The sequence below is a fragment of the Methylobacterium sp. J-070 genome, from assembly GCF_022829385.1.
Classification (GTDB): domain Bacteria; phylum Pseudomonadota; class Alphaproteobacteria; order Rhizobiales; family Beijerinckiaceae; genus Methylobacterium.
Window position 1 is genome coordinate 224131 of record NZ_JAKSXX010000165.1, and the last position, 112562, is coordinate 336692.

The window sequence follows — 112562 nt, forward strand, 5'->3', positions numbered from 1 at the left end:
CTGGTACCGCCTGAGCGACGGCGGCCTTCGCTGACGGGTCGCGTCCGATCGCGGCGGGACGAACCGGCGGGACGGGCGGGTTGCGCATCCAGGGGAGACCGGCCTACCACGCGGCCGGACGAGCCCCGCGCCGCCGGCCGGCGGCCATCGCCGCTGGAGACGATCCGTGAGTCAGACCCACGATGGGACCGCCCTGGTGACGGGCGCAGCGCGCGGCATCGGCCTCGCCACGGCGGAGCGATTCCTGGCCGACGGGTGGCGGGTCGCGCTCCTCGACATCGACGGTCCGGGCGTGGAAGCGGCGGCGGTCCGTCTCGATCAGCCCGAGCGCGTCCTCGCGGTGACCGCCGACGTGTCCGATCCCCAGGCGGTGGCGGAGGCGATGCGGCGGGTCGCCGACCGGTTCGGGCGCCTGGACGCGCTCGTCAACAACGCCGGCATCGCGATCTTCAAGCCGCTGACGGAGACCACCTTCGAGGATTGGTCGCGGGTGCTCGCGGTGAACCTGTCGGGGCCATTCCTGTGCACGCAGGCGGCGGTTCCGCTCCTGGCCGAGCGCGGCGGCGCGATCGTGAACATCACCTCGATCTCCGGCCTGCGCGCCTCGACGCTGCGGACGGCCTACGGCACGAGCAAGGCGGCCCTCGCGCAACTCACCAAGCAGCAGGCGGTCGAGCTGGCGCAGTTCGGCATCCGGGTGAATGCCGTCGCCCCCGGCCCGGTGGATACGGCGATGGCCAAGGCGGTCCACAGTCCCGAGATCCGCGCGGATTACCACGACGCCGTTCCCCTCGGCCGCTATGGCCTGGAAGCGGAACTCGCCGAGGCGATCGTGTTCCTCTGCTCCGCGCGCGCCTCCTTCATCACCGGCCAGCAACTTGCCGTCGACGGCGGCTTCGAGGCGACAGGCATCGGCCTGAAGACGCTGCGGGGAGCGGATCGCGACTGAGCCGGCGCCTCAGGCGCGCCGCATCAATCCCGGCGCGCGGAAGTCGGAGGCGCGGCTCTGCGTGGTGCTCGCCCGCGACGCGGTAACGCGCGGATCCGACAGGCGGATCTGATCGATCAGCAGCGGCCTCGCGTAGTAGTAGCCCTGGGCGCATCGGATCTGCGTCGCACCGAGCAGGTAGGCGACCTCCTCGTAGGTCTCGACCCCCTCGGCGACCACCGACATCCCGAGGGCCAGGCCGAGGGACTCGATCGCCTTCAGGACGATCTGGCTGCGCGGCCGCTTGTCGATATCGGTGATGAAGGAGCGGTCGATCTTCAACTCGTCCGCGGTGATCTCCGCGAGGGCGCCCAGCGACGAGTAGCCGACGCCGAAATCGTCGATCGAGACCCGGGCTCCGATCGCGCGCACGCGGGGCAGGACCTCGCTCTGGAACCGGCTCTTGGTGAAGAAGGCCTCCTCGGTGAGTTCCAGCACGAAGCGCCGGGCGAGGCCGGTCGCCCCGAGCGCGTCGCAGAACGCCGCCATGAACGGCACGTCGCAGGCCTGCTTGGCGGCGATGTTGAGGCTCACCGACACGTCCGGCCCGAACACCTCGTCGATGTCGGGCATCGACTGCACGGTCTCGGCGAGGACCTGGAGAGTGATCTCGTTGATCAGGCCCAGCTCGATGGCGAGTTCGATGAAGTCGCCGGGGGCCTGGATCATGCCGAGCTCGTCGCGCCAGCGCAGGAGAACCTCGACGCCGAGGACCTCGTGCGTGCGCATGTCGACCTTCGGCTGGAAGGCGCAGCAGAAGCACCGGTCGCGGATCGCCAGCCGCAGCCGCTGCTCCACCGCCATGCGGGCGGTCGCGGCATGGCTCATCGTCTCTTCGAAGAGACTGACGCCGCCCTTCACGCCGCCCTTGACCCGATACATGGCGTTGTCGGCCTGCCGGCGCAGGACCTCGTAGGTCGTGCCGTGCTCTGGGTAGAGACTCAGGCCCATGGACGCCGAGGCGAAGATCTCGTGGCCGTCGATGAAGAACGGCTGCTTCAGCCGATCCGAGATGTCGAGCACCTCCGACAGGGTGCTGGCCTTGTCGACGACCGGGTTGAGCAGCAGCACGAACTCGTCGCCGCCGATGCGCGCGAGCAGGTCGCTCGGGCGCAGCGCGCTGCGGATCCGGTCGGCGACCTTGCGGAGCAGCGCGTCGCCCGCCGCGTGGCTGTAGTAGTCGTTGATATGCTTGAAGTTATCGAGGTCGATGAACGCCAGGGCGAAGCGGTCGCCGGGACCCGCTTCGGCGACGAGTTCCTCGATGCTCTGCTCGAACAGGGTCCGGTTGGGGAGGCCGGTCAGGGCGTCGATGAACGCCCGCGCGATCAGGTCGCGCTGCATCCTGTGGTGATGCGTGACGTCGGCGATCGTCGTCAGCGTGTAGCACTCTCGCTCGGCCATGACCGGGCGCGCCGAGGCTTCGAACATGCGCTCGCCGATCTCCTCGACGACGATGTGGTCCGGCCGTTCGATGGCCGCTTCCGGAAGGTCGTGCACGGCCCTAGTCCCGAGCGCGCGGGCCACGGCATTTGCCAGGATGCAGACACCCTGCTCGTCGTGGACCACGACGCCCACCGGAAGCGCCTGGATGGCGGCTTCGAGCAGGCTTCGCCGGTGGCTGGTCATCGCCTGACTCACGCTCAACCCTGCTGCCAGAGCGGCTTGGCGGCGCGCAGACCGGTCTCGGCCGGGGCGTCCGCGCCGTCCAGCGGGCGCCGGAGCAAGCGGCGATGCACCTGATCGAGCGCGGCGCCGTTGCCGCCCTCGGATCCGGACTCGCGGGCCAGACGCGCCATCGTGGTCAAGTCCGGATCGGCGCCGCTGACCTTGCTCATGGTGGCCCCGCGCCAGCGTTCGACCACGGCGCCCACGAAGGCGGCGCCGGAGATCGTCTCGCCGGCACCCGGCACGCGCCCGCTGATGTCGTTGCGGGGCTGCCGCTCCGGCGGCAGCGGATGGAACTTCATCCGCGCCGGCATCGGCACGCCCTCTCCGAACGCGATGACTTCGCCGGTGCCCAGGGACGGCACGAAGGTGAGCAGGTTCACGGCATCCGAGACCGCCGCGGCCAGGAAGGCCTGGTCGCGGTCGTTGGTCATCCGCATGGCGAACAGGGTGCTGCACTGGGACATGATGGTCGCGTCGAGTTCGGCCGGGCGCTGCGTCACCAGGCCGAGGTGGACGCCGTGCTTGCGGCCTTCGCGGGCGATCCGCGACAGGGCGCGGCGCGTGGGCGAGAAGCCGATCGAGCGGTCGGCCGACGCGTAGCGATGGGCTTCCTCGCACACGAACAGGAGCGGGATCGCGCCCTCGCTCCAGATCCCGAACTCGAAGGCGAGGCGGCACAGGACGCACACGACGGCGTCGACGACCTCCATGGGCAGCCCGGCCAGTTGCATGATCGTCATCGGCCGCCCGTCCGGGTCCAGCCGGAACAGGTGCGCCAGGATCTCGCCCATCATGTCGCCGCCGACATTGGCGTTGTCGAACATGAAGCCGTACCGGGGATCGTTGCGGATCGCCTCGATCCGGGTGATCAGGCGGTGGTAGTGCATCCGCGAGACGCGGTTCTCCAGGCGCCCCATCCGCTCGTCGATGAGCGAGATCAGGTCCTGCAGCACGTAGGGGACCGGGGTGTCGACCGTGTAGCCCGCGCTCTTGCCGATCGCCCGCTTGACGATCTGCCGGTCGCTCACCTCCTTGTACTGGGCGTACTTGCTCTTCGCGAGCGGGATGACCTCCGCCAGGATCTCGATCTCTTCATCGACCGGCGAGCGGCCGCCGTAGATGACGTCCGCGATCTCCTCGAGATTGAACAGCCAGAAGGGGAGCTTGAGATTGTGCGGGCTGATCAGGGTCGCGCGGTCGCCGAAGCAGGCCGCGTACTCGTTGTGGACGTCCAGCAGGAAGATCCGCACCATCTGTCGCGTGCGCAGGACCTGATCGAGAATGACCGCCACGCCGCTCGACTTGCCGACCCCGGTCGAGCCCAGGACCGCGAAGTGCTTCGTGAGCAGGTCCTCGACCTTGATGCAGGCCGGGATCCCCGGATCCTGGTACAGCGCGCCCACCGAAGCGGTGTCCGATCCCGACACCTGATAGACCACCCGGAGGTCGTCGGGCGGCAGCAGATCGACGGCGTCGCCGATCGCGGGATAGCAGGTCACGCCACGCTGGAAATGCTTCGCGCCATCCTCGCTGACGATCTCGCCGAGCAGGTCGAGGCTCGCATAGGCGCCGGGCTGGCGTCCGCGGTCGCTGCCCGACGAGAGCGTGGTGATGATCCCGATCAGGACCGCGACGCCGGCCTGGATCCGAACGAAGTTACCGACCGTGACCCGCACGTCCGGCCGCCCGCCCTGGCCGGACAGTTCCAGATGCACCTTGGACCCCTCGATCGAGGTCACCGAGCCCATCTGCCACGCGGGGATCCCGTTGCAATCTCCACCGTCGCCGCTCCGCATCGTCCGCCCCTGGCCACCGCACCGATTTCCGAGCGAAAGTGCAGCGCGCCGATTAAGGAACAGACAAAGCCCGCGACTGGACGCAGCGATGATTAATTATCACTTGTCCGAGTGCGGCGATGAACAGGTTGTATCTTGTTCTGCTTTCTACCCTAGCAGGCATCTGCGCTCTGGCGGCGCCGCAGCGCAGGCGTGCCGAGACGTTCCGGCATCACCGGGAGAGCGGTCGTCCGATCCGCCGCCGATCGTCTCGGAGGCGACCGTACTCGATCATCTGGATGGCCGCCCTCGGGCCGGTGCATGCTCGGCGGGCTCGGACACTCTCGGGAGCCGGCGGGCTGTGCCGGCCCGTAAGTTCGACCGATACCGGGGGAGCCGGACGCCCGCGGGATGAGGGCGCGTCTCGCACGCCCCTCAGGCGATAGGCGACAGCGTGTGGCGCACGGGCCGGGACACCGGCCGGTCCCGAGGCGGCCGAATAGACGAGGTCAGCAGACCCGCGCCGCTAGGCGGCCGCGTCGGAGCGGAGATCCGCGGCGCGCCAGGCGCTCCGGACGTCATCGAAATGTTCGCGCCGCCAGCACTCGCCGGAGATCAGCGCGCCGTTGGACGTCACGAACGCGTAGGGCGAATGCTCAACGACCGCGCCGTCCCGGGCCCGGATGCGCCAGCGGTAGCATCCCGGATCGCTCGCGCAGGGAACGATCTCGACGGTGTAGGCGCGCAGGGATAACGTCGGCATAGGGTCTTAACGGCCCAGCCGGACTTTTCGCTCCCATTGCCGTTTGCGGACGGTTACTGAGGCGTGCGGGTCGCCGGATCGAGCTGCGCGCGGGCGGAACCTTCCGCGGCGCGCCCTGGTTCGGCCGGACTGAATCGGTCGGTCCAGACCCGATCCCGGAGGACGCACGCGGCATGCCCATCAAGGCTCTGAACGACCGGAAGAGGCTGTCGGGCGATTTCCACGAGGCGCACGACGCCTTCGTCGACGCGGTGCTGACAGCGCTCCAATCCGGGCAGATTCCACTGGATCTCGCCCGCGCCTATCTCGCGCATCCCGTCGCCATGATGCACACCGACGGAGCCCAGGCGGTGGCCGACTATTTCGAGCGCATCCTTGCGCAGCGGCCGAACATCGATTGGGCGCCGGGAAGCTGACCAGCGCGCCGGCGCAGGTCGAGAGGGGATCGCCGATGACGACCGACGAGATCGCGGATCTGAATCTCGCCCGTGCCTCGCTGGCACGGCAGAGAAACGCCATCGCCCGGCGGCTGGGTGGCCTGGAGGTGGCGCCGATCTCCATGGCGGAGGACCTGACCCGGACGCTGCTCGCCATCGAGGCCGTGGACCGCGCGCTGGTCGAGGCCGGGCAGCCGCACGTCGACATCGGTCAGACCTCGGAGGGGTAGGGCCCGCAGGCCCCGCCGACCTTGCTTCGCACGCCCGCGCGGGCGTACAGGCTCGCGTGCTCCGAGGAGACCCGACGATGACCGACCGCCTGCCCGGTTTCAACACGCTGGCGATCCACGCGGGCGCCGCCCCCGATCCTGCGACAGGTGCGCGGGCCACGCCGATCTACCAGACGACGAGCTTCGTCTTCGACGACGTCGATCACGCCGCCTCGCTGTTCGGGCTGCAGGCCTTCGGCAACATCTACACCCGGATCACGAACCCGACGAACGCCGTGCTGGAGGAGCGCATCGCCGCGCTCGAGGGCGGCACCGCGGCCCTGGCGGTCGCGTCGGGCCACGCCGCCGAGTTCCTGACCATGCACGCGCTGATGCAGCCGGGGGACGAGTTCGTCGCCTCGAACAAGCTCTACGGCGGCTCGATCAATCAGTTTAACCATTCCTACAAGAACTTCGGCTGGTCGGTCGCCTGGGCCGAGAACGACGATCCCGCCTCGTTCGAGGCCGCGATCACGCCGCGCACCAAGGCGATCTTCTGCGAATCGATCGCCAATCCGGGCGGGGTGATCACCGACCTCCAGGCGCTCGCGCGCGTCGCCAAGGCACACAACATCCCCCTCGTCGTGGACAACACCATGGCGACGCCGTACCTGATCCGTCCGTTCGAGCACGGCGCCGACATCGTCGTGCATTCGGCGACCAAGTTCCTCGGCGGGCACGGCAATTCGATCGGCGGCCTGATCGTTGACGGCGGCTCGTTCCAGTGGGCCGGCGACGCCCGCTACCCCATGATGAGCCAGCCCCGGCCCGAATATTCCGGCATGGTGCTGGCCGAGACCTTCGGCAATTTCGGCTTCGCCATCGCCTGCCGGGTGCTGGGCCTGCGCGACCTCGGCCCGGCGCTCTCGCCGTTCAACGCCTTCCTGATCCTGAACGGCATCGAGACCCTGCCGCTGCGCATGCAGCGCCATTCCGACAACGCGCTCACGGTGGCGACGCACCTGTCGACACATCCGGCGGTCTCGTGGGTGAGCTATCCCGGCCTGGAGAGCGACCGTTATCACCAGCTCGCCCGGCGTTACACGCCGAACGGCGCCGGCGCGGTCTTCACCTTCGGGCTGAAGGGCGGCTACGAGGCCGGGGTGAAGCTGGTGTCGAGCCTGCAGCTGTTCTCTCACCTCGCAAACATCGGCGACACGCGCTCGCTGATCATCCACCCGGCTTCGACCACCCACCGCCAGCTCACCGACGCGCAGAAGACCGCCGCCGGGGCCGGCCCAGACGTGGTCCGACTGTCGATCGGCCTGGAAGACCCGGCGGACCTGATCGAGGATCTCGACGCCGCGCTCGGCGGCTGACAAGGCTACACCTGGGAATCCGCCCGCCTCACCGCGCTCGCCTGGACGGGGGCTCCCCGTAAGCTTGGACCGGACTGTGCCGGCCGCCGGCATGCAATCGCAGCGGCCGGCCGCTCAGAACGCCTCCGCCTCCAACGCCATGGTGCTCTCCGCCCCCGCCTTGATTCGCGCGAGCCGCAGGCCGGTCTCCGGCAGCATCCGCTCCAGGAAGAACCGGCCGCTCGCGAGCTTGGCGTCCCACCGGGGGGAGGGCGCCTCGGCGTTCCGGGCGACGGCCGCCTTGGCGATCCTGCCCCACATGTAGCCGAGCGCCACGAGGCCGAAGAGGTGCATGAAGTCGGTGGCGCCGGCGCCGGCGTTGTCGGGCTTCGCGAACGCGTTCTGCATCAGCCACATCACGGCCCCCTGGAGGTCGTTCACCCCCGCCTGAAGCGGCTTGGTGAACGGAGCCATCGCGGGATCCTCGCCGTGATCCTTCAGGAAGGTCTGAACCTCGCCGAGGAAGGCCATCATGGCCCGGCCGCCGTCCTTGGGCAGCTTGCGCCCGATCAGGTCCATGGCCTGGATGCCGTTGGCGCCCTCGTAGATCATGGCGATGCGGGCATCGCGCACGAACTGCGACATCCCCCATTCCTCAATGTAGCCGTGACCGCCCAGAAGCTGCTGCGCCTCGACGGCGTTGGCGAAGCCGCGGTCGGTGAAGACGCCCTTCACCACCGGGGTCATCAGCCCGAGGTAATCGTCGGCGGCCTGCCGCTCCTGCGCATCCTCGGAGCGGTGCAGGATGTCGGCCTGGAGCGCGGTCCAGAGCATCAGGGCCCGGGCGGCCTCGTTGAAGGCGCGGATCTGCATGAGCGTGCGCCGCACGTCGGGATGGACGATGATCGGGTCGGCGGCCTTCTCGGGAGCCTTCGCGCCGGTCAGCGCCCGGCCCTGGAGCCGGTCCTTCGCGTAGGCGGCGGCGTTTTGGTAGGCGACCTCGGACTGGCCGAGACCCTGGACGCCCACGGCGAGGCGGGCCTCGTTCATCATCACGAACATCGCGTTGAGCCCGCGATTCTCCTGGCCGACCAGCCAGCCGGTCGCCCCGTCGTAGTTCATCACGCAGGTGGCGTTCCCATGGATGCCCATCTTGTGCTCCAGGGAGCCGCAGGACACGCCGTTGCGGGCGCCGAGGGACCCGTCGGGGTTCACCAGCACCTTCGGCACGACGAAGAGCGAGATCCCCTTGGTGCCGGCGGGCGCGCCCTCGATCCGCGCGAGGACGAGGTGCACGATGTTCTCGGCGAGGTCGTGCTCCCCGGCGGAGATGAAGATCTTGGTGCCGGTGATGCTGTAGGAGCCGTCGCCGTTGGGCACGGCCTTGCTCTTGAGGAGCCCGAGATCCGTGCCGCAATGCGGCTCGGTGAGGTTCATGGTGCCGGTCCAGGCCCCCTCGACCATGCGCGGCAGGTAGACCGCCTTCTGCTCCTCGGTGCCGTGGACCAGGAGCGCGGCCATCGCGCCCTGGGTCAGGCCGGGATACATCCCGAAGGCGAGGTTCGCCCCCGAGGCGAATTCCTGGATCGCCGTGTTGAGGGTATGCGGCAGGCCCTGACCGCCGTAGGCCTCGGGCACGGAGAGGCCCATCCAGCCCCCCTGCGCGTAGGTGTCGTAGGCCGCCTTGAACCCGGTGGGCGTGCGCACGGTGCCGTCGCCGTCCCGGCGGCAGCCCTCGATGTCGCCGGTCCGGTTCAGGGGGGCCAGAACCTCCTCGGCGAGCTTGGCGCCCTCACGCAGGACCGCCTCGACGACGTCCGGGGAGGCGTCGGAGAACCCGGCGAGATTGTCGCGGGCATGGAAACCCAGCACGTCGTTGAGCAGGAACAGCGTGTCGTCGACCGGTGCGCGATACTGCGGCATCTCTGGCTTTCCCCTAGGACGCGGACCTCTCGGATCGGCCCGTCGCGGCGGCTTCATCTAGCCGGGCCGCGGGCCCCGGGGCAACGGTCGCGCCTCGCGGACCAGGGGGGCCGGGGGCCCCGAGACTGGCGTTTTGGCGGCCGCGATTATCGCGTCACCGAGCCCTTAACCTTGTGTTTACCAAGAAAGTTAATTGTCACCTTCGACCGATCCGACGTGCGCGTTCCCTGGATACCGATCAGCGATCCGAGCGCCGCGCACAGGAATGGACGCCGAACTGCCGACGATAGGCCACCGATGACCAGCACCGCGATGTCGCAGCTCGACAGTTTCGATCCCGAAGTGCTCGATGCCGCGCGGGACGTTGCGGCACGGGCGGGCGTTCCGCTGGAAACGTGGATCGCCTCCGTGGTGCCGCAGGCCAAGTCCGGAGCGCCCGGCACGCGCCGCCAGCGCCGCCGTCACCGGGCCGAGCAGCTGCCCCCGTCCGCGCCCCGGTCCGAGATCGGGTCCGATCTGGAGCGGCCGGCCGTCGGGTCCGGCGCCATCGCCGAGACGTACGGGGACGGCCTTGCCTCCCTGATCAACCGCCTCGAAGGCCTCGACCGCGCCCTCGGCGAGGAGCGCCGCAGCGTGCAGGACGTCGAGGCGCGGCGCCTCGCGGAGATCGAGGCCCGAATCGACCGCGCGCTCAAGGCGGCGCCGGTGCAGGAGGTGACCGAGCGGCTCGGCGACATCGAGCGCCGGATGTCGCAGCTCGGCGAGCAGGTCGCCGCCACCCGGCAGCCCGGCCGGCGAGCGCGTCCCGCCGCCGCCGATATCCGCAACGCGGTCCAGGATATCCGCCAGCGCCAGAAGGAGCTGTCGCAGGCGGGGGCGGTTCAGGCCGGCGCCGACCGCGGCGTCGTCGCCAGCATGCGCATGGATCTGGCCCGCCGCCTCGAGGCGCGCATCGACGAGGTCGTGGCGCCGTCGGCAGCCCTGACGGAACTCCAGCACGAGATCGTGCGCCTGCGCGAGGCGGTGGATCAGCTCGCCACCAGCCACGACATCGTGGCGCTCGAGGACGCCGTGATCTCGCTCTCAAGCGGTCTGGAGCGGGCCCAGTCGGGGATCGACCTCACCGTCATCGCGGCTCCGATCGCGGAGGTTCGCGCTCAGGTAGAGCGACTTGCCGAGGAGGTCGCCGAGAACGTCCACAACCGCGTGGCCGACGACGTCCGCCGCTTGGCGGAGCGTCTCGACAGCGTGGCGGCCACCGGCGCGGCGGGTCAGGACGACCACACGCTCGCCGGCCTGTTCGCGGAACTCGAGGAGATCCGCCGCCTGATCGCCGCGCTCGCGGGTCCGGAGCGGATCCAGGGCCTCGCGCTCAGCCTGCAATCCGTGAGCGCGCAGGTTGCCGAGTTGCAGCGCGTCGGCACCGACCCGGACCTGCGGCCGCTGCTCGAGGAGATCCGCAGCGACGTCAAGATCGCGGCGCCGGCGGTGCTGGCCGACCAGATCCAGACGCTGGCCGACAAGGTCGACCTCCTCTGCGCCCGGGAAGACTGGTCCGAGCAGGCCGGCGAGGCCGACGCCGCGCGGACCGGCGAGATGGCGTCGATCCACGCCATGCTGCACAACCTCGCCGAGAAGGTCGATCAGGTCGGCAGCCGCTCGGAGCACGAGGGGCTGGACGCCCTGGAGAAGCAGGTGGTGACCCTGGCGGGCCGCCTCGATGCGCCCCACAGCGTCGATCCGGCGCTCGCCGGTCTCGAACGCACCATGGGTGACTTGCTGCGGCAGGTGACGGCCCTGCGCGAGGCGGCCCCGAGCGAGGCCGCCGTCGAGCGCGCCGCGCGGAACGCCGTGGCCCAGACCCTCCAGGGCTCCGGAATCGCCACCGCGGAGACCGGCGAGATCGGGCTCCTGCGCGCCAGCCTGGCGGACATGCAGGCGCGCCAGGTCGCGTCGGACCTGCGCCTCGGCGCCACCCTCGAGGGTGTCCAGTCCGCCCTCGAACGCCTTCTGGTCCGGCTCGGACCCGTCGAGGCCGGCGCCCCCCGGGCTCCGTCCCTGGACGAGCGCCTGATGTCCTCGACGAGCCCGGAGGCGACCCTCACCGCCGCCGAGGGACGCGCCGTGCTCCGGCGTGACAGCGCCGAGACGCCGCGGATCGCCGACGACCTCCTGGAGCCCGGCAGCGGGCGCCCTGTCCGCGAGCCGCGGGGCGGGCGCGATCCCGGCGCGCGGCGGACGCCCAAGGAGCGTCCGGTCGCCGAGACGGGTTCTGAGACCGACATCAAGACCAGCTTCATCGCGGCGGCCCGCCGTGCCGCACAGGCCGCACAGGCGGAACTGGCCGCGGAGGCGCCCGCCGAGCGCCGCGACGCGCGCGCCCAGAAAGTGATCCTGCCGCAGGCCACCGCCGAGGAGGGCCGCTTCGGCCGGCTGCGGGCCGAGATCGACCGCCGCCGCCGGCCGCTGCTGCTCGGCCTCGCCGCCATCGTCCTGGCGCTCGGGGCGCTGCAGGCGATCAGCATGCGCAGCCCGGAGGAGCCGCCCCGCGTCGCCCCCGCCAGCAAGGCAGCGCCCGTCCGCGAGGAACCGGCCGTTCCGAAGGACGCCGCAGAGGACGACGGCAGGGAGGTCGCCAGGGGCGGCACAAAGGACGCATCCAAGGAGGCTCCGGCGGCGAAGCCGCCGGTGGCCGATCCAACCACCACCCAGGCCCTGCCGAACGCGCTCCCGGCCGACGCGCGGGCCTCCGCGGTCAAGACCCTGGTTCCGCAGGTCTCCGGGATGGGGGCTCTGCATACCGAACTCGGCACCCTCCCGCCGGCTCTCACCAAGGTGAAGCTTGCCGCCCTCGAAGGGGACGGTACGGCGATCTGGGATCTCGCCACGCGGGAGGCCGACGGCCGCGGCATGCCCCGGGATCTGGCGCTGGCGACCAAGCTCTACGAGAAGCTGGCCGCGGCCGGATACGCCCCGGCCCAGTACAAGGTCGCCGGCCACTACGAGAAGGGCTCGGGCGTCGTCCGCGACCTCGACAAGGCGAAGCTGTGGTACGGCCGCGCCGCCGAGCAGGGCCATGCCCGCTCGATGCACAACCTCGCCGTCCTCCACGCCGAGAATCCCGCCGCCAACGGCAAGCCGGACTATGCCACGGCAGCCTCGTGGTTCCGTCAGGGCGCGGAATTCGGCGTCCGCGACAGCCAGTACAACCTCGGCGTCCTCTACGCCCGCGGCCTGGGCCTGACGCAGGACCTCGTGCAATCCTACGCGTGGTTCGCGGCGGCCGCGGCACAGGGCGACGACGACGCCGCCAAGAAGCGCGACGATGTGGCGAACAAGCTGAGCCCCACCGATCTCGCCAACGCGAAGAGCCTGGCAAACAGCTTCCGGCCGCGAAAGATTGACGCGGCGGTGAACGACCCGCCGAGCATCAAGGCGGCCGCCTCCGCGCCCATGTCCCTGCTCGGCGCCCCGGCCCCGAGCCCCGTGGGCTTCACGGCACCGGCGCGGCGCGGCTAGCCTCCGGCCGCACCGCACCGGGCCTCGCGCTCCGAACTTGACCCCCGTGCCGCGATGCGGGAACGCTCCGGCCGGGTGGCCCCAGGCTGGTGTCTCATCGCGCGGGCCGCCAGCCTTTGCCGCCGATCGGAGGATGGATGGCGCGCCGGAATCAAGTGCCGATCGGCGCCATCGTGCTCGGCGTGGCCGGCCTGATCCCGTTTCTGGGATTCGCCGCCCTCGCGGTCTCCGGGAGTGACGGCGGCCTCAGCAGCCTCGGGCTCGCGCCGCGCACGATCCTCTCCACCTACGGCGCGGTGATCGCCTCGTTCCTCGGCGGGATCCGCTGGGGTGCCGCGGCCGCGCGAAACGCCGGCAACGCCGATTACCTCCTGGCGATCTTCCCGTCGCTCCTGGCCTGGGCCGCCCTCGCGGCCCCGGCGCCCTGGGACCTGCGCATCCTCGGAGCGCTGGTTCTGGCCTGGGGCCTCATCGACCAGGACCTGCCCCGCCGCGGTCTTGCGCCGCTCTGGCTCGGCCGTCTGCGGCTCGTCCTGTCCGGGGTCGCCGGCGCCGCCCTGCTGGTGGCCGCCTGAGGACGGCCCTCCCGGCCGGAGGGTCAGCCACCGCTATTCGTCGTGTCGCCACCCCGGGCTTCCGCGCCGGAGGTCACGGCCGCATCGTCGGGACACCCTATGAAAACGGCGGGCGTCCGGGACGCCCGCCGATCCTGAGCGGCGGTGCGCGCCTCAGACGCCCATCGCGACCTTCAGGTTCTGGTCGACCTTGTCGAGGAAGCCCGTGGTCGAGAGCCAGCGCTGCTCGGGGCCGACCAGGAGCGCGAGGTCCTTGGTCATGTGCCCGGCCTCGACCGTGTCGACGCAGACCTTCTCCAGGGTCGCCGAGAACTTCGCCAGGTCGTCGTTGCCGTCGAGCTTGGCGCGGTGGGACAGGCCGCGGGTCCAGGCGAAGATCGAGGCGATCGAGTTCGTCGAGGTCTCACGGCCCTTCTGGTGCTCGCGGAAGTGGCGCGTGACGGTGCCGTGGGCGGCCTCGGCCTCGACGGTGTTGCCGTCCGGGGTCATCAGCACGGAGGTCATCAGGCCGAGCGAGCCGAAGCCCTGCGCGGCGGTGTCGGACTGCACGTCGCCGTCGTAGTTCTTGCAGGCCCAGACGTAGCCGCCCGACCACTTCAGGCACGACGCCACCATGTCGTCGATCAGGCGGTGCTCGTAGGTGATGCCGAGCGGCTTGAACTTGGATTCGAACTCCTCCTCGTAGACCTTCTGGAACAGGTCCTTGAATCGGCCGTCATAGGCCTTGAGGATGGTGTTCTTGGTCGACAGGTAGACCGGGTACTTGCGCGCCAAGCCGTAGTTCAGCGAGGCCCGGGCGAAGTCGATGATCGACTGGTCGAGGTTGTACATCGACATCGCGACGCCGGCGTCCGGGAACTTAAACACCTCCTTCTCGATGACGGTACCGTCGTCGCCCTCGAACTTGATCGTCAGGCGGCCCTTGCCGGGCACCTTGAAGTCGGTGGCGCGGTACTGGTCGCCGTAGGCGTGACGGCCGATCACGAAGGGCTGGGTCCAGCCGGGAACGAGCCGCGGCACGTTCTTGCAGATGATCGGCTCGCGGAAGATCACCCCGCCCAGGATGTTGCGGATCGTGCCGTTGGGCGAGCGCCACATCTCCTTGAGCTTGAATTCCTGCACCCGCTGTTCGTCGGGGGTGATGGTGGCGCACTTCACGCCGACCCCGTGGCGCTTGATCGCCTCGGCGGCATCGACCGTGACCTTGTCGTTGGTGGCGTCGCGGTGCTCCACGCCGAGGTCGTAATACTCGAGGTCGACGTCGAGATAGGGATGGATGAGCTTGTTCTTGATCTCGGCCCAGATGATCCGGGTCATCTCGTCGCCGTCGAGCTCGACGACGGGGTTCGCTACCTTGATCTTCGCCATGGACCGATGCCTTCCGCGTTGTCCCCGCGCACGGCATGCAAGGGCCGTGCGGTCGGCCGCCCAATCTCGATTGGGTCCGTATCGCCCCGGCGACATAGCGCGGCCCTTTCGGCAGCGGAAGCCGCGGGCTGTCATCCGGGCGGCTTCGTCACCGGCCCTCGACGGGCGGGCGGCGCCTGTGCCAGAGGGCCGGGATGACGAGCCGCGACGCGCAGGGCGAGACACATACGACGATCACCGAGGTGCCGCCGGGCTTCGCCCCGGCGGTGATTCTGGTGGAGCCGCAACTCGCCGAGAACATCGGCATGACCGCCCGCGCCATGGCGAATTTCGGCCTGTCCGAGCTGCGCCTCGTCAACCCGAAGAACGGCTGGCCCAAGAAGGGCGTGCGCGAGGCGGCCTCCGGCGCGACGCATGTCCTCGACCGGGCGACGCTCTACGGCAGCGTCGCCGAGGCCATCGCCGATTGCCGCTACGTGCTCGCCACCACGGCGCGCGAGCGCGGCCAGATGAAGCGGGTCTTCGCCCCCGAAGAGGCGATGGGCGAGGTCGTCGCGCGGGAGGGCCAGCGGACCGCGGTGATGTTCGGCCGCGAGCGGGTCGGGCTCACCAACGAGGAGGTGTCGCTCGCCGACGCCATCGTGACCTTCCCGGTCTCGCCGGATTTCCCCTCGCTCAACCTCGCCCAGGCGGTGCTGCTCGTCGGCTACGCGTGGCGCCAGGCCAGCGGCCGGGCGGTCCTGCCGTTCACCGGCGAGCTGCTGTCGCCGCCGGCCACCCGCGAGGCGCTGATCGCCCTGTTCGGCAGCCTGGAATCGGCCCTCGACGCCGCCGGGTTCTACCCGCCGGAGAAGCGGGACATCATCGCCCGCAACATGCGCGACATGCTCCACCGCATGAGCCTGACCGAGCAGGACGTGCGCACCTTCCGGGGGGCGCTGCGGGCGCTGACCCGCCGGGGATCCTGATCAGTCGGCCTCGACCTTCATCTCGGGCGGCTTGCCGCCGCCGAAGCAGCGCCCGACCGCCTCCCAGAACGCCGCCTGCTCGTCCGGCGTGCACGCGGCGATCCGCGCCTCGACCTTGGCGCGGCCGGCCACCGCGTCCGGGGTCGCGGCGACTTCCGCCTCGCTCGGGTTCCTCGCCTCGGCCATGGGCCATCCTCCGAAACAGAACGAAAGTGCGGCCAGCTTGCGCGGTTTCGTTCCGGGCGGCAATCGGGCATGGAGACGGCGCCGTGCAGGCGGCCGCCCGGCGGCGGGGGACAGGGCGGAGTATCCGGTGCGGCTCAGCGTCGACAATCTGGCCTGCCGCCGCGCCGGGCGCCGCATCTTCTCGAACGTCGCCTTCGCCCTCGGACCGGGCGACGCCCTGGCGGTCACGGGACGGAACGGCGCCGGGAAGTCGAGCCTGCTCGCCATCCTGTCGGGCCGGCTGCGGCCCGATGCCGGGCGCATCGCCCTCTCCGGGGTCGGCGAGGCGAGCCTGCCGGAATGCCTCCACGCGGTCGGCCATCGCGACGGGTTGAAGGCGTCCCTGACGGCGGGAGAGAATCTCCTGTTCGCCCAACGTCTGCTGGGCGCGCCGCGCTCGACGCCCCGGGACGCCCTCGGGCGGCTGGGTCTCGGCCACGCCCACGACCTGCCGGTGGCCTATCTGTCGGCCGGCCAGCGGCGGCGGGTCGCCCTGGCGCGGCTGCTGGTCTGCGCCCGGCCGCTCTGGCTGCTGGACGAGCCGACCGCGGCGCTCGACACGGCCTCGCAGGCGGCGCTCGCCGGGTTGATGGCCGAACACCGGGCCGGCGGCGGCCTGGTGATCGCCGCGACGCATCAGCCCCTCGATCTGTCCGGCGCGGACGAGCTGCGCATCGAGGCCGCCGCGGCGGCACCGGTGGCCGAAGCTCTGGAGGACTGGGCGTGATCCGGGCGGTTCTCGCCCTCATCGCCCGCGACCTGCGTCTCGCCGGCCGGGTCGGCGGGTCGGGCGCCCTGTCGCTGGTCTTCTTCCTGATGATCGTCGCCCTGGTGCCCTTCGCCCTCGGGCCGGACCTCAACCTGCTGTCGCGGATCGGCCCGGCGATCCTCTGGCTCGCCGCGGTGCTCTCGACCCTGATCGGCCTCGACCGGCTGTTCCAGGCCGACGAGGAGGATGGCTCCCTCGACCTGATGACCGCCGCGCCGGTTCCGCTCGAACTCGTGGTCCTCGCCAAGGTCACCGCCCACTGGCTGACCACCGGCCTGCCGCTCGCGCTCGCCGCGCCGCTCTTCGGCCTGCTGGTGGCCCTCGACGGCACCGCCATGGGCGCCACGGCGCTGACGCTGCTGGCGGGAACCCCGGCTCTGAGCTTCATCGGCGCGGTGGGGGCGGCGCTGACGGCCTCGATCCGCCGGGGCGGGCTGATCCTGGCGGTGCTGGTGCTGCCGCTGATGATCCCGACGCTGATCTTCGGCGTTTCGGCCGCTCAGGCGGCGAGCGGGGGGACGGTGCCGTTCTTCGTGCCGCTGGCGGTGCTGGCCGCGCTGACGCTGATCGCCGCCGTGGTCGGGACGCTGGCGGCGGCGGCGGCTTTGCGCTGGCCGGAGTGATCCACGACCTTCGAGCGTTCCGTGCCACCGCAATCAGGCCAAAAATCGTCACATCAATGGTCTGAGTTTTAATCCATGGAATTGTCGGCTAATATTTTCAAAAGATAGTCGTATTTCCCATCGATGTCTTCGGTAAATCGACACGGCTATCGTCAAAGCATTCGATTTTGAGTCGCAGCCCATACAAAGTCGCATCGACCCTGATCGTATCCGGCGGATCCCTCGGAAGCCGGAAGGAAATCTTCGCCTTCTCCAAAGTTTCTAAAACGTCGAAAATCGTATGATTTTCCATGCGCCCCTCTCTTCGACGAATCGATGCTGGCGAGTGGGCGATGCTGGGAACTTCGGTGAACGCTTGGCTTACCCTACTGTTCGACTGCTGGTTCTTCCATCACGCTTGTCCTTTGCTGTCCGGATTGTAGCCGCTTTCGACGCAATCGAACCGAGCGCCGTCACACGGACGCCGATCAGTGTTGGTCCGGTCCGCTCGCGGCCGTAATAGGTATGACAGCCTTCTGAAATGGAAATGCCGTGGGTTGCCAGTGGCGACCGAGCTTGAAACGGTCTGCTTCAGTGCGCTCGTTCTCCCAGAGAAGCTTCGCCAAAGTCATATGATCGCCCGTCTGCAGGGCCTCCCCCACCGCAACCCAGCTCCGGAGGTAATCAGATATCGGCTCACCATCGATCGCTTTTTGCTTCTCGTATCGCTCCCTGAAGCTCGGGGTAATCAGATCCCAATGTTTTCTCGCAATCGCAAGTTCGCCGAGCGCTGCGTTTGTGAGGCACATCCAGATATGATCTTTGTTGAAGCTATAACCCCGCATTTCTTGGGATAAAATAAACGTTAAAATTTTTTCGATTGTGTCTAAGGATCTGAGAAGCGGAAGGACTTCGGTCTCAACCTGAACGACGAAATCGCCAGCGATGGTCGGGTCGTCCCAATCCCAGACACCCCCCTCGCCAGGTGGTTTGAACTGGCGTGACCGACCGATCATACCGATTGATCGACCATGACCTCCAAAATCGAACTTATCTCCGCGAATATATAGCTCCGTGAGTCTCCACTCCAGCGTGAAGTACCCACGACTGGGGCGATCATAAATTCGAATCTGCCTAGCGATATGCCCAACGCCTTGGAGGCATAGAAACTTGCCCCCCGTAAAAGCAACATCAGGGTTTCGATCGATCAGAGAAGCAGACAACGCGCGAATTTGTTGTGCTGATGTACGAGTTAACTGGGCCATTTCCTGGGCCTCACTTGTATCATGATAAATCGGACCACTTCGGGAAATTTGCGCTTTGCCGCCTTGATGGAAGCGACGGCCTGTTGAGGCGTCCATCCCTCCCGTCCAGTTTTTGGATCGTAGATACACGCGGTGTCGATCTGAGGCCTTTCAAATACGTCAGATCTCTTGCTACCTAGCAAGATTATCTTTCCTTTATCGTTCAGGTCGGCTAAAATGAGTTCTGCAACGAAATTTGGATCTTCTTTTCTGTTGATGATGCGCGCGATCTCAGCGTGAATCATGGTACCCAGCTGGGTCGCATGTGCATACCCACCTTGCGCTGTCACACGCGCGGTTACCTCGTCCACAATAGCCTGCACTTCCCCGTTCCTCGGACAGGAGTCATCCAATTGAGCTTGGCTGAGCCGGCCGATCCACATCGGCATACTCATCTACGGTTCGTCCCCGAATTCGTATTCTTGCGCTGTAAGCCCCAAAACGGTGCCGTACCCATCCTCACGAGCGGAGAGGTACGTCAGGAGCTGCAACCAAAGCTCGATGGTTGCGATGACGGGGGCGGCGATCAGCGGGAGGGCGGGGGCGAAGGCCTGTTGAACGATCGGCTCAGCGACGAGACCGGTCGGCGTAAAGGTGGTCCGCGATAGAACCTCGCCCGTTTTGCCGTCTCGAATCGTCTGCGTTTCCCCGGAAGTCTCGAACACCCGGCTTTCGCCGACCGGCGCCGTGACAATATGCTGTTCGTCGAACGGCTTTCGCCCCGCATGGACGCGGATCGACAGGACGCGCGTCCCATCCTCCAGCGTTGTGCTCTGCGGGGGCGGATCCTGGGGGGACGGCCCGCTTGGCCGATCCTCTTGGAGCGAGGCCCACTGAGCACCGATGGGAGTCGGCACCCACTCGCCGCCGTTCGGCTGTCCCGCTGGCGCACGCGGCTGCGTCTCCCAATTTTTGGCCTGGAGCTGTCGCTGCAGGCGGATCAGCTTGGTCTCCAGCGCGAGGCCGGCAAGAAGGTGGCGCAGAACCATCGCGTCGCTATGCGCTTGAGGCTCGTCACGCATAAGGGCCTCGCCCTGCCATACCGCCTGTTTGCGGCCCGACAAGATCGAAACAAGAACATAGGAAAAATGTCAAGATTTAAGACGCGCAGCCCGATCGGTCGGCATCTGGCTGGTCCGCGTTGACGCGTCGCGCCCCCATCACTATAGAGACCGCTTCGCCGGGGGGGCGCGCTTTCGCGCGCGCTGCCTTTCGGCTATCGCCACACAACCTGATGCGACGACCGATTCCCGGCTGAGCCGGCCCGTCGGCTTCGCCCGACGAAGAGAACGAGGATTCCATGGCCAACACCGCCTCGGCCAAGAAAATGACCCGCAAGATCGCCAAGCGCACGGCGATCAACCGCTCGCGCCGCTCGCGCATGCGCACCTTCGTCCGCAAGGTCGAGGAGGCCATCGCCTCGGGCAACCAGCAGGACGCGCTCACCGCCCTGCGCGTCGCCGAGCCGGAGATGATGCGCGCCGCCCAGCGCGGCATCGTTCACAAGAACAACGCCTCGCGGAAGGTCTCGCGCCTGGCCGCCCGGGTGAAGGCCCTCGCGGCCTGAACCACCCGCACATTCGAGACGGATGCAAGCCCGGCCTTCGCGCCGGGCTTTTTCGTGCGCGCTCTCCGGGTCGGCAGCCCCCGGACGCGGCGCGGGCCGGTGCGAAGCCGTTAACCCTGTTCAAGACTCGCTCACGTTGCAGAGTCCAGGGACGGCGTGTAGCTTAACAGACACTGACACCGACCAAGCAAAACCGCGCGATTTCGGGACTCGGGCGAATCAATTCGATTCGGCAAGACTCTAGCGTCTGTCTTCGGCGCCGGCCGGAACACTTGCGGAGGAGGCTTCACCCCGTCCCCACAAGTCCCACTGTTAAAGGAACTGTAGGTAATTGTTGATAGGCTCTCCCAATCGGCAAAAGTTCCCCATGGAGGGGTTGACTCCATGAGGTGGACTTGGTCCCGCCCATTCATGCGGGACGCTGAGGGCGTAAATCGTGCGTACGCGCGGCCTGCGGGAATCCGTCGGCGGCGTCGGGAGAGCCAGTGATGCGTGTCGACGGAACGGTGGCGAGCGACGACGATGGGAGCCGCGGCGGCGGCAACACGGATTACGGATCCGCCTGGGCGCGCGTGAAGCGGCGGCTCCGCGCGGAACTCGGCGAGGACGTCTTCGCCAGCTGGTTCGCCCGGCTGGAGCTGGACGCCGTGACCGGCGGCACGGCCCGTCTGACGGTCCCGACCCGCTTCCTCAAGAGCTGGATCGAATCGCACTACCTCGATCGCGTGCTCAACACGTTCAAGTCCGAGGTCGCAGAGGTCGCGCGGATCGAGGTCGGCGTGCGCGGCACCGGCGCTCCGGTCAGGCCGGTGGCCGTCGGGGCGTCGAAGGCCAGCCCGGCCAGCGGACCGCTCGCCCGCCTGCACGCCACCGGCACGCCGGTGCCCGTCGCCGCGGTCGCATCGGCTCCGGAGCCGCGCGGCGCCGACGGCGGCGGCGATCTCAGCGGCACGCCCCTCGACGCGCGTCTGACCTTCGCGAGCTTCGTCATCGGGCGCTCCAACGCCCTGGCGCATGCCGCCGCCGAACGGGTCGCCCATCACCAGGGGGAGGGCGCGCTGTACAATCCGCTCTACCTTCACGCCGGCGTCGGCCTGGGCAAGACCCATCTGCTGCACGGCATCGGCCACGCCGCCCGCGAGGCCGGGCGCCGGGTCATCTACCTGACCGCCGACCGGTTCATGTACGGCTTCGTCAACGCCCTGAAGACGCAGTCGGCGCTGGCCTACAAGGAGCGCCTGCGCGGCATCGACCTGCTGATCCTCGACGACGTCCAGTTCATCCAGGGCAAGTCGATCCAGGCCGAGTTCGGCCACACGATCAACGCGCTGATCGATGCCGGCCGCCAGGTCGTCGTCGCCTCGGACCGGCCCCCGACCGAGCTGGAGGCCCTCGAAGAGCGGGTCCGATCGCGCCTCGGCGGCGGCCTCGTGGTCGAGATCACCGCCCTCGACGAGGCGCTGCGCGTCTCCATCCTGTCGGCGCGCCTCGCCGCCGTGCGGGCCTCGCATCCGGGCTTCGATGTCTCGCCGCAGGTGGCGGCCTACGTGGCCCGGGCGATCACCGCCAACGGCCGCGACCTCGAAGGCGCGGTGAACCGGCTGCTGGCGCATGCCACGCTCACCGGCACCGCGGTGACGATGGAGACCGCCGAGAGCGCGATCCGGGACCTCGTGAAGAATCGCGAGCCGAAGCGCATCAAGATCGAGGACATCCAGAAGCTGGTCGCCTCGCGCTACAACGTCTCGCGCTCGGACATCCTGTCGGAGCGGCGCACCGCCGCCGTGGTGAAGCCGCGCCAGATCGCCATGTACCTGTCGAAGGTCCTGACCCTGCGCTCGCTCCCGGAGATCGGCCGCCGCTTCGGTGGACGCGATCACACCACGGTGCTGCACGCCGTCCGCAAGATCGAGAAGCTGATCGGCGAAGATTCGGTGCTCGGCGATGAAGTCGAGCTGCTGAAGCGGATGCTTCAGGACTAGCTGAACGCCGGTCGACGACCGGGCGAGGACTGTTCGGAAGCGGTCCTGTGCATGTCCGCGCAACGCCGACGGCGCGCTTCGATCCCCGGGATCGGTGCGCGTCGCCGGAAAACATTTCCAAACCACCTCCGTTGTCATGCGCCCTCGGTTCGCCCCCACCTTCGGGGCTGGCCGGGGGCGCGCCCGTCGTGGCAGACTGGCGCTGACCGAGACGGCCCTGTAAGGCCGCGTCGCCGACTGGCCCAGACCGACGCCCCGGGGAGTGCTGATGACGGACGCCTTCATCTACGACCACGTTCGCACGCCGCGGGGGCGCGGCAAGGCGGACGGCTCCCTGCACGAGGTCACGGCCCTGCGTCTCGCCGAGACCGCGTTGCGCGCCCTCAAGGACCGCAACGGGCTCGATACCGGATTGGTCGACGACGTGGTTCTGGGCTGCGTCGACCCCGTGGGCGAGGCGGGCGGCGACATCGCCCGGGCGGCGGCCCTGGTGGCGGATTACGGCGCGCAGGTTCCGGGCGTGCAGATCAACCGGTTCTGCGCCTCCGGCCTCGACGCGGTGAACTTCGCCGCAGCGCAGGTCATGAGCGGCCAGCACGAGATGGCGGTGGGCGGCGGCGTCGAATCCATGAGCCGGATCGGGCTCGGGGCCTCGGGCGGCGCCTGGCCGGTGGATCCGGCGATCGCCATCAAGTCCTACTTCATGCCCCAGGGCGTCTCGGCCGACCTGATCGCCACCAAGTACGGCTTCACCCGCGACGATTGCGACGCCTACGCGGTCCGCTCGCAGGCGCGCGCGGCGCAATCCTGGGCCGAGGGACTGTTCGACCGGTCGGTGGTTGCGGTGCGCGACGTGAACGGCATCACGCTGCTGGACCGCGACGAGCACATGCGGCCGGGCACCGACATGCAGTCGCTGGCCGCGCTGAAAGCGTCGTTCGTTCAGATGGGCCAGATGGGCGGCTTCGACGCCGTGGCGACCGACGCCCATCCCGACGTGGAGACGGTGGATCACGTCCACCATGCCGGGAACTCCTCCGGCATCGTCGACGGCGCGGCCGCCGTGCTGATCGGCTCGCGGGCGGCGGGCGCGGCGGCCGGCCTGCGTCCCCGTGCCCGGATCCGGGCCTTCGCCAATATCGGCTCGGACCCGGCCCTGATGCTGACCGGCCCGGTCGACGTCACCCGCAAGGTGCTGGCGAAGGCCGGGATGAGCCTGTCGGACATCGACGTGTTCGAGGTCAACGAGGCCTTCGCCGCGGTGGTCCTGCGCTTCTGCCAGGCCTTCGACCTCGATCCCGAGGCGGTCAACGTCAACGGTGGCGCCATCGCCCTGGGCCATCCGCTGGGCGCCACGGGTGCGATGATCCTCGGCACGGCGCTCGACGAACTGGAGCGGACCGGCAAGGAGCGGGCGCTGGTCACGCTGTGCATCGGCGCCGGCATGGGCACCGCCACGATCATCGAGCGGATCTGAGGTCGGCCCGGGGCGGCGACCCGCCGCTCCCCAAAGGGCCGGAACGCTGATAGAGGCGCGGTCTACGATCGGCCCGCGACCGGGCCGGACGAAAAAACCACGGGAGACAAGCCCTTGAACCGCCTGATCGCGACGCTCTGCCTCGGCGTCACACTGAGCCTGCCGCTCGCCGCCCGCGCCGACGAGGCGGCGGACCGCGTCGCCGCCGCCACGACCCTCGTCAACAAGACCCTGATCAAGAACCTTCAGACGGGCTTCAACGTCGCCCTGGAGAAGACCGTCGCGCCGATGCCGGAGGCCCGCGCCGAGTCTGTGCGCAAGGAACTCCTGGCCGAGTTCGAGAAGCAGCGCGGCATCATGGTGGAGGGGTTGTCGAAGGATTACGCCGAGAAGTTCAGCCTCGCCGAACTGAAGCATCTCGACGAGATCTACTCCGATCCGACCTACCTCAAGTTCCAGACGATGAATGCCGACCCGAACTCGTCGGTGACGGCGATCTCGCAGAACTCGGTGACCAAGCTGCTCAACATGCTCGCCGTGGCCTCGGCGACCGACAACACGCCGCAGCCGGGCACGCCGCCGATGCCGCCCGCCGCGGCGCCGGCGCCGGCCCCGAAGTAGCCGATGCGCGCCGCGCGCGACCGCCTGGCCTCAGGCCGCGCGCGCGGCCGCCACGGGCGCGAACCCGGCCACCGGGGGCAGCGCCTCCAGCAGCGGTTTGGCGAAGTGGTAGCCCTGCACCAGGGTGATCCCGAGGGCGCGGAGGGCTTCGAGCTCCGCGGCGGTCTCGACGCCCTCGGCGAGCACCGTCACGCCCAGGGCGCCCGCGATCGCGACGACACCCGACACGATCGCGTGGCGCCCGGCATCGGTGTCGAGGCCGCGCAGCAGATCCATGTCGACCTTGATCAGGTCGGGGCGGAAATTGGCGAGCAGGCTCAGGCCCGCGAAGCCGGCGCCGAAATCGTCGAGGGCGGTCAGGAACCCCTGCTGCCGGTAAGCGGCCACGATGCGCTTGACGTGCTCGGTATCGCGAAACCGCTCCTGCTCGGTGAACTCGAACATGATGCGCCGGTGCGCGAAGTCGACGCGCCGCGCCGCCTCGAGCGACGCGCGGATGCAGGCATTCGGCTCGTAGACGGCGTTCGGCATGAAGTTGATCGACAGGCGCGTGGCGCTGTCGCGGGGGAACAGCCGTCCGGCGAGTTCGATCGCCTTGACGCGGGCGGCCTGATCGAACTGGTAGCGCGTCTCGTCGGTCACGCGATCGAGGATCGTGTAGGCCGGCTCGCCGTTCGGGCCGCGCACCAGCGCCTCGTAGGCCCAGACGGAATCGTCCGCCAGATCGAGGATCGGCTGGAAGGCCATCGTGAATTCGAAATCGAGGGCGGTGCCGGCGCGGCAGGCGCGACAGCCAGTATCCTTCGTCATGTCCGGCTTCCGTCGGTACCCCCCGGCATACGGACCGTGCACGAAGGCGCTCTACACAACCTTAACGTGATCGCCTCGGTATCTCGCCGACGCTTTCCTGGGAGGACGGCCCCGTGACGCTGACCGATTTCCGCTTCGAGACCGATCCCGAGGGCATCGCCCTGGCGACCTGGGATATGCCGGGCCGCTCGATGAACGTGATCACCGAGGGGGTGATGGACCAGCTCGAGCAAATCATCGAGCAGGTCGCCTCCGATCCGGCCATCAAGGGCTGCGTCATCGCCACCGGCAAGGACAACTTCTCCGGCGGGGCGGACCTCACGATGCTGCAGGGCCTCGGCCGGGCCTACGAGCAGCTCAAGGCCGAGCAGGGCGAGGAGGTGGCCATGCGCCACTTCTTCGAGGCGTCCCGGCGCCTGTCGCTGCTGTTCCGGCGGCTCGAGACCTGCGGCAAGCCCTTCGCGGCGGCGATCCAGGGCCTGTGCCTGGGCGGTGCCTTCGAGCTGGCGCTGGCGTGCCATCACCGGGTCGCGTCCGACGACGGGAAGACGCGGGTCGGCCTGCCGGAGATCAAGGTCGGCCTGTTCCCGGGTGGCGGCGGCACGCAGCGGGTCGCCCGGCTGATGCAGACCGGCGACGCCCTCCAGATGCTGTTCAAGGGCGAGCAGATCCGCGCGCCCATGGCCAAGGGCATGGGGCTGGTCCACGCGGTGGCGCCGCAGGGCGAGATCGTCGAGCGCGCCAAGGCCTGGATCCGCGAGGGCGGCTCGGCGGTGGCGCCGTGGGACGTGCCGAAGTTCAAGGCGCCCTCCGGCAAGGTCTACTCGCCGGCCGGCATGATGATCTGGCCCCCGGCCAACGCGATCTACCGGCGCGAGACCCACGACAATTACCCGGCCGCGAAGGCGATCCTGGCCTCGGTGTACGAGGGTCTGCAGCTGCCGATGGACCTCGCCCTGCGGGTCGAGAGCCGGTACTTCGCGCATATCCTGCGCTCCACCGAGGCGGCGGCGATGATCCGCACGCTGTTCATCTCCATGGGCGAGCTGAACAAGGGCGCGCGCCGCCCGAAGGGCGTGCCCGCCACCAGCCTGCGGAAGGTCGGCGTGATCGGCGCCGGCTTCATGGGCGCGGGGGTGGCCTACGTGACCGCGCAGGCCGCCATCGAGGTGGTGCTCGTCGACCAGTCGGTCGAGGCCGCCGAGAAGGGCAAGTCCTATGCCCACTCGCTCATCACCGGCCAGATCAACAAGGGCCGCGCCAAGACGGCGGACCGGGACGCGCTGCTCGGCCGCATCACCACCACGGCCGACTACGGCGCGCTCGCCGACTGCGACCTCGTGATCGAGGCCGTCTTCGAGGATCCGAAGGTGAAGGCCGAGGTGATCCGGAAGGTCGAGGCGGTGATCCGTCCCGACGCGATCTTCGCGTCCAACACCTCCACCCTGCCGATCACCGGCCTGGCCATGAGCGCGCAGCGACCGGCCCAGTTCGTCGGCATCCACTTCTTCTCGCCGGTGGAGAAGATGATGCTGGTCGAGATCATCAAGGGCGAGGCCACCGGGGACGCGGCGCTCGCCACAGCCCTCGACTATGTGCGCCTGATCAGGAAGACCCCGATCGTCGTGAACGACGCCCGCGGCTTCTTCGCCAACCGCTGCGTCGGCGCCTACATCCTCGAAGGGCACAAGATGCTTGCCGAGGGCGTGCCGCCGGCGATGATCGAGAGCGCCGGCCGTCAGGCGGGCATGCCGGTCGGGCCGCTCTCGCTCAACGACGAGGTCGCCCTCGACCTCGTGCTCAAGATCGCCAAGGCCACGGAGGCCCAGGTGGGGCAGGGCGCCGTCGATCCCGCGCAGAAGACGATCCTGTCCGAGATGGTGGAGAACCAGGGCCGGCTCGGCCGCAAGAACCGCAAGGGGTTCTACGACTACCCGGAGGGCGCGCCGAAGCGCCTCTGGCCCGGCCTGAAGGCCCTGCAGCAGAACCGCCTCGATCCCGACGCCGTCGACTTCACCGAACTGAAGCAGCGGCTCCTGGTGGTGCAGGCCCTGGAGGCCGCCCGAACGGTGGGCGAGGGCGTGGTCACGGATCCGCGCGAGGCCGATGTCGGTTCGATCCTCGGGTTCGGCTTCGCGCCGTTCACCGGGGGCGCGCTGTCCTACATCGACTTCATGGGCGCCGCGGCCTTCGTCGATCTCGCGCGCCGGCTGGAGGCCAAGCACGGCCCGCGGTTCCGGGTCCCCGACAACCTGGCGGCCATGGCCGAGCGCGGCGGCACGTTCTACGCGGACGCCGAGAAGCGCGCCGCCTGAGGTCAGCCGGCCGGACGCCCGCCAGCGGCGTCCGGCAGCTGCGCCAGCTCCTCCAGAAGCACAGCCCGCGCGCAGGCGCCGAAGGCCCGCATCAGGCGGCCGCGGGCGTGGTCGGGCGGGAACAGCAGCGCGAAGTGCACCGGCAGGGCCGGGGCGAAGGGCCGGATCGCGATCGGCGAGACCTTCGCCTCCTCGTGGGCGGCGAGCGGGTTCATCAGGCTGACCCCGAGGCCGGCCGAGACCAGGGTGCAGATCGAGGCCCCGAGCCCCGCCTCGGCGGTGATCGTCAAGGCGATCCCGGCCGCCTCGAAGACGGACTCGGTCCGGCCGCGCAGGGCGCTTCCGAGCGAGGCGGCGACGAACGGCACGTCGCGGAAATCCTCCGGCGCGAGTGCGACGCGTGCGGTGAGCGGATGGTCCTGCGGCAGCACCGCCACGCAGGCGCGGGTCTCCACGTGCTCGCGTCGCGCATCCGGGACGTCGCCGTAGAGCATCGTCAGCGCGGCGTCGCAGAAGCCGGTGGCGACCCAGTGGTTCACCGTCCCGTCGTCGCCCGCGTGGATCGCCACGATCACGTCCGGGTGCGCGGCGCGGAAGCGCACCACCGCCCGGGCGAGGAGGCCGCCCGCCAGCCGGGGCATCGCGGCGACCCGCAGGCGCTCGGCCCCGAAGGCGCGGATGCGCGCCGCCGCCGCCTCCAGGCTGGTGAGACCCACGAAGGCCCGCTCGACCTCGGCATGGAAGCGGGTCCCGTCGAGGGAAGGCACGACCCGGCTGCCGCTGCGGTCGAACAGCGGCAGGCCGGTGATCGCCTCCAGCTGGCCGATGAGCCGGCTCACCTGCGGCTGCGAGGTGTGGAGCTGCCGGCTCGCACCGGTCATGGAGCCCGTGGCCATCACCGCGCGGAAGGCTTCGATGTGCCGGAAGGTCATGCGCCGCTCGGCCATATCGGATCCGTATGCTCGGCTGGTGAATCGGCATTGGACGCCGGCGCGCGACCCCGCCAACAATCAGGCGGCAGAGCTTGTGGCCCCGGCGCCGGTCGCGTGCGCCGGGGGGCCTGGCATAACCAGGGGGTTTGGACCGTGTCGAGGACGCTTTCGCTTCTGCTGGCCTCCCTGTGCTGGGCGGCCCTCGCCGCGCCGTCCGCCGCGGAGGGGCGCCTCGACAAGATCCGCGCCAGCGGCCAGATCAGCCTCGGCTTCCTCGACGCGTCGCCGCCCTTCGGCTTCCTCGATCACGACGCCAAGCCGGTGGGCTATTCCCTGGAGATATGCGAGCACGTCGCGCAGAAGCTCAAGACGGCGCTGGGTCTGCCCAGGCTCGACATCCGCCACGTGCCGGTGATGTCGGCGACCCGGATCCCGTTGATCAACAACGGCACGATCGACCTCGAATGCGGCACCGCCAGCAACCTGCCGGAGCGGCACAAGCTGGTCTCGTTCGCGCCGACGACCTTCGTGGCGCAGGTGGTGCTGGTGGCCAAGCGGGACACGCCGGTGGACGTGGAGGACATCGCGTCGTTCCGCGGAAAGGCCATCTCGGCGCAGGCGGGCGGCGAGACCCAGCGCGTCGCCACCCGGGTCAACGTCCGCGACAAGCTCGACATCCAGGTGATGCCCGCCAAGGACACCGCGGAGGTGTTCCTGCTGGTCGAGACCGGCCGCGCCGCCGGGGCGATCAACGACGACGCCCTCGCCCATGCCACGGTGGCGGGCGCCAAGCGGCCGGCGGATTACAAGATCGGCACCAAGGGCCTGGAATTCGCGCCCTACGGCATCCTGGAGCCGAAGGACGACCCGGCCTTCAAGGCGGCCGTCGACAGGGCGGTCATCGAGCTGATCCAGGACGGCACCGTGGCACGCCTCTACACCCGGTATTTCGAGCGCCCGATCCCTCCCAAGGGCATCAACCTCGACCTGCCGATGAGCGACGTGCTGAAGCGCGCCCTGGCCAATCCGACCGATTCCGGCGACGAATCGGCCTACCGATAGGTCGAGCCGGCGAGTTCGAGATGCGAAGCGACCTGACTCCCGCGGCCGGAGCGGCGGCCGTCGACCTGCGCAGCGACACGGTCACCCGGCCCACCGAGGCCATGTACGCGCGGATGCGGACGGCGCCGCTCGGCGACGACGGGCTCGACGCCGACCCGACGGCCCGGGACCTGGAGGAGACCGCGGCGGCGACCCTCGGCAAGGCCGCCGGGCTGTTCGTTCCGAGCTGCACGATGGGCAACCTTCTGGCGATCCTCACCCAGGTCCAGCGCAGCGAGCAGGTCCTGCTCGAAGCCCAGGCCCACATGATCAACACCGAGCGGGGCGCCGCCACCCTGACGGGGGCCTTCCTGCTCGGCATCCCGGGCGTCGACGGCGCCATGGACCTCGACCGGCTGTCGGACGCCCTGCACCCGTCCGCAAGCCCGCTCCGGACGGCCATGATCGCGCTGGAGACCTCCCACAACGCCGCCGGCGGAACGGTCCTGCCGGTCGCCCACATGGCGGCCGTGGCCGACCTCGCCCACGCGCGCGGGATCCCGGTCCATTGCGACGGCGCCCGCCTGTTCAACGCCGCGACGCATCTCGGCGTCGCGCCCGCCGACCTCGCGGCGCATGTCGACACGGTGTCCCTGTGCCTGTCGAAGGGTCTCAGCGCCCCGGTGGGCGCGGTGCTGGCCGGGCCGCGTCCGGTCATCGCGGCGGCGCGGCGCCTGCGCAAGATGATCGGCGGGACCCAGCGCCAGGTCGGCATCGTGGCGGCGGCGGGTCTCGAGGCGATCACCGTCATGGGGGCCCGGCTCGGCGAGGATCACGACCGGGCCCGGCAGCTCAGCGACGGGCTCAACGCGCTCGGCCCGCGCCTGTCGGCGAGCGTGCCGCAGACCAACATCGTGCAGGTCGATCTCGGCCGGACCGGGCGCAGCAGCACCCGCTGGGTGGACGATCTCGACGCGGCCGGCATCCGCACGCGACCGCTGGGCGACAGGCGGCTGCGCTTGGTCACGCACCGGCACATCGCCGGAGCCGACGTCGAGCGCGCCGTGGCGGCGTTCCGCACCTGCCTCGACGCGGACTGACCCGTCTCAGGCCGCGCCGGCGACCCGGGCCTTCACGCCGAGCATCCGTGCGAGGAGCGCGACCTCGGAGGCGTTGTCCGACATCAGGTCGGTGATGTCGCCGACCTCCAGCGCCTTCACGTGGCGGCAGCGCAGGCCGTAGCGGCCGGCCGTGCAGGTGCACCGCAGCTGCGGGCCGCCCGGCTGCTCCTCCAGCACCACGCTGTACCGGTTGCCGGTGGATCCGCGCATGGTGAAGCGCAGGGCGGCGGGCGCCTGGGCGAAGGCCGCCATCGCCCGCCCGCTGATCGCCCCCTGCGGGCGGCGGGGCAGGGCCGGGCCGCCCACCGCCCGGGTGATCGGCAGGCCGATCTCGGCCGCGAGAGCGGGCACGTCCCGCGCTCCCCGCTCGCGCATCGCGGCGAGCGCGATCTCCGCACAGGCAAAGGCGTCCTCGCCGGCGTCGTGGTGCTCGAAGCGGATGCCGAGACGCCGGGCAACCTTGCCGAGCCCGCAGCCCTCGGGCGCCGGAAACACCCGGCGCGCCACCTGCACCGTGCAGAGATACGCGAGATCCGGCACCGGCAGGCCGGCCCGCGCCAGGCCGGCGCGCAGGACGCCGATGTCGAAGCTGGCGTTGTGGGCCAGGATCAGCCCGCGCCGCAGATCCTCCAGGTAGGGCGCCATCACGGTACCGAAGTCCGGCTCGTCAGCGACGTTCGCCGGCAGGATGCCGTGCACCCGGATGTTGCCGGGCGAGAAGCGCATCTCGGGCGGGCGGATCAGGTGGCTCTCCCGGCGGACGACGCGGCCGTCCGCGATCCAGGCCAGACCCACCGCGCAGGCGCTGTCGCGCCGCTCGTTGGCCGTCTCGAAGTCGAGGGCCAGGACCGTCATCGCGGATCAACCGTGCCGGAGGGGAGTTCTCGGGGCGTTCTCCCGCACGTCTAGGCCGCTTCGAATCGGGCTTCAACCCGGCGTCACCATCCCGAGCCAATCGTCCTCCGACACGACCCGGACGCCGTGCTTCTGGGCGTCCTTCAGCTTCGAGCCCGCTCCGGGGCCCGCCACCACCAGATCGGTCTTGGCCGAGACCGAGCCGGAGACCTTCGCGCCGAGGCGCTCGGCCACCGCCTTGGCCTCGTTGCGGGTCATCTTCTCCAGGGTGCCGGTGAAGACGACCGTCTTGCCCGCGAAGGTCGAGGTCGCCGCCGGCCGTTCCATCGGCTCGACCGTGACCGCGTCGAGCAGGGCCGAGACCGCGTCCGCGTTGTGCGGCTCGGAGAAGAACAGGATCAGCGCGTCGGTGGCCACCGGGCCGATCTCGCCGTCGTCGGCGAAGAGGCGGTAGGCATCCCCGGGGCGCTGTGCCGCGGCCCGGGCGAGGGCGGCCCGCACGGCGTCGGCGTCGCCGTAATGCCGGAGGAGATTGTCCCGCTGCGGCGCACTCAGGCGGGCGCGTGGCTGATCGGACGGCGCCTCGCCGTCGTCGGGAAAGCCGAGATCGAGGAGCCGGTCCCGGGTGGTCCCCCCGACCCGCGGCACGGCGGTGAGCTCGACCCAGTCGGGCCCCGGGGGCACGGCGGCGGCCTCCCGGATCGCCGCGATGAGCGTCGGCATGTCGGAAAACCGTTTGGCCAGCGCCTTGGCGGTCGCCTCGCCGATCTGCGGGATGCCCAGCGCGAAGAGCAGGCGGTTCATCGGCACCCGGCGACGGTCCTCGACGCCGGCGAGCAGATTCTTGATCGCCTTGTCGTCCTCCTCGCCCTTCTTCTTGGCGGCCTTCTTGGGCGGCTCGGCCGCCCCGGATTCGGCCCGCCGCTCGGCCGACAGCGCCTCGCGTCGCGCCACGATGGCGGCCTTCAGCCTGTCGAAGTCGAGCCGGAACAGGTCGGCGGGCTGGCGCACGAGGCCGGCCTCGAACAGGACCTCGATGTAGGTCTCGCCGAACCCCTCGATGTCGAAGCCGTTGCGCGACACGAAGTGCTTCAGCCGCTCGACGCCCTGCGCCGGGCAGATCAGGCCGCCGGTGCAGCGCCGTATGGCGTCGGGGCGTCCGGTGCGCGGGTTGACGGCGCGGACCGCGCGGCTGCCGCAGGCCGGGCAGGTCTCCGGGAAGGCGTAGGGCCGCGAGTCCGCCGGCCGCTTCGCGAGGTCGACGTCCATCACCTTGGGGATCACGTCCCCGGCCCGGACCACCGTCACGGTGTCGCCGATCCGGATGTCGCGCCCGTCGCGGATCGGTTCGCCGTCGGCGCCGACGCCCTTCACGTAGCCCTCGTTGTGGAGCGTGGCGTTGGAGACGACCACGCCGCCGACCGTCACGGGCTTCAGCTTCGCCAGCGGGTTCAGCGAGCCGGTGCGGCCGACATTGATCACGATGTCCTCGACGATCGTGACGGCTTCCTGCGCGGCGAATTTGTGGGCGAGCGCCCAGCGCGGCGAGCGTGAGACGAAGCCGAGCCGCTTCTGCAGGCCGAGGTCGTCGACCTTGTAGACGACGCCGTCGATGTCGTAGCCGAGCCCGGCCCGGTCCGCCTCGATCCGGCGGTAATGGGCGAGCATCGCCGCCGTGTCGGTGAAGGTCTCGGTGCGCGGATTCACCGGCAGGCCCCAGGACGCGAACCGCTCGAGCGCCCCGGACTGCGTCTCGGCGATGGGCGCCGACAGCTCGCCCCAGGCATAGGCGAAGAACCGGAGCGGCCGGGACGCGGTGATCCCGGGATCGAGCTGACGCAGGCTGCCGGCCGCGGCATTGCGGGGATTGGCGAAGAGCGGCTTCCCCGCCGCCTCCTGGCGGGCGTTGATGGCGGCGAAATCGGCGTGCGACAGGTAGACCTCGCCGCGCACCTCACAGATCTCCGGCCAGCCCGAACCGCCGAGCGTCTCGGGAATGTCCGTCACGGTGCGGGCATTGGCGGTGACATTCTCGCCGACCTCGCCGTCGCCGCGGGTCGCCGCGGTGTCGAGCCGGCCGTCCACGTAGCGCAGCGACAGCGACAGGCCGTCGATCTTGGGCTCGGCTGTGAAGGCCAGGGGCGTTTCGTCGGGCCAGCCGAGGAATCGGCGCACGCGGGCCACGAACTCGGCCACCTCCGCGTCCTCGAAGGCGTTGCCGAGCGAGAGCATCGGCACGGCGTGGCGCACCTTCGCGAACTTCTCCGACGGCTTGGCGCCGACGGAGGTGCTGGCGCTCCCGGTCCCGGCAAGGTCGGGGAAGCTTGCCTCGATGTCTTCCAGACGCCGGCGGAGACGGTCGTATTCCGCGTCCGAGATCTCGGGCGAATCCTCCTGATAGTAGAGCCGGTCGGCGTCCAGGATCGCCTCGGACAGGCGCGCATGCTCGGTGCGCGCCTCCGCGGCGGTGAGGTCGAGACCGGACGGGTTGGATTGCGCGGCAGCCATGGCGCGGTTCTAGCGCATCGGCGGCCGTCAGGGAGTCGGCCGGAGCCCGGCATCCCCGGTTCCGTCGACCCGGGCGCCGAGCAGATCGTCGCGACCCGCCATCCGGAAGGCCGCCAGGAACACGGCGGCGACGAGGCCCGCGACGGCGTGCAGCGGCAGCACGGGCGCGAGCCAGCCCGCGAAGGCCGTGCCGGCGACCGACCCGAGATTCATCGCCGCCATGTAGACCTCGAACTGCGTGGCCGCCCCGGCGCGGCCGCGGCTGGCCAGGAGGAGCGCCGGCATCAGCGCGACGATCAGCAGCCCCGGCAGCACGGTGGTGAGCGCCAGGATCACCGGGGCCGCCGGTCCGGACAGGCCGAGGCCGATCATGGCGCCGGCCGCGACGAAGGTCCCGGCGCTCGCGATCAGGAGGGCGCGCAGCGGCCGTACCGGCCCGGCCCGGTCCGACCAGTGACCGATCGCCAGCGCACCGGCGGTGCCGCTCGCCAGGGCGAGGATGGCCTGGAGTCGCGAGAGGTCCGCCGGGTCCCAGCCCTGGTGCTGGAGCAGATCGACCGAGAACGGCAGCTCGAAGAGACCCAGGGCGCCGTCGAGGGCGAAGCACAGGGCGAGGAGCCTCAGGGCCCTGGGACGCCGAAGGGCCGCAATCAGCCGCAGCAGGAAGCGCCGGAGCGGCGGCCGCCGCGGCGGCGGGCCGCGCCGGGCGAGCGCGACGAGCGCGTCCGCCGGCGCTTCGCGGACGAGCAGCATCGGCAGGCTCGCCAGGATGGCGGCGGCGAGCAGCCAGCGGGCGCTCACCGCGACACTGGAGACCGACAGCAGCCAGCCGAAGATCGCGGCGCTGAGGCTGGTGCCGGCCACGAACCCGGCCCGGGTACAGGCGCTCACCCGGCCGAGCTCCGTCGCCGGGACGTGGTCCATGATCATGCGGTCGCAGGCGGTGTCCAGCAGCACGGCGAACAGACTGTGCGCCAGGAAGATCAGCCCCAGCGCGCCGACCCGGCCGGCATCGACGAGGGGCAGGAGCGCCAGGGTCGCGTGACAGCCGAGGATCGCCGCGACCGCGAAGGGCCGGCGCCGTCCCATCCGGAAATCGCCGGCCCGGTCGACGAGCGGTCCCCACAGGACCGGCTGCAGCGTCCAGGGGAGGCCCGCGAGCGCGAAGTCGACCCCGATCTCGGCCGCCGAGCGCCCCTGCACCGCCAGATGATTGGCCAGGGCGGTCAGCGAGAACCCGGCGATGAGGCCCTGATAGAGATAGGTCGCGAAGAAGACGCCGTAGCGGGCGCGGCGGCCGGCGAGGGTCGGCAGGACCCAGCCGGCGCCGGACACGCCCGTCGCAACCGGATGGCTCATCCCCGCCGGCCCTTGCCCGGCCGGATCGGGGCGGCGATGCTCCTCATGCTGTCTTCACCGGATCCCCGCGCGTGCCGCTCCCATCCATCGACGTTAGCCCGCGACCCCGCCTGCGGCGAGGCGGCGCGTGAGCGCGGCCGAGGTCTGGCACGTCGACCTCGCGTTGGATCCGGCCCGGCTCGACCTCTGCCGGACGGTCCTCGACGGGCCCGAATCCGACCGTGCCGATCGGTTCCTGCGGGCCGAGGATCGGGCGCGCTACGTGGCGAGCCACGCCGCCCTCCGGCTGATCATCGCCACCGCGCTGGATCTCGATCCCGCCGAGGTCCGCGTGGCTCCCGGGCCCGGGGGCAAGCCGGAACTTGCCGGCGCGGATCGCGGCCGCCTCGCCTTCAACCTGTCGCATTCCGGAGACCGGGCCATGGTCGGCCTGACACCGGGGGTCGCCGTCGGCGTCGATATCGAGGCCCGCCGGCCGATGCCGGATGCCGACCGGATCGCGCGGACGCATTTCGCCCCCGACGAGGCCGACGCCCTGGCGGCGTTGCCGCCGGACGCGGTCGGGTCCGCGTTCTTCGGCCTGTGGACCCGGAAGGAAGCCGTGGTGAAGGCGCTCGGGACGGGGTTGTCGCTGCCGCTCGACCGCTTCAGCGTCACGGTGCCCCCAGCGCCGCCGCGTCTCCTGCGCCTGGAGCGGGGGGGTGCCTGGACCCTGGTGACGGTGGATCCCGGCCCGGGCTATGCGGCGACGGTCGCGGTCCGATCGGACGCCGTGCCGATCACCTGCCATGTGCTTCCGGCCGATTGGCCGGACCGACTCCTCTGAAAGCGGCAAACCGCGCTTGCGGCCCGGGAAAGGCGCAGCTATAAGCCCGCTCGCCGGCCTTCAGCGGACACGCGGGGCCGTCTTCGGAGTGTAGCGCAGTCTGGTAGCGCACCACGTTCGGGACGTGGGGGTCGCAGGTTCAAATCCTGCCACTCCGACCAGTCTTTCCCGAGACTCGTTCGAGCCCCTCCGCATGACCGGCTGACGTCGGCGGAACGTTGACGGCCGGCTCGAACACACCCGATCAACGCTCCACCTCGTGCATACGCCCTGCGCCGCAGAATCCGCCTTCGATGATTTGAAGCCGGCGCGAGCACCCAAGGGCCGATCGGACACGCTGACAAGCCAGCTAGACCCGCGCCCCATTTCTGGGATATGATCGCCGCGAGGCTGACGACCGGTTCGTAATAACGTTTCAGGACCCGGGGGCGGTACCCGGCGCCTCCACCAGAAGCATCCTGCCCCGAGACCGCTCGGGGGCGAGGCGAGCACCCGGGATTCCGGGCCGCGCGCTGCCGGGGTGCTTCTGCTGGGGGCGAAACAGGTTCGACTGGACGGTAAAGGGATCGCGAGTTCTGTCCTGCTTCGGCAGGGTAAGATGCGGCTTTCGGTAAGGACTCGACCGGTTCGGCGCGGGCAACCCTCGTTCCGAGCACCTGACCAAAACTCTAAATGCCAACGACAACGTCGGCATGGAGATGCGCCTCGCGGCGTAATCTTCCGGGGCGTGGGCACGCCTAGCAACAGAACCCGGGGCTTCGGCCTCGGGGCCCGCCTTTTTCAAAACTTCCGATCCCGTGCCCGGTCGAAGACTTCGGCACGCTGTTGAGGCGCGCGGAGCGCGGCAATCCGGCGGCCGCGACGCCCGTCGGCGCCACGTGGCCCTGGCTCCGGTCGCATTGCCGGGGATGACGGAGCGGGGCGCATCAACCGATGCGGTCAGACGGAAACCGAATGGGGCGACGACGGGGCGAACGCTCGGGAGGCCAGCGCGGCGCGGATCCGGATGCCTCCGCTTTGAACCGGCCTGTCCGCGATGCGAGGGTGGTCGGGACCCGCCGGTCCTGCATGGTCCGCGCGTTCCGCGATCGATCCGAACATGGCCTCGCCAGCGTCCAGCCTTCACCATAGCGCCTCCGCCGCAGCCTGGGCCGGCTTCGCGCGCAGCTTCGTCGTCTGCGCCGTTCTCGCGGGCGTGGTCGCGCTGATCTTCGTCGCGGCCATCGATCCCTATGGATTGCGCGCCGCCCCCGGGCGGCCGCCGGGCCCGATCATGGATGCCAACCAGCGGCTCTCCTACCCGCAGATCGCCCGCGGCGGCGCGTTCGATTCCGCGGTGTTCGGCACATCCACCGCGCGGCTCCTGGATCCCGACGCCCTGGACGCCGCCTTCGGAGGCCGGTTCGCCAACCTGTCGGTGAACGCCGCAACCCCCGACGAGCAGATCCGGCTCGCCGGGTTGTTCCTGGCACGCCGCCCGGTGCGGGCCGTCCTGTTCGGCCTGGACGCCACGTGGTGCGCCGCCGATCCGCCGTCACGGACCGCGAACGCGTTCCCCGACTGGCTCTACGCGGACGGCACGCCCTGGGGCTCGCTGCGGCAGATGAACCTCCGCACCGTCACGGTCGCGTTTCAGGCCGGACTCGCGCGGATGGGGCTGGCGCGGCCCCGGATCCGGCGGGACGGCTATGCCGTCTTCACCCCGCCCGAAGACCGCTACGACCCGGAGCGCGCCCGGGCTCACATCCGTTTCGGCGCGGCCGATCCGTCAGCGCCGGCCGAGGCGCCGGACGCCCCCATGCCGGCCCTCGCCCGGCTGGACCGCCTCCTCGGCAGCCTGCCCCCGGACGTCCTGAAGATCCTCGTCTTCATGCCGGTGCACGCATCGGCACAGGGCGCGCCGGGCACGGCGGCGGGGCTGCGCGAGGCGGCCTGCAAGGCACGCGTCGCCGCCCTCGGCGCGGGCAACCGGGCGCTGGCGGTGGATTTCCGGCGGCCGTCGCCGCTCACCAGCCGCGACGCGAACTACTGGGATGCGCTGCACTACCGGCTGCCCGTGGCGGCCCGCATCGTGGCGGACCTGAAGGCGGCCCTCGATACGGGCGCCGACGGTCCGGACGGCGACTACCGCGTGCTCGCGCATCCCTGAGCCGAGTTCAGGCGACGGCGCGCTCCGCCCGTGCCCAGCCCTCCCGGGTGGCGTCGCAATACGCGGCGAACCGGCCATCCCGAATCGCCGCGCGCGCCCCGGCCATCAGGTCCTGATAATAGGCGAGGTTGTTCCAGGTGAGGAGCATCATGCCCAGGATCTCGTTCGATCGAACGAGGTGGTGCAGGTAGGCGCGGGAATAGTCCCGGGTCGCCGGACAGGTCGAGTCCGCGTCGAGCGGCGCGGTATCCTCGGCGTGGCGCGCGTTGCGCAGGTTGACCCGGCCGTGGCGCGTGTAGGCGAGGCCGTGGCGGCCGGCCCGGGTGGGCATGACGCAGTCGAACATGTCGATGCCGCGGGCAACCGCGCCCAGGATGTCGTCCGGGGTGCCGACACCCATCAGGTAGCGCGGCTTCGCCCGGGGCAGGTGCGGCTCCACGGTCTCGATCATCGCGAACATCACGGCTTGCGGCTCGCCCACCGCGAGCCCGCCGACCGCGTAGCCCTTCAGGTCGAGGTCGGTCAGCGCGCGGGCGCTCTCGACACGCAGGGCCGGGACGTCGCCGCCCTGCACGATCCCGAACAGGGCCCGGCCCGGCTGCTCACCGAAGGCCACCCGGCAGCGTTCGGCCCAGCGCAGCGACAGATGCATGGCCTTCTCGATCGCCGCGGGCTCGGCCGGCAGGCGCACGCACTCGTCGAGCTGCATCTGGATATCCGAGCCGAGCAGCCCCTGGATCTCGATGGAGCGCTCCGGACTCATGTGATGCGCGGTGCCGTCGATATGCGAGCGGAAGGTCACGCCCTGCTCGTCGATCTTCCGCAGGGCGGAGAGCGACATGACCTGGAAGCCGCCGGAATCCGTCAGGATCGGCCGGTCCCAGTTCATGAAGCGGTGCAGCCCGCCGAGCCGTGCCATGCGCTCGGGCCCGGGCCGCAGCATCAGATGGTAGGTGTTGCCGAGGACCACGTCGGCGCCCAGGTCGCGCACCTGCCCCGGGTACATCGCCTTGACGGTCGCCGCCGTGCCCACCGGCATGAAAGCCGGCGTTCGGATCGTGCCGCGGGGGGTCGCGATCTCGCCGGTCCGGGCCGCGCCGTCCTGCGCCAGCAGGGTGAAGCCGAAGGGCATAGGGTCGCTCATGCCGGGGTCGCGCTCGCCGCATCCGCGCCTCGGCCGGGGAAGAGCAGGCTGGCGTCGCCGTAGGAGTAGAACCGATAGCCGGTCTCGACCGCATGCGCGTAGGCCGCCCGCATGGTCGCCAGGCCCGAGAACGCCGAGACCAGCATGAACAGGGTCGAGCGCGGCAGGTGGAAATTCGTGACCAGGGCGTCGACCGCGCGGAACCGGTAGCCCGGCGTGATGAAGATCTCGGTGGCGCCCGAGAAGGCCGAGAGCGTGCCGTCGGGGGCCGCGGCGCTCTCGAGGAGGCGCAGGGCGGTGGTGCCCACGGCCACGATCCGGCCGCCGGCGGCCCGGACCGCGTTGAGCGCGGCCGCCGTCGGGGCGTCGAGGTGGCCGATCTCCGCGTGCATCCGGTGGGCGTCCGTGTCGTCCGCCTTGACCGGCAGGAAGGTGCCGGCGCCGACATGCAGAGTCACGTGGTGACACCGGAGGCCGGCCGCGTCGAGGTCTGCCAGAAGCGCATCGGAGAAGTGGAGGCCGGCCGTCGGCGCCGCGACCGCGCCGGGCTTCGTGGCGTAGACGGTCTGATAGTCGGTCGCGTCGCGGGCATCGGTGGCGCGCTTGCCGGCGATGTAGGGAGGCAGCGGCACGGCCCCGACGGCCGCCACCGCGGCATCGAGTTCGGCGCCCGCCCGGTCGAAGCCGAGGATGACCTCGCCGGCCTCGGCCTTCTCGATCACCGTGGCGGTCAATTCGCCGAAGCGCAGCGTGTCGCCGGCGGCGAGCCGCTTGGCCGGACGCGCGAAGGCGCGCCAGCGCGCCGCGGACTCGCGCAGATGCAGCATCACCTCGGTGCGCTGGCCGGGCGCGCCCGGGCGGGTGCGCACGCCGTTGAGCCGGGCGGGTATCACCCGCGTGTCGTTGAAGACCAGCGCATCGCCGGCGCGCAGGAGGCCGGGCAGGTCGCGCACGGTCCGGTCGGCGACCGGCGCCCCCGGACGCACCACGAGCATCCGCCCGGCATCGCGCGGCTCGGCCGGGCGCAGGGCGATGCTGGCCTCCGGCAGCTCGAAATCGAACAGGTCCACACGCATCGCCGGCTGCCTGCACCGAACCGCCCGCGGATTCAACCGCGGAACCCTCCGGGACCGCATCCGTTTCCTGCCTCGCCGACGCGGAGAGACGCTCAGCCGATGCCCTGGTACGCCGTGCCCCCCCGAGATGCCGCCGATCCCCGCTGGCCCCTGCCCGGGACGGCAGAGATCGTACTCAAGGCCGACGATCCGGACGACGCCCGGACAAAGTTCTCGGCGGCGTATCCGAGCCAGCCCTACGGCAGCCCCGTGACGCCGGTCCGCGATGCGGGCGGCGGCAGCTTCCAGGGCGATCCGGACGCTCTGGTCGTGGCCGAGACGGGCGAACCGCCCGCACCGCGCGGGTGACGCCGATGGCCCCGGTCGGAGGTCCCGGACGGATCACCCTGGACGGCCAGCTCCAGAGTTACTGGGAACGCGAAGCCGTGCGGCTCGAAACCCTCGCCGCGGCGGCGAGCGCGGCGTGGCAGCGCCGCCGCCTCCTCCGGAAGGCCGAGGCGGCGCGCGCCAAGGCCGAGCGCAGCCGGCAGCGGGAGGCGGCCAGGGCACGCCCACCGGCGACGCCGGAGACTTAGCCGGGGCTAAGAGGTTTTCGGCACCGTCGAACCTTTGCCGTGGCCTTGGCCGCGGACGATCCCGTATGGGGCCGTCGACCCTCGATCGGCGCACGTCATGGACCGCACCCAGAAAGCCGCCCTGCTGAGCGCGGGCATCGGTCTCGCCGTCACGGCCCTGAAGTTCTACGCCGCGTGGCTCACCGGCAGCCTCGCCCTGTATTCCGACGCGCTCGAGAGCATCATCAACGTCGTCGCGGCGGTCGGGGCCTTCGTGGCCCTGCGCGTTGCGGCACGCCCGGCCGATGAGGAGCATCCCTACGGGCACCACAAGGCCGAGTTCTTCTCCGCCGTCATCGAGGGCGCGCTGATCGTCGTGGCCGCGGTGATGATCCTGCGGGACGCCTATTTCGGCCTTCTCGCTCCGAAGGTTCTGGATGCGCCGGTGCTCGGGCTGGCCATCAACTTCGGGGCCGGGGTCATCAACGCCGTGTGGGCCTGGGCGCTGATGCGATGGGGACGGCGGTGGCGGTCGCCGGCGCTGATCGCCGATGCCCGGCACGTCTTCGCGGACGTCGTCACCTCCTGCGGCGTCCTCGTCGGTGTCGTCGCCGTCCTGGTGACGGGCTATCCCGTGCTCGACCCGGCGGTGGCGGGCCTGGTGGCGCTGCACATCCTCTGGTCGGGGTCACAGATGGTCCGCGAGTCGGTCGACGGCCTCATGGATCGCGCCGCCTCGCCCGAACTCGTGGGCGAGATCCGTATCCTCATCTCGAAGCATGGGGAGGGAGCGCTGGAAGCGCACGACGTTCGGACGCGCTCGGCCGGACAGGCGACCTTCATCGATTTCCATCTGGTGGTCCCTGGCGCCATGACGGTCGAGGATTCGCACGCCATCTGCGACCGGCTGGAGAGCGCGCTGGAGACGACGATTCCCGGAGCGGTCGTGACGATCCACGTCGAGCCCGGCGCGGAGGCGAAGGCCCGGGGATTGCCCGTGCTGTAGCCGGCCGGTCAGCTCCAGGCGTGGAGCGGCGGGGTCACGCCGTTCAGGGCGTGGTTGCCGACGATCGCGTATTTCCAGCGGACCGGATCATGCAGCGTGTGCGTACGGGCGTTCCGCCAGTGGCGATCCAGGTTCTCCGCCGCCAGGGTCGAGCGGGTGCCCGACAGCTCGAACAGCGTGTTCGCCGCCGCCAGTGCCGCCTCGGTGGTGAGCACCTTCGCCTCGGCCACCGCGAGCTGCGCGGCCGCGACGGTCTCGGCATCCGGCTGCGCCACCGCCGCGTCGAGGGCAAGCCCGGCCCGGTCGAGCAGCGCCTCGGCGGCGTGCTGGCGGATGGTCAGGTCGCCGATCGCCCGGATCGTGTGGGGATCGTCCGACGCCCGCTCCAGCCCGCTGTCGATCCACGGGCGGGCCTTCTCGCGGACGAAGCGGATCGTGTCGTCGAGGGCCTCGCGGCCGATCCCGGCATCGATGGCCGCCTGGATGATCTGGAACACCGCGCCGTCGGCGGTGGGCGCCGCGTAGCCCTTCCAGGCGGGGACCAGATGGGTCTTGGGCACCCGCACGTTCGCGATCAGCACGGTCCCGCTCGCCGTGCCGCGCTGGCCGAAGCTCGACCAATCGTCGATCACCGTCAGGCCGGGGGCGTCCCGCTCGGCGATGGCGTACCAGGCACGCCCGTCGGCATCGAGCGCGACGATCGGCACGAGATGGGCGAGGAGGGCGCCCGTGGCGTAGAATTTCTGGCCCCGCACCACGACGCGATCGCCGTGATCGGTGAAGCGCGTGTCGAAATCGGCCGCCCGCTTGGTACCGCGCTCCGAGAAGGCGTTGCCGAACCGTGTACCGCGCAGCGCCTCTCCGAAGAGCAGGTGCTTCTGCGCGTCGTCCGAGACGGTGCGGATGGCGGCCAGGATGCCGAGGTGGTTCTGGGCGATCTGCGCGATGGCCGGATCGGCGGCCGCCAGGAGGGCGATCACCTGGGCGAGGGTCCGGTACGAGACCTCGGGGCCGCCATAGGCCCGCGGCACGTTGATCGACCAGAGGCCGCTCTGGGAGAAGGCATCGAGTTCCGCCAGCGGCCGCACGGCGTGGCGGTCCCGCTCCGAGGCGCCGGCCCGGAATTCGATGGCCAGCCGGTGGGCGACGGCCAGCGCCTCGGTATCGTCACCGATCACATGGGCAGGGGCGGGCGGCCGCGCGGGGCCGGGGGCGCCCTGGCGGCGCTCCGGTTCGAGCGTGCGCGCATCGACGGCGAGGTTCATGGCTTACTCCAGTCAGGCGGGATCTCGGCCGGCCGGCGACGCTCAGGCCGCCTCGGCGCGTCGGTCGCGGGCGGCCTCGAGGGCACGGACCCGCGGGATGACGTGGGCGCCGAAATACGCGACGTCCTCCTGGAAATGCAGGAAGGCCAGCAGGGCGAGGTCGGCGCCGGCATCCTTCAGCGCCAGGATCCGCTCTGCGATCTGGTCGGGCGTGCCGATCAGGTTGGTCTTGAAACCGTCGTTGTACTGAACGAGATCCTCGAAGCTCGACTTCGCCCAGTTGCCTTCCCCTTCCGGCGACGCCTTGCCGGCATTCTTCACCTCGTGGCCGAAGGCCTTCACGGCCTCGGGATCGGCGTTGTCGATGATCTCCTGGAGGACGGCGCGCGCCTCCTCCTCGGTGTCGCGGGCGATCACGAAGACGTTCACGCCGATCTTCGGATGGTTGCCGGTCTCGGCCGACTTGGCGCGGATGTCGGCCACCTGGGCGCGGATCGTCTCCGGCGTGCCGCCATTGGTGAAGTACCAATCGGAGACGCGGGTCGCCATGTCGCGCGCCGCCCGGGACGAGCCGCCCTGGAAGATCTCGGGCAGGGGCTGGGCGGGCTTCGGCTTCAACGTGTAGTCGCTGTAGCGATAAAAGTCGCCGCGGAAGGTGAAATTGTCCTGCGTCCAGATCCCGCGGAGGCTGCGGATGAATTCCTCCGACCGGCGGTAACGCTCGTCATGGTCGAGCCAGGGCTCGCCGATCGCCCGGAACTCGCCCGAGAACCAGCCCGAGACGATGTTGACCGCGATCCGGCCCTCGGTGAGCTGCGAGATCGTGGCGATCTGCTTGGCGGCGAGGGTCGGATGCCACGGTCCGGGCAACAGCGCGGCGATCACCTTGAGCTTGGTCGTCGCGGCCAAGAGAGCGTGGCTGAAGGCGACCGATTCGTGCTGGTACTCGGCGCCGTAGCCGGCGGTGAAGCGGATCTGCGTCAGGGCGTAGTCGAAGCCCGCCTCCTCGGCGATCTGGGCCAGCTTCCGATTGTACTCGGCGTCCCAGCCCGTCCGCTGCGGGATCTTGCTGATCACCAGCCCGCCGGAGACGTTGGGCACCCAGTAGGCGAAGCGGATCGGTTCGACCTGCGAACCGTCGATGATGTGGCTGGTCATGCGGCGCATCCTCGCGTGCGCGGCGCCGATGCGCCGCATCGTCAGCGGATGATCGCCGCGCGCTGAAGACGACAGGCGGGACGCGGACGATCGCTCAAGAACACGGAAAGTATTCCGAGACCAAGCGCGCCGGTCAAAGGAATGCGATGCTTTTTTGAAGTCGCGCCGCGCGACTCTCTTCCACGAAGACGGAACGGAGATGCGGCTTTGTGCTACGCGCCGCCTGACGCGCCCGACTCATGCAGGCGCCGCCAGGCGAACGCCGAGAAGACGCCGACCAGGCAGGCGGCGAGGCCGAACCAGGTGAACGCGTATTGCAAATGGTTGTTGGGCAGATCGACCCGCAGCTGGCCGCCGCGCGGCCACGTGGTCTGGCCCGGCACGGCGTCGGCCTCGATCAGGTAGGGCGCCACCTCCGAGAGGCCGCGGGCCGCGGCGATGCCGGCCACGTCGCGGTTGAACCACTCGCCCCGGGCGGGGTCCGGCTCCGGGACGAACAGCCCCCGGGCTTCGCTGGCGCGGAGGATGCCGGTGACCGTCGTCGGCCCCTCGATGAGGCCGTCCCGGCGGTCGTCCTGTGCCTTCAGTTCGGTCGGTACGAAGCCGCGGTTCACCAGCACCGTGCCGCCGTCCGAGCGCGCGAGCGGCGTCAGGACGTAGTAGCCCTGCAGCGCCCGGCCCGGGGTCTCGCCGGCGGCGAGCCCGTGCACGAGGGTCTCGCGATCGTTGAGGAAGACCCCGGCGATGCGGACGTGGCGGAACTCGTCCCGGGCCGGATCCCAGGCCCCCGGGGCCGGGGGCGCCACCGGCTCGGCGCGGCTCTGGCGCAGGATCCGGGCGATCAGATCCTCCTTCCAGGTCCTGCGCTCGAGCTGCCAGGTCCCGAGGCTCAGGAGAATGGCCAGCGCGATCAGCGACGCCAAACCCGGAGCGAGCAGATCGCGCCACGCGGCCCGCGTGTATCCGGTCGCCGTCACCGCTTGAAGCGCCCTTCCTCGGCCTTGTTGCTGTACTGGAGGGCGATCAGCATCCCCTTGAGAGGACGAACCATGATCAGGCTGAGACCGACCGACAGCGTCGTGGCCACGAGGGCGTGGACCCAGATCGGCGGCTCGTAGGTGATCTCCATCCAGAGGGCGAGGCCGACCACGATCAGGCCGACGATCGACATCACGAAGAAGGCCGGCCCGTCGGCCGAGTCGAAATTCCCGTAGTCCAGTCCGCAGACCTCGCAGCTCGGCCGCAGGGTCAGGAAGCCCTTGAACAGGTGGCCCTCGCCGCAGCGCGGGCATCGGCCGCGCAGACCCGTGGGGATCGGCGGTGGCGGCGAATAGGTGCGTTGGTCCACGGGGACACTCCAGACCGACTTGGGAGAGCGCGTTCGGGCCGCGCCCGACGCATCGTGTCGATATGGGGATTCAAAAGCGCGGGCACGAAAAAGGGCGGCCGAAGCCGCCCTCGCAGACCCGCCATGCATCGGCGGGATGGATCGCCGTCAGTGCGCGCCGCCGTGGAAGACGCCCGAACCCCAGACATAGATCGCGGCGAACAGGAACAGCCACACGACATCGACGAAGTGCCAGTACCAGGCGGCGAACTCGAAGCCGAGGTGCTGGCGCGTGGTGAACTGGCCCGCATAGGCGCGGAACAGGCACACCGCGAGGAAGATCGTCCCGATGATCACGTGGGCGCCGTGGAAGCCCGTCGCCATGAAGAAGGTCGACGAGTAGATGCTGCCGGCGAAGCCGAATTCGGCGTGGCTGTACTCGTAGGCCTGGCAGGCGGTGAACAGCACGCCGAGGATGATCGTCAGCCACAGACCGTATTTCAGGCCCTTGCGGTCGCCTTCCAGCAGCGCGTGGTGCGCCCAGGTCACCGTGGTGCCCGAGGTCAGCAGGATCAGCGTGTTCAGCAGCGGCAGGTGCCAGGGATCGAACGCCTCGATGCCCTTCGGCGGCCAGACACCGCCGGTGAACTCGACGCGGGAGACCTGGATCGGGTCGGCGGTGTACAGGGCGGCCTCGAAATAGGCCCAGAACCACGCGACGAAGAACATCACCTCGGAGGCGATGAACATCATCATGCCGTAGCGGTGATGGAGCTGGACGACGCGGGTGTGGTCGCCCGAATTGGCCTCGTGCGCCACGTCCTTCCACCAGGAGAACATGGTGTAGAGGACGCCGATCGCGCCGGCACCGAAGATGTAGGGGCCGGGTGTCAGGGTGCCGATCTGGAGGCTCTTCATCCAGAAGACGGCGCCGAACGCCATCAGGAAGCCCGAGAACGCCCCGATCAGCGGCCACGGGCTCGGGTTCAGGATGTGAAAGTCGTGATTCTTGGCGTGCGCCTCGGCCATCGTCCCGTCGCTCCTCACCCTCGCGCCCCGAACCGTTCCCGGCCTTACGCAGTCAACTGTTGCTCTTGGCTGGGCGTGGCATAGACCATGCCCAAGCTTGTCCGCACGTTTAATCGCTGAGAGCCCGGCTTGTCACGGGCCCGCGATCAGAAATCGCCCTTCGTGCCCGGGGCCGCCGAATTGGCCACAGGCCCGGTCACCGGCCGGCCGTTCTTGGCGGCGAAATAGGTGTACGACAACGTCATCTCAGAGAGATGCGCCGTGTTCGAGTCCTCCCGGACCGCCGGATCGACGTAGAACACCACCGGCACGTCGAGGGTCTCTCCGGGCTGCAGCGTCTGCTCGTTGAAGCAGAAGCAGGCGATCTTGACGAAGTAGCCGCCCATCAAGCCCGGCTGGACGTTGAAGGTCGCGACCCCCGTCGACGGCTTGGACCCCGTGTTCTGGACCCGGAAGAACACCGTCTTGGTCTCGCCGAGCTTCGCCTCGATGCTGCCCGCCTCCGGGGCGAACTTCCACGCGAGCCCCGGCGCGACGTTGGTGTCGAAATGGACCACCATGCTGTCGTCGGCCCGCGCCGCGGAGGCCGCCAGCGCCGGCCCCTGGCGCGGCGTGCCGTCGTAGCCGGTGGCCTTGCAGAAGGCGTCGTAGAGCGGCACCGACGCGAAGGCGAGGCCGATCATGCCGACCGCCAGCCCGGCGCAGGCAAGGGCGGTGCGCCGGGCGCGGCGTCCGGGATCGGCACGGTGCGGGCTCATTGCGATCTCCTCAGAGCGGCCGGCTGAGGATCTGCGGCCCGAGCTTGACGATCGTCAGCACGAAGAACAGCAGCACCCAGGCGCCGAGCGCCAGCGCGATGGCCACCGAGCGCTTGCGGCGCCGGGCTTCCTCCTCCGGGGTGAGCGGCCGGTACTGGATCTGGGGATCGGCCATGGCGGTCAGCCCAGGACCGGCCGGAACAGGCCGAAGCTCTGCTCGGCCAGCAGCGCCGAGAACAGCGCGAACAGGTAGAGAATCGAGAAGCCGAACATTCCCATGGCGGCCCGTTTCTCCGCGTCGCCCTGGCGGTTCCGCAGCACGCGGATGCTGAAGGCCACCATGCCGAGGCCGCCCGTGACCCCGATCACCGCGTAGAGGATGCCGCCGAAGCCCAGCGCCACCGGCACCAGCCCGAGCGGCGCGAGGAACAGGGAGTACCAGACGATCTGGCGCCGGGTCGAGGCCGGGCCGGCCACGTTCGGCATCATCGGGATGCCGGCCCGGGCGTACTCGTCGGCCTTGATCAGGGCCAGGGCCCAGAAATGCGGAGGGGTCCAGATGAAGATGATGGCGAACAGGATGAGGGACTCGATCCCGATCGAGCCGGTCACCACCGCCTGGCCGATCACCGGCGGCAGGGCACCCGCGGCGCCGCCGATGACGATGTTCTGCGCGGTCGCCCGCTTCAGCCACATCGAGTAGACCACCGCGTAGAACACGATGGTGAAGGCCAGGAGCCCCGCGGCCAGCCAATTCGCCGTCAGGCCCAGCACCAGCACCGACGCCACCGAGAGGAACAGGCCGAAGCCGAGGGCCTCCTCGGAGGTGATCTTGCCCGCGGGGATCGGCCGCGTCGCGGTCCGGCTCATCACGGCGTCGATATCGGCATCCCACCACATGTTGAGGCAGCCGGAGGCCCCGGCCCCCACCGCGATGGCGAGCAGCGAGATCGCGCCGATCGCCGGCTGCACGTGACCGTGGGAAACCGCCATTCCGACCAGAGCGGTGAAGATGACGAGGACCATCACCCGCGGCTTCAGCAGCGCGAAGTAATCCGGCACGTCGCCGCCGGCACTCGTGAGGGCCGCGGCCGGGAGGTCCGGTCCGATGCTGTTCGTCAGGCTCGTCATCGCGTCTGCCGCTGCTATGCCGGCGCCCGGCCACGCGCGTCACGGCCGGGTCGCGTTTTGAATTCAACGTATTCCAAGAGCCGACGCGGGCGGGGCCAGTGGCCCATGCGGATCGCCCTCTACGCTCGCCCTTGCCGGGAGGCCGCCAGCCGGCCTCCGGGGAAGGGCGAGGGCCGCCGAAGCGGCCCTCGCGGGGTATTTTCAGTGCACGCCGGGCTCTTCGACGATCTGCGGCAGCGTCTCGAACTGGTGGAACGGGGGCGGGGACGAGAGGGTCCATTCCAGGGTGGTGGCGCCTTCGCCCCACGGATTGTCCGCGGCCCGCTCCTTCGAGCGGAAGGCGAGAACGACGCCGATCACGAACACGAACATGCCGAGCCCGAAGATGTGACCGCCGTAGGTCGACACCTTGTGCCAGCCCGCGAAGGCGTCGGGATAGTCGGCGTAACGACGCGGCATGCCGGCCAGGCCGAGGAAGTGCATCGGGAAGAACAGGACGTTCGCGCCGATGAAGGCCAGCCAGAAGTGCAGCTTGCCGGCCCATTCCGGGATGATGTGCCCGGTCATCTTCGGGAACCAGTAGTAGACGCCGGCGAAGATGATGAACACCGCGCCCAGCGACAGGACGTAGTGGAAGTGCGCGACCACGTAGTAGGTGTCGTGCAGGTACTTATCGACCGCCGAGTTGGCCAGCACGACGCCGGTGACGCCGCCGACGGTGAACAGGAAGATGAAGCCCACCGCCCAGTGCATGGCGGCGGTGAACCGGATGGAGCCGCCCCACATGGTGGCGATCCACGAGAAGATCTTCACACCGGTCGGAACCGCGATCACCATCGTGGCGAACACGAAGTACGATTGCGTCTGCAGCGACAGGCCGACCGTGTACATGTGGTGGGCCCACACGACGAAGCCGACCACGCCGATCGCCACCATCGCGTAGGCCATCGCGAGGTAGCCGAAGACCGGCTTGCGCGAGAAGGTCGAGATGATGTGCGACACGATGCCGAAGGCCGGCAGGATCATGATGTACACTTCGGGGTGACCGAAGAACCAGAACAGGTGCTGGTACAGGATCGGGTCGCCGCCGCCGGCCGGGTCGAAGAAGGTCGTGCCGAAGTTGCGGTCGGTGAGCAGCATCGTGATGGCGCCCGCGAGCACCGGCAGCGACAGCAGCAGCAGGAACGCGGTCACCAGCTCGGCCCAGGCGAAGAGCGGCATCTTGTGCAGCGTCATGCCCGGGGCGCGCATGTTGAGGATCGTGGTGATGAAGTTGATCGCGCCCAGGATCGAGCCGGCGCCGGAGAGGTGCAGGGCGAAGATCGCGAAGTCGACGGCCGGGCCGGGATGGCCGGCGGTCGAGAGCGGCGGGTAGACGGTCCAGCCGGTGCCCGCGCCGGACGCGCCGGGCGCGCCCTCGACGAACAGCGAGCAGAGCAGCGAGCAGAAGCCCGCCACCGTCAGCCAGAACGAGATGTTGTTCATCCGCGGGAACGCCATGTCGGGCGCGCCGATCATGAGCGGGACGAACCAGTTGCCGAAGCCGCCGATCAGCGCCGGCATCACCATGAAGAACACCATGATGAGGCCGTGGCCGGTGACGAACACGTTGTAGGTCGCGGGATTGGAGAAGTACTGCAGGCCGGGCTGCTCCATCTCCATCCGGATGCCGAAGGAGAGGAACGCGCCGATCATGCCGGCGCAGAAGGCGAAGAGCAGGTAGAGCGTGCCGATGTCCTTGTGGTTCGTCGACAGGAACCAGCGCGCGAAGAACGACGGCTTGTGGTCGTGGACCTCGTGGGCCTCGGCATGGGCTGCGGCTGTAGCCATGGATTCGGGTGCCTTGTGGATCTGATGGGTTCGGGTCGCGGTCGGCCGGGGCTCAGCGCGCCTCGGCGACGCTCGTGCCGTTGTCGATGCGGGCGTACTTGGTCTTCGCCTCCTTCAGCCAGTCGGCGTAGGCCTGCTCGCTGACCACGCGGACCACGATCGGCATGTAGGCGTGGCGCTGGCCGCACAGCTCGGAGCACTGGCCGTGGAAGGTGCCCTCCTTGTCGGCCTTGAACCACATCTGGTTCAGACGGCCGGGGACGGCGTCGATCTTGAAGCCGAAGGCCGGCATCGCCCAGGAATGCAGGACGTCCGCAGCGGTGACCTGGATCTTCACGATCTTGCCGACCGGGACGACCATCTCGTTGTCGGTCTGGAGCAGGCGCGGCTGCTTGTCCTCGTCGATGTTGGCGTCGAACGTGAAGCCGCCGCCGGCCTCCGTCTGCGGGTACTCGTAGGACCAGTACCAGGCGTGGCCGATGACCTTGACGATCATGTCGGCCTTCGGGTCGGAGAGCTGCGTCCGCAGCAGGCGGAACGACGGGATCGCCACGGCGACCAGGATCAGCACCGGCACGATCGTCCAGGCGACCTCGATGGCGGTGTTGTGCGTCGTGCGCGAGGGCGTCGGGTTGCGCTTCTCGCCGAAGCGGAAGATGCACCACAGGATGAGACCCAGCACGAAGACCGAGATCACGAGGGACAGCCAATGCAGCCCCACCTCGAAGCTCAGGATGTCGCGGGCATTCTCGGTGACCGGGATCTGCCGGCTCATCTCCCACGGCACGGGCTGGCCGAAGCCCGCGGCCTGCGCGGCCGATAAGGGGAGGAGCGAGGCGCCGAGAGCGGCGAGGCTCCAGAGTGACCGGTTGATCGTCCGCACCGTCCGCATCTGCCTCTCGTGGCTCCCCTGCCTGTCTGATTGCCGTCGGACCGTCCCGTATTGATTATGTGCGGGATGGTACCAACGTGACGGAGTACCGTTTGTGTCACCCGGCATTATCCGACCGGGGCTTCAGACCACAAGGGCCCGCCACGCGCAACCGCACAAGCGTCGCATCGGTCGCTTTCCCGGCAGTTCGCCGTGTCTCGTGGCGCGGTCGCACCGGGGCGCGTCGGATCCTGTGCCGGCGCCATTGCCGGATCGCCGGGGTGCCGGATACGTGTCGCGGTTGGACCGGGGGGGCCGGAGCGCTGAATGACCACCGATATCGCGAGCCGATCCGCCGACCTGCCGCCGGCCTCGGTGCGGGTGCCGATGCAGGTCGTGGCCTACGCGGCAGCCGAGCCCAGGCCGGACGTGCGGGCGCTCGCGGTCGAGACTCCGGTCAATCTCGTCTACGGCAGCGTGCCGCACGCCGTGATGATGGCCACCCCCGCCGACCTTGAGGATTTCGCCTACGGCTTCAGCCTCACGGAGGGCATCGTCGAGGATGCTGCCGAGATCCGGGCGACGCGGGTCGCGGTCGGGCCGGACGGCCTGCGCCTGCATGTCGAATTGGCGCCCGGTCGCCTCCGGGAGCATCTGGCGCGCAAGCGCGCCATCAGCGGCCGCACCGGCTGCGGGGTCTGCGGGATCGAGGATCTGGCGGAGCTCCCCCGCGCGGAGCGGCGGACCGGCCCCGATGTCCAGGTCGCGGTGCCGGCGATTGCCCGGGCCCTGTCGGCCCTGGATTCGGCCCAGGCGTTGGGCGCCGAGACGCGGGCGGTTCACGCGGCGGCCTGGGCGCGGCTCGACGGCACCCTCGTGGCTGTGCGGGAGGATGTCGGTCGGCACAACGCCCTGGATAAGCTGATCGGGGCGTTGATGCGGTCCGGCACCGTCGCGGATTCGGGTTTTCTGGTGATCACCAGCCGGTGCTCGTTCGAGATGGTCGAGAAAGCCGCGCGCCTGGGGGCGGCCGTCATCGTCGCCATCTCGGCCCCGACCTCCCTCGCGCTGGAGCGGGCGCAGGCACACGCGATCACGCTCTGCGCCATCGCGCGCGCCGACACCGTCACGGTCTTCACCGGTGCGGAGCGGCTGATCGCCGGCTAGGCGCGGCCCACAATCGCGGCTGCCGGTCCGCCGGATCGACCGCCGCGCCCGATCCACGGCGCGGGGCGTGAACCGTCGGCTGTCGGACCCGGGTCGGCCGCGCGGGCCTACTGGACGGCGCCGGGCTCCTTCTCGACGGTGCCGGGGACGATGGTCGCCCCATCGATCACGCGCACGGCCTTCTTCTCCGCGGGCGGATCCTTCCAATCCTTCGATGCGGGCTTGGCAGCCTCGGCCACGATCTTGTCGGCGGGCTTGTCGGCCGCGGCGGGTGCGGACGGCGCCGGCTGCGTGCCGTCGATCGTCGCGGCCTTGCCGTCCGGCGGGACGGCCGGTCTCGCATCGGTCTTCGCCGCCTCGGAGGGGGCGACCCGCGGAGCGGGGACTTCGGGACTGGTGCGCAGCGCCGGCTTCAGCTCGGTCGGGTGCGGGGGGGCGGCGCGGGCGATCTTCCGCGGGACGCCGGTCCGTCCGGGTCTGTCCGGGTTGGTCCCATCCGGATTCGGCTCGGGCCGCATGGCCTCGCCCGGCGTCCTCCGCTGAAGCCGCAGGGCCGGAGCCTCGTCGGACGGCGCGGGCCTCACGACGCGACGGGGCACGGCCTCCTCTTCGGTCCAACCGAAGCCGGGTGCCGGACGCTCGAGCCGCGCGTAGGTCTCCGGCGCGGCGACCCGGCGCTGCCCGACGATCGCCCCCGCGGCGGGATCGACCAACAGGCGGACCGGAACCCCGGTCGGGCTCACCGCATCCACGACATACACCCGCCCGTCGAAGCGTGGGCGGGTCAGGCCGGTGAACCCGCGATCGGCCAGACGCCACGCCACCACCCGCGGCGGCAGGATCTCGTCCTCGAACGCGAATTGCGCGTCGGCACTGCGGCAGAGGCCGACGAGGGCGGCCCCCGATACCAGCGCGGCGCACAGCGCCCGGGTCGTCGTCGTCCGAAGGCGCACGGCCAATCTGCTCTTCATCGCCACTCTGATGCGTTCCCGTTCTTGGAGACCCGGCAGAGTATCCGGATTCCGGCATGGCCGGGCCCGGTGATCCCGGACCTCTGACCATGCCGGCGAGGACATTGCCCCGCATGCCGCTTGTGCTCGGCGGCCCACGGTAGACCGCGCGATTCGGGCGACATTGCGGAGGCCGGATCGCGCGGCGCGCGGGCGGACCGCAGGCGCGTTGCCGCGGCGGCGCCCTGTCCCTTGCTGAAAACGGTACGATCTGGCAGTTTCGCGACTTAGGACAGCACAACTGTCCCATCGGCCGTGAATACCGGCCGTCGCCACCTCGCGCGCGGGCGAGACTTCGGGCAGACGGTCACGGGCGCGTCCGTGCGCCGCTCGTCGAGCGGTCCGGGTCCTCGATGAACGCAGTTCGACGGGCGCGTCCCCCCGGGACCGACCGGATCGCCTGCGACATGAGGTCGGAGCGCCGGACCCGACGGCGGGCGGGCACGAAACATGCTCGTGGTGTGGACGGCGGCGGACGGGTTCGAGGGAAGGACGAGACGAGGCATGTCACAACGCAGACCCGCCGAAGAGTTTGCTGCTTCCACGATCCAGGCCGTCGCTCCGCGGGGCGGCGCCGCGCCACTCGTCGTGCGCGATCCCGCCCTCCCGGACGCCCAGGGCGCCTACGATCCGGCCCACGAGCGCGACGCCTGCGGCGTCGGCTTCATCGCCGACATGCACGACCGCCGCACGCATGCCATCGTCGAGCAGGGTCTCAAGATCCTGGAGAACCTCGACCACCGCGGCGCGGTCGGCGCCGACCCCAAGATGGGCGACGGCTGCGGCATCCTCACGCAAATCCCGCACGGGTTCTTCGCCGACGAGTGCTCGCGCCTGGGCTTCGAGCTGCCGCCGGCCGGCGAATATGCCATCGGCCAGTTCTTCATGCCGAAGGCCGAGGAGCCCCGGGCGATCATCCAGGAGATCGTCGAATCGGTCCTCGCCTCGGAGGGTCTGCCCCTGCTCGGCTGGCGCGACGTGCCGGTCGATCCGGAGGATCTCGGCGTTGCCGTGAAGGCGACCGAGCCGCACCACCGACAGGTCTTCATCGGACGTCCCGGGTCGGTCGCCGACCAGGATGCGTTCGAGCGCCGGGTCTATGTCGCGCGCAAGGTGATCTCGAACCGGGTCTACGGCCTGGACGATCCGCGGGTGAAGGAATTCTACCCGGTCTCGGTCTCGACCCGGACCATCGTCTACAAGGGCATGGTGCTCGTCACGCAGCTCGGCGGCTACTTCCTCGACCTGAGGGACAAGCGGTTCGTGTCGGCGATTGCCCTGGTGCACCAGCGCTTCGCCACCAACACCTTCCCGACCTGGCGCCTGTCGCACCCGTACCGGATGGTCGCCCATAACGGCGAGATCAATACGCTCCGCGGCAACGTCAACTGGATGGCGGCCCGGCAGGCCAGCGTCGATTCCGACCTGTTCGGCAACGACATCTCGAAGCTCTGGCCGATCTCCTACGAGGGCCAGTCCGACACCGCCTGCTTCGACAACGCCCTCGAGTTCCTCGTGCAGGGCGGCTACCCGCTCGCGCACGCCATGATGATGCTGATCCCCGAGGCCTGGGCCGGCAACCCGCTCATGAGCGAGGAGCGGCGCGCGTTCTACGAGTACCACGCGGCCCTGATGGAGCCCTGGGACGGCCCCGCCGCGGTCGCCTTCACGGACGGACGCCAGATCGGCGCCACCCTCGACCGCAACGGCCTGCGCCCGGCCCGCTACATCGTCACCGACGACGGCCTCGTGGTTCTGGCCTCAGAGATGGGGACGCTGCCGATCCCGGACGAGAAGATCGTCCAGTCCTGGCGTCTGCAGCCGGGCCGCATGCTGCTGATCGACCTGGCGAAGGGCCGGATCGTCTCCGACGAGGAGATCAAGGGCGAACTCGCCGCCGCGCACCCCTACGCCGACTGGGTCAAGAACACCCAGATCGTGCTGGAGGACCTGCGGCCGGTGCAGCCGCGCGAGTCGCGCGGCGACGTCGGCCTGCTCGATCGCCAGCAGGCCTTCGGCTACACGCAGGAGGACCTCAAGCTGCTGATGCAGCCCATGGCGGTGACCGGCCAGGAGGCCGTCGGCTCCATGGGGACGGACACGCCGCTCTCGGCGCTCTCCGAGAAGTCCAAGCTGCTCTACACCTATTTCAAGCAGAACTTCGCGCAGGTCACCAACCCGCCGATCGATCCGATCCGCGAGGAGGCCGTGATGAGCCTCGTCTCGTTCATCGGGCCGCGGCCGAACCTGCTCGACATGGAGGGGGCGTCCCGGCGCAAGCGCCTGGAGGTCCGTCAGCCGATCCTGACCAACGCCGACCTGGAGAAGATCCGCTCGATCGGCCATTTCGAGGATCGGTTCGACACCAAGACCCTCGACATGACCTACCCGGCCGAGATGGGCGCGCAGGCCATGGACGGCGCCCTCGACCGGCTCTGCGACCGGGCCGAGGCGGCGGTGCGCGGCGGCTACAACATCATCGTGCTCACCGACCGGGCGGTCGGGCCGGACCGGATCCCGATCCCGGCCCTGCTGGCCACCGCGTCCGTGCACAATTACCTGATCCGCAAGGGCCTTCGGACCTCGGTCGGCCTGGTGGTCGAGTCGGGCGAGCCGCGCGAGGTACATCACTTCGCCTGCCTCGCCGGCTACGGCGCCGAGGCGATCAATCCGTACCTCGCCTTCGAGACCCTTCTTGATATGAAGGACGAGTTCCCGCCGGACCTGACCGACGAGGAGATCATCTACCGCTACATCAAGGCGATCGATAAGGGCCTGCTGAAGGTGATGTCCAAGATGGGCATCTCCACCTACCAGTCCTATTGCGGCGCGCAGATCTTCGACGCGGTCGGCCTGAATTCGGCCTTCGTGGGCCGCGACTTCTTCGGGACCGCCACCACGATCGAGGGCGTCGGCATGGCCGAGGTCGCCGAGGAGACGGTGCGCCGTCACCGCGACGCGTTCGGCGACGCCCCGGTCTACCGGAACGCCCTCGATGTCGGCGGCGAGTACGCCTACCGCCTGCGCGGCGAGACCCACACGTGGACGCCCGACACGGTCGCGACGCTCCAGCACGCGGTGCGCCTCAAGGTGCCGGAGCGCTACAAGGAATACGCCGAGCTGGTGAACCGCCAGGAGAACCAGCTCAAGACCCTGCGCGGGCTGTTCCGGATCAAGGGTGCGTCCGAGATCGGCCGCGCGCCGGTGCCGGTCGAGTCGGTCGAGCCGGCCTCCGAGATCGTCAAGCGGTTCGCCACGGGGGCGATGTCGTACGGCTCGATCTCCAAGGAGGCCCACGAGACGCTGGCCATCGCGCTGAACTCGTTCGGCGGCCGGTCGAACTCGGGGGAGGGCGGCGAGGAGGTCGAGCGGTTCAAGCCCCTGCCGGACGGGCGCTCGCGCCGGTCGGCGATCAAGCAGGTCGCCTCGGGTCGCTTCGGCGTCACGACGGAATACCTCGTCAATTCCGACATGATGCAGATCAAGGTCGCGCAGGGCGCCAAGCCCGGCGAGGGCGGCCAGCTGCCCGGCCACAAGGTCGACGCCAAGATCGCCAAGGTCCGCTACGCCACCCCGGGCGTCGGCCTGATCTCGCCGCCGCCGCACCACGACATCTACTCGATCGAGGATCTGGCCCAGCTGATCTTCGACCTGAAGAACGTGAACCCGTCGGCCGACGTGTCGGTGAAGCTCGTCTCGGAGGTCGGCGTCGGCACCGTCGCGGCGGGCGTCGCCAAGGCGCGGGCCGACCACATCACCATCTCAGGCTACGACGGCGGCACCGGCGCGGCGCCGCTGACCTCGCTGAAGCACGCGGGCGGTCCCTGGGAAACCGGGCTGGCCGAGACCCAGCAGACCCTGGTGCTCAACGGCCTGCGCGGACGCGTCGCCCTCCAGGCCGACGGCGGTATCCGCACCGGGCGGGACGTGGTCATCGCGGCCCTTCTCGGCGCCGACCAGATGGGCTTCTCGACGGCGCCGCTGATCGCCGCCGGCTGCATCATGATGCGCAAGTGCCACCTGAACACCTGCCCGGTCGGCGTCGCCACCCAGGACCCGGTGCTGCGCAAGCGCTTCAAGGGCACGCCCGAGCACGTGGTGAACTACTTCTTCTTCGTGGCCGAGGAGGTGCGGGAGATCCTGGCCTCCCTCGGCTTCACCAAGCTGGAGGAGGCGATCGGCCGCTCGGACCTGCTCGACAAGATGGAGGCCATCGCCCACTGGAAGGCGCGCGGGCTCGACTTCACGAAGCTGTTCCACCGCCCCAAGGTGGCCGAAGGCACGGCCATCCGCCACGTCGAGACGCAGCACCACCCGATCGACACGGTCCTGGACCGGCGCCTTATCGAGAAGGCCGGACGCGCCATCGAGACCGGCGAACCGGTGGTCGTCACCGACACGATCCGGAACTCGGACCGGGCCGCGGGGGCGATGCTGTCCGGCATGGTGGCGAAGGCGCACGGCCACGAGGGGCTGCCCGACGACACCATCGTGGTGAAGCTCTCCGGCACCGCCGGCCAGAGTTTCGGCGCCTGGGTGGCGGCGGGGGTGACCCTCGAACTCACCGGCCACGGCAACGACTATGTTGGCAAGGGCCTCTCGGGCGGCAAGCTGATCATCCGGCCGAGCGACGCGCTGCGCTCGCCGCAGGACCGGACCATCATGGTCGGCAACACCGTGCTGTACGGGGCGATCGCCGGCGAGTGCTACATCCGCGGCTCCGCGGGCGAGCGCTTCGCGGTGCGCAATTCGGGCGCCATCACGGTGGTCGAGGGCATGGGCGACCATGGCTGCGAGTACATGACCGGCGGCGTGGTCGTGTCGATCGGCGAGACCGGGCGCAACTTCGCGGCCGGCATGTCGGGCGGCATCGCCTACGTGCTCGACGCGGACGGATCGTTCTCGGCTCGCTGCAACCTGTCGATGGTCGATCTGGAACCCGTCGAGGAGGAGGACGACCTGATGCGCCGCTTCCACCAGGACGGCGACCTGGAGACCAAGGGGCGCGTCGACATCCTGGCCGACATGTCGGGCCACGACGAGGAGCGGCTGACGCAGCTCATCAAGAACCACCTGAAATACACCGGCAGCCCGCTGGCGAAGACGATCCTCGACGATTGGTCCGCCTATCGGACCAAGTTCGTGAAGGTGATGCCGGTGGAGTACCGTCGCGCGCTCCGCGAGATGGAGATGGCGCGGATGCCGGTGGCGGCAGAGTAGCCGGCCGTCAGGGCCGGGTGGTCCGCCGCCCGGTCACGCAAACACGATCCGAGACGACACGGGCAGCGCAGTCAGAGACTGGCCGGCCCAGGGACTGACCGATGGGCAAGATCACAGGCTTCCTCGAGTTCGACCGGCAGGAGCAGAAGTATCAGCTCGCCGCCGACCGGGTTCGGCATTTCCGCGAGTTCACGCTGCCGCTCGACGAGCATGATCTGACGAAGCAGGCCGCGCGCTGCATGGATTGCGGCATCCCGTTCTGCCACGGCCCGACCGGCTGCCCGGTCCACAACCAGATCCCGGACTGGAACGACCTCGTCTTCCAGTCGGATTGGGAGGAGGCCTCGCGCAACCTCCACTCCACAAACAACTTCCCGGAGTTCACCGGCCGCATCTGCCCGGCGCCCTGCGAGGAGGCCTGCACGCTCAACCTTGAGAACCAGCCGGTCGCCATCAAGACGATCGAGCAGGCGATCGCCGACCGGGCCTGGAACATGGGCTGGGTGAAGCCCGAACCCGCCCAGACCCGCACCGGCAGGCGCGTCGCCGTCGTCGGCTCGGGTCCGGCCGGCATGGCGGCGGCCCAGCAGCTCGCCCGGGTCGGGCACGACGTCCACGTGTTCGAGCGCGAGCCGAAGGCCGGCGGCCTGCTCCGTTACGGCATCCCCGACTTCAAGATGGAGAAGCGCCACATCGACCGCCGCGTCCGGCAGATGGAAGCCGAGGGTGTCGTCTTCCACTACAACCAGAATATCGGCGTGACGAAATCGGTCGACGAGCTGAAGGCCGATTTCGACGCCGTGATGTTCTGCGGCGGCGCCGAGGATCCGCGCAACCCGCAGCTTCCGGGCCAGGACCTCATCGGGGTCCACTACGCGATGCCCTACCTCATCCAGTCCAATCGACGGGTGAACAACGAGCCGATGCGCGGCAACGGCGAGCTGCCGATCCTGGCCAGCGGCAAGAACGTCGTGGTGATCGGCGGGGGCGATACGGCCTCCGACTGCGTCGGCACGGCCTTCCGGCAGGGCGCCCTGTCGGTGACGCAGCTGGACATCCGGCCGCGGCCGCCGGAGCGCGAGGACAAGCTGACGGTGTGGCCGTACTGGCCGACCAAGATGCGCACATCCTCGAGCCAGGCCGAGGGGGCGGAGCGCGAATTCCAGGCTGCGACGCTCCGGGTCGAGGGCAACAAGAAGGGTCACGTCACCGGCGTCGTCTGCGCCCGGGTCGACGCCAAGCGGCAGCCGATCAGCGGCTCCGAATTCGTCCTTCCCGCCGACCTCGTCTTCATGGCGATCGGCTTCGCCGGCTCCGTCCAGAAGGGTCTCCTGGAGCAATCGGGCATCGGCGTGAGCAAGCGCGGCAACGTCGAGGCCAACGAGGAGGATTACCGCACCTCCGATCCGAAGATCTGGGCGGCGGGCGACATGCGCCGGGGCCAGTCCCTCGTCGTCTGGGCGATCCGGGAAGGGCGCCAGGCCGCGCGGGCGATCGACGAGGCGCTGATGGGCGCCACCGTGCTGCCCCGCTAGCGGCGGCGCACCGTCTCAGCGCCGGCGCCCGTCAACCGGGCGGCCAGCGGAAGTCGTCGGCGCGTCCCGGCTGCGGCATCGGCGCGTTCCCGCGCAGCAGCGTCCGCTCGACGGTCCCCAGATTGTCGGCATCCCGGGGCCGTCCCGTCAGCAGAGCGCCCCCGGGGGAGACCTCCGTGCGGCTGAGCGGCACGACCGGGCCGGCGACGGCCTTCACCGGAAGCGCCGGAACCCCCGGCGGTTCCGGCAGGCTCGGCAGCATCGCGGTGATCTGGCGATCGATGGCGGCGGTATCGGTGGGTTGTGCCGCCCCGTCGAGGCCCGGCCCCGCGGTCGGGGCCTGGACGCTCGGCGCGAGGCTCGCGGCGGGCGGCTGGTCGGGCGTCGGCGCCGCGGTTCCCATCAGGCGCTTCAGCTCGACATCGGCGAAATGCGCCAGCTTCCGGTCGCCCGCCTTGGTGAAGTGGACGCCGTCGGCGGTGCGGAGCTTGGCGATCTGGCCCTCCGGGTCGGGGCCGGAGGCGGCGTAGCGGTCCCGGTCGTCGACGAAGCCCGGCCAGATATCGACGTACACGGCGCCGGCCCGGGTCACGCTGTCGCGGATGATGTCGTTCATCGATGCGAGGTCGCGGCTGAGCGTCTCGCTCTCCATCGGCGGGAGACCGACCCAGATCAGCGGCACCTTGCGGTCGGTGAAGACCTTGATGAGCGCATCGACCCGCGCCCGGTACAGGACACGCCAGCGGTCGCTCAGCGGATCGGCCGTCTCGTCACCCTCGCGAATGGGCTGGCGGTCGTTGGCGCCCAGCATGACCAGGGCATAGCGGACCTTCGGGCTCCCCTGCAGGTAGTCCTGCACGGCCTTCGGCCAGTCCACCACATCCTTGCGCACGAGACCGCTGTCGCCCTTGGCGCGATCGGTCACGGCGACGTCGGCATTGTCCTCGAACACGTCGTCGAGGCCTCTGGCGAGGTGGTCGGCGAGCGAATCGCCGAACACGGCGATCTGCACGCTGGGCTCGCTCTTGGCGATGGCCGGCTTCGGCGAGGTCGGAGCGCGTGCAGGACGCACCCGGCGCTTGATTGCGGGGGGCGGGCGCTGCGCTTCCGTCGCGCCGTAGTGCGGTCGCGGACGCGGGGCCCGATAGGTCCGCTCGGGCTGCGGCGCGACGGGCTGAGGCCTGTCCTCCCAGGGCCAGTAGAACTGGCGGGGCGCCTCCTGCTGGGGCGCATAGCGGGGTGGGCGTGCCGCGGCCCCATCGTCCCGGTAATAGGCATCGCGGGAGCGCCGACGCGGTGGCGCTTCGTAATAGGCGCCGCCGCCGGGCTGCTGGTACCCGTCGCCCCACTGCGCCTGCGCGGGCGCGCTGCAGAACAGCGCCAGGCCCAGAAGCCAGGACGCCGCCGCCAGCCCGGATGGGACGGGGCGTATCCGGGCACGCCGACCAGCAACCAACATGCGCATTCCGCATCCGTTCGCCGGCGGGAGACCGTCCGGCAGACCCCAGTATAGCGCGAGCGCCCCCCGTTTCTAAACCCGTGCCGGTCGTCACGGCCGCGCCGGCGGTCCGTCCTTGATCCGCGCCAGCAGTGCCGGGGTGGCATAACCGTCAGCCGGCAGCCCCGCGCTGATCTGGTAACGCCGGACCGCCTCCCGCAACCGGGGGCCGGCACGGCCGTCGTTCGGCCCCTCGTAGTAGCCCGCCGCGGCGAGGCCGCTCTGGAGTGCCTTCAGGCCGGGACCATCGAGGCGCGCGGCGGCCGCCGGCCACGGCGCGGCGAGGGACGGACCTCCGTCCAGGCGGTCCGCGAAGTGGCCGACCGCGAGGGCGTAGGCATCCGAGGTGTTGTAGCCGCGGATCACCTCGAAATTGTCGGTGATCAGGAAGGCGGGCGCACCGAGCCCCCCGGGAAGGAACAGGCTGGCGTGACCGCGCCCGGGCAGCGGCTTCCCGTCGGCGCGTCGGACGCCGCGCTTCGCGAAATCGTCGATGTCGCCGGCATATCCGGACAGGTCGAAGCCGCCCGGCAGGAGCACTTCATAGCCCCACGAGACCGCCGGATCCCACCCGAGATCCTTGAGGTAGGCGGCGATCGAGGCCAGGGAATCCCCATCGCTGGTCCAGATGTCCCGGCGGCCGTCGCCGTCGAAATCCACTGCATGCGCGAGGTAGGTGGAGGGCAGGAACTGGACTTGGCCCATCGCCCCGGCCCAGCTGCCGCTCATCCGGTCCGGCGCGACGTCGCCGCGTTCGAGGATGGTGAGCGCGGCGAGGAGTTCGTCGCGGAACAGGGTGCCCCGGTATCGGGCGGCGGCCAGCGTCGTCAGCGCCCGGATCGTCGGAACGCTGCCCGCACTGGCGCCGAAGTCGGACTCGATGCCCCACAGGGCCAGAAGCACTCCGGCCGGCACGCCGTAACGGCGCTCGATGGCGGACAGGGTCGGCGCGAGTGCCGTGGCGCGGGCCCGCCCGCGGGCGATCCGACCGGCCGAGACGGCGCCGACGAGGTAGTCCCAGACGGGCCGCACGAACTCGCTCTGACCGCGGATCCGGGCCTGGATCCCGGCATCCGGGCCCGCGATGCCGCGGAACGCCGCGTCGAACGTCCGGGGAGAGACGCCGCGCGCCGCAGCCTCGGGCCGCAGCGCCTCGATGAACGCCCGGAACGCGCCGTCCGGACGCCCCGCCTCGGCCGCGCGGATCGGCCCGGCCGCGAGGCACAAGCCACCGGCGACGAACGCCCTGCGCGTCGGCATCGGATCAGATCCGGTTGCGCTTGCCCAGCCGATCCTCCCAGGCGAGCGCCTGGGCGACGATGGCGTCGAGGTCGTCGTGGGCGGGCTTCCAACCGAGGCGCGCGCGGATCAGCCCGGCCTCGGCCACGATCCGGGCCGGATCGCCGGCCCGGCGCGGACAGAGGTGCACATCGAAATCGCGGCCCGACATCCGCTTCACGACCTCGATCACTTCGAGGACCGAGTAGCCGCGTCCGTAGCCGCAGTTCAGCGTCAGGCTCTCGCCCCCGCCGCGCAGGTGGTCGAGGGCGACCCGGTGCGCCTCGGCCAGATCCGAGACCTGGATGTAGTCGCGCAGGCACGAGCCGTCCGGCGTCGGGTAGTCGGTGCCGTAGACATCGAGCCGCTCCCGCTGTCCGAGGGCGGCCTGCGTGGCGACCTTGATCAGGTGCGTGGCATTCGGCGTCGACTGTCCGGAACGCCCCTTCGGATCGGCCCCGGCGACATTGAAGTAGCGCAGGATCACGTAGGAGAATCCGTGCGCCGCGGCGGCATCGGCGATCATCCACTCGCTCATCAGCTTGGAGCGGCCGTAGGGATTGATCGGCGCGAGGGGCAGATCCTCCGGCACCGGCACGACCTCCGGCTCGCCGTAGACGGCCGCCGTCGAGGAGAAGATCACGTGCCGCACGCCCGCGCGCACCGACGCCTCGATGAGCGAGCGGGTCTTCACGGTATTGGCGAGATAATAGCCCAGCGGGTCCGAGACCGACTCGGGCACGACGATCTTGGCGGCGAAGTGGGCGAGGGCATCGATCCGGTGCTGGAGGATGGTCTGCGTCACGAGCGCTTGGTCGGCGACGTCGCCGACCACGAGCTTGACGCCTTCCGGCACGGCCCAGTCGAAGCCGGTGGAGAGATCGTCCAGGACGACGACCTCGTCGTGGCCCGCATCGAGCAGGGCCAGAACCATGTGGCTGCCGATGTACCCGGCGCCGCCCGTCACAAGAACCGCCATTTCACCCCCTGAGAACCCGCGCCCATGACTACCGCTAAGACGGGTGCAGACGGTATAATTACGGCGCTCTGCGCTACAGTATCTACGCAGAGCCCTTGCGGTGGATCGTGTTCGCCTGTCTCACTCGCCGCATTGCCGACTACGTCGCTTCATCCAGTTTTGGGGTTACCGCTCGATGAAACCCATCCGCAAGGCCGTCCTGCCCGTCGCGGGCCTCGGCACGCGCTTCCTGCCCGCCACCAAGGCGGTTCCGAAGGAGATGCTGACGGTCGTGGACCGGCCGGTGGTTCAGCACGTGGTCGATGAGGCGCGAGAGGCCGGCATCGAACACTTTATCTTCGTGACCGGCCGGGGCAAGGCGGTGATCGAAGATCACTTCGATATCGCGTTCGAACTGGATCATACCCTGCGGGAGCGGGGCAAGATTGCCGCCTACGAGGAACTCAAGAAGGACCTGCCCGCCGCCGGCCAGACCAGCTTCACCCGGCAGCAGGCGCCCCTCGGCCTGGGCCACGCGGTCTGGTGCGCCCGCGAGATCGTCGGCGACGAGCCCTTCGCGGTGCTGCTCCCGGACATGCTGAGCCGGGGCTGCATGCAGCAGATGCTGGCGACCTACGAGCGCCACGGCGGCAACATCATCGCCGTCGAGGAGGTGGCCCCCGAAGAGACGCACCAGTACGGGATCGTCAGCGTGGGCGACACCTACGGGCAGTCCTTCCAGATCACCGGGATGGTCGAGAAGCCCAAGCAGGGCACGGCGCCGTCGAACTTCATCATCTCGGGACGGTACATCCTGCAGCCGGAGATCTTCGGGATCCTCGAGCACGGGAAGAAGGGGGCCGGCGGCGAGATCCAGCTCACCGACGCCATGATCGACCTCATGGACACGCAGGACTTCTTCGGCATGCGCTACGAGGGCCGGACCTACGACACGGGCTCGAAGCTCGGCTTCCTCACGGCCAATCTCGCCTACGCCCTGGAGCGTCAGGACCTGGCGGGCCCCCTGAAGGCCGAGATCGCCAAGCTTCTGAAGGAGCACGGCTGAGCCGCGTCGGGTCGCGCGGACTTCGGGAATATGCGGCTCAGCCATGCGCTGAGAGCGGAGGTAACGGCCATTTTCAGCCTTGCTTCTTGTGCGCCGCACTTTAATTTGTGCGTTGCGGGATCGCGATGGCGTCGCGGTCACGCAGCCCTTCTTGGGCGTTTCCTCCCTAGACTTCGGGCCGCTCCTTCGGGAGTGGCCTTTTTTCTTGGCCGACGGCCGCCGGCGGACCGCCGCCTGGGCTCACTCCGCCGCCATCCGACGCGGCATCAGGTCGCCGAGTTCTGACGCGACGTCCGCCACGACCGACGTCAGGGTCGCGACGAGCCCGGAAAAACCCGGCGCGATCGCGAGGTTCGCCTCGTTCATGTAGAGCGCGCGATTGACCTCGATCTGGAGCGCATGCCGCCCGAGATTCGGTTCGCCGTAATGCTCCGTGATGAAGCCGCCCGCATAGGGCTTGTTGCGCACCACGCGAAAGCCCCGGGTGCGGAACGCCGTCTCGAACCTGTCGATCAGAATCGGATCGCAGGCGGTTCCGTAGCGGTCGCCGAGCACGACGTCGGCCTTCACCTCCGCGTCCCGCCCGAGGCTGGACGACGGCATGGAGTGGCAGTCGATGAGAACGCAATGCCCGTGCGTCCGCGCCGTCCGCTGGACGAGGCCGCGCAGGGCGCGATGGTAGGGCTTGTAGAGCCCTTCGATCCGCGCCGTCGCCTCGCTCACCGGAAGACGCCGGGAATAGATTTCCTGGCCGTCGGCGACGACCCGGGGAATCGTGCCCAGCCCGCCGGCGACGCGCATCGACCGGGTGTTGGCGAAGGCCGGGAGCCGGCCCTCGAACATCCGCGGGTCGAGCTCGAACGGCTCGCGGTTCACGTCCAGGAAGGCCCGCGGGAAGTTCGCCCGCAGCAGCGGGGCACCGAGGCCGACCACCGGCGTGAACAGGCGTTCGACATGCGCGTCCTCGGAGCGGCGCAGGGCCAGGGCATCCAACCGCGACGCCGCGACGAATTCCGGGGGGTAGACGGCCCCGGAATGACCGGTATTGAAGACGAACGGCAGGGTGTGGACCGCCGGCTCGTCGATCGCGAAGGCCGGGGCGAATCCGAAGGCGTCTGGCTTGACCGGTTCAGGCGCAGTCATGGGCTGGTGGGCACCCCGGCGGTTGAGCGAGCGCGGCGAAGGTGCACTGTGGTGCGCGTTCGCCCGCCTGTCCACTCGAAGCCGGCGGCTCGGGCAGCCGCGTCGGGCACCGCGGTGCGAATCGCGGCCGCCATCCTAACACCTTGTTTACCATCGCCTCCCTTTATGGGATCAACCTCTCGACTCGAAGGCTCGGATCCGGCCGATGAAAATCCTGCTGGCGGAAGACGACAACGACATGCGCCGGTTCCTCGCCAAGGCGCTGCAGAACGCGGGCTACGACGTCCTGTCCTTCGACAACGGCCTCTCGGCCTACAACCGGCTGCGCGAGGAGCCGTTCGAGCTGCTGCTGACCGACATCGTGATGCCCGAGATGGACGGGATCGAACTCGCGCGCCGGGCGACCGAACTCGATCCCGACATCAAGGTGATGTTCATCACCGGGTTCGCGGCCGTCGCGCTCAACCCGGATTCGAAGGCTCCGAAGGACGCGAAGGTGCTCTCGAAGCCGTTCCATCTCCGCGATCTCGTGAACGAGGTCGAGAAGCTGCTGGCCGCCTGACCGACGCGGCGCGGCCCGGCCGGGCGCGCCGCCCGCCGATCGCCGGCGGGGGCCGAGGGCGCCTGTGACCAACCGGGCATAGGCAATTCGGATCGCGCGCTCCTATATGGCCGGGAGTCCACGCGCGAGACGACCACCGCCATGCAGCCGGTCACCATCTACACCACGGCCTGGTGTCCCTACTGTTCGGCGGCGAAGAGCCTGCTGAAGGAGAAGGCCGTCGCCTTCCAGGAAATCGATGTCGAGCGCGTGCAGGGTGCCCGGGGCGCCATGGTCGAACGCGCCGGCGGCCGGACCAGCGTGCCGCAGATCTTCATCGGCGAGACGCATGTCGGCGGCTGCGACGATCTGTACGCCCTCGAGCGGGCCGGCAAGCTCGACCCCCTTTTGAAGGACAGGGCCGATGCCTGAGTCCCGCTTCACGGCCGCGTGCCTCCAGATGCGCTCGGGTCGGGACCCGGGCGCGAACCGCGATGCGGCCGTGGCGGGGATCCGGGCGGCGGTGGAACGCGGCGCGGCCTACGTGCAGACGCCCGAGATGACATCCCTGGTCGAGCGGAGCCGGGAACGCCTCTTCGCGCAGGTCACCTCCGAGGCGCAGGACCAGACCCTCGCGGCCCTCCGGGATGTCGCGCGGGAAACCGGTACCGTGGTGCAGATCGGCTCGATCGCGGTGCGCGCGGGAGACAAGATCGCTAACCGCGCCTACCTGATCGGCGGTGACGGCGACATCCTCGCGTCCTACGACAAGCTCCACCTCTTCGATGTCGACCTGCCGAGCGGCGAGCGCTGGCGGGAATCGGCGACCTATTCGGGCGGGGCCTGCGCGGTGGTCGCCGCCACGCCCTGGGCCATGCTCGGCCTGACGATCTGCTACGACATCCGTTTCCCCGCGCTCTATCGGGCCCTCGCCGAGGCCGGAGCCGAGGTCCTGACCGCGCCAGCCTGCTTCACGCGCCAGACCGGCGAGGCGCACTGGCACGTTCTCCAGAGGGCGCGGGCGATCGAGACCGGATCCTTCGTGATCTCGGCGGCGCAGGGGGGCACGCACGAGGACGGGCGGGAGACCTTCGGGCATTCCATGATCGTCGATCCCTGGGGTCGCGTCCTCGCCGATGCCGGCGGGTCCGATCCCGGCATCATCCTGGCGGAGATCGACGTCGCGCAGGTCCTCGATGCCCGGGCGCGGATCCCGTCGTTGAAGCATGGCCGTCCGTTCACGGTCGAGCGGGTCGGCCCCAAGGTCCAGGCCGCCCAGTAGGCAGCGCAGCAAGTCAAGAGAATGATCCGGTACAGTCTCGTCTGCGAGGCCGGACACGGCTTCGAGAGCTGGTTCCCGTCCTCGGATTCCTACGACACGCAGGTCGCGCGCGGGCTGGTGACCTGCCCTGTGTGCGACAGCGACAAGGTCGGCAAGGCCCTGATGGTCCCGAGCATCGCGCGCACCGACCGGGAGCGGGTGCCGGCATCGCCGCGGGCGCAGCCCGACGCGGCCGTCACCATGGTGTCGGAGCCCGAACGCCAGGTGAGGGCCATGCTCCGCGCCCTGCGGGACCAGGTCGTGGCGAATTCCGAGCACGTGGGCGCGCGCTTTCCCGACGAGGCGCGCAGGATCCATTACGGTGAGGCGGAGGGCCGCGCGATCTACGGTGAAGCCAGCCTCGCGGAGGCCCGGGCCCTCATCGAGGAAGGGATCGACGTGGCCGCCCTCCCGGTCCTGCCCGAAGATCGCAACTGAGCGGCGCCGCGGCGCGCGTTCAGGGCCGCACCGCCGCGGTGCCGGCCAGGGAGGCCAGCGCGGCGGACGCGAGGGCGCTCCATCCGGCCAGGGAGATCCCGAGCACCCGCAAGGCCGCCACCGAGCAGTCGACGACCTTGGTCGACTGCAGCGCGCTCAGGAAATCCCCGATCTGCGCGGGATTGGCGCCCGCTCCGCCGCCGCAATCGCTGGGGCCCGCCCAGAACCCCCACTCGGCGCCCGCGTGATAGACGCCGACCGCCGTCCCGTAGAGCAGCCCGAGAGCCGCGAGACCGAGGGCCACCCGCCCGAGGCGCTCCGGCGCGAACAGCGCCGCGAGACCCAGCGGGACCGCCGCGTAGTAGGGCAGTCGCTCGGTCAGGCAGAGCTTGCAGGGCGCGTAGCCATATCCGTACTGCAGGACGAGGACCGCGGCCACGATGAGGGCCGACAGGATGGCGAGCCACAGGCCGGCCGTCTTCACACGCAGGGCAGCCGCCGTATTCATCGCTACAGGATCACCTTGAACAGCAGGAAGCCGAGGACGACGACGGCGACCGAGATGGCCACCACCGCGTTGAGGTGCCGGTCGAGGACGCCGCGGATCTGAACCCCGTACCGGCCGAGCAGCCCGGCCAGGATGAAGAAGCGGGCGCCCCGCGTGACGATCGACAGCAGCGTGAACCAGAACAGGCTGTAATGGGCGAAGCCCGACGTGATCGTGACGAGCTTGTACGGGATCGGCGTCAGGCCCTTCAGCAGGATGACCCAGTGGCCGTACCGGGCGTACGAATCCTGGAAGGTCGCCGCCGAATTCTGCAGGCCGTAGAGGCGGATCAACCATTCGCCCAGGGAATCGAACAGCAGCGCCCCGATGGCGTAGCCGACCAGACCGCCCAGGACCGACGCGACGGTGGCGATGGTGGCGTAGAGCCAGACCCGGTCGGGGCGGCTGACCGCCATGGGAACCAGCATGGCATCCGGCGGGACCGGGAAGAACGAGCTTTCGGCGAACGCCACGGCTCCGAGCGCGTAGGGCGCGGACGGCTTGTTGCTGAGCGCGAGGATCCACGCGTAGAGCCGCCGGAGCATTCAACATTCCGCAAGGAGTGGCCGGCCGCCCTTTGACCATAGGCGCTGCGCCTTGGCCAGATCGACCGTCGCGATGAAAAACACCCTTGGCCCGCGCCGCCGACCTGTGCGAAGAGCGCCCTGCAGGCGGGTATGGCGGAATTGGTAGACGCGGGCGACTCAAAATCGCCAGCCGCAAGGCGTGGGGGTTCGATTCCCTCTACCCGCACCACAGGTCTCCCCGATGCGGAGGCGCCGGCATCGCAGGGTTACGTCCTGCGCCCGCGGCGCGTCCCTGACGCCGTCCGACGGCACCCGGAACCGGGGCGAGACAGCCGGTCATCCTGACGTCGGCCGCGGCCTCCCCTAGTTTCATCGCCGCGGCGGCGTGAGCCGCCCGTGGCAACAGGGCGCGGCCGTGAGCGAGCACCGAAACATCGCGGTCCTGGGCGCCGGCATCGCCGGGGCGGTGGTTGCCCGGCGGCTTGCCGACGCCCGATGGACTGTCCGCGTCTTCGACAAGGGACGCGGCGTCGGCGGCCGGATGGCGACCCGGCAGATCGACGGGATGCCGTTCGATCACGGCGCGCAGTTCATGCGCGCGCACGGTCCCGCCTTCGCGGCGCAGCTCGACGATTGGGCGCGACGGGGCGTCGTGGCGCCCTGGTCGGGCGCGGGTCGCTGGGTCGGCGTGCCCGGCATGACCGCGCCCGTCCGCGATCTGCTGACGGATCTCGCGGTGGCGAGCGACGCGACGGTCACGCGGATCCTCCGGCGGGGCGACGACTGGCACGTCGAACTGGCGTCCGGCGCGGTCCACGGCCCCTTCGCCGCGGTGGCGATCACCTTCCCCGCTCCGCAGGTCGCGGCCTTGCTCCAGGCGTCCGGCTTCGCGCTGCCCGAGGTGGCGCGGGCGACCTATGCGCCCTGCTGGTCGCTGATGCTCGCGCTGGACGAGCCGCAGGCGGAGATCCTGATCGAGCCCCGGGAGGATCCCATCGGCCTTATCGCCCTCGACTCGTCCAAGCCCGGCCGGCCCGAGGGCGTCCGGCTGACGGTCCACGCCACGCCGAACTGGTCGCGCCTGCACCTTGAGGAGCCGCGCGAATCCATCGCCGCGGCCCTCATCCGGGCCGCCGGAGACCGGATCGGTACGGCGCTCCGGCCCACCACCGCGGTGGCACATCGCTGGCGCTACGCCCAGGTGGAGACCGCCCTGGAGGTGCCGAGCCTCTACGACCGAACCCTGCGGATCGGCGCGGCCGGCGACTGGTGTTTCGGCGCCCGCGTCGAGGCCGCCTACGACAGCGGCGCGGCCCTCGCCGAGACGATCCTGGCCGATCTGGGTCCGCAGGCGTGATCCCACCGATCGCCTTTCACCCCGCCTACGAGTCGAGCCTTCCGTCCAACCACCGGTTCCCGATGCGGAAGTACGGTTTGCTGGCGGAGACGCTGATCGCCAAGGGCCTCGCGCCGCTCGGCTTCGTGACCCCGGAGCCGGCAACCGCGGAGATCCTGGTCCGCGCGCACGACCCTGCCTACGTGGCGGCGGTGGTGAGCTGCGCGGTGCCCCGCGAGATCGAGCGGGCGATCGGCCTTCCGGTCGATGCGTCGCTGGTACGACGCTCGCGCGCCTCCGTGGGCGGGACCCTGCTGGCCGCGCGCCTGGCGCTCGCCGAGGGGCTCGCGGGCAGCGCCGCCGGCGGCAGCCACCACGCCCGGCGATCGCAGGGGGCCGGCTTCTGCGTGCTGAACGATGTCGCGGTGGCGGCGCGCACCCTCCAGGCCGAACGGCTGATCACCCGCGCCCTCGTGGTCGATCTCGATGTGCACCAGGGCGACGGCACCGCGGATTGCCTCGCCCTGTGCCCCGAGCTGTTCACGCTGTCGATCCACTGCGAGAACAACTACCCCGCTCAGAAGATCGCCGGCGACCTCGATATCGGGCTGCCGGATCGCCTCGCCGACGGCGCCTACCTCGAGATCCTGCAGGCGCGCCTGCCCGCGCTCCTCGATGCCCTGGCGCCCGACCTCGTGTTCTACAACGCCGGGGTCGATCCCCACCGGGACGATCGGCTCGGGCGCCTGTGCCTCACCGACGAGGGCCTGCTGGCGCGGGACCGTTTCGTGGTGTCCCAGGCCCGGGCTCGCGGCATCCCGCTCGTGGCGGTCATCGGCGGCGGCTACACCACCGACGTCGACGCCCTGGCGCAGCGGCATGCGTTGGTGTTCGAGGCGATGGCCGCCGAAGCCGCGGCGGGTCCGGCATCCGCCTGAGGCCCGAATGCATCAGGGTTCGCCGAACCTGATCGACGCGACGGCGTGGAAAGGTTTGGGCAAGCTCCGCATCCCAGAATGCCTCGACAGGGGATGTCTGCCGCGAAGCATCCGCGGCGCATTCTGTCGCCGTTGAGGTTGGAGCCATGCTTGCGCGGGTCTGGGACGTGGTCAAGGCGACGCTGGCGGTGTCGGCCCTGATCGCCGCCGCGCTCATCTCGGCCGACAAGGTCGATCGGCAGCGGGCGCAGCCGACGGCCGGTGTGACCCTGAACGAACCCGCCTTGACCGGCGCGATCACGCCCTCCGCACGTCCGTGACCTGCACCGGCCGTGAGGAAGCCCCGGGGCTCCGGTCCGGGATCGGAGCGGTCCCGCCGCGCGTCACCAGCCGTTGATGCGGGGCCAGATCTCGCCCGTGTGCTTCCCGTCCGCGACCACGTGGTAGCGATCGTGCTGGGCGCCGGTGGCGCAGGCGTGGTTCGGCAGGATCCGCAGCCGCGTGCCGATCGGGAGGTCGGGCAGCGTTGCCGTCGAGCCCTGCCGGACGGCGAGGATCCCGTGCTCCTGGTTGGCGCCGCGCACGATCAGGTCCCGCAGGGGCCGGCCCGCCCGGTCGCACACCACGCCATAGCCCTGGTCGACCGACTGTGCCGCCGTGCCCCGGTCGCGCGACAGCGCCATCCACCCGGCATCGGTGATGATCCAGCCCTTCTCGCGCTGGTGGCCGATCACGGTGGCCAGGACGGTGAGCGCGATGTCGGCAACCGCGCAGGAGCCGACTCCCGCCTGGAACAGGTCGCCGATCATGAACACCCCGGCGCGCATTTCGGTCACGCCGTCGAGGCGCTCCGCGTAGCGCGCGGTCGGGGTCGAGCCGACGCTGACGACGGGGCAGGGCAGGCCGGCCGCCCGGAGGATCGAGGCGGCCGCCACCGCGGCCGCGCGCTCGGCCTCCGCCGCGTCGCGCAAGGCGGCGGGATCGTGGAGCCCGTAGCTGTCGCCGGCGTGGAGCAGCACGCCGCGCAGGGCGGCGCCCGGGGCGAGCGCACGGCCGATGCCGACCAGCCGCTCCCCGTCGTGGGGTCCGACGCCGGACCGATGCCCGTCGCCATCCACCTCGATCAGCACCGGCAGGGTGTCGCCGGTGCGCTGACCCCAGGCCGCAACCGCGTCGGCCTGCACGATCGAATCGAGGACGATCGCCAGATCGGCACCCCAGCGCCGCCGGATGGCGCCGACGCGGTCGAGTTTCTGGGGTGCGATCCCCACCGCGTAGATCATGTCGCGGACGCCGCCCTCGGCGAAATACTCCGCTTCCCGCAGGGTCGAGACCGTGGCGGGACCCGACGCCTGCGCCATGGCCACGCGTGCGACGGCGAGGGACTTGGCGGTCTTGAGATGCGGCCGCAGCGTGACGCCCAATCCGTCCAGGCGCGCGCGCATCCCGTCGACATTCGCCTTGAGGCGATCCGCGTCGAGGAGGAGACACGGCGTTTCGAGTTCGTCGAGCCCGTCGCCCCCGGACGACACCGCGCGCTCACCGACCATCGCCCCGCTCCCGCCACCCACAACGTCGGCAACCGATAGGCGCTCGCCGGTGCCGCTCCAAGACCTGCGGCGTGGGGTCCCGTGGAGAGGCGGCCCCTAAACGGACCGGCGCAGAGCTGCCACGAAGGCTGTCGCGTCGCGGCCGATCTCCGCGACCGATTTTCCGGGACGGTAGAGATTCGAACCCAGTCCGAAGCCGTCGGCCCCGGCTTGCCGCCACGCGGCGACGCCGTCCGGGGCGACACCGCCGACCGCGAGCACGCGCGTGCCGGTCGGCAGCACCGCCCGATGCGCCTTGAGGGCCGCCGGCGAGGCGACGTCCGCCGGGAAGAGCTTCAGGGCGGTGGCGCCGGCCGCGAGCGCCGCGAAGGCTTCGGTCGGCGTCTGGTAGCCCGGCAACGAGACCAGACCGGCCGCCACCGTCGCCCGGATGACGGCGGCATCGGTGTTGGGCGAGACCACCAGGGTGCCTCCGGCGGCGGCGACGGCCTCCACCTGCGCCGCCGTCAGCACGGTGCCGGCACCGATCAGGGCACGCCCGGCCAGTCGGTCGGCCAGGACGGCGATGCTGCGCAGCGGCTCCGGCGAGTTGAGCGGAACCTCGATCAGGGTGAACCCGGCCGCCACGAGCGCCTCGCCCACCTCCGGCGCCTCCTCGGGCGTCAGGCCGCGCAGGATCGCCACGAGCGGGCAGGCCGAGAAGGCCGCGTCGAACCGGTCGAGGAGGGTCATGCGCGGTAGCTCCAGATGGCGTGGATCCCCGCCGTGGCGGAACCGTCCGGCACCACGACCGGCGTCCCGCCCGCCTCGGTGATCGCGACGGCGTAGAGGACGCCGAGCGGTCCGCCGCCGAGCACGTGGACCGGTCGGCGGCCGAGATCCTCGCGGGTCGCGACGTCGGCGCCGATCAGGATGCCGCTGGCGTAGGCGGCGGCCTCGGACGGCGCAAGCCGTTCGAGGAGCACCCCGGCCCGGACCTCGAACAGGGTCGCGACGAGGTTCTGCGACGCGATCCCACGGCGGAGCCCGCGCCGGAACGCGGCCCCGTCGGTGACGGCGCCGTCCAGCATCCCCGCGAGCACACCGTGGGCGCCGAGCAGCGCGAACACCTCGCCGGTCATCACCGTCGTGAAGGTGGTGATCGCGCCCCCCGCGGTCTCGATCCACTTGTTGTGCGTGCCGGGCTGGCAGAAGAGCGCGGTCGGCGGCGCCGCACCGGTCCGGATCGCGCCGAGGACCTGGATCTCCTCGCCCCGCATCACGTCCGGCCGCTTGCCGTTTCTGAGGGCGACGCCGGGAACGATGTGAACGCCGGGCGCGGCCTCCAGCGTCGCAGCCGCCAGCTGCTCCAGGCCGGCCGGAACATCGACGTAGGGCGCCTCGCGCCAGCCCCGGCTCGAACCCACCATCCCGCTGGCGATGATCGTGTCGGCGCCGAGGCGCTGGCGCAGGGCGGCCACGGATACGGGATAGTCGCCGGGGGCGAGCGCCAGGACGCCGCGATCATCCTGCAGGCTGTCGACCACGGCGCCGTCGGCGGTGATCGCGTAGGCCCGCCGGTTGGTCGTGCCCCAGTCGACCGCGAGATAGGCCGGCCGACCCGACATGCCACCCTCCCCAATGCAATTTGTCTGAGTTAATCGGGCGCCGACGACCCGTCAAGCGCGAAGCGGCCGGCCTGCGCGCGCGAAAACGGCGGAGAATTATCAGTCGCCGGGGATTGTCGCTCCGCGCCGAGCGTTTGCGATGGACTGTTCCAGGGCAGATCGGCGATATGGCCGCCAAGACATCATGTCCGGGAGGGACGCGCTTGGCACGGGACGTGATCCTGGCGACCGATGGCCTGACGATGGAATTCCGCGGGTTCCGGGCCGTCAACGGCGTGGCGTTGCAGGTCGAGCGCGGGACGATCCACGCGCTGATCGGACCGAACGGGGCCGGCAAGACCACCTGCTTCAACCTGCTGACCAAGTTCCTCATCCCGACCGCCGGGACGATCCGGTACAAGGACCGGGACATCACCGGGATGAAGGCCGCCGACGTGGCCCGCCTCGGCCTCGTGCGCTCCTTCCAGATCTCCGCGGTGTTCCCGCACCTCACGGTGATGGAGAACGTCCGGATCGCGCTGCAGCGGAGGCGGCGGGGCGACTCCTTCGATTTCTGGCGGCCCGAGCGGGTGCTACGGGCCCTCGACGACGAGGCGCTCGCGCTGGTCGAGGCCGTCGGCCTGTCCGACTTCGCCGATGGGCTGGCGGTCGAACTCTCCTACGGGCGCAAGCGCGCGCTGGAGATCGCCACGACCCTCGCCCTCGACCCGGAGATGCTGCTCCTCGACGAGCCGATGGCCGGCATGGGCCATGAGGACGTGGAACGGACGGCGGCCCTCATCCGCCGCGTGTCGAAGGATCGCACGATCCTGATGGTGGAGCACAACCTGTCCGTCGTGGCCTCCCTGTCGGACCGCATCACCGTCCTGGCCCGCGGCCAAGTGCTGGCCGAGGGCGATTACGCCACCGTCTCGAAGGATCCGCGCGTGATCGAAGCGTATATCGGGGCGGGTCATGCCTGAGGCAGCGCTGCGGGCATCCGCACCGGCGGCGGCGACCGGGTCGCTCCTCACCCTACGCGGGCTGGAGGGCTGGTACGGCGAAAGCCATGTCCTGCACGGCATCGACCTCGACGTGCGGGCCGGCGAGGTCGTCACGCTGCTCGGCCGCAACGGCGCGGGCAAGACCACCACCCTCCGGGCGATCATCGGCATCCTCGCCAAGCGCGCCGGCTCGATCGTCTACGACGGCGTCGAGACCATCCGGATGGCCTCCCGCAACATCGCCAGGCTCGGCCTCGGCTACGTGCCGGAGGAGCGCGGCATCTTCGCGAGCCTCACCGTCCACGAGAACCTGATGCTGCCGCCGCGGGTGAAGCCGGGGGGCATGTCGGTGGCCGAGATCCACACCCTGTTCCCGAACCTGAAGGAGCGCGCCGGCAGCCAGGGCACGAAGCTCTCGGGCGGCGAGCAGCAGATGCTGGCGATCGGGCGGATCCTGCGGACCGGCGCCAAGCTGATCCTGCTCGACGAGCCCACGGAGGGCCTCGCGCCGGTCATCGTCCAGCAGATCGGCCGGACGATCCAGCAATTGAAGGCTCAGGGCTACACGATCGTGCTGGTCGAGCAGAACTTCCGCTTCGCCCAGACGCTCGCGGACCGGCATTTCGTCATCGAGCAGGGCCGGGTGGTCGACATGATCCCCAACGCCGAACTTGACGCCAATATCGACAAGCTTCACGCGTATCTCGGCGTCTGAAGCCTGCCTAGTAAAGCTGTACAAGCGCCGGCAATCGGCGCCTCGATACTCGGCCGGCAGGGAATTGCCGCGCCGCTGGAGGATGGAAACGCAATGTTCGGACGCATCGCCCGGCCTGTGACCCTCGCCGCGCTCTCGGGCGCCCTGATGATCGGCACCGCGGCCGCGCAGACGAACGTGAAGATCGGGATCCTCGGCGACCGCTCGGGCGCCTATTCCGACATCAGCGGAGAGGGCTCGGTCGTGGCCGCGAAGCTGGCCATCGAGGACTTCAAGCCGGAGACGCACGGCCTGAAGGTCGAGATCGTCTCGGCCGACCACCAGAACAAGCCCGATGTCGGGGCCGCCATCGCCCGGCAATGGTACGACCGCGACGCGGTCGACATGATCACGGACGGCGTGACCTCCTCGGTGGCGCTGGCGATCAGCCAGGTCACCAAGGAGAAGAACAAGGTCTTCATCGACACCGGCGCCGGCACCGCGGACCTCACCGGCCCCCAATGCACGCCGAACACGATCCACTGGGTCTACGACACGGTGGCGCTCGCCAACGGCACCGGCGGCGCCATGGTCAAGCGCGGCGGCAACACGTGGTTCTTCCTCACCGCCGACTACGTGTTCGGCCAGACGCTCCAGCGCGACACCAGCGCGGTCATCACCAAGAATGGCGGCAAGGTCCTGGGCTCGGTGAAGACGCCGTTCCCGACCTCCGATTTCTCATCCTTCCTGCTGCAGGCCCAGGGGTCGGGCGCCAAGGTGATCGGGCTCGCCAATGCCGGCACCGACACCATCAACTCCATCAAGCAGGCCGGCGAGTTCGGCATCACCGAGGGCGGCCAGGCGCTCGCCGGACTCCTGGTGTTCTCCTCGGACGTGCACTCGCTGGGCACCAAGGTCGCGCAGGGGCTGGTGCTCACGGAGCCGTTCTACTGGGACCTGAACGACCAGACCCGGGCGTTCTCGGACCGGTTCGCCAAGCAGATGAAGGGCGGCTCGAAGCCCACCGCCAATCACGCGGGCGTCTATTCGGACGTGCTCCACTACCTGAAGGCGGTGGCCGAGCTGAAGTCGACCGCCGACGGCGCCGCCACGGTCGCCAAGATGAAGGCGATGCCGACCGACGACCCGCTGTTCGGCAAGGGCTCGATCCGCGCCGACGGGCGCAAGATCCACGACATGTACCTGTTCGAGGTCAAGAAGCCCGCCGAGTCGAAGGGCGAGTGGGACCTGTACAACAAGCTGGAGACCATCCCGGGCGACCAGGTCTTCCGTCCCCTCAACGAGGGCAATTGCCCGCTCGTGAAGGGCTGACGGTGCGATCGGGGCGCGGAGAACGGCCATGACCACGATCTTCGGCGTGCCGACCCAGGCGCTGTTCGGACAGCTGCTGCTCGGCCTGATCAACGGCTCGTTCTACGCGATCCTGTCGCTCGGGCTCGCGATCATCTTCGGGCTCCTGAACATCATCAACTTCGCCCACGGCGCACTCTACATGATGGGCGCCTTCGTGGCCTGGATGCTGCTCACCTACGTGGGCCTCGGCTACTGGTGGGCGCTGGGGCTCGCGCCCCTCGTAGTCGGCGTGTTCGGCATCGTGCTGGAGCGGGTGCTGATCGCCCGGCTCTACAAGCTCGACCACCTCTACGGGCTGCTGCTGACCTTCGGACTGGCGCTGATCATCCAGGGCCTGTTCCGCAACCAGTACGGCGTGTCGGGCCTGCCCTACGCGATCCCGGCCGAGCTTTCGGGCGGCCAGCGCCTGCCGTTCATGTTCCTGCCGAACTACCGGGCCTGGGTGGTGGTCGCCTCGCTGACCGTGTGCATCGCCACCTGGCTGGTGATCGAGAAGACCAAGCTCGGCGCCTACCTCCGGGCCGCCACCGAGAACCCGACGCTGGTCCAGGCGTTCGGGGTCAACGTGCCGCTGTTCCTGACCCTCACCTACGGGTTCGGGGTGGCGCTCGCGGGCTTCGCGGGCGTGCTGGCGGCGCCGATCTACTCGGTGAATCCCAACATGGGCGCCGACATCATCATCGTGGTCTTCGCCGTGGTGGTGATCGGCGGCATGGGCTCGATCATCGGCTCGGTGATCACCGGCTTCGCGCTGGGTCTGGTCGAGGGGCTGACCAAGGTGTTCTATCCGGAGGCGTCGGCCACCGTGATCTTCGTGATCATGGTGCTGGTGCTGCTCGTCAAACCCGCCGGCCTGTTCGGGCGCACGGCCTGACCGCGAACCGAGGCTCGAACCCCCATGGCCGACACCGCCGCCCTCGACGCCGCCCCGATCGCCGCCGCGCTGCCGACGCGTCGTGACGACAAGGCGCTCCACCGCCTGATCTTCGTGGGCATCGCGGTGCTGCTGATCGTGGCGCCGCTGGTGCTCTACCCCGTCTACCTGATGAAGGTGCTGTGCTTCGCGCTGTTCGCCCTCGCCTTCAACCTGCTCCTCGGCTACGGCGGCCTGCTCTCCTTCGGCCACGCCGCCTATTTCGGCATGGCGAGCTATCTCTGCGCCTATACGGCCAAGAGCCTGGGCTTCTCGCCGGAGCTGGCGATCCTGTCGGGCACCGCGACCGCGGCGCTGTTCGGCCTCGTCTTCGGCGCGCTGGCGATCCGCCGCCAGGGCATCTACTTCTCGATGATCACCCTGGCGCTGGCCCAGATGGCGTTCTTCTTCTCGCTGCAGGCGAAGTTCACCGGCGGCGAGGACGGCATCCAGGCGGTCCCCCGCGGCAACCTCTTCGGCGTGCTGAGCCTCGCCGACGATCGGGCGATGTACGGGTTCGTCTGCGTGATCTTCATGGCCGGGATGCTGCTGATCTACCGGATCATCCACTCGCCGTTCGGTCAGGTGCTCAAGGCGATCCGCGACAACGAGCCGCGAGCGATCTCGCTCGGCTACCGGGCCAGCCAGTACAAGCTCGCGGTCTTCGTCCTCTCGGCGACGCTGGCGGGTCTCGCGGGCTCGACCAAGGCCATCGTGTTCCAGCTGGCCTCGCTCACCGACGTCCATTGGTCGATGTCGGGCGAGGTGGTGCTGATGACGCTGGTCGGCGGCATGGGCACGGTGTTCGGGCCGATCGTCGGCGCGCTGGTGATCGTCACCATGGAGACCTACCTCGCCCAGTTCGGCGCCTGGGTCACGATCATCCAGGGCTGCGTCTTCGTGATGTGCGTGCTGCTGTTCCGCGAGGGCATCGTCGGGCTCATCGCCAAGGTGATCCGCAAGCCGCTCTGACCCGAAGGATCCGGTTGCGCCGCCCGGGGCGGTGACAATTCGTTAACCAAGACCGCGCAACCTGACATTCCAATCCGGTCAGGTGCTGCCATGTCGAAAGCCGCTTCGCTCAGCATCGACGATCCCGCGGTCGATTGCCCGGTTCCGGCGGAGACGGTCGGCCGGCTCATCAAGGCCGATCCCGATACCGCCAGCTTCCTCCTGGACGGGATCCCGGAGGCGACACGGGCGCGCCTCGCGGTCTGGCTCTACGGACGCAGCCATACCCACGAGATCGGCATCCGCGTGGCCGCGAGCTGCGACGGCGCGACCCTGCGCCGGGCCGCCGGGATCGTCGGGAACGCCCTGTACGACCTGTCCCGGAGGCCCTATGCGGCGCCGAGTCACGGGACGCGGAGCGGCGGCGCCGGCCGCATCTCCCTCGGCGGGTCCGCCCGGCGCGCCTGACCGCCGCGACGCGCGTCACCCGCCGCGATTGGAACGCCGCGCCGCAGCGGCTATCGTCGCGGCCGATGTCCGCTCCCCCGACAGTGCTGCCCGTCCGGCGCCTCGATCCCGTCCTCGTCGACCGCATCGCGGCCGGCGAAGTCGTCGAGCGCCCGGCCTCCGCCGTGAAGGAGCTGGTCGAGAACGCCGTCGATGCCGGTGCCCGGACCGTCGACGTCACCGTGGAGGCCGGCGGTCGCCGCCTGATCCGCGTGGTCGATGACGGGCGCGGCATGTCGCCGGACGACCTGGACCTCGCCGTCGAGCGCCACGCCACCTCGAAGCTTCCCGGCGGCGACTTGGCGGCGATCCGGACCCTGGGCTTCCGCGGCGAGGCCCTGCCGTCGATCGGGGCCGTCTCGCGCCTCGCCCTGGTCACCCGGAGCCACGACGCCGAGGCCGGCGCGAGCCTCACCGTCGAGGCCGGCAGCAAGGGGCAGGTCCGCCCGGCGCCGGCCCAGCGCGGCACCCGGATCGAGGTCACCGAGCTGTTCGCCGCGACCCCGGCCCGCCTGAAGTTCCTGAAATCCGACCGGGCCGAGAACGCCGCGATCGCCGAGGCCCTGCGCCGGCTCGCCGTGGCGCAGCCCGGCATCCGCTTCACCCTGCGCGCCGATGCCGGCCAGCCGCTGGTCCTGCCGGCCGAGAGCGGCACGGACGCGGACCTGCGCCGGCTCACCGCGGTGCTCGGGCCGGATTTCACCGCGAACGCGCTGCCGGTCCACCTGGCGCGCGAGGGCTTCTCGGTCACCGGCCATGTCGGCCTGCCGACCTACCACCGCGGCGCCGCCGGCCACATCCACCTCGTGGTCAACGGTCGGCCCGTCCGGGACCGGCTGCTCCTCGGCGCCGTCCGCGGGGCCTACGCCGACACCCTGGCCTCCGACCGGCATCCGGTGCTCGGGCTCGCCATCGCGTGCGATCCGGACCTCGTCGACGTCAACGTGCATCCGGCCAAGACCGAGGTGCGGTTCCGCGAACCCGGGCTGGTCCGCGCCCTGCTCGTGAGCGCGATCCACGACGCCCTGCGCCGGGGCGGTGCCCGCTCGGCCACGACCGGGGGCGCGCGGACGCTCGATGCCCTGCGGCCGGCCGGGCCCGGCCTGTCGACCCATACCGGCGCCACGATGCCGAGCCTGTTCCGGCCGACGCGTCCGGGGGCTTTCCCCGCGGGGACGCCCTCGGTGGCGGCCCCGGCCGGCTATCGGCAGCCGGACCAATGGCGCTCCGCGTCGGCCCCGTCCGGGGCCGGGATGATCGGCGCGCGCGCCGCGGACGCCGCATCGGGTTTCGGCGAGGGGGCACAGGCCGTGTTCGAGCGCCCGTCCGCGGCGCATGAAACGATGGCACCGCCGCAGGCGGATCATCGCCCGGTCCCCGGCGCCGACGAGACCGTCGATCATCCCCTGGGGGCGGCCCGGGCGCAGATCCACGAGACCTACATCCTCGCCCAGACCCGGGACGGCCTGGTCATCGTCGACCAGCACGCCGCGCACGAGCGCCTCGTCTACGAGCGGATGAAGGCCGAGCGCGCGGCGGGCGGGATCGCCCGGCAGGGCCTGCTCATCCCCGACGTGGTGGAGATGAGCCCGGAGGAGGCCGACCGCCTGGTTGCCGCCGCGCCGGAGCTCGACCGTCTCGGCCTCGCCATCGAGGCCTTCGGCCCCGGTGCCGTGCTGGTCCGCGAGGTGCCGGCCGGGCTCATCGGGGCCTCGGTGCGGGATCTCGTGACCGACATCCTGGACGCCCTTGAGGCGAGCGGCGACGAGGAGGGCGCCGCCGCCGCCGCGGAGGGTGGCCCCCTGGGTCGGCGCCTGGACGCGGTGCTCTCGCGCATGAGCTGCCACGGCTCGGTCCGTGCCGGACGGCGCCTGCGGCCCGAGGAGATGAACGCGCTCCTGCGCGAGATGGAGGCGACGCCGAATTCCGGCCAGTGCAACCACGGCCGCCCGACCTCGATCGAGCTGAAGCTCGCCGACATCGAGCGGCTCTTCGGCCGCCGGTGACGCCCTCGGGGTCCCCCGCGCCGCCCGGATGAGCCGCGACCCCGAGGGGTTTCATCGAAGCGCTTTCATGGTCGTCACGGTGCAGATAACACCGCCCGATCCTGTCAGAATGCCGTTCCGCCCCGCGCACAGGCATCCGCCGGAGCCCGCGACCCATGGACTTCACCATCTCTCCCCGCGTCGAGGATTACCGCGCCCGGATCGCGGCCTTCGTCGATGCGCACATCCTGCCCCTGGAGGCCGACCCGTCCGCCTATGACGGCCACGGCAATATCGGCCTCGCCGAACTCGCCCGGCTCCGCGGCCTCGCGCGGGAGCAGGGCCTCTGGTGCCTCCAGCTGAAGCCGGAGACCGGCGGGGCCGGGCTCGACAAGGTCGGCATGGCGGTCTGCTACGAGGCGATGAACCGCTCGATCTTCGGGCCTGTCGTCTTCAACTCCGCCGCGCCCGACGACGGCAACATGATGGTGCTGGAGCGCGTCGCCACCCCCGCCCAGAAGGCGCGCTGGCTCGATCCGATCGTGCGCGGCGAGGTCCGCTCGGCCTTCGCGATGACCGAGCCGCATCCCGGCGGCGGTTCCGATCCCGGGATGATCCAGACCCGGGCCGAGCGGCGCGGCGACACCTACGTGGTGACGGGCCGCAAGTGGTACATCACCGGCGCCGAGGAGGCCGCGCACTTCATCCTGATGGCGCGGACCTCCGACGACCCGCGCAAGGGCCTGACCGCCTTCCTGTTCCACAGGGACCAGCCCGGCTGGGAGATCCTGCGCCGCATCCCGATCATGGGGCCCGAGGAGCACGGCGGCCATTGCGAGCTGCTGTTCGACGGCCTCGAGATCCCGGCCGAGAACGTCCTGATGCACGAGGGCGATGGCCTGAAGCTCACGCAGATCCGCCTCGGGCCCGCCCGGCTGACGCACTGCATGCGCTGGCTCGGCCTGTCGAAGCGCTGCGTCGAGATCGCCCGGGCCTACGCGGCCGAGCGTTACGGCTTCGGGATCCGTCTGGCCGACCGGGAGAGCATCCAATTGATGCTGGGCGATCTCGCCATGCGGATCGAGATCGGCCGCCTGCTGGTCATGAAGGCCGCCTGGGCCCTCGATCAGGGCAGCTTCGCCCGCAAGGAGGTGTCGATGGCGAAGGTGCACGTCGCCAACCTCCTGCACGCCGCCGCCGACACGGCGATCCAGATCAACGGCGCCCGGGGCTACTCCACCGACACGCCGCTTGAATGGATCTACCGCTACGCCCGGCAGGCGCGGCTGGTGGACGGGGCCGACGAAGTCCACAAGATGGTGCTCAACCGCAACCTGGAGGCCGAGGGCGATGCCTTCTGGTCGTGGCCGGTCGGCGCGTGAGCGAGAGGCACAGAGTATGACCGACGTCGTGATCACAGGCGCGGTGCGGACCGCGATCGGCACCTTCGGCGGCGCGCTCGCGGCCACGCCGCCCTCGGAGCTCGCGGCCCGCTGCGTCGCGGAGGTTCTGCGCCGGTCCGGAACCGACCCCCGGGCCGTCGGGCACGTCGTCTTCGGCAACGTGATCCCCACCGAGCCGCGCGACGCCTACATCGCCCGCGTCGCCGCCATCGAGGGCGGCCTCCCCCAGGAAGTCCCGGCGCTGACGGTCAACCGCCTGTGCGGCAGCGGCCTGCAGGCGATCGTCTCGGCGGCACAGGCGATCCTGCTCGGCGACGCGGACACGGCGGTCGCCGGGGGTGCCGAGAGCATGAGCCGGGCGCCGCATCTCCTGAAGACGGGGCGCGTCGGGCAGCGGATGGGCGACGTCGCCCTGGTCGACTACATGGTCGGCGTGTTGAGCGATCCGTTCGGCAACGGCCACATGGGTGTCACCGCCGAGACCGTCGCCGAGCGCTACGACGTGTCCCGCGAGCAGCAGGACGCGTTCGCCGCCGAGAGCCAGGCGCGCGCCGCCCGGGCGATCCGCGAGGGCCGGTTCCGCGACCAGATCCTGCCGATCGACGTGCTGCGCAAGCGCGAGACGGTGGCGTTCGACACCGACGAGCACCCCAAGCCCACGAGCGCCGAGGATCTCGCCAAGCTGCGGCCCGCCTTCGCCAAGACCGGCAGCGTGACCGCCGGCAACGCCTCCGGACTGAACGACGGCGCCGCGGCCCTCGTCCTGTCGAGCGCCGCCAAGGCCGAGCGCGACGGACGGAAGCCCCTGGCCCGCATCGTCGGCTACGCCCATGCCGGCGTCGATCCCGCCGAGATGGGCATGGGTCCGGTCCCGGCGGTGCGGCGTCTGCTCGAACGGACGGGCCTGCGCGCCGGGGATTTCGACGTCATCGAGTCCAACGAGGCCTTCGCATCCCAGGCCTGCGCGGTGGCGCGGGCGCTCGACCTCGACCCCGGCCGGGTCAACCCCAACGGCGGCGCCATCGCGCTGGGCCACCCGATCGGTGCCACGGGGGCGATCATCACCGTGAAGGCGATCTACGAACTCGCCCGGACCGGCGGGCGCTACGGGCTGGTCACGATGTGCATCGGCGGCGGCCAGGGGATCGCCATGGCCGTCGAGCGGATGCACTGAGATGGCCGGACCCTTCGACCTCGCCGGCCGGCACGTCCTGATCACCGGCGCCTCCAGCGGCCTCGGCCGCCACTTCGCCACCACCCTGGCCCGGGCCGGGGCGCACCTGTCCCTCGGCGCGCGCCGGGCCGAGGCCCTGGCCGAGACCGTCGCCCGCGTCGAAGGGGAGGGTGGTCGGGCTCACGCCGTCGTCATGGACGTGACCGCCTCCGCCAGCGTCGAGCAGGCCCTCGACGCCGCGGAGGCGCGGTTCGGCCCCGTCCGCGTCCTCGTCAACAATGCCGGCATCACCGCGACGAAGCCCGCCATGGACCTCGACGAGGCGGATTGGGACGGGGTGCTCGACACGAACCTGAAAGGCGTCTGGCTGGTGGCGCAGGCCACGGGTCGGCGCATGGTCCGCCACGGCGTCGGCGGCAGCATCGTCAACATCGCGTCGATCCTGGGCCTGCGGGTGACCGGGGGGCTCGCGCCCTACGCGGCCTCGAAGGCCGGCGTCATCCAGCTGACCAAGAGCCTCGCGCTCGAATGGGCCCGCCACGGCATCCGGGTGAACGCCCTGGCGCCCGGCTACATCAAGACCGAGCTGAACGACGCGTTCTTCGACTCGGATGCCGGGAAGGCGCTGATCAGGCGGGTGCCGCAGCGGCGGCTCGGCGAGGCGGCGGAACTCGACGGTCCGCTGCTCCTGCTCGCCTCGGATGCCGGCTCTTACATGACCGGGAGCGTCGTGGCGGTCGACGGCGGCCACTTGGTGTCGGGCCTGTAGCGGATGGATCAGGAACCGCTGCGCGCGTGGCTCGCCGAGCATCTCGGCTGCCCGGATCTCGCCATCGCCGACATGCGCCCCCTCGGCGGCGGCTCCATCCAGGAGAACCGGCTCGTCCGCTGCCGGGTCGGCGGCGGCACCCGCGCCTTCGTGCTGCGCATGGACGCCGCCGCCACCATCGCGTCGAGCCGCTCCCGTGCGGAGGAGTTCCGCATCCTGGAGGCGGTCTGGCGCGCCGGCGTCCGGGTGCCCGAGCCGGTCGGCTTCTGCGCCGACCCGGCCATCATCGGCGCGCCCTTCGCGCTGATGGGTCTCGTCGAGGGCGTCGGACTCGGCCCCCGGATCGCCAAGGATCTGGCCCTCGGGGGCGACCGCGAGCGTCTGGCCGAGACCCTGGGCGGCGAATTGGCCAGGATCCACGGCGCTCTCGATCCCCGCGACCTGCCCGCCGGGCTCGCCTTCCTGGGCGCGCCCGACCCGAACCCCGCGCTGGCCGAGATCGCCCGGCTGCGCGCCAGCCTGGACGGGATCGGCGCGCGGCGGCCGGCGATCGAATGGGGGCTGCGCTGGGGGGAGTCCCGGGCGCCGGACTGCCCGATGCCGACCCTCGTCCACCGGGACTATCGCACCGGCAACTACATGGTCGACGCCTCCGGCCTCACCGCGGTGCTGGACTGGGAATTCGCCGGCTGGGGCGATCCCGATCAGGATCTCGGGTGGTTCTGCGCCGCCTGCTGGCGCTTCGGCCGACCCGAGCTCGAGGCCGGCGGCATCGGGTCCCGGGCGGCCTTCTACCGGGGTTACGCGGCTGCGGGCGGACGCCCGATCGATCCGGAGCGCGTGGCCTATTGGGAAGTGATGGCGCATGTGCGCTGGGCGGTGATCGCGCTGGAGCAGGGCGCCCGCCACGTCTCCGGTCGCGAGTTCTCCCTGGAGCTGGCGCTGACCGGCCGCATGGTGCCCGACCTCGAACGCGCCATCCTCCGGGCGACGCCCCCGGGAACGTGGAGTTGAGCATGCAGGACGACCCCTCCGGCGCCGCCCTCCTCGACGCCGCCCGCCGGGCCCTCACCGAGGAGGTCGTGCCGGGCCTCGAAGGCCGTCCCCGCTACGTCGCCCTCATGGTGGCCAACGCGATCGGCATCGCCGCCCGGGAGATCGCCGAGGCTGATCGGTTGCAGGCGGCGTCCGAGCGCGTCCTGGCCGGCGACGGCGTCGAAGCCCTGGTCCGGGCGATCCGCGCCGGGGCCCGCGACGCCGATCCCGACCTGCACGCCGCCCTGAGCGCGGCGACGCAGGCGGCGGCCGAGGTCTGGAAGCCCGCCCGGTCCGAGCGCTGACGGCTCAGAGCGCCCGCGCCTGCTCGCGCAGGACGAATTTCTGGATCTTGCCGGTGGAGGTCTTCGGTAGCGGGCCGAACACCACGGTCTTGGGCACCTTGAATCGGGCCATCCGCGCGCGGCAGAAGGCGATCACGTCCCGGTCGGTCGGCGCGTCGGCGCCGGGCTTCATTTCGAGGAAGGCGCAGGGACTCTCGCCCCAGGTCGCGTCCGGTCGCGCCACCACGGCGGCCAGCATCACCGCGGGGTGGCGCATCAGCACCTCCTCGACCTCCAGACTGGAGATGTTCTCGCCGCCCGAGATGATGATGTCCTTCGCGCGGTCCTTGATCTCGACCGATCCGTCCGGATGCCAGACCGCGAGATCGCCGGTCCGATACCAGCCGCCGGCGAGGGCGCGCCCGGTCGCCTCCGGATTGCCGAGGTAGCCCTTCATCACCGTATTGCCGCGCAGGCGAATCTCCCCGACCGCCGTGCCGTCCCGCGGCACCGGCTCGTCCGTCGCCGGATCGACCACCGACACCGCTTCGAGAGTCGCGAGCGGCACGCCCTGGCGCGCCATCCGACCGTAGCGCTCCGCGTCGGTCAGGTCCGCCCAGTCCGGCTGCGCCAGGCAGACCGTCGCCGGGCCGTAGCTCTCGGTCGCGCCGTAGAGGTGCGTCACCTGGAAGCCCAGCTCCTCCATGGTGCGGATGATCGTCGAGGACGGCGCCGCCCCGCCCACCGCGCAGCGCACCCGTTGCGGGAAGGCCGTGCGGTCGGTGTCCGGCGCGTGGGCGATCATCGAGAGGACGATCGGCGCGCCGCAGAGATGCGTGACGCCGTGGGCGGCGATCAGGCGGAAGATCGCCGCCGGCTCGACCTTGCGGAGGCAGACCTGGGTGGCGCAGGCCGCGACGCTGGCCCACGGGTACGACCAGCCGCTGCAGTGGAACATCGGCAGCGTCCACAGATACACGCTGTCGGCCGTCAGCCCGAAGGTCACGGCGTTGCCGAGCGCCTGGAGGTACGCGCCGCGATGGCTGTAGACCGCGCCCTTGGGATCGCCGGTCGTGCCGGACGTGTAGAGCAGGCAGAGCGATTGCCACTCGTCCTCCGGGCCGACCCAGGCGTAGTCCGGATCGCCCTCGGCGAGGAGCGATTCGTACGGGAGCGCCCCGGCAAGGCCGGTCTCGCCGATCGCCACCACCAGGATCGGCTGCCCGAACGCCGCGACGGCCTGGGCGGCGAGGGGGGCGCATTCGGCCTCCACGATCAGCACCCGGGCACCCCCATGCGCCAGCGAGAACGCGATCGTCGCCGGATCGAGGCGCGTGTTCAGCGGATTGAGCACTGCGCCGAGCATCGGCACGGCGAAGTGCGCCTCGATCATCTCGGGCACGTTCGGGGCGAGGATCGCCACGGTGTCGAGGGGCCGGACGCCGCGGGCCGCGAGCGCCGAGGCGAGCCGGCGGCAGCGGGCGTACAGGTCGGCGTAGGTGATGCGCCGGTCGCCGTCGATGATCCCCACCCGGGCGCCGACGGCGGCGGCGGCCCGTGCCAGGAGGCTCGCCGGGGTGAGCGGGACGTGGTTCGCGGGCGTCCGATCGAGCCCGGCCTCGAACGGGTGTCGGCCGGGCTGGCCGGGGCGCTGCGGGGTCTCCGTCATCGTTCTGCCTTCTCAGCGGGCGGCGGGCGTGGCGTTCGCTCCGCGGGAAATGATTTCGCCGCCGTCCCGGCTGTCAATCGCGCCCGCGATCGCAGCCGGTGCCCGGCGCGCGTTCTGTCACGACGCAGAGTTGACGGAAGCGCCGCGCTGACGGATGGCCTAAGCCAGGTCGCTGTTCCGGCCGGTTTGGTCCGGCAGCCGACAGACGGGGGACGCTTGTGGGAAACGACAACCTGCCGACGGTCTCCGCGCAGGCCGGTCGCGCCCTGGCCGAGAGCAGCGTGACGCGGGCGCGCGACGCCTACGAGCGCTTCGCCGAGGCGGGCGAGATGGCGCTGAACGCGTTCGAGACATCGATGGCCCAGACCTTCGAGGGCTGGCGTTCGGTGATGGGCTCCAGCCGCGAGACCGCCCACCAGCTCACCGACAGCAACGTCGCCGGGGCCCGCCGGATGCGCGAGCAGTATGAGGCCGCCGGCGCCCGGCTCTACAATGCCTTCGAGGACAACGCGGTCCACGCCATGGCGGCGATGCGCGAGATCGGTCATCGCATGCTGGTCGCCGCCGACACGAACATCCGTGCCAATCTCGACTTCGCCGAGCGCGTCGCGAAAGCCGCGGATGCCCGGGAGGCCGCGGCCTTGAACCTGACGTTCCTTCAGGAGCAGTCGCGCCGTCTGACAGAGCAGATGGTCGATCTCCACCAGACGACCGGCCGGCTCGCCCGCGAGGCCGCCGCGCGCGTCGAGACGCCGTGACGGTGATCCCGGCGGAGCGGCCCGTGGTGGATCCCGGCGGTGCGATGCCGCGGCTCGACGACCTCAGTCGCGCCGATGTGCCGTTCCGGACCGGTCACTTCTGGGCCTATGCGCCGCACGACTTCCACCGCATCGCCTACGTCGAGTGGGGTGAGCCGGACTCGCCGCACGTGGTCGTCTGCGTGCATGGCCTGAGCCGCCAGGGCCGGGATTTCGATCCCCTCGGGTATCGGCTCGCCAAGATGGGCTACCGGGTGATCTGCCCGGACCTGCCCGGGCGCGGGCTCAGCGGATGGCTCAAGGATCCGGAACTCTACGGCCTGCCGCAATACGCGGCCGACATGGCCGCGCTGATCGCGCATCTGCGGATCCCGGGCAAGATCGACTGGGTCGGCACATCCCTCGGCGGCCTCACCGGCATGGTGCTGGCCGCTGCGGCCAACACGCCGATCCGCCGCATGGTCATCAACGACATCGGACCGTTCCTCCCCTGGGCCCCGATCCGTCACATCGGCTCGCGCCTGCGCGATGCCCCGCGGCTGCACCACAACCTCGCGTCGGGCGAATCGCGGCTGCGCACCGTGCTGGCGGCCTTCGGCCCCTTGACCGACGAGCAGTGGCGCCACATCGCCAAGCACAGCTTCTTCCGTGAGCCCAACGGCGGCTGGCGCCCGCACTACGACCCCGGCATCGGCGACGCGTTCCGTCCCGGCCGGGTCTACAGCGTCAGCATGTGGCGGGACTGGGACGCCATCGCCTGCCCGGTCCTGCTGCTGCGCGGGGCGCAGTCCGAGCTGCTGCTGGCCAGCACCGCGGACGAGATGGTTCGCCGCGGGCCGCCGACCGAGCGCGTCGAGATCGCCGATTGCGGCCATGCGCCGGCCCTGCTGGACGATCACCAGCTCGCGATCGTGACCGGATGGCTCGGCACCGCCGCCTGAGCCGGACCGGATGCCGGATCGATACGCAATCTCCACCATGCGGAAGAAAATACAGTTCGGGCGGCGTTCGACGATCCGCCAAATCCATCGGCGCATTCAGATAGTGTTCTGGCAATATCTACGTATTTTAAACTGAGTTCATGTGTCGGCAGACCGATTTTTTCCCGGCGGACGACGCCATCATTGTCCGCTCAGCGGCGCAGTGCTGGAGATCTAAGATTTCGACAGCGTAACCATTCGTTGCGTAGCGTGGCAGGCTGTGGCATCAACGATCGCAGGCCGATCCCCCGGCCGCGCGATGATGCACCTGTTGGTTGTGATCGGCGGCTGATGCACCGGCCCGGCATGCCCGCCGACAGAGCAGACTTTCGGACGACCTCCCATGGCCAATTCCACCCCCAAGCCGAAGCAGACCACAGCCATCGATCACGGGGTCGGCAGCCGAATCGCGTTCCTGCGTGCCGCCAACGGCCTGAGCCAATCCGCCCTCGCGAGCGCGCTGGGCGTGAGCTTCCAGCAGGTCCAGAAGTACGAGACCGGTAAGAATCGCGTCGGAGCCGGTCGCCTTCAGGCGATCGCCGAGCGGCTCGGGGTCCCGGTCTCCAGCTTCTTCGATCCGGAGCCGGACGCGGGAGCCGACGGCGGTCCGGCACTGCTGCGTGTCTCCGGGGCCCTGGAGCTCCTGCGGGCCTACAACCAGATCGCCGACGACCAGATGCGCCGCGACGTGCTCGCCCTGGTCAAGTCGGCGGCGCGGCTTGCCCAGGCCCGGGCGTCGGGCGAGGCGGTGCCGGCGTGCGCCGGGCAGAACGGCGTCGCGCCGAGCGCCTGAGCGCCGGCGGCCCGGTCGGCCCGCCGCCCGGGCTGCCGAGGGACACCGCAGGTCGCCTCGGCGACCCGTGTCACCCTGTCGGCGACCTGCCGAGCCCGGATCCGGAACGAGGCTTAGTCGCGATGGCCGGGTTCCGGCTGAGGCGCATCGACCCCACCGGCCCTGCGAGACCGCCTTCCGATTCGCCGAAGAGGGACCGCCCGGCGGCACTGCGCCTGCGGCCCGCATGGCGAAGCGCCGGAGGGGCCGTCGGGCGGGCTCAGGTCCCGAACCGGGCGAGGGACACGGCGGTGTCGCCGTAGACGCGACGCTCCAGGGCGCTGAACCCCGACGGCCAGGCGAGCTCCGCGGTCTCGGCCTCCTCGACGACCACGAGAGCGCCGGAGGCGAGCCAGGCGCCCTCCGCCGCACTCGCGAGGGCCCGCGGCGCCAGATCGCGATTGTAGGGCGGATCACAGAACACGAGGGAGAACTGGCCGGCGGTCCCGGCCGGTCCGAGGCGGGTCGCGTCCCGGCGGAACAGGCGCGTCACCCCCTCGGCGCCGAGGGCCTCGATATTCGAGCGGATCACCGCCCGGGCCTCGGCGCCCTCGTCGACGAGGAGCGCGTAGGCGGCGCCCCGCGACAAGGCCTCGAACCCGAGCGCTCCGGTGCCGGCGAACAGGTCGAGCACCCGGGCCTCCGGGACGGCCGCCGCGTAGGCATGCGTCAGCACGTTGAAGAGCGATTCGCGCAGGCGGTCCGAAGTCGGCCGGATCGCGTCGGTGCGCGGCGTCGCCAGCCGTCGGCCCCGCCACGTCCCGCCGACGATCCTCATCGCGGGCCGCGCGACGGCCGCCCGCCGCCGGGCTTGTGACCGCCGCCGGGGCCGCCGGCAGGCTTGGCGCCGCCCCGGGCACCACCGGGGCGGCCGCCGGGTCTCGCGCCGGCCGGGGCGCCCGCACCCCGGCCCGCGCCCCGTCCGGCGCCCTTGTCGAAACCCTTGTCGAAACTCTTGCCGGCGAAGCCGCCGGGCTTCGCGCCGCGGGGTTTCGGACCGCCGAAGGCGGGTTTGCCGCCGGCGGAGTCCGGGGTCCGCGGCCGGAAACCGCCCTTGCCGCGGGCCGCGCCCTCGGGTGCCCCGCCGTCGAAGGACCGCTCGCTGCGCCCCCCGGGCTTCGGACCGCGGCGCTCATCCTGGCGGGTCTGAGCCCGCGGGCCTTCGAACGCCCGGGGCGCGTCCCGGTGGGGCCGGTCGCCGCCTCCGCGCTCGCCGCGCGACGCCGGCCGCTGGTCGCCGCGCGGGGCGTAGCCACGCTCGCCGCCCGAGGCGGATTCGCGGCCGGGGCGGCCGGCCGGACCGCGCTGAGGCCGCTCGGAGGGGCCGTCATCGGCGTAGCGGCGGCGCGGCTTCGCCGCGGGGGCGGCCTCGACCGGCGTCGCCGACAGACGTTCCACCACGACCCGCCGCTCTCCGGCCCGGATCGAGCCGACCCGCTCGCGGCCCCGCTCGGCCGCCGAGGCCTGCGCGGCCCGGGGGTCGGCACCCCGGCGGGGAATGCGGGTACCCCGCGGCTTCGTCGCTTCGTCGTCCCGCCACGTCGCATTGCGCGGCCCGGAACCGGAGCCGCCCGTCGCGACGCGGGGCGTCGGCGCCGGGCGGGCGGCGGTGCGCCGGCCTGCGGCTGCCGGTGCGGCCCGATCGGGTTTCGTCGACCCGCCGAACGGCGTGATCGGCTCGCGCACCGGGCTCTCGAAATCGACGCCCGCCTGCTCGGCGAGGTTCTTGCCCAGTTGGTCCTTCAGGACGCGGGTCCGCACTTCCTCGACCAGACCGACTTCGAGGTCGCCGAGCTGGAACGGACCGAAAGAGAGCCGGATCAGCCGGTTCACCGACAGGCCGAGATGTTCGAGGATGCGCTTGACCTCGCGGTTCTTGCCCTCACGCAGGCCGAGCGTCAGCCAGACGTTGTCGCCCTGGGCGCGGTCGAGGGTCGCCTCCACCGGGCCATATTCCATGCCGTCGATGGTCACGCCCTTGGCGAGCCTGTCGAGCTGCGCCTGGTCTGTATCGCCGTGCGCGCGGACCCGGTAGCGGCGCAGCCAGCCGGTCTCGGGATGGGCGATCACCTTGGCGAGACCGCCATCGTTGGTGAGCAGCAGCAACCCCTCCGTGTTGATGTCGAGGCGCCCGATGGCGACGACCCGGGGCAGCTCCTCCGGCAGGATCTCGAAGACGGTCTGCCGCCCCTCCGGATCCTTCGCCGTGGTGACGACGCCGCGCGGCTTGTGGAAGATCCAGAGGCGGCTGCGCTCCCGCGACGGCATCGGCTCGTCGTCGACGAGGATCTGGTCCGCCTCCGTGACGTTGCGGGCGGGCGAGGTCAGCGTCTCGCCGTTGACGCTCACGCGGCCGGCCAGGATCATCGCCTCCGCGTCGCGCCGCGAGGCTATGCCGGCCCGGGCCATCGCCTTGGCGATGCGCTCCCCGGGCGGCGTCTGGACTTCGCCTTCGGGCGCGGCCGCCGGATCGGCCTCCGGCGACGCGGCTGCCGGTTCCGCCGTCGGCGGGACCGCGCGGCCCTTCGCCTTGCGCGCCGGCGCGTCCGCGACGGAGCCGGGGTCGGTGCTCGGCGTCCAGCCGCCCACCCGCGTGGTTTCGGGATCAGGCCGGGCGGGATCGTCCGGCGGGGTGTCGTTTGGCGTGTCGCTCATGCCCGCGCCATATCAGAGCCTGTACCGACAGGCGAGGCGGCCGAGCGGAGCGCAGAACGGCAAAGGGCGGCCCAGCCGGACCGCCCCCGATAAAATCCGCCGATCGGCCGTCGTCAGAGCCTCGGCGAGCGCCCGCGCATCACGCCGAACACGGCGGAGATCAGGAACAGGGCGATCGCCACGAAGAAGACGATCTTGGCCGCCTCCATGGCCGTACCGGCGATGCCGCCGAAGCCCAGCAGCGCCGCGATGAGCGCGACGACGAGAAACGTTACAGCCCAACCGATCATGGCATCCTCGCGTTGTTCGAACCGGTTCAGGATCGGAACCCGCACGCGGCGGGTCCCGTTCCGTACGATGCGCGGCTCAGAGCTTGTCGGTCGCCGACTTCACGGCGCTCTTCGCGTCGCCCACGGTGCCCTGCGTCTTGCCCTTGAGCTCCTGGGCCGCACCCTCGGCCTTCATCTTGTCGTTCCCGGTCGCGTCGCCGATGCCCTGCTTGGCCTTGCCGAGAGCCTCGTTGGCGACACCCTTGATCTTGTCGGTGGTGCTGCTCATGGCGTTGTCCCTTTCGCGGTTGCTGCGGCGGCGCCGCACTCGGTCGTCAAACGGTCACGGTCGCCCGAATGTTCCAGGGCTTAACATTGCCTTGAGTTGATTCGCGGCCGCCCGCTCGAGCGATGGAGTGAGAACACCTTGGCTGCAGATCCGATCCGACGGTCTGGGTTCACATCTCCGGGGGCGGTGTCGGCCCTCGATCGCGCGTTCGACGCCGCCCGCGCGGCAGCACGGATGGGCGAGGTTCCGGTCGGGGCCGTGGTGGTCCGGGACGGGATCGTGCTGGCCGTGGCCCACAATCAGCCGCGGGCCCTGCGGGATGCCACCGCGCATGCGGAGATCCTGGCCATCCGCGCGGCCTGCGCGCGGATCGGCGACGAGCGGCTGACCGGCTGCGACCTGTATGTAACCCTGGAGCCCTGCGCCATGTGCGCGGGCGCGATCTCGTTCGCGCGGATCCGGCGCCTCTATTACGGAGCGGCCGACCCGAAAGGCGGCGGCGTCGAGCACGGGCCTCGGGTCTTCAACCAGCCGACCTGTCACCACGCGCCGGACGTCTATGGCGGCTTCCGGGAGCGCGAGGCTGCGGCGCTGCTGCGGGATTTCTTCGCGCAGAGGCGCGGATGAAAGCCGGGTCCACCGGCACGAGACCGCCGGTCTCGGCACATGTGATGGAGGCGACACGATGATCCCCACCTACCGCCGTGCCCTGATCGTCGGCGCGGGCTCCGGCCTGAGCGCGTCGCTCGCCCGGCTCCTGGCTGCCGACGGTCTCAAGATCGGCCTCGCCGCCCGCGACGTCGACAAGCTGGCCGAGCTGGCCACCGAGACCGGCGCGGCGGTCCACGCGTGCGACGCCAGCCGCCCGGGCGACGTCGAGGCCCTGTTCGCACGGCTGGAGCCGGCGCTCGGGGGCGCGCCGGACGTGGTGATCTACAACGCCAGCGGGCGGCTGCGGGGCCCCGTCGTCGATCTGGACCCGGAGGCCGTCGCCCGGGCGCTGATGGTCTCCGCCTACGGCGGCTTCCTGGTGGCGCAGGCCGCGGCGCGCCGCATGCTGCCGCACCGTCATGGCGCGATCCTTCTCACCGGGGCGTCGGCGAGCGTGAAGGGCTTCGCCGGCTCGGCGCCCTTCGCGATGGGCAAGTTCGCCCTCCGGGGCCTCGGTCAGAGCCTCGCCCGCGAGCTGCAGCCGCAGGGCATCCACGTGGCCCACGTCGTGATCGACGGGGCGATCCGCAATCCGCTGCGCGGCGGCGAGCCGGCGGACGCACCCGACAGCCACCTCGATCCGGACGCCATCGCCCGAGCCTACCGGGACCTGCTGCGGCAGGACCGCAGCGCCTGGACGACGGAGCTGGAGCTGCGGCCCTGGCTCGAGCGCTTCTGACCGGGCCTACGGATTGACCCGCACGCCGAAGAGGAACGTGTTCTCGCTGAAGCTCGAACCGACCACCGTGCTGTTGATCTGCTGGAAGATGTAGGTGCCGCGCAGGGTCAGCCAGCGCGTCAGGTGATAGTCCAGCCGCGCCGTCGCCGAGTATCCGTTCTCCCGGATCGTGCTGCCCTGGTAGACGTTGCGGAGGAAGGAGCCGCCGACGACGAGGGACAGGTTCCGCAGCAGATCGTGCTGGACCTCCAGGGTGCCGACATCGGTGAGGATACCGCTGGAGCCGGGGATGGTCGTCTCGGTGACCCCGGTCGCGGCCGTGAGCCGGACCGTCGTGAGCGGGCTCGCCGACCAGACCAGGGCGGCGTTGACCAGCGGCGCGTTGATGTCGCGCAGCGTCGCGTCGACATAGGTGCGGTGCTGGATGCCGGCCGAGACTTCGCCGGTCAGCGTCCGCGCGAGCCCGAAGCTCGCCCCGACCGCGAAGGCGATGCCGTCCGAATCGCGCTGAACCCCGGAGAGGTCCCGGCGAAGGTCGTAGACGCGGGTGTCGCCCAGGAGGTCGATGAAGGGACTGAAGTCCGGGCTGACCTCGTAGGCCGTGCGCAGCTGGAGGCTGTACTGGTTCAGGTTCCGGTCGCTCTGGTTGATGATGGTTCCGTCGGAGAGGCGGGCATTGTCGAATTCAGAGCGGTCGACGGAGCCGCGCAGGGTCACGGAGAGCCGGTTGAACGTCTCCGTCGCGCCGAGCGAAGCGCCGTAGACCGCCAGCAGCGGCCGGCTGGTGGCCGTGCTGGCGACCGCGCCGGCGAGGAAGTTCGGGCTCGAGGTGCGCTGCGTGTCGACGAGGAACCGGCCCTCCGCGTCGATATGCAGGTCGCGGTTCGCATCGATGCGCATGCGCACCACGCCGTCCGCGGCGGGGCGGCTCGCCGCCTCGTTCTGGGGGGTCTCCAGGTAGGAGCCGCGCAACGAGCCCCCCAGCGAGCTGGAGGACCAGTTGCTCTGGAAATCGACCGCGCCTTCGGTACGGAGCGCCGCCGAGCCCTTCTCGAGCTGCCGGGTGGTCTGGTCGGGATTGGAATCGTAGCCGATGCTCTGGGAGAAGCTCGGCAGCACCGTGAAGCTGCCGATCTGATAGCCGATCGGGGCGTAGGCCGGATCCGTCGGGATCGGCCGGGCCAGGTCCGTGCCGAGGATGAAACCCGGGGTCAGCAGGCCGAGGGCGGGGGAGATCGCCAGAAGCGGCAGGATCGGCCGCAGGGGCGTCGCTGCCTGCGGCAACGGCACGCCGACCACGGGCTGCTGTATGATCGGTGTCAGGCGCAGCGCCGGCGCGGGGACCTGGGTGATCTCCTGCGTGATCCTGTGGGTGGCGGAACCCAGGCGCCGCGGCGGCGCGGCGCGGGTCCGCAGCAGGGCCGACGGTGCCAGGTTCCTGGGCGCCGTCGTGCCTCCGCTCGTCCGCTGGCCGCCGGAATTGACCCGGGTGTCGAGCTGCGAGAGGCCCGGCTGGGCCTGGGTCGGGATCGGTGGCGACAGGGGCGAACGCAGGCTGTCGCCGCCGGTCTGGTCGCCGCCGGTCGCATCGCCGCCCGGCGAGGCCCGCCCCTCGTCGCGCGAGAACCCATCGGGCACCCGCTGCCTCAGGGCCGGCAGGCCGTTCGGCGCCGTGTCCTGACCGACGCCCGGATTGTCGGGCTGCCCGGTGACCGGGCTCGTCGCGTCGAACCGCTGCGCCACGGCGTTCGTCGACGCGAGCGCGAAGGCGAGAACCGCGACCGCGCGCCGCATGTCCTGCCGTGTCCGCCGGTATGCCCCCGCCGTCCGCACGTGATCCCGGTCTCCGCCTTCGTCCCCGGCAGCCGCTGCTGGGTATGTGTGCCGCGCCGCGGCCGAACTGGTCGCCGGCATGGTTAATCAAGACTAGCGTTGCATAGTTAATCCCCCGTCAACGGCGCCCGGGAGCGGGGATTTGCAGCCGGCGACAAAATCTTCATGCGACACGACCGGTCCGATTGAGAAATTCTTTCGGATCCGTTATCGTCGCCCAGAATTCGATCTCATCCATGAGGGATTGATCGGTACGCATAACTATAAAGATAGAGGTCGACCGTGAGTGAGAGCATTGAAAGCGAACACGCCGAGCATATTGAGCTTGCGGTCGACATCGTCGCAGCCTATGTGTCAAACAATTCCGTCCCGCCATCCGATCTACCGGGACTGATCGGCGGCATCCATACGGCTTTGGGTCAGCTTTATACTTCAAGTCGGTCCGAAAATGGCCCCGTCGAGAAGATGAGTGCGGCTCAGATCCGGAAGTCGGTCACGCACGACCACATCGTGAGTTTCGAGGACGGGAAGCCTTACAAGACCCTCCGGCGACACCTCACCCTGCGCGGCCTGACGCCCGAGGCCTATCGCGAGAAGTGGGGACTGCCCCGGGACTACCCGATGACCGCCGCGAGCTACTCGGCCCAGCGCTCGGAACTGGCCCGGGCCCTCGGCCTCGGACAGCAGCGTCGCAAGCAGCGTCCGGCGGCGGTGTCCGAGCCGGAACCGGCGGCGGCGCCGAAGGCGCGCGGCCGCAAGAAGGCTCCGGTCGAGTAGGTCGAGCCGGTCGACGCCTGACCGCGTGCGCCGCCCGAACCACGTGCACGCGGCGCAACCGTGCGCCGCGTCCCCGGCGCTATCCCGGGACCTTCAGGCTGCCATCCTGCGCATGCTGCTCCGCACCATCGAGCAGCCGCCGCGCCGGAGAGCCTCGATTTGCCGCCCCTGCCGATCCTTGCCCTGGCTGTCGCGTCCTTCGGGATCGGGACCACCGAGTTCGTCATCATGGGTCTCCTCCCGGAGGTGGCCCGGAGCTTCGACGTAACCATTCCGCAGGCCGGATACCTGGTCTCCGGCTACGCCATGGGCGTCGTGGTGGGAGCACCGATCGTGGCGATCGCCACCGCGCGCCTGCCGCGCAAGAGCGCGCTCCTCGCGCTGATCGGCGTGTTCCTGGCGGGCAACCTCGGCTGCGCGCTGGCGCCGAGCTACGGACTGCTGATGGCGGCGCGGATCGTCACGGCCTTCGCGCACGGGGCCTTCTTCGGGATCGGCGCCGTGGTCGCGCGGGATCTCGTGCCGCGGGAGAAGCGCACCCAGGCGGTCTCCCTCATGTTCGCCGGCCTCACCCTCGCCAACGTCCTCGGCGTCCCGCTGGGAACCGCCCTGGGGCAGGCGGCCGGGTGGCGCTCGACCTTCTGGGCCGTGGTGGCGATCGGGCTGGCGGCCGGTGCGGCGATCCAGCTCTGCGTTCCCGCCGGGCTTCCGGGCACGCGCGGACGGCTCGTGAGCGAGTTCCGGGCGCTCGGCCGCTGGCCGGTCCTTCGCCCGATGCTGATCTCGACGCTGTCGTCGGTGAGCTTCTTCACGGTCTTCACCTACATCGCGCCGTTCCTCACCGGCATCACCGGGTTCTCGCCGCGGGGCGTGACCGGCGTTCTGTTCGCCGCCGGCATGGGCCTGACCATCGGCAACCTCGCGGGCGGCCATTTCGCCGACCGCGGTGCGATGGCCACCATCGTCGGCAGCTTCCTCGGCATCGTCGCGGCGCTGCTGGTGCTGATGGCGGTCGCGCACCATCCGGCCGCAACCGTGGCGGCGGTGGTGGTGTGGTCGGGGCTGGTGTTCGCGCTGGTCTCCCCGCTCCAGATCTGGGTGGTGGAGGCTGCCAGCGACGCGCCGAACCTCGCCTCGACGCTGAACCAGGGCGCGTTCAATCTCGGAAACGCCACGGGCGCCTGGATCGGCGGCACGGCCCTGACGCTCGGCGCCGGCTATGACCAGCTGCCGCTGATCGCCGCCGCGGTGTCGCTCGTCGGGCTTGGCCTCGTCCTCACGGCGGTCAGCCGCAGCGGGCGCGGGAAGCTCTCGGCCGCCGCCCCCGGCGCCTGAGGGGTCATTCGCTCCGGACGAGGTCGCCCAGCAGGCTCGCCGCCACCGTCGCCTTGGAGACCGTGAGGCCGGAGGCGCCGATCGCGTCGACCGCCTCGCGGATCCGGGCGAGGGGCGCGCCGCGGGCCTTCGCCCAGGCCTCCACCGCCGCGGGCCCGGCACCGAGATCGGAGACGACCTCGGCGGTGAGCTTGCGATGGGCCGCCGCGATCCCCGCGACGGCGCGCTCGAGCGCGACGCGGTCGAAGGTGTCGGCGACCGGGACGGTCCGGGCCGCGGCGGCGAGGTCGTCGAGCCGGAAAGCGTGCTCCAGGGCGAAATGGGTCGCCGCCACGTCCTCCACCGGCCGCCCGCTCGCCTCGGCGACCCGGACGATGTCGGGTGCGGACACCAGGGCGGTGAGCGAGGCGAGCCGCCGTGCCTGGGCCGGGGCCATGCCGAGCCCGGTCAGTTCCGCGGCGCGGGCCTCGATCGCCGCCAGCGCGTCGTCGCCGAGCACCTTCGGCAGGGCGGCCTCGACGGCGGCGACGCCGTCGCGGTAGCGGGCGACCACCGGAGCGAGGCCGCCGCTCAGATCGAGGTTGCGGATGAACCAGACGATCCGGTTGGTCAGCAGGTCCTGGACCTCCGCGTAGAGGCCGAGCTGGCCCTGGCCGGAGATCCGGCCCGCGAGCCCGTCGATGGCGAGGTTCAGCTCCATCAGCCCGAAGGCGTCGCGGGTGACCGCGTAGGCCTTGGCGATGCTGGCGGCGTCGGCGCCGGTGCCATCGACCAGGCGGGTCACCAGCGAGGGGCCGCCGCGGTTGACGATGATGTTGGCGAGCGCCGTCGCGATGATCTCGCGGCGGAGCCGGTGTCCCTTCACGGCGTCCGGGAACTGCTCCCGCAGCGCCTTCGGGAAGTAGCGCTGCAACTCGCGGTCGAAATAGGGGTCGTTCGGCACGGCGCTCTCCAGGATCGCGTCGTGCAGCGACAGCTTCGCGTAGGCGAGCAGCACCGCGTATTCCGGCCGGGTCAGCCCTTCGTTGCGGCGCATCCGTTCGGAGAGGGCCGCATCGTCGGGCAGGAACTCCACCGCGCGGTCGAGGCGGCCTTCGGCCTCCAGGGCCTGCATGGTCCGCATGGCGAATCCGGTCTCGCCGAGGCCGCCGCGCTGGGCGAGCGACAGCGCCAGCGTCTGCAGCTCGTTGTTGCGCAGGACGAGATGCCCGACCTCGTCGGTCATGGCGGCGAGCAGGGCGTTCCGCGCCGCGTAGCTGAGCCGCCCGTCCCGCTCCGGTACCATCAGGGCGATCTTGATGTTCACCTCGACGTCCGAGGTGTTCACCCCGGCCGAGTTGTCGATGGCGTCGGTGTTGAGCCGGATGCCTGCCCGCGCCGCCTCGATGCGGCCGCGCTGGGTCAGGCCGAGATTGGCGCCCTCGCCGACGACCTTCGCGCGCAGCTCCGGCCCGGTGATGCGCACCGCGTCGTTGGCGCGGTCGCCCGCGTCCTCGTCGGTCTCGGTGGTGGCGCGGATGTAGGTGCCGATGCCGCCGAACCACAGCAGGTCGGCGGGGGCCTTCAGGATCGCCTGCATCAGCTCGGTGGGGGTCGCCTCGGCGCGGTCGAAGCCGAGGGCGGCGCGGACCTGCGCGGACAGCGGCACGGTCTTCAGGCTGCGCGGGAACACGCCGCCGCCCTCGGAGATCAAGCTCCGGTCGTAATCGGCCCACGAGGACCGCCCGAGATTGAACAGGCGCCGCCGTTCGGCGAAGCTCGCTGCGGCGTCGGGGTTCGGATCGAGAAAGATGTCCCGGTGGTCGAAGGCGGCGATCAGCCGGATGCTCTCCGAGAGCAGCATGCCGTTGCCGAACACGTCGCCCGACATGTCGCCGACCCCGACCGTGGTGATCGGGTCCGTCTGGACGTCGACGTCGATCTCCAGGAAGTGACGGCGGACAGCCTCCCAGGCGCCGCGGGCGGTGATGCCCATGCCCTTGTGGTCGTAGCCCTGGCTGCCGCCCGACGCGAAGGCGTCGCCCAGCCAGTGGCCCTTCTCCAGCGACAGCGCGTTGGCGATGTCCGAGAAGGTGGCCGTCCCCTTGTCGGCGGCAACCACCAGATACGCGTCGTCGGGATCGTGGCGCACCGTGTCGGGCGGCGGCACGATGGCGTTGTCGACGATGTTGTCGGTGAGTTCCAGCAGCGTGCGGATGAACAGCCGGTAGCTCTCGGTGCCCTCCTGCATCCAGGCGGCGCGGTCGGAGGCCGGCGGCAGCCGCTTCGGGAAGAATCCGCCCTTGGCGCCCACCGGCACGATCACGGCGTTCTTGACCTGCTGCGCCTTCACGAGACCCAGGATCTCCGTGCGGAAATCCTCGGGCCGGTCGGACCAGCGCAGGCCGCCGCGGGCGACGTAGCCGAAGCGCAGGTGCACCCCCTCGACCCGGGGGGCGTAGACGAAGATCTCGAAGAGCGGCCGCGGCAGCGGCATCGCCGTCACCTTGGCGCAGGCGAACTTGAAGCTGATCGTCTCCCGCGCCTGTCCGTCTGCCCCCGTCTGGAAGAAATTGGTCCGCACGGCCGCCTCGACGAGGTTGACGAACCGGCGCAGGATCCGGTCGTCGTCGAGGCTGGTGACCTCAGCCAGCGCCGTCTCGATGCCGGCCCGGACCTCTGCCTCCTGGGCGGCGCGGTCGCCCGTCAGCGCCGGGTCGAACCGGGCGCGGAACAGCGCGACGATCGCCCGGGCGATCCCGGCGTGCCGGCTCAACGTGCCGGCGAGGTAATCCTGCCCGTAGCGGATGCGCAGCTGACGCAGGTAGCGGCCGAGCGCCCGGAGCAGCGCAGCGTCCCGCCAGGGGAGGGCGGCCTCCAGGATCAGGCGGTTGTAGCCGTCGGACTCGGCGAGTCCCGCCGCGATCGCCAGCATCGCGGCTTCGAGGGGCTGTTCCAGCGCGGTCAGGTCGATCGCGCCGCCGGTGGCCCGCTCGATCAGCATGTCGTGCAGCCAGATCCGCGCGGCCTCGTCCGCACCCGCCGGCACGATCCGGTAGGTGCGCTCGTTGATGACCCGGAAGCCGAGGTTCTCCAGCGCCGGCACCCGGTCCGACAGGGCGATGGCGGTGCCCCGCGAGAACACCTTGAGGCGGACCTGGGCGGCGGCGTCATTCTGCCGGCGCCCGAGATGCACCGCCCGCGTCTGCCCCTCGCCGAGGCTGTCGAGGATCGCCACGTCGGCCACGGCGACATCCGGCTGGAAATTGTCCCGGTAGGCGGCCGAGAACGCGTCGCCGTAGCGGGCGGCCAGCAGCCGCGCCCGATCCCCCCCGTAAGTCTCGATCAGGGCCGTCCGCAACGCGTCGCCCCAGGTCCGGACCAGCGACGCGATGCCGGCTTCGAGGCTCGCCGGGTCCTGTTCCGGGCTGCCCTGGTCGGGCAGGCCGATGATGTAGTGGATCCGGGCGAGGGAGCCCTCCGGGTAGTCCGGATAGGCCGCGCTGAGCCGCCCGCCGTAGGCGTCGGCCAGGTAGCCGCCGATCCGGCCCCGCACCGCGGAATCGTAGCGGTCCTTCGGGACGTACACCAAGAGCGACACGAAGCGTCCGAACCGGTCTGGACGCGAGAGCACGCGCACCCGCGGCCGATCGGCGAGGTTGGCGATGGCGAGGGTGAACCGGTACAGCCGGTCGACGTCGATCTGGAACAGCTCGTCCCGGGGGTAGCTTTCCAGAACCGCCAGGAGGCTGCGGCCGGCATGGCTCGTCGGGTCGAGCCCGGCGCGCTCGACCACCGCCTCCACCTTCCGGCGCAGGACCGGCACCTCGCGGGCGGGACTCGTGTAGGCCGAGGCGGTGAACAGGCCCACGATCCGCACCTCGCCCGACAACTTGCCGAGGCCGGAGAACAGCTTGACCCCGACATAGTCCAGGTAGGCCGACCGGTGGACGCGGGATTTGACGCTGGCCTTGGTGATGATGAGCGGCTGCGGCTCCTCGAGGAAGGCGAGGATCTCCGGGGTGTAGTCCACCGGCGTCCGGCCCCGGCGCAGGGGGGTGGCGCCGGGATCGCGCAGCACGCCGAGGCTCGATCCGTCGACGAGCGGATGCGCCTCGCCGTCGATGCCGTGCTGCTGCATCCCGAGGAGGAGGAACTGGCCGTCCTTCAGCCATTCCAGGAAGGCGCGCGCTTCGCCGGTCTCGCCCTCCGGCATCGGGGTCGGCGCCCGGCCCAGGTTCGCCGCGAGGTCGGTGAGACGCGCCAGCATGGCATCGTGGTCGTCGCTCGCCAGGGCGACGTCCCGGTAGACCGCCGCCAGGGCGTCCTGCAGCCGCTCGCCCGCCTCCGCGGCGAGGCGGTCGAGGTGGATGTGGATGAAGCTCTCGCGCTCCAGGCTGCCATGGGCGTCCGCGGTGGTCTCCCCGACGACGCGAATCAGCGCGCCCGCGGGGTCCCGCTCCACACCCAGGATCGGGTGGGCGACGAGATGCGGCGACAGGCCCTGCTCGGTGAGCTCGGCCAGCGTCGAATCCAGCAGGAAGGGGCGGTTGTCGTTGATGACTTCGAGGATCGTCATCTCGCGCGCTTTGCCGTCGCGCACGATCTCGCCCTCGCTCAGACGCAGCCGCGCCGGATCCCCCGGCCGCCGCGGCTCGGAAAGGAACGCACGGGCACGCGCTGCAAGGTCGGCCAGCGCGCCCGCGTCGTAGGACGCCAGATCCTCCGGCGTCACCCGCCCGAACAGGTCGCGGACGAACCCGCCGGGTCCGCCCTGCTCGGTGACGATGTCGGCGGCCGCCTCGATCAGCCCTGTGCGGGCCGTCTTCTGCTCCGACGAGGACAACGCCGTCGCGGTCTCGAGTGTCATCGCGCTTCTCCCGAACCGGGTGACCCGCCCCAGCGATAGCAGCGTCACCGGCCGTGTCGATGACACCCCCTGCCGGTTTGCGATCGCGCGGGTGTCGAACGGCGCGAACCGTCAGGCCCGGGGCACCGGACCCTTGCCCGTACCGGGAAACGTGCATATACACGCTTCGTGATGGCCGATTCACCTGAGAGCGCTCCGCCCGAGCCCTGCACCTGCTCCGCCCTGCGGCGGGCCACCCGTGCCGTGACCACGGTCTACGATGCCGCCCTGCGTCCGGTGGGCCTGCGGGTGACGCAGTTCGCGATCCTGCGCCTGCTGGAGCGGCTGGGTCCGACGCCGGTGACGCGGCTTGCCGCCGAGGCGGCCCTGGAGCGCACCACGATGGGGCGCAACCTCGAGCCGCTGGAGCGGCGCGGCCTCGTGCGGATCGCGGCGGGCCAGGCCGATGCGCGCGAGCGCGTGGCCGTCCTGACCGAGGCCGGCCGCGACGCCGTCGCGACGGCGATGCCCTACTGGCGGGACGCGCAGACCCGCATCAACGCACGGGTCGAGCCCGGGTCCGTGGCGGCCCTGGCGCAAGCCCTGACGTCCGCCGCCTCCTGACCGATCCGCCTCAGGCCCACCCCCCGGAGCCCGTTCATGCCCAGCATCACCGAGACGCGCCCCGGGTCGCGCGTTCACTATGCCTGGATCGTCGCCGCGGTGACCTTCCTGGTGCTTCTGGTGGGCGCCGGGGTCCGAGCCACCCCGAGCGTTCTGATCGTACCGTGGGAGCGGGAATTCGGCTGGACGGCCGCCACGATCAGCGTGGGGATCGCGCTCAACATCTTCCTGTACGGGATGATCGGCCCGTTCGCGGTCGCCGTCATCGAGCGCTTCGGCCTGCGCCGGTCGGTCTGCACGGCGCTCCTCATCCTGGCGGTCGGAACCGCCGCCACCAGCCTGATGACCGCCCCGTGGCAGATGGTGCTGCTCTGGGGCCTCGTGGTCGGCTCGGGCTCCGGCATGGTCGCCAACGTCCTCGGCGCCACCGTGGCGGGACGGTGGTTCGCCAAGCGGCGCGGCCTCGTGCTCGGGATGCTGACGGCGAGCAGCGCCACCGGGCAGCTGGTCTTCCTGCCGATGCTGGCCTCCCTGGCGGTGGGACAGGGCTGGCGGTCGGTCTCCCTGGTGGTCGCGACGGCGACGCTGGCGCTGATCCCCCTGGCGGCCCTGCTGCTGCGCGACCGTCCGGCCGATCTCGGGCTGCCGCGTTACGGCGAGGTCGCGGTGACGCCGAATCCGGTCCTGACCGAGAACCCGGCCGTGCGCGCGTTGCGCGGCCTCCGGGTCGGGCTGCGCTCCCGGGACTTCTGGCTGCTGGCCGGCACGTTCTTCATCTGCGGCGCCTCCACCAACGGCCTGATCGGCACGCACCTGATCCCGGCCTGCATCGACCATGGCATCGCCGAGGTGACCGCCGCGGGGCTGCTGGCCTTGATGGGGATCTGCGACCTGATCGGCACCACCGCCTCGGGCTGGCTCACCGACCGCTTCGACTCGCGCAAGCTCCTGGCCTGGTACTACGGCCTGCGCGGGCTCTCGCTGATCTTCCTGCCCTACTCCTTCGACTACAGCTTCTACGGCCTGTCCCTGTTCGCGGTGTTCTACGGGCTCGACTGGATCGCCACGGTGCCCCCCACGGTGCAGCTCGCCGGCAAGTCCTTCGGGGAGGAGAACGCCGCGCTGATGTTCGGCTGGATCGCGGCGGCTCACCAGATCGGGGCGGCCTCGGCGGCGTGGCTCGCCGGCATGGTCCGGACCGACACCGGGACCTATCTCGGCGCCTTCGTGTCGGCGGGCCTGCTCTGCCTCGTCGCGGCCCTGATGGCCGCCTTCGTGGGGCGCAGGCCCGCGGAGCCGGCCCTGCGCCCGCTGCCGGCCTGAACTGCGCCGCGCGGACGCCACCGCCTTAAGTGTGCCGCGAAGAACGGGCCCTGATCGGCCTGTCCCCGCGCATCCCGAGAGCTCGCATTGACAGTCGCGATCCGGCCCGTTCCGCCGGTCCAGGACGCCCGAGCCCCGCGCCCCTGGTCGGGACCGGGCTTCACCGAGTTCGTCGCCATCGTCGCGCTGATGATGGCGGTGACGGCGATCTCCATCGACAATCTGCTGCCGGCCTTCCCGGCGATCGAGGCCCGCTTCTCGGTATCGGACCCCAACCGGCTGCAACTCCTCGTCTACGTCTACATGATCGGCTTCGGCTTCGCGCAGATCGTCTACGGGCCGATCTCCGATGCCCGCGGGCGCCGGCCGGTCCTGCTGGCGAGCCTCGCCATCTACGTGGTGGGCTGCGGGCTCGCCATGGTGGCGCCGAGCTTCGGCTGGCTGCTCGCGGCGCGGATCATCCAGGGCGTGGGGGCGGCGGGCGGCCGGGTCCTGTCGGTGGCGATCGTGCGCGATCGCTTCGCCGGCCGCGAGATGGCGAGCGTGATGTCGCTCACCATGATGGTGTTCCTGATCGTCCCGATGATCGCCCCGGCGATCGGCGGGATGATGCTGGCGCTGGGCTCCTGGATCTACGTCTTCGTCTCGATGCTGGTTCTGGCCTTCTGGCTCACCCTTTGGTTCGCGCTGCGCATGCCCGAGACGCTGGATCCGGCCTATCGCCGGCCGCTCTCGCCGGCCGCGACCTGGGACGCCATCCGCACGACCCTCAGGACCCGCGTGGCTGTGGGCTACGCCACCGCGCTCGGCCTGATGACCGGCTGCATCATGGGCTATGTCGGCTCGGCCCAGCAGGTGTTCGACACCGGCCTGTACCATCTCGGCCCGCTCTTCCCCCTGGCCTTCGGGCTGGTGGCGGGCGCCATGGGGGCGGCGACTCTGATCAACGCCCGGGTCGTCCGGCGGCTGGGGATGCGGGCCCTGTCCCACAGCGGCGTCATCGCGTTCACGGCGGTGGGACTGGTGCAGGTCGGTGTCGGGCTCGCCTATCACGGGCATCCCCCGCTGGCGCTGTTCCTGTCGATCCTGGCGGCGAACCAGTTCCTGATCAGCTTCGCGATGCCGAACTTCAACGCCCTCGCGCTGGAGCCGCTCGGCGCCATCGCCGGCACGGCCTCGTCGTTCCTCGGCTTCTACACCACGATCCTGGGGGCGTTCTGCGGCTTCCTGATCGGCCAGGCCTTCGACGGCACCGTCCTGCCGGTGGCGTTCGGCTACGCCGGCCTCGGCGCCCTGGCGCTCGTCGTCGTCGCGTGGACGGAGCGCGGGCGCCTGTTCCGCGGCGGCGTCGCCGGGTGACCGAGCGGGCTTAACGCGGTCTTCAGCGGGAGACCGCCAAGCTCCGGTCGTCATCGCCATCGACCGGACCCGCCCATGATCGCCCGCGCCCAGGACGGAACCCTCCTCGCGGCGCGGCTGCTGCTTGCCGCCGCGCTCCTGCCCACCGGGATCGCGCGGGCGCTCAACGTCTCGGGCTTCGCCCTCACGCTCGCCGGGAGCGGCATGCCGTTCCCGAACGGCGTCGCCACCGCGGCGGTCGTGGTGCAGGTCTTCGGTCCCTTGGCGCTGATCGTCGGCGTGCTGCCGCGGCTGACCGGGCTCGCCCTTGCGGCGTTCGCCACGGTGACGGCCTTCGTGCTCCACCCGTTCTGGCACTATGTCGGCCCGGCGGCGGTCGCCGAGCGCACGCTGCAGCTGGCCGATCTCGGGCTGGCGGGCGGCTTCCTGATCTACGCCCTGGCGGGTCCCGGCGCCTGGAGCTGGCAGGGCTGGCGTGCCGGGATCCCGGCCTCCGCGCCGCAGGGGAAACCCGCCGCGGCGAAAGCCTCCGGCAAGAGCGCCGCCCCGCGGGCCGGGGGCAAGCGCGCCGCCCGGTCGCCTGCCCGGGCGGCCGCCTGATCAGCCGGGCCGCGGGCTCATTCCGGCGGCCGGCGGCGTCGCCGGGACCATGCCGCGGCCGGAGATCTCGGAGCCGGCGTCCGGCGACAGCTTGCGGAAGGCCAGCACGGAGGCCGCCGAGATCACCGCCACCGCGAAGAAGGCCGGCCCGAAATCGCCGGCCTCGATCTGGGTCCGGCCGTGGAGCCCGGCGGTCCCCTCGAGCGCCAGCGCCCCCAAGGTGACGCCGAGGCTCAGCGACAGCTGCTGGCAGACGCTGGCGAAGCTCGTGGCCGCGCTCATCTCGCGGGATTCGAGATCGGCATACGCGATGGCGTTGACGCAGGTGAACTGGATCGAGCGCGAGCAGCCGCCGACGAACAGCAGCGCCACCATGATCCAATGCGAGGTCTGCGCGGTGTAGAACCCGTTCACCGCCAGGAAGGCCGCGGCGAGCGCGGCGTTCCAGACCATCAGGGTCCGGAAGCCGGTGCGGCGCAGGATCTTCGGCGCCAGCGTCTTCACGAACATCGCCCCGGCCGCCGCCGCGAAGGTGATCAGGCCGGAATGCAGGGCGTCGAGGCCGAAGCCGATCTGCAGCATCAGCGGCAGCAGGAACGGGATCGCCCCGGTGCCGATGCGGAACAGGCTGCCGCCGATCACCGCTACCCGGAAGGTCGGTCGCTGCATCAGGTCGAGCCGCACGATCGGGTGGGCGGCCCTCCGGGCATGGACCCAGTAGAGCGGCAGCAGGATCGCGCCGGCGGCGAGGCAGCCCCAGGAGACGGCGGCCGGCAGCAGGTGGCGGCCGGTGGAGGCCAGCCCGAGCATCAGCGCCGCGAGCCCGGTGCCGAGCAGCGCGAAGCCGAGGAGGTCCAGCGGCGGCCGCTCCGGTTCGCGGACGTTCTCGAAGTACAGGCTCGCGAGCACGATGCCGGCGCAGCCGATCGGCAGGTTGATGAAGAAGATCCACCGCCAGTCGAACCAGGTGGTGATCAGGCCGCCGACCGGCGGACCCAGGACCGGGCCGACGAGGGCGGGAAACGTCAGATAGGCGAGGGCCGTGACAAGCTGCGACTTCGGCACGCTGCGCAGCACCACGAGGCGTCCGACCGGCACCATCATGGCCCCGCCCATACCCTGGAGGAACCGCGCGGCGACGAACCATGCCAGCCCGTTGGCGGCCGCACAGGCGAGCGAGCCGGCCATGAAGACCGCCAGCGCGGCCCGGAACACCGTCCGCGAGCCGTACCGATCCGCCATCCAGCCGCTGACCGGGATGAAGATCGCGAGGCTGACCAGATAGGAGGTCAGGGCGAGCTTCAGGGCGATCGGGTCCTCGTTCAGGCTCGCCGCGATGCTCGGGAGCGCCGTGGCGATCACCGTGGAGTCGGTGTTCTCCATGAACAGCGCGGTGGCGACCGTCAGCGGGACGATCCAGAGCGATCTTTGAGTGGACGCAGGCATCGGACAGCAGACGCAGATCACGCCGCGGCGGTTGCACGGCCATGCGGCCCCGTCGCACCCTCGTGTTTCGCGATTGTATCCGCGCGGCAACACAGGTTGAGCGCCTGAAGAGCGCCACCTTTTATGCCGGGACACCAATGGCTACGTTTCGCTCACGCGGCCGTGAGGTCGCCCGAGCCGGCCCCCGGGGCCGGGCCACGAGGATCGCGATGCCCTCCACCCCCAGCAAGGTCCGCCCCCTGCCGCGGATCGCCGCCGGCGTCGCCCTCCTGTCGATGGTGGCGGCCTGCGGCACCGTCCTGCTCAACGATCGCGGCTCGCTGACGCGCTACGATCGCTTGAAGTCGAGCGACCAGGTCGCCTCGGCCTCGCGGATCTACATCGACCAGCCGGCGCTGGCGAAGGCCCGGACCGTCCGCATCATCCCCACAGCCTTCCACGCCGACGTGGCGGGAGCGGCGCCGCTGACACAGGCCGAGCGACGGCTCATCGCCAACGCCGCCGACCGGGCGCTCTGCTACGACCTGTCCCTGAAGTACGACGTGGTGACGTCCCGCGATGCGGACCTCACCGTGCGGGCGCAGGTCACGCGCGTCGATCCGACGGACCTGCTCGGCGCCGGCGCGACGATCGCGGGCTCGGCCGGCGTGACGGTCGCCTCCCAGCTCGGCTTGAGCGTCGCCGAGGGCGTGGGCCGGGTCCCGATCCCGCGGATCCCCATCGGCCTCGGGAGCCTGACGGTGGAGGCCGAGGCCCTCGACCGCCGGCGGGAGCAGCGGGCCGCCATGGTCTGGGGCGGGGCGGCGAACTCCTTCACGAGCCAGCCGCGCTTCTCCCACGCCAGCGACGCCTATGACCTCGCGGGCGAGTTCGGCCAGGATTTCGGCTACATGCTGGCGACCGGCGAGGATCCGTTCACGGCGCCCAACACGCTGCCGACCTGGGATCGCATCCGGATCACAACCCTGGGCGAGGCGCCCCTGGACCCCGACTGCGAGGCCTTCGGGCGGTCGCCCGGGATCGACGGCATCCTGGGCGACTATATCGGCCTGCCGCCCGAATACACCGACAAGGGGCCGGCCGCGCCGGCGATGCGCTGAGACGGCGCCCGGCCGTCGGGGCCCTGGGCGAGACGCGCTCGCCGGCAGCACGGCCCCGCGATGCGGGCGTCCGGCGGAGCGGGGGTTCGTCCGGTTCGGGAAGTCTGCGCAGCCGCGCCCATGGTGCACGGACGCAGGATCGGGCCCGTAGCGCCGCAGGTATCCGCCCCGCCCATCCGGGTCCGAGACGGCGTCCCGGGATCCACGCTCAGGATCACGTTGAAAAGCCGCGAGCCATGCGTGTTTTTGCGTTGCGCCGCCGCGCACGTGCATTGGCGCCTTCGCGGGCCCCGTGATACTGGCACTTGCCAACCCGATCCCGCAGCGCGACCCGCGCGCCGCCGTCCGAGGAAAGTTGGCTCATGGCCCGTGTAGAAACCGCATCGATCATCGAGGGCCTGACCTTCGATGATGTGCTCCTGCGGCCTGCCGCCTCCTCGGTGATGCCCACCGAGGTGAACGTCGCCTCCCGGCTCACCCGCACGATCCCCCTCAACCTGCCGATCCTCGCCTCCGCGATGGACACGGTGACCGAGGCGCCCATGGCCATCGCCATGGCGGCCAACGGCGGGATGGGCGTGATCCACCGCAACCTGGAGCCGCCGGAACAGGCCGAGCAGGTCCGTCTGGTCAAGAAGTACGAGTCCGGCATGGTGATGAACCCGATCACCATCCATCCGGACGAGACCCTGGCGGATGCCTTCGAGGTGATGAAGCGCAACCGCATCTCGGGGATCCCGGTGGTGGAGCGCGGTCCGAACGGGTCGCGCGGCAAGCTCGTCGGCATCCTGACCAACCGCGACGTGCGCTTCGCCACGAACTCCGCGCAGCCCGTCGCCGAGCTGATGACCCGCGACCGCCTGATCACGGTCCGCGAAGGAGTCACCCAGGACGAGGCCAAGCGCCTTCTCCACCAGTTCCGAATCGAGAAGCTGCTGGTCGTCGACGACCATTACCGCTGCATCGGCCTGATCACCGTCAAGGATATCGAGAAGCGCGTCGCCTACCCGAACGCCGTCAAGGACGAGCAGGGGCGCCTCCGGGTCGCCGCCGCCACCACGACCGGCGACAGCGGCTTCGAGCGCGCCGAGCGCCTGATCGATGCCGGCTGCGACGTGATCGTGGTCGATACCGCGCACGGCCACTCCATCAAGGTGCTCGATGCGGTCGCCCGGGTGAAGCAGCTCTCGAACGCCGTGCAGGTCATCGCCGGCAACGTCGCGACGCGGGACGGCGCCAAGGCGCTGATCGATGCCGGTGCCGATGCCATCAAGGTCGGGATCGGCCCGGGCTCGATCTGCACCACGCGCATCGTGGCGGGGGTCGGTGTGCCGCAGCTCACCGCCCTGATCGAGGCCGTCGAGGCGGCCGGCGAGGCCGATATCCCGGTGATCGCCGACGGCGGCATCAAGTATTCCGGCGACCTCGCCAAGGCGATCGCGGCCGGCGCCTCGGTGGCGATGCTCGGCTCGCTGCTCGCCGGCACCGACGAGGCACCCGGCGAGGTGTTCCTCTACCAGGGCCGGTCGTACAAGTCGTACCGGGGCATGGGCTCGGTGGGCGCCATGGCGCGCGGC

Annotated in this window: 101 protein-coding genes, 2 tRNA genes and 1 other RNA gene (2 of these 104 only partly in view); 61 read left to right on the forward strand and 43 right to left on the reverse strand. The window is 70.6% G+C overall.

Annotation, left to right across the window (positions count from 1 at the left end; translation table 11 throughout):
• Nucleotides 1-34, forward strand: partial view of an NAD(P)/FAD-dependent oxidoreductase gene (locus tag MKL01_RS17040; protein WP_243906385.1) — the end only. 1256 nt of this gene lie to the left of the window's left edge; 34 of the gene's 1290 nt are visible here — the last part of the coding sequence; the start codon falls outside the window, past its left edge; its stop codon occupies nucleotides 32-34.
• 132 nt (nucleotides 35-166) lie between these two features.
• On the forward strand, nucleotides 167-949 hold the full coding sequence (locus MKL01_RS17045) for an SDR family NAD(P)-dependent oxidoreductase (RefSeq protein ID WP_243906386.1): 783 nt from the start codon (nucleotides 167-169) through the stop codon (nucleotides 947-949).
• Between the two features lie 9 nt (nucleotides 950-958).
• Here the strand turns inward: MKL01_RS17045 and MKL01_RS17050 are convergent, their stop codons facing one another.
• From MKL01_RS17050 to MKL01_RS17060, 3 genes are all read right to left on the reverse strand, one after another.
• Nucleotides 959-2629 carry a putative bifunctional diguanylate cyclase/phosphodiesterase gene (locus tag MKL01_RS17050; protein WP_243906387.1) on the reverse strand — a complete coding sequence of 557 codons (1671 nt, stop codon included), beginning with the start codon at nucleotides 2627-2629 and terminating at the stop codon, nucleotides 959-961.
• 2 nt (nucleotides 2630-2631) lie between these two features.
• Nucleotides 2632-4455 carry an ATP-binding protein gene (locus MKL01_RS17055; protein ID WP_409566269.1) on the reverse strand — a complete coding sequence of 608 codons (1824 nt, stop codon included), beginning with the start codon at nucleotides 4453-4455 and terminating at the stop codon, nucleotides 2632-2634.
• A 505-nt stretch (nucleotides 4456-4960) separates the two neighbouring features.
• Complete coding sequence (locus MKL01_RS17060; protein ID WP_243906388.1) at nucleotides 4961-5197, reverse strand: hypothetical protein; 237 nt, start codon at nucleotides 5195-5197, stop codon at nucleotides 4961-4963.
• Between the two features lie 173 nt (nucleotides 5198-5370).
• Here MKL01_RS17060 and MKL01_RS17065 point away from each other — a divergent pair, with 173 nt between their 5' ends.
• From MKL01_RS17065 to MKL01_RS17075, 3 genes are all read left to right on the forward strand, one after another.
• Nucleotides 5371-5613, forward strand: coding sequence for a hypothetical protein (locus tag MKL01_RS17065; protein ID WP_243906389.1), 243 nt, complete (start codon nucleotides 5371-5373; stop codon nucleotides 5611-5613).
• A gap of 35 nt (nucleotides 5614-5648) precedes the next feature.
• The gene (locus MKL01_RS17070) at nucleotides 5649-5864 is read left to right on the forward strand and encodes a hypothetical protein (protein ID WP_243906390.1); all 216 of its coding nucleotides are present in this window, start codon (nucleotides 5649-5651) and stop codon (nucleotides 5862-5864) included.
• A gap of 77 nt (nucleotides 5865-5941) precedes the next feature.
• Nucleotides 5942-7222, forward strand: coding sequence for an O-acetylhomoserine aminocarboxypropyltransferase (locus tag MKL01_RS17075; protein WP_243906391.1), 1281 nt, complete (start codon nucleotides 5942-5944; stop codon nucleotides 7220-7222).
• 114 nt (nucleotides 7223-7336) lie between these two features.
• On the opposite strand, the gene MKL01_RS17080 is transcribed toward MKL01_RS17075, so the two are convergent.
• Complete coding sequence (locus MKL01_RS17080; RefSeq protein ID WP_243906392.1) at nucleotides 7337-9124, reverse strand: acyl-CoA dehydrogenase C-terminal domain-containing protein; 1788 nt, start codon at nucleotides 9122-9124, stop codon at nucleotides 7337-7339.
• A 297-nt stretch (nucleotides 9125-9421) separates the two neighbouring features.
• Here MKL01_RS17080 and MKL01_RS17085 point away from each other — a divergent pair, with 297 nt between their 5' ends.
• Together MKL01_RS17085 and MKL01_RS17090 are read left to right on the forward strand one after the other, a co-directional pair.
• A complete protein-coding gene (locus tag MKL01_RS17085) occupies nucleotides 9422-12643 on the forward strand; it encodes a hypothetical protein (protein ID WP_243906393.1) in 3222 nt (1073 codons plus the stop codon).
• Between the two features lie 137 nt (nucleotides 12644-12780).
• Nucleotides 12781-13218: a DUF3429 domain-containing protein gene (locus tag MKL01_RS17090; RefSeq protein ID WP_243906394.1), complete on the forward strand. Its 438-nt coding sequence runs from the start codon at nucleotides 12781-12783 to the stop codon at nucleotides 13216-13218.
• A 153-nt stretch (nucleotides 13219-13371) separates the two neighbouring features.
• Here MKL01_RS17090 and MKL01_RS17095 read toward each other — a convergent pair whose 3' ends face one another.
• On the reverse strand, nucleotides 13372-14586 hold the full coding sequence (locus MKL01_RS17095; RefSeq protein WP_243906395.1) for an NADP-dependent isocitrate dehydrogenase: 1215 nt from the start codon (nucleotides 14584-14586) through the stop codon (nucleotides 13372-13374).
• Nucleotides 14587-14780: 194 nt separating this feature from the next.
• Between MKL01_RS17095 and MKL01_RS17100 the strand changes: the two genes are divergently transcribed.
• On the forward strand, nucleotides 14781-15554 hold the full coding sequence (locus MKL01_RS17100; RefSeq protein WP_243906396.1) for an RNA methyltransferase: 774 nt from the start codon (nucleotides 14781-14783) through the stop codon (nucleotides 15552-15554).
• Here MKL01_RS17100 and MKL01_RS17105 read toward each other — a convergent pair whose 3' ends face one another.
• Nucleotides 15555-15740 (reverse strand): hypothetical protein, encoded by a 186-nt coding sequence (locus MKL01_RS17105; RefSeq protein ID WP_243906397.1) that lies wholly within the window; start codon nucleotides 15738-15740, stop codon nucleotides 15555-15557.
• Between the two features lie 127 nt (nucleotides 15741-15867).
• Here MKL01_RS17105 and ccmA point away from each other — a divergent pair, with 127 nt between their 5' ends.
• Both ccmA and ccmB read left to right on the forward strand, forming a co-directional pair.
• Nucleotides 15868-16506, forward strand: coding sequence for a heme ABC exporter ATP-binding protein CcmA (ccmA, locus tag MKL01_RS17110; protein WP_243906398.1), 639 nt, complete (start codon nucleotides 15868-15870; stop codon nucleotides 16504-16506).
• Nucleotides 16503-17171, forward strand: a complete 669-nt coding sequence (ccmB, locus tag MKL01_RS17115; RefSeq protein ID WP_243906399.1) for a heme exporter protein CcmB — start codon at nucleotides 16503-16505, stop codon at nucleotides 17169-17171. Before ccmA ends, ccmB begins: the two co-directional genes overlap by 4 nt.
• 467 nt (nucleotides 17172-17638) lie before the next feature.
• Here the strand turns inward: ccmB and MKL01_RS17120 are convergent, their stop codons facing one another.
• Together MKL01_RS17120 and MKL01_RS17125 are read right to left on the reverse strand one after the other, a co-directional pair.
• Entirely contained in the window at nucleotides 17639-18511 is an 873-nt protein-coding gene (locus MKL01_RS17120) for a hypothetical protein (RefSeq protein ID WP_243906400.1), read from the reverse strand.
• Nucleotides 18512-18849: 338 nt separating this feature from the next.
• Nucleotides 18850-19476, reverse strand: a complete 627-nt coding sequence (locus tag MKL01_RS17125; RefSeq protein ID WP_243906401.1) for a hypothetical protein — start codon at nucleotides 19474-19476, stop codon at nucleotides 18850-18852.
• Between the two features lie 278 nt (nucleotides 19477-19754).
• On the opposite strand from MKL01_RS17125, the gene rpsT reads away from it, so the two are divergent.
• From rpsT to MKL01_RS17145, 4 genes are all read left to right on the forward strand, one after another.
• Entirely contained in the window at nucleotides 19755-20021 is a 267-nt protein-coding gene (gene rpsT / locus MKL01_RS17130) for a 30S ribosomal protein S20 (RefSeq protein WP_243906402.1), read from the forward strand.
• 488 nt (nucleotides 20022-20509) lie between these two features.
• On the forward strand, nucleotides 20510-22003 hold the full coding sequence (dnaA, locus tag MKL01_RS17135; RefSeq protein ID WP_243906403.1) for a chromosomal replication initiator protein DnaA: 1494 nt from the start codon (nucleotides 20510-20512) through the stop codon (nucleotides 22001-22003).
• A gap of 268 nt (nucleotides 22004-22271) precedes the next feature.
• Entirely contained in the window at nucleotides 22272-23480 is a 1209-nt protein-coding gene (locus tag MKL01_RS17140) for an acetyl-CoA C-acetyltransferase (protein WP_243906404.1), read from the forward strand.
• Nucleotides 23481-23594: 114 nt separating this feature from the next.
• A complete protein-coding gene (locus tag MKL01_RS17145) occupies nucleotides 23595-24101 on the forward strand; it encodes a hypothetical protein (RefSeq protein ID WP_243906405.1) in 507 nt (168 codons plus the stop codon).
• 30 nt (nucleotides 24102-24131) lie between these two features.
• On the opposite strand, the gene MKL01_RS17150 is transcribed toward MKL01_RS17145, so the two are convergent.
• A complete protein-coding gene (locus tag MKL01_RS17150; RefSeq protein ID WP_243906406.1) occupies nucleotides 24132-24911 on the reverse strand; it encodes an EAL domain-containing protein in 780 nt (259 codons plus the stop codon).
• A gap of 113 nt (nucleotides 24912-25024) precedes the next feature.
• Here MKL01_RS17150 and MKL01_RS17155 point away from each other — a divergent pair, with 113 nt between their 5' ends.
• A complete protein-coding gene (locus MKL01_RS17155; RefSeq protein WP_243906407.1) occupies nucleotides 25025-27226 on the forward strand; it encodes a 3-hydroxyacyl-CoA dehydrogenase NAD-binding domain-containing protein in 2202 nt (733 codons plus the stop codon).
• 2 nt (nucleotides 27227-27228) lie between these two features.
• Here the strand turns inward: MKL01_RS17155 and MKL01_RS17160 are convergent, their stop codons facing one another.
• A complete protein-coding gene (locus MKL01_RS17160; protein WP_243906408.1) occupies nucleotides 27229-28173 on the reverse strand; it encodes a LysR substrate-binding domain-containing protein in 945 nt (314 codons plus the stop codon).
• A 138-nt stretch (nucleotides 28174-28311) separates the two neighbouring features.
• Here MKL01_RS17160 and MKL01_RS17165 point away from each other — a divergent pair, with 138 nt between their 5' ends.
• Both MKL01_RS17165 and MKL01_RS17170 read left to right on the forward strand, forming a co-directional pair.
• Nucleotides 28312-29220, forward strand: a complete 909-nt coding sequence (locus MKL01_RS17165) for an amino acid ABC transporter substrate-binding protein (RefSeq protein ID WP_243906409.1) — start codon at nucleotides 28312-28314, stop codon at nucleotides 29218-29220.
• Nucleotides 29221-29240: 20 nt separating this feature from the next.
• On the forward strand, nucleotides 29241-30299 hold the full coding sequence (locus MKL01_RS17170; RefSeq protein ID WP_243906410.1) for a threonine aldolase family protein: 1059 nt from the start codon (nucleotides 29241-29243) through the stop codon (nucleotides 30297-30299).
• A 6-nt stretch (nucleotides 30300-30305) separates the two neighbouring features.
• Here the strand turns inward: MKL01_RS17170 and MKL01_RS17175 are convergent, their stop codons facing one another.
• The 3 genes from MKL01_RS17175 to MKL01_RS17185 all read right to left on the reverse strand — a co-directional run bounded on the left by MKL01_RS17175 (nucleotide 30306) and on the right by MKL01_RS17185 (nucleotide 35042).
• Entirely contained in the window at nucleotides 30306-31175 is an 870-nt protein-coding gene (locus tag MKL01_RS17175; RefSeq protein ID WP_243906411.1) for a 3'-5' exonuclease, read from the reverse strand.
• 72 nt (nucleotides 31176-31247) lie between these two features.
• Complete coding sequence (ligA, locus tag MKL01_RS17180) at nucleotides 31248-33683, reverse strand: NAD-dependent DNA ligase LigA (RefSeq protein ID WP_243906412.1); 2436 nt, start codon at nucleotides 33681-33683, stop codon at nucleotides 31248-31250.
• 27 nt (nucleotides 33684-33710) lie between these two features.
• Nucleotides 33711-35042 carry an MFS transporter gene (locus MKL01_RS17185; protein ID WP_243906413.1) on the reverse strand — a complete coding sequence of 444 codons (1332 nt, stop codon included), beginning with the start codon at nucleotides 35040-35042 and terminating at the stop codon, nucleotides 33711-33713.
• Nucleotides 35043-35169: 127 nt separating this feature from the next.
• On the opposite strand from MKL01_RS17185, the gene MKL01_RS17190 reads away from it, so the two are divergent.
• The 4 genes from MKL01_RS17190 (at nucleotide 35170) to MKL01_RS17205 (ending at nucleotide 38017) form a co-directional block, all read left to right on the forward strand.
• The gene (locus MKL01_RS17190; RefSeq protein ID WP_243906414.1) at nucleotides 35170-35868 is read left to right on the forward strand and encodes a 4'-phosphopantetheinyl transferase family protein; all 699 of its coding nucleotides are present in this window, start codon (nucleotides 35170-35172) and stop codon (nucleotides 35866-35868) included.
• 84 nt (nucleotides 35869-35952) lie between these two features.
• Nucleotides 35953-36029: transfer RNA gene (locus tag MKL01_RS17195), tRNA-Pro, on the forward strand.
• A 220-nt stretch (nucleotides 36030-36249) separates the two neighbouring features.
• Nucleotides 36250-36617, forward strand: a transfer-messenger RNA (tmRNA) gene (gene ssrA, locus MKL01_RS17200).
• 350 nt (nucleotides 36618-36967) lie between these two features.
• The gene (locus MKL01_RS17205) at nucleotides 36968-38017 is read left to right on the forward strand and encodes a hypothetical protein (protein ID WP_243906415.1); all 1050 of its coding nucleotides are present in this window, start codon (nucleotides 36968-36970) and stop codon (nucleotides 38015-38017) included.
• A gap of 7 nt (nucleotides 38018-38024) precedes the next feature.
• Here the strand turns inward: MKL01_RS17205 and tgt are convergent, their stop codons facing one another.
• Nucleotides 38025-39161, reverse strand: a complete 1137-nt coding sequence (tgt, locus tag MKL01_RS17210; RefSeq protein WP_243906416.1) for a tRNA guanosine(34) transglycosylase Tgt — start codon at nucleotides 39159-39161, stop codon at nucleotides 38025-38027.
• Complete coding sequence (gene queA / locus MKL01_RS17215; RefSeq protein ID WP_243906417.1) at nucleotides 39158-40237, reverse strand: tRNA preQ1(34) S-adenosylmethionine ribosyltransferase-isomerase QueA; 1080 nt, start codon at nucleotides 40235-40237, stop codon at nucleotides 39158-39160. Before queA ends, tgt begins: the two co-directional genes overlap by 4 nt.
• A gap of 99 nt (nucleotides 40238-40336) precedes the next feature.
• On the opposite strand from queA, the gene MKL01_RS17220 reads away from it, so the two are divergent.
• From MKL01_RS17220 to MKL01_RS17230, 3 genes are all read left to right on the forward strand, one after another.
• On the forward strand, nucleotides 40337-40585 hold the full coding sequence (locus tag MKL01_RS17220) for a hypothetical protein (protein ID WP_243906418.1): 249 nt from the start codon (nucleotides 40337-40339) through the stop codon (nucleotides 40583-40585).
• Nucleotides 40586-40590: 5 nt separating this feature from the next.
• A complete protein-coding gene (locus MKL01_RS17225; RefSeq protein WP_243906419.1) occupies nucleotides 40591-40812 on the forward strand; it encodes a hypothetical protein in 222 nt (73 codons plus the stop codon).
• A 97-nt stretch (nucleotides 40813-40909) separates the two neighbouring features.
• A complete protein-coding gene (locus MKL01_RS17230) occupies nucleotides 40910-41797 on the forward strand; it encodes a cation diffusion facilitator family transporter (RefSeq protein ID WP_243906420.1) in 888 nt (295 codons plus the stop codon).
• An 8-nt stretch (nucleotides 41798-41805) separates the two neighbouring features.
• On the opposite strand, the gene MKL01_RS17235 is transcribed toward MKL01_RS17230, so the two are convergent.
• From MKL01_RS17235 to coxB, 10 genes are all read right to left on the reverse strand, one after another.
• Nucleotides 41806-43062, reverse strand: a complete 1257-nt coding sequence (locus MKL01_RS17235; RefSeq protein WP_243906421.1) for an SfnB family sulfur acquisition oxidoreductase — start codon at nucleotides 43060-43062, stop codon at nucleotides 41806-41808.
• A gap of 42 nt (nucleotides 43063-43104) precedes the next feature.
• Nucleotides 43105-44220, reverse strand: coding sequence for a dimethylsulfone monooxygenase SfnG (gene sfnG, locus MKL01_RS17240; protein ID WP_243906422.1), 1116 nt, complete (start codon nucleotides 44218-44220; stop codon nucleotides 43105-43107).
• A 212-nt stretch (nucleotides 44221-44432) separates the two neighbouring features.
• The gene (locus MKL01_RS17245) at nucleotides 44433-45197 is read right to left on the reverse strand and encodes an SURF1 family protein (protein WP_243906423.1); all 765 of its coding nucleotides are present in this window, start codon (nucleotides 45195-45197) and stop codon (nucleotides 44433-44435) included.
• A complete protein-coding gene (locus tag MKL01_RS17250; RefSeq protein ID WP_243906424.1) occupies nucleotides 45194-45568 on the reverse strand; it encodes a DUF983 domain-containing protein in 375 nt (124 codons plus the stop codon). Before MKL01_RS17250 ends, MKL01_RS17245 begins: the two co-directional genes overlap by 4 nt.
• A gap of 147 nt (nucleotides 45569-45715) precedes the next feature.
• Nucleotides 45716-46576: a cytochrome c oxidase subunit 3 gene (locus MKL01_RS17255; RefSeq protein ID WP_243906425.1), complete on the reverse strand. Its 861-nt coding sequence runs from the start codon at nucleotides 46574-46576 to the stop codon at nucleotides 45716-45718.
• Nucleotides 46577-46722: 146 nt separating this feature from the next.
• Nucleotides 46723-47334, reverse strand: a complete 612-nt coding sequence (locus MKL01_RS17260) for a cytochrome c oxidase assembly protein (protein ID WP_243906426.1) — start codon at nucleotides 47332-47334, stop codon at nucleotides 46723-46725.
• Between the two features lie 10 nt (nucleotides 47335-47344).
• Nucleotides 47345-47509, reverse strand: coding sequence for a hypothetical protein (locus MKL01_RS17265; RefSeq protein ID WP_243906427.1), 165 nt, complete (start codon nucleotides 47507-47509; stop codon nucleotides 47345-47347).
• Between the two features lie 5 nt (nucleotides 47510-47514).
• The gene (locus MKL01_RS17270; RefSeq protein ID WP_243906428.1) at nucleotides 47515-48465 is read right to left on the reverse strand and encodes a heme o synthase; all 951 of its coding nucleotides are present in this window, start codon (nucleotides 48463-48465) and stop codon (nucleotides 47515-47517) included.
• Between the two features lie 201 nt (nucleotides 48466-48666).
• On the reverse strand, nucleotides 48667-50295 hold the full coding sequence (gene ctaD / locus MKL01_RS17275) for a cytochrome c oxidase subunit I (RefSeq protein WP_243906429.1): 1629 nt from the start codon (nucleotides 50293-50295) through the stop codon (nucleotides 48667-48669).
• A gap of 52 nt (nucleotides 50296-50347) precedes the next feature.
• On the reverse strand, nucleotides 50348-51187 hold the full coding sequence (coxB, locus tag MKL01_RS17280; RefSeq protein ID WP_243906430.1) for a cytochrome c oxidase subunit II: 840 nt from the start codon (nucleotides 51185-51187) through the stop codon (nucleotides 50348-50350).
• Nucleotides 51188-51493: 306 nt separating this feature from the next.
• Here coxB and fdhD point away from each other — a divergent pair, with 306 nt between their 5' ends.
• Nucleotides 51494-52333, forward strand: a complete 840-nt coding sequence (gene fdhD / locus MKL01_RS17285) for a formate dehydrogenase accessory sulfurtransferase FdhD (protein WP_243906431.1) — start codon at nucleotides 51494-51496, stop codon at nucleotides 52331-52333.
• 107 nt (nucleotides 52334-52440) lie between these two features.
• On the opposite strand, the gene MKL01_RS17290 is transcribed toward fdhD, so the two are convergent.
• Nucleotides 52441-53304, reverse strand: coding sequence for a hypothetical protein (locus MKL01_RS17290; RefSeq protein WP_243906432.1), 864 nt, complete (start codon nucleotides 53302-53304; stop codon nucleotides 52441-52443).
• A gap of 543 nt (nucleotides 53305-53847) precedes the next feature.
• On the opposite strand from MKL01_RS17290, the gene gltB reads away from it, so the two are divergent.
• Complete coding sequence (gene gltB / locus MKL01_RS17295) at nucleotides 53848-58563, forward strand: glutamate synthase large subunit (RefSeq protein WP_243906433.1); 4716 nt, start codon at nucleotides 53848-53850, stop codon at nucleotides 58561-58563.
• Between the two features lie 101 nt (nucleotides 58564-58664).
• Nucleotides 58665-60098 (forward strand): glutamate synthase subunit beta, encoded by a 1434-nt coding sequence (locus MKL01_RS17300; RefSeq protein ID WP_243906434.1) that lies wholly within the window; start codon nucleotides 58665-58667, stop codon nucleotides 60096-60098.
• 31 nt (nucleotides 60099-60129) lie between these two features.
• Here the strand turns inward: MKL01_RS17300 and MKL01_RS17305 are convergent, their stop codons facing one another.
• The 3 genes from MKL01_RS17305 to galE form a co-directional block, all read right to left on the reverse strand.
• Nucleotides 60130-61563 carry a DUF459 domain-containing protein gene (locus MKL01_RS17305; protein WP_243906435.1) on the reverse strand — a complete coding sequence of 478 codons (1434 nt, stop codon included), beginning with the start codon at nucleotides 61561-61563 and terminating at the stop codon, nucleotides 60130-60132.
• An 84-nt stretch (nucleotides 61564-61647) separates the two neighbouring features.
• Nucleotides 61648-62856 carry a lytic murein transglycosylase gene (locus MKL01_RS17310; protein WP_243906436.1) on the reverse strand — a complete coding sequence of 403 codons (1209 nt, stop codon included), beginning with the start codon at nucleotides 62854-62856 and terminating at the stop codon, nucleotides 61648-61650.
• A 4-nt stretch (nucleotides 62857-62860) separates the two neighbouring features.
• Nucleotides 62861-63853: a UDP-glucose 4-epimerase GalE gene (galE, locus tag MKL01_RS17315; RefSeq protein ID WP_243906437.1), complete on the reverse strand. Its 993-nt coding sequence runs from the start codon at nucleotides 63851-63853 to the stop codon at nucleotides 62861-62863.
• A gap of 175 nt (nucleotides 63854-64028) precedes the next feature.
• Between galE and MKL01_RS17320 the strand changes: the two genes are divergently transcribed.
• Nucleotides 64029-64898, forward strand: a complete 870-nt coding sequence (locus tag MKL01_RS17320; protein WP_243906438.1) for a UTP--glucose-1-phosphate uridylyltransferase — start codon at nucleotides 64029-64031, stop codon at nucleotides 64896-64898.
• Nucleotides 64899-65138: 240 nt separating this feature from the next.
• On the opposite strand, the gene MKL01_RS17325 is transcribed toward MKL01_RS17320, so the two are convergent.
• Nucleotides 65139-66041, reverse strand: a complete 903-nt coding sequence (locus tag MKL01_RS17325) for an N-formylglutamate amidohydrolase (protein ID WP_243906439.1) — start codon at nucleotides 66039-66041, stop codon at nucleotides 65139-65141.
• A gap of 205 nt (nucleotides 66042-66246) precedes the next feature.
• Here MKL01_RS17325 and cpdR point away from each other — a divergent pair, with 205 nt between their 5' ends.
• The 4 genes from cpdR (at nucleotide 66247) to MKL01_RS17345 (ending at nucleotide 68341) form a co-directional block, all read left to right on the forward strand.
• Nucleotides 66247-66603, forward strand: a complete 357-nt coding sequence (gene cpdR / locus MKL01_RS17330) for a cell cycle two-component system response regulator CpdR (RefSeq protein WP_003603128.1) — start codon at nucleotides 66247-66249, stop codon at nucleotides 66601-66603.
• Between the two features lie 141 nt (nucleotides 66604-66744).
• A complete protein-coding gene (grxC, locus tag MKL01_RS17335) occupies nucleotides 66745-67014 on the forward strand; it encodes a glutaredoxin 3 (RefSeq protein WP_243906440.1) in 270 nt (89 codons plus the stop codon).
• On the forward strand, nucleotides 67007-67864 hold the full coding sequence (locus tag MKL01_RS17340) for a carbon-nitrogen hydrolase family protein (protein WP_243906441.1): 858 nt from the start codon (nucleotides 67007-67009) through the stop codon (nucleotides 67862-67864). The genes grxC and MKL01_RS17340 overlap by 8 nt, the downstream gene beginning before the upstream one ends.
• Nucleotides 67865-67885: 21 nt before the next feature.
• Nucleotides 67886-68341, forward strand: coding sequence for a DUF1178 family protein (locus MKL01_RS17345; protein ID WP_243906442.1), 456 nt, complete (start codon nucleotides 67886-67888; stop codon nucleotides 68339-68341).
• Between the two features lie 19 nt (nucleotides 68342-68360).
• On the opposite strand, the gene MKL01_RS17350 is transcribed toward MKL01_RS17345, so the two are convergent.
• Complete coding sequence (locus MKL01_RS17350; RefSeq protein WP_243906443.1) at nucleotides 68361-68849, reverse strand: disulfide bond formation protein B; 489 nt, start codon at nucleotides 68847-68849, stop codon at nucleotides 68361-68363.
• 2 nt (nucleotides 68850-68851) lie between these two features.
• Nucleotides 68852-69433 carry a YqaA family protein gene (locus tag MKL01_RS17355; protein WP_243906444.1) on the reverse strand — a complete coding sequence of 194 codons (582 nt, stop codon included), beginning with the start codon at nucleotides 69431-69433 and terminating at the stop codon, nucleotides 68852-68854.
• Between the two features lie 126 nt (nucleotides 69434-69559).
• Between MKL01_RS17355 and MKL01_RS17360 the strand changes: the two genes are divergently transcribed.
• The 4 genes from MKL01_RS17360 to MKL01_RS17375 all read left to right on the forward strand — a co-directional run bounded on the left by MKL01_RS17360 (nucleotide 69560) and on the right by MKL01_RS17375 (nucleotide 72009).
• Nucleotides 69560-69644 (forward strand) — tRNA-Leu (locus MKL01_RS17360).
• Between the two features lie 186 nt (nucleotides 69645-69830).
• The gene (locus MKL01_RS17365) at nucleotides 69831-70772 is read left to right on the forward strand and encodes an NAD(P)/FAD-dependent oxidoreductase (protein WP_243906445.1); all 942 of its coding nucleotides are present in this window, start codon (nucleotides 69831-69833) and stop codon (nucleotides 70770-70772) included.
• On the forward strand, nucleotides 70769-71689 hold the full coding sequence (locus tag MKL01_RS17370) for a histone deacetylase (protein WP_243906446.1): 921 nt from the start codon (nucleotides 70769-70771) through the stop codon (nucleotides 71687-71689). The genes MKL01_RS17365 and MKL01_RS17370 overlap by 4 nt, the downstream gene beginning before the upstream one ends.
• Before the next feature lie 146 nt (nucleotides 71690-71835).
• A complete protein-coding gene (locus MKL01_RS17375; protein WP_243906447.1) occupies nucleotides 71836-72009 on the forward strand; it encodes a hypothetical protein in 174 nt (57 codons plus the stop codon).
• 63 nt (nucleotides 72010-72072) lie between these two features.
• Here the strand turns inward: MKL01_RS17375 and MKL01_RS17380 are convergent, their stop codons facing one another.
• The 3 genes from MKL01_RS17380 to MKL01_RS17390 form a co-directional block, all read right to left on the reverse strand.
• Nucleotides 72073-73239 (reverse strand): alanine racemase, encoded by a 1167-nt coding sequence (locus MKL01_RS17380; RefSeq protein ID WP_243906448.1) that lies wholly within the window; start codon nucleotides 73237-73239, stop codon nucleotides 72073-72075.
• 96 nt (nucleotides 73240-73335) lie between these two features.
• Nucleotides 73336-73971: a 2-dehydro-3-deoxy-6-phosphogalactonate aldolase gene (locus tag MKL01_RS17385; protein ID WP_243906449.1), complete on the reverse strand. Its 636-nt coding sequence runs from the start codon at nucleotides 73969-73971 to the stop codon at nucleotides 73336-73338.
• On the reverse strand, nucleotides 73968-74846 hold the full coding sequence (locus MKL01_RS17390; protein WP_243906450.1) for a 2-dehydro-3-deoxygalactonokinase: 879 nt from the start codon (nucleotides 74844-74846) through the stop codon (nucleotides 73968-73970). Before MKL01_RS17390 ends, MKL01_RS17385 begins: the two co-directional genes overlap by 4 nt.
• Nucleotides 74847-75049: 203 nt before the next feature.
• Between MKL01_RS17390 and MKL01_RS17395 the strand changes: the two genes are divergently transcribed.
• The 12 genes from MKL01_RS17395 (at nucleotide 75050) to MKL01_RS17450 (ending at nucleotide 86939) form a co-directional block, all read left to right on the forward strand.
• Complete coding sequence (locus MKL01_RS17395) at nucleotides 75050-75808, forward strand: ABC transporter ATP-binding protein (RefSeq protein WP_243906451.1); 759 nt, start codon at nucleotides 75050-75052, stop codon at nucleotides 75806-75808.
• On the forward strand, nucleotides 75801-76544 hold the full coding sequence (locus tag MKL01_RS17400) for an ABC transporter ATP-binding protein (RefSeq protein ID WP_243906452.1): 744 nt from the start codon (nucleotides 75801-75803) through the stop codon (nucleotides 76542-76544). Before MKL01_RS17395 ends, MKL01_RS17400 begins: the two co-directional genes overlap by 8 nt.
• 93 nt (nucleotides 76545-76637) lie before the next feature.
• Nucleotides 76638-77855 (forward strand): ABC transporter substrate-binding protein, encoded by a 1218-nt coding sequence (locus MKL01_RS17405; protein ID WP_243906453.1) that lies wholly within the window; start codon nucleotides 76638-76640, stop codon nucleotides 77853-77855.
• Nucleotides 77856-77883: 28 nt separating this feature from the next.
• Nucleotides 77884-78771 (forward strand): branched-chain amino acid ABC transporter permease, encoded by an 888-nt coding sequence (locus tag MKL01_RS17410; protein WP_092039731.1) that lies wholly within the window; start codon nucleotides 77884-77886, stop codon nucleotides 78769-78771.
• A gap of 24 nt (nucleotides 78772-78795) precedes the next feature.
• Complete coding sequence (locus MKL01_RS17415) at nucleotides 78796-79782, forward strand: branched-chain amino acid ABC transporter permease (protein WP_243906454.1); 987 nt, start codon at nucleotides 78796-78798, stop codon at nucleotides 79780-79782.
• A 90-nt stretch (nucleotides 79783-79872) separates the two neighbouring features.
• On the forward strand, nucleotides 79873-80229 hold the full coding sequence (locus tag MKL01_RS17420) for a hypothetical protein (protein WP_243906455.1): 357 nt from the start codon (nucleotides 79873-79875) through the stop codon (nucleotides 80227-80229).
• A 65-nt stretch (nucleotides 80230-80294) separates the two neighbouring features.
• Nucleotides 80295-82274: a DNA mismatch repair endonuclease MutL gene (gene mutL / locus MKL01_RS17425; protein ID WP_243906456.1), complete on the forward strand. Its 1980-nt coding sequence runs from the start codon at nucleotides 80295-80297 to the stop codon at nucleotides 82272-82274.
• 155 nt (nucleotides 82275-82429) lie between these two features.
• A complete protein-coding gene (locus tag MKL01_RS17430) occupies nucleotides 82430-83635 on the forward strand; it encodes an acyl-CoA dehydrogenase family protein (protein WP_243906457.1) in 1206 nt (401 codons plus the stop codon).
• A gap of 16 nt (nucleotides 83636-83651) precedes the next feature.
• The gene (bktB, locus tag MKL01_RS17435; RefSeq protein ID WP_243906458.1) at nucleotides 83652-84830 is read left to right on the forward strand and encodes a beta-ketothiolase BktB; all 1179 of its coding nucleotides are present in this window, start codon (nucleotides 83652-83654) and stop codon (nucleotides 84828-84830) included.
• A 1-nt stretch (nucleotide 84831) separates the two neighbouring features.
• Nucleotides 84832-85599, forward strand: a complete 768-nt coding sequence (locus MKL01_RS17440) for an SDR family NAD(P)-dependent oxidoreductase (RefSeq protein WP_243906459.1) — start codon at nucleotides 84832-84834, stop codon at nucleotides 85597-85599.
• A 3-nt stretch (nucleotides 85600-85602) separates the two neighbouring features.
• Nucleotides 85603-86613, forward strand: a complete 1011-nt coding sequence (locus MKL01_RS17445; protein ID WP_243906460.1) for a phosphotransferase family protein — start codon at nucleotides 85603-85605, stop codon at nucleotides 86611-86613.
• 2 nt (nucleotides 86614-86615) lie between these two features.
• Nucleotides 86616-86939, forward strand: a complete 324-nt coding sequence (locus MKL01_RS17450) for a DUF6285 domain-containing protein (protein ID WP_243906461.1) — start codon at nucleotides 86616-86618, stop codon at nucleotides 86937-86939.
• A gap of 4 nt (nucleotides 86940-86943) precedes the next feature.
• Here the strand turns inward: MKL01_RS17450 and MKL01_RS17455 are convergent, their stop codons facing one another.
• Entirely contained in the window at nucleotides 86944-88587 is a 1644-nt protein-coding gene (locus tag MKL01_RS17455) for an AMP-binding protein (protein WP_243906462.1), read from the reverse strand.
• 218 nt (nucleotides 88588-88805) lie between these two features.
• Between MKL01_RS17455 and MKL01_RS17460 the strand changes: the two genes are divergently transcribed.
• The 3 genes from MKL01_RS17460 (at nucleotide 88806) to MKL01_RS17470 (ending at nucleotide 91118) form a co-directional block, all read left to right on the forward strand.
• Nucleotides 88806-89345, forward strand: coding sequence for a phasin family protein (locus tag MKL01_RS17460; RefSeq protein WP_243906463.1), 540 nt, complete (start codon nucleotides 88806-88808; stop codon nucleotides 89343-89345).
• Entirely contained in the window at nucleotides 89342-90286 is a 945-nt protein-coding gene (locus tag MKL01_RS17465) for an alpha/beta fold hydrolase (protein ID WP_243906464.1), read from the forward strand. Before MKL01_RS17460 ends, MKL01_RS17465 begins: the two co-directional genes overlap by 4 nt.
• Before the next feature lie 382 nt (nucleotides 90287-90668).
• Nucleotides 90669-91118, forward strand: coding sequence for a helix-turn-helix domain-containing protein (locus tag MKL01_RS17470; protein WP_243906465.1), 450 nt, complete (start codon nucleotides 90669-90671; stop codon nucleotides 91116-91118).
• Between the two features lie 259 nt (nucleotides 91119-91377).
• Here the strand turns inward: MKL01_RS17470 and rsmD are convergent, their stop codons facing one another.
• The 4 genes from rsmD to MKL01_RS17490 form a co-directional block, all read right to left on the reverse strand.
• Nucleotides 91378-91935, reverse strand: coding sequence for a 16S rRNA (guanine(966)-N(2))-methyltransferase RsmD (gene rsmD, locus MKL01_RS17475; protein ID WP_243906466.1), 558 nt, complete (start codon nucleotides 91933-91935; stop codon nucleotides 91378-91380).
• Entirely contained in the window at nucleotides 91932-93812 is a 1881-nt protein-coding gene (locus tag MKL01_RS17480) for a pseudouridine synthase (RefSeq protein ID WP_243906467.1), read from the reverse strand. Before MKL01_RS17480 ends, rsmD begins: the two co-directional genes overlap by 4 nt.
• A 113-nt stretch (nucleotides 93813-93925) precedes the next feature.
• Complete coding sequence (locus tag MKL01_RS17485; protein WP_010683547.1) at nucleotides 93926-94102, reverse strand: DUF1328 domain-containing protein; 177 nt, start codon at nucleotides 94100-94102, stop codon at nucleotides 93926-93928.
• Nucleotides 94103-94178: 76 nt separating this feature from the next.
• Entirely contained in the window at nucleotides 94179-94370 is a 192-nt protein-coding gene (locus tag MKL01_RS17490; RefSeq protein ID WP_243906468.1) for a CsbD family protein, read from the reverse strand.
• 138 nt (nucleotides 94371-94508) lie between these two features.
• Here MKL01_RS17490 and MKL01_RS17495 point away from each other — a divergent pair, with 138 nt between their 5' ends.
• Together MKL01_RS17495 and MKL01_RS17500 are read left to right on the forward strand one after the other, a co-directional pair.
• Nucleotides 94509-94997, forward strand: a complete 489-nt coding sequence (locus tag MKL01_RS17495) for a nucleoside deaminase (protein ID WP_279604669.1) — start codon at nucleotides 94509-94511, stop codon at nucleotides 94995-94997.
• 58 nt (nucleotides 94998-95055) lie between these two features.
• Nucleotides 95056-95760 (forward strand): SDR family oxidoreductase, encoded by a 705-nt coding sequence (locus MKL01_RS17500; RefSeq protein ID WP_243906470.1) that lies wholly within the window; start codon nucleotides 95056-95058, stop codon nucleotides 95758-95760.
• A 6-nt stretch (nucleotides 95761-95766) separates the two neighbouring features.
• Here MKL01_RS17500 and MKL01_RS17505 read toward each other — a convergent pair whose 3' ends face one another.
• Nucleotides 95767-97554, reverse strand: coding sequence for an outer membrane beta-barrel protein (locus MKL01_RS17505; protein ID WP_243906471.1), 1788 nt, complete (start codon nucleotides 97552-97554; stop codon nucleotides 95767-95769).
• Between the two features lie 321 nt (nucleotides 97555-97875).
• Between MKL01_RS17505 and MKL01_RS17510 the strand changes: the two genes are divergently transcribed.
• Complete coding sequence (locus MKL01_RS17510) at nucleotides 97876-98370, forward strand: MucR family transcriptional regulator (protein WP_243906472.1); 495 nt, start codon at nucleotides 97876-97878, stop codon at nucleotides 98368-98370.
• A gap of 159 nt (nucleotides 98371-98529) precedes the next feature.
• Nucleotides 98530-99705 carry an MFS transporter gene (locus tag MKL01_RS17515; protein ID WP_243906473.1) on the forward strand — a complete coding sequence of 392 codons (1176 nt, stop codon included), beginning with the start codon at nucleotides 98530-98532 and terminating at the stop codon, nucleotides 99703-99705.
• Nucleotides 99706-99709: 4 nt separating this feature from the next.
• On the opposite strand, the gene MKL01_RS17520 is transcribed toward MKL01_RS17515, so the two are convergent.
• Entirely contained in the window at nucleotides 99710-104554 is a 4845-nt protein-coding gene (locus MKL01_RS17520; protein ID WP_243906474.1) for an NAD-glutamate dehydrogenase, read from the reverse strand.
• Nucleotides 104555-104725: 171 nt separating this feature from the next.
• Here MKL01_RS17520 and MKL01_RS17525 point away from each other — a divergent pair, with 171 nt between their 5' ends.
• The 4 genes from MKL01_RS17525 (at nucleotide 104726) to MKL01_RS17540 (ending at nucleotide 108439) form a co-directional block, all read left to right on the forward strand.
• Nucleotides 104726-105157 (forward strand): MarR family winged helix-turn-helix transcriptional regulator, encoded by a 432-nt coding sequence (locus tag MKL01_RS17525; RefSeq protein ID WP_243906475.1) that lies wholly within the window; start codon nucleotides 104726-104728, stop codon nucleotides 105155-105157.
• Nucleotides 105158-105193: 36 nt separating this feature from the next.
• Nucleotides 105194-106480 carry an MFS transporter gene (locus MKL01_RS17530; RefSeq protein WP_243906476.1) on the forward strand — a complete coding sequence of 429 codons (1287 nt, stop codon included), beginning with the start codon at nucleotides 105194-105196 and terminating at the stop codon, nucleotides 106478-106480.
• 192 nt (nucleotides 106481-106672) lie between these two features.
• The gene (locus MKL01_RS17535) at nucleotides 106673-107839 is read left to right on the forward strand and encodes a multidrug effflux MFS transporter (RefSeq protein ID WP_243906579.1); all 1167 of its coding nucleotides are present in this window, start codon (nucleotides 106673-106675) and stop codon (nucleotides 107837-107839) included.
• Nucleotides 107840-107914: 75 nt separating this feature from the next.
• Complete coding sequence (locus MKL01_RS17540; protein WP_243906477.1) at nucleotides 107915-108439, forward strand: DoxX family protein; 525 nt, start codon at nucleotides 107915-107917, stop codon at nucleotides 108437-108439.
• On the opposite strand, the gene MKL01_RS17545 is transcribed toward MKL01_RS17540, so the two are convergent.
• On the reverse strand, nucleotides 108440-109885 hold the full coding sequence (locus MKL01_RS17545; RefSeq protein WP_243906478.1) for an MFS transporter: 1446 nt from the start codon (nucleotides 109883-109885) through the stop codon (nucleotides 108440-108442).
• 209 nt (nucleotides 109886-110094) lie between these two features.
• On the opposite strand from MKL01_RS17545, the gene MKL01_RS17550 reads away from it, so the two are divergent.
• Nucleotides 110095-110985, forward strand: coding sequence for a DUF3313 domain-containing protein (locus MKL01_RS17550; RefSeq protein ID WP_243906479.1), 891 nt, complete (start codon nucleotides 110095-110097; stop codon nucleotides 110983-110985).
• Nucleotides 110986-111347: 362 nt separating this feature from the next.
• Nucleotides 111348-112562: the 5' portion of an IMP dehydrogenase gene (gene guaB / locus MKL01_RS17555; protein WP_243906480.1), read on the forward strand. 279 nt of this gene lie beyond the right edge of the window; the window shows 1215 of its 1494 coding nt (coding positions 1-1215); its start codon is at nucleotides 111348-111350; the stop codon falls past the right edge of the window.

What these genes read in the sequence shown, in the direction of transcription:
- cpdR (WP_003603128.1), top strand. Translation starts at nt 66,247, where the DNA reads ATGAAAATCCTGCTGGCGGAAGACGACAACGACATGCGCCGGTTCCTC.
- MKL01_RS17545 (WP_243906478.1), bottom strand. Translation starts at nt 109,885, where the DNA reads ATGCCTGCGTCCACTCAAAGATCGCTCTGGATCGTCCCGCTGACGGTC.
- ligA (WP_243906412.1), bottom strand. Translation starts at nt 33,683, where the DNA reads ATGGCTGCCGCGCAATCCAACCCGTCCGGTCTCGACCTCACCGCCGCG.
- MKL01_RS17060 (WP_243906388.1), bottom strand. Translation starts at nt 5,197, where the DNA reads ATGCCGACGTTATCCCTGCGCGCCTACACCGTCGAGATCGTTCCCTGC.
- MKL01_RS17385 (WP_243906449.1), bottom strand. Translation starts at nt 73,971, where the DNA reads ATGACCCTCCTCGACCGGTTCGACGCGGCCTTCTCGGCCTGCCCGCTC.
- rsmD (WP_243906466.1), bottom strand. Translation starts at nt 91,935, where the DNA reads ATGAGGATCGTCGGCGGGACGTGGCGGGGCCGACGGCTGGCGACGCCG.
- MKL01_RS17355 (WP_243906444.1), bottom strand. Translation starts at nt 69,433, where the DNA reads ATGCTCCGGCGGCTCTACGCGTGGATCCTCGCGCTCAGCAACAAGCCG.
- MKL01_RS17540 (WP_243906477.1), top strand. Translation starts at nt 107,915, where the DNA reads ATGATCGCCCGCGCCCAGGACGGAACCCTCCTCGCGGCGCGGCTGCTG.
- MKL01_RS17070 (WP_243906390.1), top strand. Translation starts at nt 5,649, where the DNA reads ATGACGACCGACGAGATCGCGGATCTGAATCTCGCCCGTGCCTCGCTG.
- MKL01_RS17100 (WP_243906396.1), top strand. Translation starts at nt 14,781, where the DNA reads ATGACGAGCCGCGACGCGCAGGGCGAGACACATACGACGATCACCGAG.
- ctaD (WP_243906429.1), bottom strand. Translation starts at nt 50,295, where the DNA reads ATGGCTACAGCCGCAGCCCATGCCGAGGCCCACGAGGTCCACGACCAC.
- MKL01_RS17400 (WP_243906452.1), top strand. Translation starts at nt 75,801, where the DNA reads ATGCCTGAGGCAGCGCTGCGGGCATCCGCACCGGCGGCGGCGACCGGG.
- MKL01_RS17325 (WP_243906439.1), bottom strand. Translation starts at nt 66,041, where the DNA reads ATGACTGCGCCTGAACCGGTCAAGCCAGACGCCTTCGGATTCGCCCCG.
- MKL01_RS17480 (WP_243906467.1), bottom strand. Translation starts at nt 93,812, where the DNA reads ATGAGCGACACGCCAAACGACACCCCGCCGGACGATCCCGCCCGGCCT.
- MKL01_RS17420 (WP_243906455.1), top strand. Translation starts at nt 79,873, where the DNA reads ATGTCGAAAGCCGCTTCGCTCAGCATCGACGATCCCGCGGTCGATTGC.
- MKL01_RS17125 (WP_243906401.1), bottom strand. Translation starts at nt 19,476, where the DNA reads ATGCGTGACGAGCCTCAAGCGCATAGCGACGCGATGGTTCTGCGCCAC.
- MKL01_RS17380 (WP_243906448.1), bottom strand. Translation starts at nt 73,239, where the DNA reads ATGGTCGGTGAGCGCGCGGTGTCGTCCGGGGGCGACGGGCTCGACGAA.
- MKL01_RS17320 (WP_243906438.1), top strand. Translation starts at nt 64,029, where the DNA reads ATGAAACCCATCCGCAAGGCCGTCCTGCCCGTCGCGGGCCTCGGCACG.
- MKL01_RS17300 (WP_243906434.1), top strand. Translation starts at nt 58,665, where the DNA reads ATGGGCAAGATCACAGGCTTCCTCGAGTTCGACCGGCAGGAGCAGAAG.
- MKL01_RS17550 (WP_243906479.1), top strand. Translation starts at nt 110,095, where the DNA reads ATGCCCTCCACCCCCAGCAAGGTCCGCCCCCTGCCGCGGATCGCCGCC.
- MKL01_RS17260 (WP_243906426.1), bottom strand. Translation starts at nt 47,334, where the DNA reads ATGAGCCCGCACCGTGCCGATCCCGGACGCCGCGCCCGGCGCACCGCC.
- MKL01_RS17170 (WP_243906410.1), top strand. Translation starts at nt 29,241, where the DNA reads ATGCGAAGCGACCTGACTCCCGCGGCCGGAGCGGCGGCCGTCGACCTG.
- MKL01_RS17490 (WP_243906468.1), bottom strand. Translation starts at nt 94,370, where the DNA reads ATGAGCAGCACCACCGACAAGATCAAGGGTGTCGCCAACGAGGCTCTC.
- coxB (WP_243906430.1), bottom strand. Translation starts at nt 51,187, where the DNA reads ATGCGGACGGTGCGGACGATCAACCGGTCACTCTGGAGCCTCGCCGCT.
- MKL01_RS17350 (WP_243906443.1), bottom strand. Translation starts at nt 68,849, where the DNA reads ATGAATACGGCGGCTGCCCTGCGTGTGAAGACGGCCGGCCTGTGGCTC.
- MKL01_RS17150 (WP_243906406.1), bottom strand. Translation starts at nt 24,911, where the DNA reads ATGACGAAGGATACTGGCTGTCGCGCCTGCCGCGCCGGCACCGCCCTC.
- MKL01_RS17230 (WP_243906420.1), top strand. Translation starts at nt 40,910, where the DNA reads ATGGACCGCACCCAGAAAGCCGCCCTGCTGAGCGCGGGCATCGGTCTC.
- MKL01_RS17065 (WP_243906389.1), top strand. Translation starts at nt 5,371, where the DNA reads ATGCCCATCAAGGCTCTGAACGACCGGAAGAGGCTGTCGGGCGATTTC.
- rpsT (WP_243906402.1), top strand. Translation starts at nt 19,755, where the DNA reads ATGGCCAACACCGCCTCGGCCAAGAAAATGACCCGCAAGATCGCCAAG.
- MKL01_RS17470 (WP_243906465.1), top strand. Translation starts at nt 90,669, where the DNA reads ATGGCCAATTCCACCCCCAAGCCGAAGCAGACCACAGCCATCGATCAC.
- MKL01_RS17255 (WP_243906425.1), bottom strand. Translation starts at nt 46,576, where the DNA reads ATGGCCGAGGCGCACGCCAAGAATCACGACTTTCACATCCTGAACCCG.
- bktB (WP_243906458.1), top strand. Translation starts at nt 83,652, where the DNA reads ATGACCGACGTCGTGATCACAGGCGCGGTGCGGACCGCGATCGGCACC.
- MKL01_RS17090 (WP_243906394.1), top strand. Translation starts at nt 12,781, where the DNA reads ATGGCGCGCCGGAATCAAGTGCCGATCGGCGCCATCGTGCTCGGCGTG.
- MKL01_RS17410 (WP_092039731.1), top strand. Translation starts at nt 77,884, where the DNA reads ATGACCACGATCTTCGGCGTGCCGACCCAGGCGCTGTTCGGACAGCTG.
- queA (WP_243906417.1), bottom strand. Translation starts at nt 40,237, where the DNA reads ATGCGTGTGGACCTGTTCGATTTCGAGCTGCCGGAGGCCAGCATCGCC.
- MKL01_RS17220 (WP_243906418.1), top strand. Translation starts at nt 40,337, where the DNA reads ATGCCCTGGTACGCCGTGCCCCCCCGAGATGCCGCCGATCCCCGCTGG.
- MKL01_RS17205 (WP_243906415.1), top strand. Translation starts at nt 36,968, where the DNA reads ATGGCCTCGCCAGCGTCCAGCCTTCACCATAGCGCCTCCGCCGCAGCC.
- MKL01_RS17500 (WP_243906470.1), top strand. Translation starts at nt 95,056, where the DNA reads ATGATCCCCACCTACCGCCGTGCCCTGATCGTCGGCGCGGGCTCCGGC.
- tgt (WP_243906416.1), bottom strand. Translation starts at nt 39,161, where the DNA reads ATGAGCGACCCTATGCCCTTCGGCTTCACCCTGCTGGCGCAGGACGGC.
- MKL01_RS17390 (WP_243906450.1), bottom strand. Translation starts at nt 74,846, where the DNA reads ATGTCGGGTCGGCCGGCCTATCTCGCGGTCGACTGGGGCACGACCAAC.
- MKL01_RS17450 (WP_243906461.1), top strand. Translation starts at nt 86,616, where the DNA reads ATGCAGGACGACCCCTCCGGCGCCGCCCTCCTCGACGCCGCCCGCCGG.
- MKL01_RS17235 (WP_243906421.1), bottom strand. Translation starts at nt 43,062, where the DNA reads ATGAACCTCGCCGTCGATGCGCGCACGCTCGAACCGGAGCGCCGCCAG.
- MKL01_RS17225 (WP_243906419.1), top strand. Translation starts at nt 40,591, where the DNA reads ATGGCCCCGGTCGGAGGTCCCGGACGGATCACCCTGGACGGCCAGCTC.
- MKL01_RS17160 (WP_243906408.1), bottom strand. Translation starts at nt 28,173, where the DNA reads ATGGCCGAGCGGCGCATGACCTTCCGGCACATCGAAGCCTTCCGCGCG.
- MKL01_RS17080 (WP_243906392.1), bottom strand. Translation starts at nt 9,124, where the DNA reads ATGCCGCAGTATCGCGCACCGGTCGACGACACGCTGTTCCTGCTCAAC.
- MKL01_RS17085 (WP_243906393.1), top strand. Translation starts at nt 9,422, where the DNA reads ATGACCAGCACCGCGATGTCGCAGCTCGACAGTTTCGATCCCGAAGTG.
- MKL01_RS17290 (WP_243906432.1), bottom strand. Translation starts at nt 53,304, where the DNA reads ATGAAGAGCAGATTGGCCGTGCGCCTTCGGACGACGACGACCCGGGCG.
- MKL01_RS17520 (WP_243906474.1), bottom strand. Translation starts at nt 104,554, where the DNA reads ATGACACTCGAGACCGCGACGGCGTTGTCCTCGTCGGAGCAGAAGACG.
- MKL01_RS17055 (WP_409566269.1), bottom strand. Translation starts at nt 4,455, where the DNA reads ATGCGGAGCGGCGACGGTGGAGATTGCAACGGGATCCCCGCGTGGCAG.
- dnaA (WP_243906403.1), top strand. Translation starts at nt 20,510, where the DNA reads ATGCGTGTCGACGGAACGGTGGCGAGCGACGACGATGGGAGCCGCGGC.
- grxC (WP_243906440.1), top strand. Translation starts at nt 66,745, where the DNA reads ATGCAGCCGGTCACCATCTACACCACGGCCTGGTGTCCCTACTGTTCG.
- MKL01_RS17105 (WP_243906397.1), bottom strand. Translation starts at nt 15,740, where the DNA reads ATGGCCGAGGCGAGGAACCCGAGCGAGGCGGAAGTCGCCGCGACCCCG.
- MKL01_RS17140 (WP_243906404.1), top strand. Translation starts at nt 22,272, where the DNA reads ATGACGGACGCCTTCATCTACGACCACGTTCGCACGCCGCGGGGGCGC.
- MKL01_RS17075 (WP_243906391.1), top strand. Translation starts at nt 5,942, where the DNA reads ATGACCGACCGCCTGCCCGGTTTCAACACGCTGGCGATCCACGCGGGC.
- MKL01_RS17430 (WP_243906457.1), top strand. Translation starts at nt 82,430, where the DNA reads ATGGACTTCACCATCTCTCCCCGCGTCGAGGATTACCGCGCCCGGATC.
- MKL01_RS17345 (WP_243906442.1), top strand. Translation starts at nt 67,886, where the DNA reads ATGATCCGGTACAGTCTCGTCTGCGAGGCCGGACACGGCTTCGAGAGC.
- MKL01_RS17525 (WP_243906475.1), top strand. Translation starts at nt 104,726, where the DNA reads ATGGCCGATTCACCTGAGAGCGCTCCGCCCGAGCCCTGCACCTGCTCC.
- MKL01_RS17270 (WP_243906428.1), bottom strand. Translation starts at nt 48,465, where the DNA reads ATGACGAGCCTGACGAACAGCATCGGACCGGACCTCCCGGCCGCGGCC.
- sfnG (WP_243906422.1), bottom strand. Translation starts at nt 44,220, where the DNA reads ATGACCAGCCACATCATCGACGGTTCGCAGGTCGAACCGATCCGCTTC.
- MKL01_RS17535 (WP_243906579.1), top strand. Translation starts at nt 106,673, where the DNA reads ATGGCGGTGACGGCGATCTCCATCGACAATCTGCTGCCGGCCTTCCCG.
- gltB (WP_243906433.1), top strand. Translation starts at nt 53,848, where the DNA reads ATGTCACAACGCAGACCCGCCGAAGAGTTTGCTGCTTCCACGATCCAG.
- MKL01_RS17445 (WP_243906460.1), top strand. Translation starts at nt 85,603, where the DNA reads ATGGATCAGGAACCGCTGCGCGCGTGGCTCGCCGAGCATCTCGGCTGC.
- galE (WP_243906437.1), bottom strand. Translation starts at nt 63,853, where the DNA reads ATGGCGGTTCTTGTGACGGGCGGCGCCGGGTACATCGGCAGCCACATG.
- MKL01_RS17340 (WP_243906441.1), top strand. Translation starts at nt 67,007, where the DNA reads ATGCCTGAGTCCCGCTTCACGGCCGCGTGCCTCCAGATGCGCTCGGGT.
- MKL01_RS17440 (WP_243906459.1), top strand. Translation starts at nt 84,832, where the DNA reads ATGGCCGGACCCTTCGACCTCGCCGGCCGGCACGTCCTGATCACCGGC.
- MKL01_RS17265 (WP_243906427.1), bottom strand. Translation starts at nt 47,509, where the DNA reads ATGGCCGATCCCCAGATCCAGTACCGGCCGCTCACCCCGGAGGAGGAA.
- mutL (WP_243906456.1), top strand. Translation starts at nt 80,295, where the DNA reads ATGTCCGCTCCCCCGACAGTGCTGCCCGTCCGGCGCCTCGATCCCGTC.
- MKL01_RS17120 (WP_243906400.1), bottom strand. Translation starts at nt 18,511, where the DNA reads ATGGACGCCTCAACAGGCCGTCGCTTCCATCAAGGCGGCAAAGCGCAA.
- MKL01_RS17375 (WP_243906447.1), top strand. Translation starts at nt 71,836, where the DNA reads ATGCTTGCGCGGGTCTGGGACGTGGTCAAGGCGACGCTGGCGGTGTCG.
- MKL01_RS17310 (WP_243906436.1), bottom strand. Translation starts at nt 62,856, where the DNA reads ATGCCGACGCGCAGGGCGTTCGTCGCCGGTGGCTTGTGCCTCGCGGCC.
- MKL01_RS17530 (WP_243906476.1), top strand. Translation starts at nt 105,194, where the DNA reads ATGCCCAGCATCACCGAGACGCGCCCCGGGTCGCGCGTTCACTATGCC.
- MKL01_RS17185 (WP_243906413.1), bottom strand. Translation starts at nt 35,042, where the DNA reads ATGAGCCATCCGGTTGCGACGGGCGTGTCCGGCGCCGGCTGGGTCCTG.
- MKL01_RS17455 (WP_243906462.1), bottom strand. Translation starts at nt 88,587, where the DNA reads ATGACGGAGACCCCGCAGCGCCCCGGCCAGCCCGGCCGACACCCGTTC.
- MKL01_RS17305 (WP_243906435.1), bottom strand. Translation starts at nt 61,563, where the DNA reads ATGCGCATGTTGGTTGCTGGTCGGCGTGCCCGGATACGCCCCGTCCCA.
- MKL01_RS17415 (WP_243906454.1), top strand. Translation starts at nt 78,796, where the DNA reads ATGGCCGACACCGCCGCCCTCGACGCCGCCCCGATCGCCGCCGCGCTG.
- MKL01_RS17405 (WP_243906453.1), top strand. Translation starts at nt 76,638, where the DNA reads ATGTTCGGACGCATCGCCCGGCCTGTGACCCTCGCCGCGCTCTCGGGC.
- MKL01_RS17485 (WP_010683547.1), bottom strand. Translation starts at nt 94,102, where the DNA reads ATGATCGGTTGGGCTGTAACGTTTCTCGTCGTCGCGCTCATCGCGGCG.
- MKL01_RS17175 (WP_243906411.1), bottom strand. Translation starts at nt 31,175, where the DNA reads ATGACGGTCCTGGCCCTCGACTTCGAGACGGCCAACGAGCGGCGCGAC.
- fdhD (WP_243906431.1), top strand. Translation starts at nt 51,494, where the DNA reads ATGACCACCGATATCGCGAGCCGATCCGCCGACCTGCCGCCGGCCTCG.
- MKL01_RS17505 (WP_243906471.1), bottom strand. Translation starts at nt 97,554, where the DNA reads ATGCGGCGCGCGGTCGCGGTTCTCGCCTTCGCGCTCGCGTCGACGAAC.
- MKL01_RS17095 (WP_243906395.1), bottom strand. Translation starts at nt 14,586, where the DNA reads ATGGCGAAGATCAAGGTAGCGAACCCCGTCGTCGAGCTCGACGGCGAC.